This window comes from Lysinibacillus sphaericus, assembly GCF_005217585.1.
Lineage (GTDB): Bacteria > Bacillota > Bacilli > Bacillales_A > Planococcaceae > Lysinibacillus > Lysinibacillus sphaericus.
The window spans coordinates 1-115343 of record NZ_SZPT01000001.1 but is presented as its reverse complement, the minus strand read 5'-3'; the positions used below and the strand labels follow the sequence as shown (position 1 = coordinate 115343).

Here is a 115343-nt window from a genome sequence, read left to right as displayed (position 1 = left end):
ATTTAAAATAAGTAGTACTGTCATTAATAACTCCCATCCACCAACAAGCCATGAGACAGCACCACCTACTGTAGTAACTAAATATTTAGAGATTTGCTCCATTAATACACCGTCCTTTGCCCTTTTTTATAAATAAACAAGCGCTTGATTAAAGTGAAGTTAAAGACACCAAAATAAAATTTAATCCAAATGGTACTTTTACAATAAAACATAATGATAAAAAAAGAACAGCAACCCGATGGTTGCTGCCTTAATTTTTAGCGTTCTACAATAAATGCAGATGTACGGTTGACGTAAGAACTTCCCTTAAAGTAATAAACAGTACGTATTCGATATGAACCTGCTTTCCGACCTGTAAGTGACCAATTGAAGCATGAAGAATATGAAAAATATCCCGTATGATGATCAACATTTGTCCAAGATGAACCATCCCAATACTGTAAATAGGCAGTGTATTCCAGTCTTGTTCCTTGTGCCGTACCGTCTTTGTATCCGTGACAGAATTCAATATACGTTGACCAACTAACGTATTTATCTACGTCCGTAGAACCATTGATGATAGCGAGAAAGTTCTTCTCCTGTTCTACTTTGTCAAAATATGAAGCCATTCATAAAACCCCCTAGTTTTTTAATGTTAACGGCTTAGTTACCGTCATTATTACTTGTGAAAAAAAATCGCTTTATTGTGACATTGACCATAAAAAAAATAAGACACCAAAGTTGGGTAGTGAAACGTGAACAACTTAAAACATAGTGATAAAAAAGAACAGCAACCCGATGGTTGCTGCCTTAATTTTTAGCGTTCCACAATAAATGCAGATGTACGGTTGACGTAAGAACTTCCCTTAAAGTAATAAACAGTACGTATTCGATATGAACCTGCTTTTCGCCCTGTAAGTGACCAATTGAAGCATGAAGAATATGAAAAATATCCCGTATGATGATCAACATTTGTCCAAGATGAACCATCCCAATACTGTAAATAGGCAGTGTATTCCAGTCTTGTTCCTTGTGCCGTACCGTCTTTGTATCCGTGACAGAATTCAATATACGTTGACCAACTAACGTATTTATCTACGTCCGTAGAACCATTGATGATAGCGAGAAAGTTCTTCTCCTGTTCTACTTTGTCAAAATATGAAGCCATTCATAAAACCCCCTAGTTTTTTAATAATAACGGCTTAGTTACCGTCATTATTACTTGTGAAAAAAAATTGCTTTATTGTGACATTGACCATAAAAAAATAAGACACCGAAGTTGGGTAGTGAAACGTGAACAACTTAAGCAAAAGTTTAATTGATTTTAATAATATTTAGGATAAGTTTCCAACCCTGGAGCCACAAGGACTTCAGATGTTTATTGAAGCTTTTTTCCTGAGAAACGTCGAGAATCAGTAACATGTACTGTTTCCCATATTGATAGCTCTCATAGCGCATAATAAAAGCCCTCCAAAATCATCTGTGGAAGGCCTAAAAAATAACGCTAAGCATTTGCTTGCGCTTCGTTTACAACAGTGTTTTCTTGCTCATCTGCTTCAGCGTACTGATAAGCTGAACGATTGATTAAAATTTCATTGTTTATCAGAACAAAAGCCTTTTTGTTAATATCGGTCGTTAATATATCAAACATCTTATCTGTGTCACTTTCTGATGTGTAGGGTAATGTGTTTCTAACCTTTATTGTCACGTTCAGTGTTTCTGTTTTTTCTAATGCTTTAATATTAGCCACTACCATTACTAAATGTTTTGACATACTCTTCTTTCTAATTTTTGCTGCCATTTAAGTATTTGTTTAAAAATAGTAGCGACAGACTCTAAATTTACCTCTGTAGTCAATACGTTTTGACCGTCCATCGTGACAATTATATATTTCTCCAATTTTTATCCACTCCTTTTATTAAGATAAAGTAATGCCTATATCAGCTCCATACTTTTTAAATACAAAAAGCTTTAGGTTGTTGGAACTCTTTGTTATTTCTAACCCTGGTGTATTTGTAGATACAGAGTTTCCCCCTCAACCTAACCCCACAACATTTGCATTGCTAAAATCCACCGTTCCATTAAATGACGCGACCTGCTATACGATGCCATTCCAAGCGCTTAATTGAATCGTTCCGTTTGCACCACCAACAGAAGTCATATCGCTAAAGTGGAGCTTGTTGCCCATATAAATATCTCTGTTTATATTTATATCTGTAGCGCCTGATATACTACCATTACTGCATCATTAAGGTTTATTTTATGAGCATCAATAGTTACTGAGTAAGGATCTTTTCATAAATTGAATTATCAAAGTTTTTTGCGTGCATGACACCGGAATTTCATTTCTTAAAACTTAATTATTGTACTTATTATTTCTTTTTTGCTTCTATATCTTTAGTGCTTACGAACACATTACCCTTCTTCTCAAAAACAATACCATTACATTCTACTGGTCTTTGGCATCTATCAAGTATTTCATAGAACTCTTTTGAAGAACATTCATCACCGTTCACTTTAAAAGTACTACCTTCCCATACCATGAAATAGGCATCTGCCGTTTTTACAACTATGTCATCCTTTTCTTTTTCATATTGTAAATAATAAATATAATCTATTAACTCCTATTCATGTTTCAAAATTTGATATTGTCTTTCCCTAGTCATAAGCCACACCTACAGCGATTTACCACATCCATAATTTAGACGTACATTAATATCTAGCATTTGGTAGTAGCTTTTTTAATTTCATTATACTAAGGTTGGTGTTTTTCTATTTTATTATAAATAATACGGACATAACTTACTGTTCCATCCTAAATATTACATTAAATAAAAAGCACTTATTTTTCCGTACATTAAAATAACAATTATTCCCATATCAAACAACGTAAACACTATTAATATATTAACAATCAAATATCAGTTATTTACTATTCAAGCAAGGTGTAAAATAGAACAAAATACCAAAAAATATATTTTATTTTTATACGATAGCATTTCTTAAAACATATTTAAATCAACCTTCCTACTCCTTATTATCTTTTACTACCTCAATTCTAAACTTACTTTTTTGTGAAATAATAACAGTTGTAAAATTAACAATTTTAATAAAAATACGTCTTGTACTTTCAAAAAAAATAGAATAATATGGATTTCGGAAGGTGGTTCGCCATCATTCAAGCAATAACAATTATTTCAAAGGGGTTGGAAATATGTCAGACGTTCTAAAGCAATTTGTAATGCCAAAAACAAACTTATTTGGACCTGGAGCAATTCAAGAAGTTGGTAAGCGCTTAAATGATTTAGAAGTGAAGAAGACATTAATCGTAACAGATGAGGGCTTACACAAGTTAGGTCTCTCAGAACAAATTGCTAACATCATCACAGCAGCTGGAATTGATGTTGCAATTTTCCCTAAAGCAGAACCAAATCCAACAGATCAAAACATTGAAGATGGAATTGCTGTTTATCATGCCGAAAACTGTGATTCTATCGTATCGCTTGGAGGCGGTAGTGCACATGATGCAGCAAAAGGTATCGGACTTATTGCTTCGAATGGTGGACGCATTCATGATTATGAAGGCGTTGACAAATCAGAAAACCCACTGGTGCCATTAATCGCGATTAATACAACTGCTGGTACAGCAAGCGAAATGACACGTTTTACAATCATCACAGATACAGCTCGAAAAGTAAAAATGGCGATTGTTGACAAACATGTGACACCACTTGTATCGATTAATGACCCAGAGTTAATGATTGGCTTACCTCCAGCTCTAACAGCTGCAACTGGTGTAGATGCATTAACACATGCAATTGAATCGTTTGTATCGACTAATGCAACACCAATTACTGATGCATGTGCAGAAAAAGTACTTCAGCTAGTTCCTGAATTTTTACCTCGTGCCTACGCAAACGGTGCTGATTTAGAAGCACGTGAGCAAATGGTGTATGCACAATTTTTAGCGGGTATGGCATTTAATAATGCTTCACTTGGCTATGTACATGCGATTGCTCATCAATTAGGTGGCTTCTACAACTTACCACACGGTGTATGTAATGCGATTTTACTGCCACATGTGTGCCGCTTCAACTTAACAGCACGTACTGAGCGGTTCGCTCGAATCGCTGAGTTATTAGGTGAAAATGTTGAAGGGATTAGCAAACGTGATGCTGCCGAAAAAGCAATTACTGCCATTGAAAAATTATCAAAAGATTTAAATATCCCAAGTGGCTTCCGTGCGTTAGGTGCGAAGGATGAAGATATTGAAATTTTAGCTAAAAATGCAATGCTAGACGTTTGTGCAGCAACGAATCCTCGTAAAGCAACATTAGAGGACATTAAACAAATTATTACTGCTGCAATGGGACCTGTAGGAAAACCAACAGAGTCACTTGAAGCGGTTGCACTGTCTTAAAATATTAATAACAATGGCGTGTCTCCTTGAGGCATGCCTTTTTCTGTGGAACAAAAAACATTCCCCTGTTGTATGTGTGCCTAGTGACAGCTATACTTTTCTTAAAAAGATATGGGGGAAACATATGCGTTTAATTTCCATTTGTCCAAGCAACACAGAGCTTGTTGCTTACTTAGGATTGACCCATCAACTTGTAGGTGTTGATGATTTTTCAGATTGGCCTTCATCTGTGCAGGCATTACCAAAGCTTGGTCCCGATTTATCAATTGATATGGATGCATTAGAAGCATTGCAGCCCGACTTAGTACTTGCCTCATTAAGTGTACCAGGCATGGAAAAAAATATAGAGGCATTACAGGAAAGGAACATTCCCCACATTGTTTTTAATGCCAACTCGTTAAACGAAATTGCGCAAGATCTTCTAACACTAGGTGCTGCTTGTGGCGTAACGGAGCACGCCCAAAAAGTTGCAACGGAATATTTACAATTTATTGCCCAGCTTCAAGCGGTGGCACAAACGGTTTCCACTCACCCTACTTTATATTGGGAATGGTGGCCAAATCCTATTTTCACACCTGGTCAAGTTAATTGGTTAACCGAAATTAGCAAACTTGCTGGAGGACAAAATTTATTTCACGATTTCGAGTTAGCGAATGTCCAAACAGAGTGGGAAGAAATTGTTCGACGTAATCCAGATTATATACTGATGGCGTGGGTAGGTGTTGCCTATGAGCGAATTAAACCAGCTCATTTATTAAAGCGACCAGGTGCTAATGAACTACAAGCGGTTCAAATGCAACAGGTGTACGTAATGGAGGAATGGTTGTATTGCCGTCCATCCCCTCGATTAGTGGAAGGTGCACTTAAACTTGCTCAACTGCTACACCCTGAAAGCTATCAGCAAATCACTCTACCTAATTTCTTACAATGTTAAAACAAAAACCTCCCTCGAAGTGATCCATTCGAAGGGAGGTTGAATTGGTGAAAATTGTTTGAGTGCCTGACACCTAAACAAATTTGACCATATGGTATTTTTTCTTGCCGCGACGTACAATGCTAAAGGCATCTTCTAAACGGTCTTTTGCATCGACGTTGTATTCTAAATCTGTGATTTTTTCACCGTTTATGCTAATGGCACCGTTTGTCACATCTTCACGAGCTTGACGTTTTGAAGATGAAATCCCTGCTTCCACAAGTAAATCTACGATATTTTTTGCCTCTTTAGCCATTTCAATAGAAGGAACATCTTTAAATGCATCCTTCATTTCCTGTGCTGAAAGTGCTTTTAAATCGCCAGAGAATAATGCAGCCGTAATGCGAATAGCTTGGTCTAGCGCTTCCTGACCATGGATTAAGCGTGTCATTTCCTCCGCTAAAGCTTTTTGTGCCTTACGTAAATGAGGTTCCTCTTCCACAGACACAGCTAATGCTTCAATCTCTTCACGTGTTAAGAACGTAAAGATTTTTAAGTATTTAATAACATCCGCATCCGCAGCATTAATCCAGAATTGGTAGAATTCGTACGGAGATGTTTTTTTGCTATCTAACCATACAGCACCACCAGCTGTTTTACCGAATTTTGTACCATCCGCTTTTGTTACTAACGGAATTGTAATACCAAATGCTTTTGTTTCTTCTTCATGTGTTTTACGTATAACTTCTAAACCAGTTGTAATATTGCCCCACTGATCAGAGCCACCCACTTGAATGCGACAATTGTAATTGTTGTACAAGTGATTGTAATCAATACCTTGAATTAATGTATAAGCAAATTCCGTAAATGAGATACCTGTATCAAGACGTGAAGCAATTGTATCTTTTGCTAACATGTAATTAACATTGATTAATTTCCCGTAATCACGTAAAAATTCAATTGTACTAATATCCCCAATCCAATCACGGTTATTAACAAGTTGCGCGCCATTTCCATCTTGTGCAAATTCAAATATACGCTCTAATTGTCCACGAATGGCTTGCACGTTTTTGTCAATTTGCTCCACTGTTTGAAGCTGACGTTCTTCAGAGCGTCCAGAAGGGTCCCCGATCATTCCTGTTGCTCCACCAACAAGTAAAATTGGACGGTGGCCAGCTTTTTGGAAGCGACGAAGCGTTAATAAAGGGACGATGTGACCGATGTGCATTGAGTCAGCGGTTGGGTCTACCCCACAGTATAGAGAAACAGACTGTTCTGCTAGAAGTTTTGCCATACCTTCAGCATCCGTTTGTTGGTACAACAATCCACGCCATTCTAAATCTTGTAATAATTCGTTTGTCATTGTTTCTTCCTCCTAAATTATCATCTTTTAGCGTGTAGAAACAAAAAAGTCCCTACACGCAACAAATTGCATGCAGGGACGTTAATAACTAACGCGGTACCACCCAGCTTGAAGATGTCATCCATCTTCCTCTTCATTCAGCCGCCTTTATCGCAGGCGCGCACGTCTAAGCTCCAAGTACGTAATTCGTCTCTACATTATGACCAGCTTTCACCAACCGCTGGCTCTCTAAACAGGGAATATAGATACTACTGCAAACTCTTCATCACTAGAAAACTATAAGCATTATTCTATACGATTCTCTTTCAATGTCAATAACTATGTTCGAGACAATTCATTATATGCTATAATAAACAAGATTTTAGGAGGTCGATACCTTGAAGGATTGGATTGAGAAAATCAATGTAAAGATCGATGCATTTCTCGAACAAAAATGGATGAAGACATTACGTATTTCAGGCAGCGTCGTCTGGAACTTATTTTTACTATTTTTAGTCTTTGCATTGGTAGGCACTGTATTTGTTGGTTCTGTTGGCGCCGGCTATTTTGCCTCACTTGTACAAGAAGAACCTTTACGTTCGAAAGAAGAGTTACGAAACCTTATCTTCAACTATGAGGAAACAAGTGAAATTTATTTTGCCAACGATATTTATATGGGAAAATTGCGTACAGATTTAGAACGTCGTGAAACGTCTCTTAGCGCAGTAGCCCCTGACTTAATTAATGCAGTACTCGCAACGGAAGATGAATATTTCCGTGAACATAATGGAATTGTTCCAAAAGCTGTTATTCGAGGATTGCTGCAAGACGTTACAAACTCTGCCACACAGACAGGTGGCTCTACATTAACACAGCAACTTATTAAAAACCAAGTGTTAACAAATGAAGTTTCCTATGAGCGAAAAGCGAAGGAACTGCTACTTGCCATGCGCTTAGAGCACTTTATGACAAAGGAAGAAATATTAGAGGCATACTTAAATATTATTCCTTATGGTCGAAATGCAACAGGGCGTAATATCGCAGGTATTGAAACAGCAGCTGAAGGTATTTTTAATGTGAAAGCAAAGGATTTAACGCTTCCTCAAGCCGCTTACATAGCTGGTATTCCTCAGGCACCGTATACTTACACACCATTTACAAATACAGGTGTGCTAAAAAGTGAAGAAGCATTAAAATTAGGCATCGATCGTATGAAAACGGTGCTCTACCGCATGAATGAAGCTGGCTACATTAATGAAAAACAGTATGAAGATGCGCTCGCATATGACATTACAGCAGACTTCCGTACACCAGAAGCACGTCCAGAGGATCGTTATCCATGGTTAACGTTTGAGCTAGAGGAACGAGCAAAAGAAATTATTGCTGAAAAACTAGCCAATGAAGATGGTATTGATTCAGAACGTTTAAAAACGGAAGAAAAATTACAAGAAAAATATTCGATTTTGGCAGACCGAGACATTCGTTCAAAAGGTTATCGTATTTATTCCACTATCAACAAGGATATGTTTGATGCTATGCAAAAAGCAGCCGATAATTTTAAATACTACGGTCAGACATATACGGGTAAAGGCAAAGATCCTGTAACAGGTGAGGAAATCGATGTGCAAATGCCTGTTCAAGTTGGTAGTATTTTAATCGAAAATAGCACAGGTCGAATTTTAAGCTTCCTAGGTGGTCGTGATTTTAAAATAAATCAATTAAACCACGCTACTAAAGCTTACCGCTCGAACGGTTCAACTATGAAACCATTACTTGTCTATGCCCCAGCCATTGAATATGGCGTAATTGGTGCAGGAAGTCCATTAGTTGACGTCAAGTTCTCTATTGGCGATTGGAGTCCAACGAACTATTTGACGAACGATGAGCGTGGTCTTATTCCAGCACGTGAAGCGTTAGCTGACTCAACAAACATTTCAGCGCTACGCTTATACTATGATATTTTAAATAGACGTCCTGCTGAATTTTTAGCAAAAATGGACTTCTCACAATTAAAACCTGAAGACTATACAAATCCTTCAACAGGGATTGGTGCTTTACAAATAGGTACAACTGTTGAAGAAAATACAAATGCGTTTGCAACTTTTGCAAACGGCGGTCAATTTATCGATGCTTATATGATTGAAAAAATCGAAGACCAAGATGGAAATCTTATTTACCAACATAAAGTTGAACCTGTACAAGTGTTTAGCCCTGAGACTTCTTATATCGTAACGGATATGTTACGAGATGTTTTAACAAAAGGAACAGGTACAGTTGCAAAAAATACATTAAAATTCTCTTCTGATTTTGCAGCTAAAACAGGTACTTCCCAAAAATATAACGATGTCTGGTTAGTAGGCTATAATCCAAATGTTTCACTTGGTGTATGGATGGGCTACGATAAACAACGCTCACTTAATGCCTTTAATAATACGTATTTACAACCAAGTGTACGTATTAACAAGCTATGGGGTACTTTAATGAATTCCATGTATGATGTAGATCCTAAATTAATTGATGCTCCTTCAAACTTTAAGGCACCAAAAAATGTTGTGACTGCTTCATTCTGTGGTATTTCTGGTCTAGCACCTTCTGCCGCTTGTGCAAATGCAGGATTGGTACGCTCAGATTTATTTAACGCGAAAGTATTTTTACCGTCACGACCTGATGATAGCCTCGCTTCATCAAGCGTCGTAACAATTAAAGGTAAAACGTATAATGCACATCCAAACACACCAGCAGAATTTGTAAAATCTAGTGGCGCTGGTATTAACCAAGCCTTTATTAAACGGATGTTAGGTAGACTGGGTGGGAACCCTGCAAGCCTACTTCCTAAAAATTCATCACTATCAAATTCATCTGTATCAGCTGTCGACTTCCCAGCAGATGGTAGTCCGCCAGCGGCTGTAACAGCATCCATTTCAGGCAATACACTATCTTGGAGTGGCTCATCTAATGATGTGGTAGGCTATCGAATTTATAATGTAACAAATGGTGGTAACACACTAGTTACTTCGGTGCTAGAAGCAACGCAAAGTATAACCGTCGCAAGCGGACAAGCGTATGTAGTTGTAGCAGTTGATATTACTGGTTTAACTTCACCACAGTCAAATGTTGCGTCAACAGGTGGTAGTGAGACAAAACCAGAAGAAGAGGACAAAGGCGAACAACCAACGACGCCAGACGTTCCTATTCCACCAGTCAATGGGAATAACGGCAATGGTTCTGGCAATAATGGCTCTGGTGGCAATGGTTCTGGCTCTAACGGCAACGGCTCTAGTGGAAATGGCTCTGGCTCTAGCGGCAACGGCTCTAGTGGCAATGGCTCTGGCTCTAGTGGCAACGGCTCTAATGGTAACAATGGTTCCGGCTCTAGTGGCAACGGCTCTAACAATGGCTCTGGCTCTACTGGAGGAAATAACGGAGAGACGACACCACCTACAGAACCACCTACAGAATAATCATTTAGGCTTACTACATTGAAATTTCAATTGTAGTAAGCCTATTTTTTTGTCATTATTAAGAGGACTACTAAACAAAGGGGTAGATAACATGAACATTCTAGTTTTAGGGGGCACACGCTTTTTCGGTAAAAAATTGGTGGAGCTTTGCCTTGAGAATAACCATGACGTTACGATTTTAACTCGCGGTCAAAGTGGCAATCCTTTTGGAGCACAAGTTCAACAGCTTTCGGTTGATCGCAATGATGTTGAAGGATTGACAAAAGCACTCGCTACTACAACATGGGATATCGTCTACGATAATATTTGTTACTCTCCAAATGAAGCCCAGAAAATTGCGCAGATATTACAAAATAAAACTAAAAAGCTCGTCTTTACCTCAACGCTCTCGACGTATGAAGCAGATGGAAAGATGAAATCTGAAACTGATTTTAATCCGTATGACTACGAGATTCGTATGGGCGATAGAGATGATTTCACATACGGTGAAGGCAAACGGCAAGCAGAAGCTGTCCTTTTTAAAGAAGCAACATTTCCAGTTGTCGCTGTACGTTTCCCAATTGTCCTTGGTGAGCATGACTATACTCGTCGGTTACATTTCCATGTTGAGCGCATTTTAAATGGGCAACCAATATCCATGCCAAATATTGAAGCAAAAATGAGTTATATTACCGACGATGAAGCAGCAGCATTTTTATATTTTGCTGGAACTGCACCGATTGAAGGTCCGTATAACGCCACAGCAACAGGTACTATTTCCTTACAGGCATTACTTGCACTTATTGAGCAGGAAACAGGAAAACAAGCCAAAGTATCACTTATTGGCGGTGATGAAACATCACAATCACCTTATGGCATTCCAACACATTGGTATATGTCGAATGCAAAAGCAGAAGCAGCAGGCTTTAAATTCAGCCATTTAAACGATTGGCTTCCGAGTCTTGTTACGACATTAGTGAAACAACTCCAATAAAATATCGCTCCACTTGCTAGTGAATCGCTAGGAAAACTTCCAGAAAACAACCGCCATAGAACGGATAGCAAAGCAAAAAAGTGTTAGATTGATTGCAGTCAACCTAACACTTTTTTCGTTTTATCTATAGTAGTTTACAAGCCAACGATAGATTATCGTAAAATTGTTTTTAAAATTTGTACAGCTTCGTCAATCTCTGCTTTAGTCACTGTAAGCGGTGGTAAAAGTCGAATGACATTTGGGCCTGCGCCTACCAGTAGTAACCCCTTTTCCTCCGCTGCTGTAATATAAGGCGCTACTTCCGCTTCACCGCAACCGATTCCAAGTAATAATCCTTGCCCTTGTACCGTATAACTTGTTGGTAAATTGGCTTGCAATTGCTTCACAAAATATGAAGATAAGTCTTGCACATTTTCTAAAAAACTTGGCTCAAATACATAATCAAGGACCGTTTCCGCAACATGCATTGCTAATGGATTCCCACCAAATGTTGTACCATGCGTCCCAGGACCGAATGTGTCATAGAACTCTGCTGTACCTAACATTCCTCCCACTGGGAATCCTCCGCCTAAGCCTTTTGCTAATGTCACAATATTTGGTTGTAACACGGTTTGCTCATATGCATAGCGCGTCCCTGTTCTTCCAATACCAGTTTGCACCTCATCGACAATTAATAAAACACCTTTGTCTTCGCAAATTTTGGCGATAGCAGCTGCAAATTCAGGCGTTACACTATTAACACCACCCTCACCTTGAATCATCTCCAGCATAATGGCTGCAACTGAATCGTCAACGGTTGCCTCAAGTGCCGCTACATCATTGAATGGAAGTGTTGTAAATTTATCGACAAGTGGTCCAAATCCATTATGTACCTTACCTTGACCAGTTGCTGACATTGCGCCAAACGTGCGACCGTGGAATGATTTTTCAAAAGTAATGATATGATGTTTTCCAGTATGCTTACGTGCTAGTTTGATGGCCGCTTCATTAGCTTCAGCACCACTATTACAGAAAAACGCATACTTCAAATGTGTATCTGCCACTAATTTTTGGGCAACTTTTTCTTGCCCAGGTATATCAAATAAATTCGATATATGCCAAAGTTTTTCACTTTGTTCTTGAATCGCTTTGACAATAGCAGGATGTGCATGCCCAAGACTAACAACAGCAATGCCGCTTGTGAAATCTAAATACTTTTTGCCACTAGCATCTTCCACAACAGTTCCTTGCCCTTTTACGATTTGTGCACGACGTTTGCCATAGTTTCCAAATAAAGCACTCATTCTATCAGCTCCCCAAGTTATTTTTTAGGACGTCATCTCCACAACATGACGTCCATCCCTTCCCCTTACGGCAAAATCGTTGTACCTACTAATGTATCTCCAACAATCTGCACTGATGGAATTCCTGCATTTAGACAATCGAGTGCCCCTTGCACTTTTGGAATCATCCCACCATAAATTTGACCTTCCTCAATCCACTGTGTTATTAATGAAGGCGTTACTTCTGTTTGATAGTCGCCTTGAATACGAATACCGGAGACATCCGTAACAAGAAGTAAACTCTCCGCTCCCACAGCGAGAGCTACTTCACTCGCCACAGTGTCTCCGTTAATATTAAGCGCTTGACCCTCTAGATTCGCCCCAACACACGCGATGACTGGCACAATTCCAGCAGCAATTAATGCTTCTAACAGCGATGTGTTCACGGATTGTATCTCACCTACAAAGCCGTATATGTCCTTGTCTAAAAAGTCTGCTACAAGTAATTGCCCATCAAAACCATTTAAACCGACTGCCGCAATCCCCGCTGTTGTTAACTCGTGTACTAGCGCAGGATTAACATTCCCGATTAATGTAGACTGGACAACATCCATTGCTGCTTCACTCGTTACGCGAATACCATTTAATGTATGAGATTCAATATCTCGTGCAGCTAGCTCCCGATTAATAGCAGGGCCGCCGCCATGTGTAATAATAAGTTCAACGCCACTCTCTTGTAGCTTTTTAAAATTGTCAAAAAAATCGTCATTTAAGCCTTCAAGCGTACTACCACCTAGCTTAATCACCATGCGTTTACGAGCGGTATGATGCATTGATTTGAACATAGTCATACGTTAAGTCACATCCCCAAGCATGCCCTTTGCCTTCACCTATGCCAAGTGACACGTGAATTTTAACTTCATGCATTTTTAAAATTTGGATTAATTCATCTTCTGAAAAGGCAATTGGCTCTCCGTTTTCAACCATTGTTGCGCCACCAATTTGAATGGTAATTTTGTCAGGGTCAACTGTCGCGCCACTATAGCCAACCGCTGCAATAATACGTCCCCAGTTCGCATCGCAACCAAATACAGCTGTTTTGACAAGTGGCGACCCAACTACTGTTTTCGCGATTTTACGTGCCTCGTCATCTGAAATAGCACCTTCTACTTCCACCTCAATTAGTTTCGTTGCACCTTCTCCATCTTTTGCAATCATTTTGGCTAAGTCTTGTGCCACGGTTTTTAAGGTATAGTAGAAGTTATGCCAATCAGGGTGTGCTGATGTTAAAGAATTATTGCCAGCTACACCGTTTGCCATCACGACGACCGTATCATTTGTCGATGTATCGCCATCCACTGTGATGGCATTAAATGTTAGGTTCGTAATATCTGATAAAGCTGCTTGTAATACATGCGATTCAATATTCGCATCTGTTGTAATAAAACCTAGCATTGTTGCCATATTAGGTTCAATCATTCCCGAACCTTTCGCTACACCTGCAATAATAATCTCTTTGCCATCAATGATTGTGCTATAGCTTGTATTTTTCATAACAGTATCAGTTGTCATAATGGCCTGTGCAAAATCAATTGCACTCTCTAAGCAATCTTTTGGTTGTAGTTGCGATATACCGCTAGCTACTGGCTCCATATTCATAATTTCACCAATTACACCCGTTGAGCACACACCAACTAAATTTGCTGCAATCCCTAACTTTTCAGCTGTTAAAGCTTGCATTGTTTGCGCATCCTTTACACCTTGCTTACCTGTACAAGCATTCGCATTACCGGAGTTGACAATCATTGCCTGCATTTTTTTTGCTGTGTAAACAACTTCTTTCGTTACTTTTAATGGTGCTGCCTGAACCGCATTTGTAGTAAATACGCCAGCTACACTTGCTGGTACGTCACTAACTAAAATAGCTAAATCTTTTTTCTTATGCTTTAATCCACAATGTAACCCCGCTGCTTTAAACCCTTTGGGCGATACGATGTTTTTACTTGATAATTTTTTCATAACGTTTGTTGACGCTGTTAATGTCATAAACTAATTCCTCCTTAGTTTCAAGAGTGACTGGTGACTGGCACCAAAACAATTCTAAATATTCAAAATCGTTTAGGTGACTGGCACTTAAATGAACAATGGCACAACATCTAGGCCTGTTGTTTGTGGTAAATCCAATTGTACATTCATATTTTGAATCGCTTGCCCAGCAGCACCTTTAACTAAATTATCAATAACTGCAACAATGGTTGCTCGATTTGTACGGCTATCAACTTTTACGAAAATATCACAATAGTTAGAGCCCTTCACACGATTTGTAGTAAGGCTATTAATATCTGTTATCACTCGGACAAATGGATGTTTTTCATATGTTGTTTGTAGGCAAGTCACTAATTGTTCCTCAGTAATGCCAGGCATTACGGGTGCATACGCTGTCGATAAAATACCTCGTGTCATTGGAACTAAATGTGTATTAAAAGTAATGGTCGTCTCCACATTGGCAAACATTGAAATGGCTTGCTCAATTTCTGGAATATGTTGATGTGTATTTGTTTTATAAATGGAGAAGCTTTCGTTCACTTCACTAAAGTGCGTTGTTTGCGATGGTTTATTGCCAGCACCAGAAATACCACTTTTCGCATCAATAACGAGATAATTCGGGTCGATCAATTGCGCTTTTAATAAAGGTAATAACGACAGCAGAACAGCTGTTGGATAGCATCCTGGATTCGCAATAAGAGAGGCATTTTTGACATTATGCGCATTCCACTCTGTTAAGCCATAAACACTTTGCTCAATAATTTCTAGTGGTGCTGCCTTTTTCCCGTACCATTGTTCATAGCTTGCTGGATTCTTTAAACGAAAATCACCTGATAAATCAATTAACTTCGGACCTTTTCCAACTAAAGGTGGTAATAACTCATTTGTCACACCCGAAGGCGTACTTGCAAATACGACATCCAATTTCGATAATGCTTCATAATCTATTTTTTGCAATGGCGAATCTATAATTGTTACTAAATGTCCGAACTTCGAAGAAAAAACGACACCTTCTTCAGAAGATGTAAATAAATCTATCTGTTCAACCACTGGATGATTATGTAAAAAACGAATTAATTCTAACCCTCCATAACCTGTTGCACCAACAATTCCTACTTTCATTCTACTCACCTCTAAAATAAGTTAAAAATAGTATACGTCTGCATAAATATTAAGTCAACTGAATTTTTATTTAATCCTAGTATTTTCTTAATCTTCTGTTATAAATTTCAGGAATACAGATTGGCTACGATAAATTCAGAAAAAAGAAGGTAGGAACTCTTTCATAGTCGAATGAATTCCTACCCTCTATATGTTTTCTAATTGAATAAAAATAAATTGCCTATTGCCCCTTCTTAATCTTCCATCGTCGAAAGATCACCAGTTGGTAAATTTAACTCCCATGCCTTCAACACACGTCGCATAATTTTACCACTTCTTGTTTTCGGTAGCTTTTCCTTAAACTCAATTTCACGCGGGGCCGCATGAGCTGATAATCCCCTTTTGACAAACTCGCGAATATTCTCAATTAAAGCATCAGATGGTTCAACACCTTCACGCAAAGATACAAATGCCTTAATAATTTCTCCACGAACAGGGTCTGGTTTTCCAATTACACCTGCTTCAATGACATCTGGATGTTCTAGTAGCTTGCTTTCTACTTCGAATGGTCCTACACGTTCTCCAGCTGTCATAATGACATCGTCTACTCGACCTTGGAACCAAAAATACCCCTCATCATCCATATAAGCTGAATCGCCCGACACATACCATTCACCTTTTAGGAAGTATGATTCGTATCGCTCAGGATTACCCCAAATTTGACGCATCATCGCAGGCCAACCTCGACGTACCGCTAAATTCCCCATAGTAAATGGTGGTACTTCATTTCCCGCATCATCTACAATTGTCGCATAAACGCCAGGCAATGGTTTGCCCATTGAACCCGGTTTAATATCCATACTTGGATAGTTACAAATCATATGCGCGCCGGTTTCTGTCATCCACCACGTATCGTGAATACGATGCCCTAATTCGTCACATCCCCAACGTATCACTTCAGGGTTAAGGGGTTCTCCAACAGACAATACATGGCGTAATGATGATAAATCATAATTTTCTAACATTCCACTACCAGCTCCCATTAACATACGGAAAGCTGTTGGCGCACTATACCAAACTGTAACACTATAATCCTCGATTGCTTGATACCATGCTTGTGGTGAGAATCGACCACCAACAATCAGCATAGTCACCCCATTTAACCATGGACCAAAAATGCCATAAGATGTCCCCGTTACCCAACCTGGATCTGCTGTACACCAATAAATATCATTGTCGCCTAAATCTAGTACCCATTGTGTAGATTGATAGTGCTGAATCATTGCATTATGCACGTGTAACACACCTTTTGGTGCACCTGTCGAGCCAGAAGTATAATGTAAAATCATACCGTCTTCACGGTCCATCCACTCAATATCAAATGTAGCAGCGGCCTCTTTCATACGCTTATTAAAATCTAAAATTTGCGGTGTTTCTTCTATATCAGACCCTATTAAAAATACATGTTGCAAGTTAGGCAGTTTATCTAACGGTACTCGACCCAGTAACTCAGGCGTTGTAACTAACACTTTTGCATCGCTATCTGAAAGACGGTCATATACCGCTCCTTCCATGAATGCTTCGAATAGAGGCCCTACAATAACCCCCATTTTTAATGCGCCTAATAAAGAAAAATAAAGCTCTGGTGAACGCGGCATAAAAATAAATAAGCGATCGCCTTTTTTTAAGTTTGTCGCTGATTTAAAAACATTGGCAGCCTTGTTTGTCAGCCTTTTCATTTCATTAAAAGAATAGGCTTCTTTGCGTTTTCCATCCGTGTAATACAGTGCAATTTTATTTTTTCTAGCCGTTTCTGTATGGCGATCAATAGCCTCATAAGCCATGTTTACTAATCCTGTTTTATGCCAACTAAATGCCTTTTCAGTTTCTGCCCAATTATGATTCGCTGCTGCCTCCTCATAATTTGGCAAATGATAGTGCCCTGGTATTGCCTTCAATTTCTCCATTGTTTTCATCCCCATGAAATTACCCCTTCCTTTTTTGCTTTAGTCCATTCGTAAGCAAATTTCAAATCGTACTCACGATACCCCTAGCAATTAGGCCTTGACGTACGCGTAGCTGCCTGTCACATCGTTTGCATTTTGCTTGCGTGCAATATAATTTCCCTTGAAGCCTCTTATAAAGGATAAAAAGAGAACCTCCATCCCCATATGGAAAATTAAATTTAATAATGGCAATTGAAACAATTTCGCCATATAAAACAGCTACTGAATGCTATTAAAATTCGCTACTTTCTCCAAAGACAAATACGTTATGTAGCAATTGTTATAGAACAGTTTATGCGCTATAAATATGAACAATGCTTACAATACAACATTCATCTGTTAAATAACAGTTGCAATATACATCTATTTTACACGAATTTTTCAAGAATGTCTCAATATTTTTATTTTTCCGAAAATGTAGTTATATTTCGCAAATTTAAGCGTTTTTCGGCTTTAAATCAGCTATAATGGAATTATTAAACTCAGGTGGTGTAATTATGGAACATAAAAAGACTTTTTTTTCTGTTACAAAGGAGACAAAGCATGGTACTGTTTATGTGGAAGGGCCTGTTCCTCCAGAAAAATTAGCTACGTATACATTCCACGAGGGATTAGTTGCCTTTAGACCTCCTAAACAACAACAGCAAGCCATTATAGAAATCGCAGGGCTTCCTGAAGGTCGCATTATTATCATTCGAAAAGACAACATTATTGTAGGCTACGTCACCTATTTATATCCCGATCCGCTTGAACGTTGGGCAGAGGACCGCATTGATAATATGATTGAGTTAGGAGCCATTGAGGTAATTCCTGACTATCGTGGGACTGGGGCTGGTAAAGCCTTGCTTTCGGTGTCCTTTATGGGGGATGAGATGGAGGATTACCTTGTTATTACAACTGAATATTATTGGCATTGGGACTTAAAAGGGACTGGGTTAAATGTATGGGATTACCGCAAAATGATGGAACGAATGATGAGCTCGGCTGGTTTCGAATATTTTGCTACAGATGATCCTGAAATTACATCGCATCCAGCTAACTGCCTAATGGCTCGGGAAGGCAAACGAGTGCCTCCTGAAACGATGGAAAGATTCGATAGGCTCCGTTTTAGAAATCGCTTCATGTATTAAAACCAACACAAAGGGGATGAGTATATGATTGTAGAAGAAATTATGAATGATGAGCCTTATACACTGGCTCCTACAAATACTGTGTTAGAAGCGCTGAAATTGATGCGTGAGAAGAAGGTGCGTCATTTACCTGTTATAGACAATGAACACCACGTTCTCGGTGTAATTACAGAGCGAGATATTAAAGAAGCACTGCCTTCGCCATTGAAGGATGAGCCGAATTCTCCTGTCTTTAGTGCCAAGGTAGAAGATATTATGATAAAAAATCCACTTGTCGGTCATCCTCTTGATTTTGTAGAGGAAGTTGCACTCACTTTTTATGAAACGAAGATCGGTTGTTTACCAATTGTCTCTGGGGGAAAACTTGTCGGTATCGTCACTACAACCGATTTGCTCTACACATATATTGAGTTAACCGGTGCAACTGAACCCGGCTCTAAAATTGAAATACGCGTGTGTGATACACCGGGCGTGTTATTTGAAATTACAAAGATTTTTAATCTGCATCATGCAAATGTCCAAAGCGTCTTAGTATATCCTGATTCTGAAAATACACAAAATAAAATTTTAAGCGTCCGAGTAAAAACACTAAACCCACTTGCTATCATTGAGAATCTTCGCAAAGAAGGTTTCGACGTGTTATGGCCTAATCTACCAGGTGTTTCATTATAATGAAAAAGGCTGTCTTTGTTTATTCGCCAGAACAACTCGGATATAAATTTTCAGATACACATCCTTTCAATCACAAACGCTTGACGCTAACGATGGATTTACTAAAAAATATAGGGGCGCTCGATGATGTTGATATCGTTCCTGCACGAATTGCAACAGAAGAAGAACTCTTGCTCGCACATGATCCAAAATACATTGAAATTGTAAAAAATGCAGGGCATGGTAAACTCAGCGAGGCACAATGTGCAAGCTATGGTATAGGCACGGAGGATACACCTATCTTTAAAAATATGCATGAAGCAAGTGCCCAACTTGTAGGTGGCACATTAACTGCTGTCGATTATGTGATGGAAGGAAAAGCCGAACATGCGCTAAATCTGGGCGGTGGGCTACATCATGGTTTCCGTGGGCGCGCTTCAGGTTTTTGTATTTATAATGATAGTACTGTAGCTATACGTTATTTACAGGACAAATACAAAGCGCGGGTGCTATATGTTGATACGGATGCCCATCATGGTGATGGCGTACAATGGAGTTTCTATGATGACCCCGATGTTTGTACATTATCGATTCATGAAACAGGTCGCTACTTATTCCCTGGAACAGGTAATATAACTGAACGAGGCAATGGGCAAGGCTATGGAACTTCATTTAACTTTCCAATCGATGCATTTACCGAGGATGATAGTTTCTTAGACATATATGAACAGGCAATGCGCGAAGTCTTTGAATTTTTCAAACCCGATGTTGTATTAACGCAAAACGGTGCAGATGCACATTATTTTGACCCATTAACACATTTATACGGTACAATGAATATTTATAAGGAAATTCCTAAGTTAGCGCACAAGCTAGCGCACGAATATTGTGATGGCAAATGGATTGCGGTTGGTGGTGGAGGCTACGATATTTGGCGGGTTGTGCCACGCGCATGGTCGATGCTATGGTTAGAAATGACCGATCAAGAAAAACCATCAGGTCCCTTACCACAAGCATGGTTAGAGCGCTGGCAACCAGAGGCACCCGTGCCGTTTATTCCTACATGGGAGGACCCAAATCCTCTTTATGAGCCCATTCCACGAAAGGCAGAAATTGAAGAAAAAAACGCGCAAATGTTAGAAAAAGCGCTACATATTATTCGCACTGAAAAGCGCAGTTAAGCCGCGGTGCCAGTCACCCAAACAATTCTCAAACAATTCACTTCAATAAAAAAACACGCAAATCTTACTATTAGATTTACGTGTTTTTTGTTATTTGCTTTTAACAGATTGTCGCTGTTCAATGCGGTGTGGTAAAATAACCGCTTCGTCCTCAACAGGCTCTTTATTCATAAGTTTAGTCAATAAACGCATCGCAACAGCTCCGATATCATATAGCGGTAGTGCTACACTTGTAAGCTGAGGGCGCACCATACGAGCTAACTTAGAATTTTCAAAACTGATAACTTCGATATCCTCTGGCACATTTTTCCCAGCATCCTGCGCACCATGAATCAATCCGATAGCGAGTTCATCGCTTCCTGCAAAATAAGCAGTTGGAGGATTTTCTAGAGCAGATAACGTTTCCCATGCCTCTAAGCCCATATCATAGCTAGATTCCTCTGCAGCAATTAGTGATTCATCTATACTTAAGCCTGCATCTTGCAATGCTTTTTTATAAGCTTCAAGCTTGAATTTGCCATTAATTGTATAAGTAAGTGGGCCTGTTACAAAGCCAATTCGTTTATGTCCATTTTGAATCAATAACGAAATCGCTTCATACGCTGCCTGGAAATAATCAATATTCACAGTGGCAATTGTTTGTGATTCATCTACAGAACCTGCAAGAACAATCGGAACTGGCGAATGATCCATCGATTGTTGCATTTTCTCTGTTACTTCATCACTCATCATAACAATACCGTCCACCTGTTTGCCTAGCATTGTATCTAGCAGCTGTAGCTCTTTATCTTCATGTTGGTCTGAGTTGGCAAGAATAATGTTGTAGCGATACATTGTCGCAATATCCTCCACACCACGTGCCAGCTCCGCATAAACGTTATTTGCAATATCTGGGATAATCACGCCAACTGTTGTTGTTTTCTTACTCGCTAGCCCTCGCGCTACTGCGTTCGGACGATATTCTAATCGTTCAATTACTTCTAATACTTTTTTTCGTGTTGCTGGTTTTACATTTTGGTTACCATTAACTACACGAGAAACGGTTGCCATCGAAACATTTGCTTCTCGTGCAACATCATAAATTGTAACAGTCATCGTACGTGCCTCCCTTTTTCCTTTTATAGCCTTATCATACGATAATTTTCGCATCATTTTCAAGAAGAAGTACGTACATGAACAGAAATACCAAGTACAAATAGTACTGTTCTAGACATTAAATTGTCACGATATAATAAACACCGCCTGCTTAATGCGCAAGCGGTGTGAAATCATTATGCATGAATTTCATGATTCTTCATGAATTTTTGTAGCGTTTCGTAGAATGCATCGAATGTTGGAATATCCATTTGTTGTTGTGAATCAGAAAGTGCTACAGATGGATCTGGATGCACCTCTGCCATTACACCATCTGCTCCAATGGCAATTGCTGCTTTCGCACATGGTAATAATAAGTCACGTCGACCAGTTGAATGTGTTACATCGACGAATACTGGTAAATGTGTTTCTTGTTTTAAAATTGGTACTGCTGAAATATCTAATGTGTTACGTGTTGCTTTTTCGTACGTACGAATACCACGTTCACAAAGGATGATGTTCTCATTTCCTTTAGACATAATGTATTCTGCTGCATGAATGAACTCGTCAATCGTTGCTGCTAAACCACGTTTTAATAGTACTGGTTTATTTGTAGCACCCGCTGCTTTTAATAATTCGAAGTTTTGCATATTACGTGCACCAATTTGGATTACATCAATGTAATCAAGTGCTTCTTCTAAATGACCTGGTGTCACAATTTCTGTAATAACACCTAAACCATATTCTTCAGATACTCGCTTTAAAATTTTAAGCCCTTCTAATCCAAGACCTTGGAAGTCATATGGAGAAGTACGAGGTTTGTATGCTCCACCACGGATTAACTTTTCACCTTTAGCTTTAATAGATGCCGCAACGGCTGCTACTTGCTCATATGATTCAACAGCACATGGCCCAAATACAAAAGATGGTTTTCCTTGGCCGATTAGTTCACCATTAACATTAATGACAGTATCTTCTGATTTTTTCTTGCGTGATACAAGTAATTCTTTCTTTTTATCCGCTTCAAGTTGTTTTAAAGCTGTTTTAAAGATTTGTTTAAAAATATAATCTACCGTCATTTGGTTTAATGGACCGTGATTGTGCTCTTTAATAAGATCAAGCATATGTCGTTCGCGCAATGGATCATAGCGGTTAACACCTTGTTTTTCTTTAATTTTACCGATTTCATCTACTACAGCTGCACGTTCGTTAATTAGACGAAGAATTTCTAAGTTTAATCCATCAATCTGACTACGTAAGCTTTCTAAATCCTTTTGGCTCATACTTCTTGCTCCTCTCCCTATGACAGACACTTTCAGAACTCTGAAATGTATGTTACATTTTTAGATATTAGCATCATTATAATCAAAGTTGTTCAGAATGTCACGCATTTTTAATTTAGCGCTTCAACTCGCTAAATTATTTTGAGATATTTCGAGGAAGGAAGCGATTACATTGAGTTCAAAATTATTTGCGCTTGATATCGGTACACGTTCTGTTGTTGGCATTATTTTAGAAGAAGATAATGATCATTTTCATGTACAAGATATTTTAGTAAAAGAGCATAAAGAACGGGCCATGGTAGATGGTCAAATACATAATGTCATGTACGTGGCAGAGTTAATTAATGAGATAAAACAAGAGCTCGAAGAAAAGCACGGACCTTTATCAAAAGTAAGCGTTGCTGCTGCAGGTCGTTCATTAAAAACCGAGCAGGCAAGTGTGACCATTAATATTCGTAACCGTCCTATCTTTACTGAAGAAGATATTAGTCGCTTAGAATTACAGGCCGTTCAACAAGCCCAGCAACAGCTCCTACAACATAAAGAGGATACGAAAACGAGTCACTATTATTGCGTTGGTTATTCAGTCCTTTATTATCGTCTAGATGGTGAAGAAATTGGTAGCCTTCTTGATCAGCAAGGTGACGAGGCACAAATCGAAGTGATTGCCACTTTCCTTCCTCGTGTTGTAGTGGAATCACTGATTGCCGCATTAAAACGGGCAAATTTAGAGATGGATGCACTAACATTAGAGCCCATTGCTGCCATTAATGTGCTCATTCCACCTACGATGCGCCGTTTAAATGTTGCACTTGTCGATATTGGCGCCGGTACTTCAGATATCGCCATAACCGATAAAAGTACAGTTGTTGCCTATGGTATGGTGCCGACAGCAGGAGATGAAATAACCGAAGCACTTAGTGACCATTATTTGCTTGATTTTCCTGTTGCCGAGGAGGCAAAGCGCCAACTGCATTGTTCAGAGGAGATTTTAATTCAAGATATTTTAGGATTCGATCAATATTATCCTAAAGAAGAAGTGCTTTCTGCAATTGAACCAGCTGTTAAACAACTCGCCAAGGCGATTGGAGAAGAAATATTACGTCTTAATAATCGAACTGCTCCTAAAGCCGTAATGCTCGTTGGTGGAGGTAGTTTAACACCTAACCTTACAACTGAAATCGGTCTAGTACTTGATTTACCAGCAAATCGTATTGCCGTTCGCGGTGTCGATGCCATTCAAAATTTAACAAAGGAAGCGCACATTAAAGCATCCCCTGAATTAGTAACACCTATCGGCATAGCTATTGCTGCAAAGAAAATGCCGATTCAATATATGAGTTTAACGGTAAATGAACAAATTGTACGCCTGTTTGAATTAAAAGAAATGACTGTTGGCGATGCCTTTTTAGCTGCCAATATTCGTGCTAAACAATTATATGGCAAGCCAGGTCATGGTTTATCCATTAGTGTGAACGGACAAGATATTTTTATACCTGGTGGCCACGGTCAACCAGCACAAATTTTAGTGAATGGACAACAATCCTCTACAAAAACAATTATTAAAACGGGGGATGCCATTCAGCTAATAGAAGGACAAGATGGTCTTCCAGCTACTGCTACAATAAGAGATATAGTGGATCAAGCAGTCATTAAAACGATTACAATTCAAGAAACAAAATATGTCATTGAACCTAAAATTACGGTTAACGGTTCATCCGTTTCAATGGATGCTCTCGTAAACGATCGTGATATTATCGCATATGAAATAGCGGAAACAGTAGAAGACGTTTTTACATCGACGAACAATACCAATTTACTGAAACAATTTGAATCATATGTTATTTACGTCGATGGCAAGCCATTATATTTACCAGCGTTTTCTGCGAATTTACTAATTAACGGAAAACCAGGAAAGCTGTCTTATGCTGTTCAACATAACGATATTATTACTTTTTCCCAACCATCGTTACCAACTGTACAACGAATCGCTGATCATATGAATGTGTTGTTGGAGGACAAAATCATTGTCCATTTTCAACAGGAACTGTTAGAGTTGAAAAAAACGACGAATGAAGTGCTTGTTAATCAAGCTGTTGTTTCACCGCTCTCTACGGTTCCTAATGGAGCGACGGTTAGCATTCAAGAGAAAGATCGAAGTCCTTGGATTTATCAGGATGTGTTCCGTTTCTCGAATTGGCAGCTCCCTACAACATTTAAAGGCAACTTTACGATTTTACGTAACGGACAGCCCGCAACCTTTGATACAGAAATTTTCGGTGGCGATCAATTAGAAATTGTACTCGAAGAAGCACCTTTATCATTGTAAAAAAGTAGGTGCAAAAAGAAAAAGTGTTAGATTGACTGTAATCAATCTAACACTTTTGTTGTTGATGTTAGGCTACGGCGAGGGCTTCCTGCGCGGTTTGTGCCATCTTATATGCGTGCTTTACGGTACATTCCACATGCTCACAGGAGTCATCACCACCGTTTTCATCAACTAGTACTAGTGTAGTGTTCTATAGGAAATCCTAAATTCCCCTTTAGTTTACGCTCGAACCTCTTGTGCTTTCTCTTGCTTTTCAACAGTTTGTTCAGTTGCTTCTACTACGTCCTCTTGTTTTACTTCACCACCATCGATAAATTCATCAAGTGGCTCTTCCCCTTCAAAAGAAACCGTTCCATCATCAAAAACAGTTGGTGCTTTTGCAGACTTAAGCGTTTTAACTTTCTCTACCAATTGTGAAGATTGCTCTTGAATTTGTTTTGATAGTTGCACTGTTTTATCCTTCGCTGTTGACGAGAAGTCTGCACTTTTATCTTTTAAATTAACGGCTTGCACTGCCACATCACTACGTAAATCTTTCCCTGATTTTGGAGCTAATAATAACCCTGCTGCTGCCCCCACTATACCTCCAACTAAAGCGCCAATGACGAAATCTTTCATGTTTACACGCTCCTCTTCATAGATCGATTCCTGCGAATTATAAAGCTGTGGTAATGTACTTTCAAGTTGTTGTTCTTTCACTTCGTTAAAGTTTGGCTTTTGTGTAGTCATGGACAATTCCTCCCATTTTATAATCTAATGCGCCTAGACGTCTGTATTACTACTTGCGAGCAACACATGAAAATCGCCTAAGGCTTTATTTATATTCAGCAGGTGTCAATAAAGCACCTGCTCAATAATAATTATTTTTTGCGACCCCATTTTCTTTTCGGCTTGTCCGATTGAACTTGTTCAAAATTATATACGTCCTCAGGCATTATTTCTGGTGCCTGCTCAATAATTTTACGCTTCTTCCATTTATCTGCAATGCCCATTGCAACATTACTCCACTGTACAACTTGCGCAATTTTTTCTTCGTTCTGTTCAACGCTTTTAGAAATAGATGATGTAATTTGCTGTACGGATGCATTTAAACCATTTACAGACTCACCCATACCTTTCACTGCATGAACAACAGAATTTAACTGCTCCGATTTTTGTTGAATATCTTCGGCTAAGCTATTTGTTTTAATTAACAAAGAAGTCGTTTCACGTGTAATGCCTTCCATTTGTTTCTCAATGCCTGATAATGTGCCTGATAAACTGCTAAGAATGGATTTGAGCGAAAATAACGTCATACCGACGCTGACACACAAAAATAAAAAACCGATTGCTGCAATAATTGCTGCGATATACAAAATGACTTCCATAAAATAGACCTCCTGCTAGTAAGAATTCTCTCTATACTATTACTTACCTTATCTTCGACAAATAAAACTTAAATCCTTCTCAAATTTTAGAAAAACAGCTTATTCCTTACGGATTAAGCTGTTTCGTTGTTTTTTAGTACATCTTCAAAGGCATCTTGGAACTTATGAACATCGCCTGCGCCCATAAATAAAAACACTGCGCCTTTATGCTTTGTTAAAACATCAATACCTTCTGTAGTAATTACAGCACTTCCTTCAATAAGAGAGGCTAAATCTTGAATCGACAGTGCACCTTGCGTTTCCCTTGCTGAACCAAAAATATCGCAAAGGTATGCTGCATCTGCCAAACTAAGGCTATCAGCAAAGTCCTGTAAAAATGCTTGCGTACGTGTGAATGTGTGTGGCTGGAATATAGCTACCAATTCACGTTCTGGATATTTTTGTCTAGCCGATTGAATCGTTGCACGTATTTCTGTTGGGTGATGTGCGTAATCATCAATTAACACATGATCCCCGATTTTCGATTCCGTAAAACGTCTTTTTACACCTTTATATGTGTTTAAACGTTCTTGAATAATTTCTGATGAAATACCCTCGTATTGGCAAAGTGTAATAACAGCTAATGTATTCAACACTGCATGGTCGCCAAATAGTGGAATAAAGAAAGTGCTATAAAATTCATTGCGAACAAATACATCAAATGTTGTGCCTTCTGTTGTTTTTTCAACATTACGTGCTTCGAAGTCATTTTCAGCTCCGAACCCATAATAAACAACAGGCACTTTCGCTTGAATACGTTGCAAATGCTCATCATCACCACAAGCAATAATTGCTTTTTTCACTTGTAAGGCAAGTGATTGAAAGGCTGCATATACATCTTCAATGTTCGCGAAGTAATCCGGATGGTCAAAGTCAATATTCGTCATTACTGCATAATCAGGATTATAGGCTAAAAAGTGTCGACGATACTCACATGCTTCCATCACAAAGAAGTTTGCATTTTCATGTCCTGCACCAGTACCATCACCAATTAAATACGATGTTGGTTTATATCCGCCAACAACATGCGCCATTAAGCCCGTTGTAGAGGTTTTGCCATGCGCACCTGTAATGGCAATGGATGTGTAATTGCCAATATACTCACCAAGAAATTTGTGATAACGAATAATTTCCACACCGATTTCACGTGCTCGCACTAACTCAGGATGGTCATCAGGAAAAGCATTCCCTGCGATTATTGTCATACCTTCTTTAATATTATCCGCATTAAAAGTAAAAATTGGAATATTTCGTTCACGTAACGGTTGTTCCGTAAAGAAATACTTATCAATATCTGAGCCCTGTACTTGTTCACCAGCATCAAATAAGATTTGTGCAAGCGAACTCATGCCAGAACCTTTAATGCCTGTGAAATGAAAAACTGTCATTAATTAAACCCCCCGGGAAATACAATATCCCATCTATCATCTATTAGGTGTATCGTATTTTGTACTAGGTATTAATACCTTTACACGTACAGAAAAATACGTACTTTGTTAAAACATCTTGTCTATTATAGCACTATTTATGCACAAGGATAAATGTGCAACTTTTCTAAAAAAACTAATTTTGACGAAAGTCAGATAATCTTGACGAAAACACCGCAATTCTTATTCAAACATAGCAATTAAATCTTGCTCAGTAATATAACTTTCACGCGGTTTACTACCTCGTGCTTCTGACACAAAACCATGTGATTCCAGCATATCAATTAAACGTGCAGCACGATTATAACCGATATGATACTTGCGTTGAATAAGAGAAGTCGAAGCTCCACCTGCTTCATAAACAAAGCGACAAACATCCTCAAACAAATCATCTTGCTCTGCAGTAACTTCTGATTTCTTTAAAAGTTCCTCTTGATCGAATATATAATCTGGTTCACCTTGCTCACGAACATGATCGATAATCGCTTCTATTTCATCATCTGTTACAAACGTCCCTTGCAAACGTACAGGTGCCGACATGCCATTACCTAGATATAACATATCGCCTCGTCCTAGTAAGCGCTCTGCCCCTTGCCCATCTAATATTGTACGTGAATCGATTTGTGAAGATACCGCAAAGGCAATACGGGTAGGGATATTAGATTTAATTAGACCTGTAATAACATCGACAGAAGGTCTTTGCGTGGCAACAATTAAATGAATACCACAAGCACGTGCCTTCTGCGCAATCCGACAAATCGCTTCCTCAACATCTGCTGGCGACATCATCATTAAGTCTGCTAACTCATCAATGACAATTAAAATATAGGGTAATTTTAAACTATGCTCATTGTTTTTATCTGCTAAAGCGTTATAACGTGTAATATCACGCGCACCTGCATGTGCAAATAGCTGATAACGACGCTCCATCTCCTCTACAGCCCATTTTAACGCTGCTGTTGCAGCCTTTACATCCGTAATAACCGGACTGACTAAATGGGGAATATGATTGAATGGCGCAAGCTCTACCATTTTTGGGTCAATCAGCATAAGTTTTAATTCATGCGGTGCAGCTTTATATAATAAACTAACCAAAATGGAATTGATACAAACAGACTTTCCTGAACCAGTCGCCCCAGCAATTAAGCCATGTGGCATTTTTCGTAAATCAATTGTCACTGGCTTCCCTGTTAAATCGAGACCAAGTGCCGCTTCAAGTGGTGAATCAGAATCGAGGAATGACGCACTATTTGTCACTTCCGATAAACGAACAGCACGAGAGACACGGTTAGGAATTTCTATTCCGATCGAACTCTTTCCAGGAATCGGCGCCTGTATTCGAATGTCTTTTGCAGCTAAAGCCAGTTTTAAGTCATCTGCTAAATTACGAATTTTACTTACCTTTGTACCATGACTAACTGTAATTTCAAATTGAGTAACGGCAGGACCTTGCATAATCGATTCAATTTGTGCTGACACTTGGAAATAAGATAGTGCTTCAACTAGTGTATCCCCTTGTTGCTCCATCCACTCTGTATCCTGTGTTTTCTCCTCAGGTGGCTCCAAAAATTCATCCGTTGGCTTTTGGTACACATGAATAGGCTTTTGAGGTGTTATTTCTTTTTCAGGCTCTATATTTAAAATTTCCAGTGAATCATTAAGTTTCTCCTCAATGATGTTTTGATTATCATTTGATTGTGCGATAGTTTTTTCATGTAATAAATCCGTTTCGACAAAAAGCGTTGCAGAAACTTCTTCACTTGCATCCACTGTAATTGCTGGTTGTTCTGCTTGGCGTAAAGCATTTGCAACAAACGGTGGTGTATTTTCTTCAAGTGTATCCGCTTCACTTGCTAACTGTTCTGCTTGATGAATTGCATTTGGAACAATCGGTGATACTGGATTTGCTTCATGTGCATCCGCTTCACTTGCTGACTGTTCTGCTTGGCTTACTTCATTTGTGACAATCGGTGATACTGGATTTTTCTCAACAGTATCCACTTTAATCGCTAGCTGCTCTGCTTGGCGCATTTCATTTGTGATAATCGGTGATACTGGTTTTACCTCATTTGCATCCGCTTCAATTGACTGTTTTTCAGTTGGCATCCGCGTCATTGTTGCAACAGGAGACATCGTGATAACAGGATTACTATTAGATTCTGTCATTTTGGAAAAAGGTTCTTGGGATGATGTCTCTATTGAAGATGTATTTACATTTTCTAACAATGCTCCATCGTCGATTTTGTCATCATCGGAAGTAACCGCTATCTCGCTTTGTATTTTTTCTGTAGTCGCTGGCACTTTCGATTTTAATTGTTGTGAAATGCGCCATTTTTCTTTATCTGTTTTTAACATTAAGACATTAAATGGAATGCGACTCTTTTCTTGCTTTAAAGATGACTCCTCGACTACCTGCTGTTCATTTTCTTCACTCGTCGGCTGAACAACCGTCACTTCTCCAATATGGATTGTGGAATTCTCTATTTGTAATTGTTCCACAACGACTTCTTTTACATGAATTTCGGATTGATCTGCTGATAGCTGTTCAACAGCTAGTTCTTGTTGCACAGCATCTTTAATTTGAGCTTCAAAATTTACAGCAAAAGATGTTGTTTGTGGTATAGGTAGCTCTATATCTGCTTTATCTGTCAGTTCGCTCTGCTCTGGAATTTCAAGCTCTTCAAATGTAATCGGCTGCTTTGGTGTTGCTTCCGTAGATGCTTCAAAAGCTACTTTGCTTGACTCTGCCACTTCAACTTCTTCAAAAGTAATTGGTTGCTTCGAAGTAGCTTTGCTATTCGCATCAACGATTGCTTGACTTTGCTCTATCACTTCAACATCCTCAAATTCACTTGAATGCTTCGCTGGCACTTCCTTTAAGCTTGATATCTCAAGCTGTTCATGTAAATCATTTGGCGTAATGGTAGGCTCTTTTTCTTCTAGTATATTTTCAATAGGCTTATTTGTTGTCGCTTCTTTTGCAATCATAGCAATGGAGGGCTTTTCCGCTTCATGTTCCTCCTTGCGTTTATTTAATAATTGCTCGATTGGACTTGGTTTTGCAAAACCATAAACTGGCGAAGGAACATCCGTTGGTACAAAACGTTTACGATTTTGCGCCATAATTTCGGCAGTATTTTCCTGTTTCACTTGTGGTTCTTTTATAACAGGTGTTGCTTCAACTTGTGCATCACGAAAAACCATACTCGCTTTTGTCGGATATTCTTGCTTAGGTTGAACACGTGAAATTGTCGTTCGGCCAGTTCGTTTCGAACGATTTTCTAAAAGCTCACGAATTCCAGAAACTTCTATGTCATATACACGGGAATCTACAACTTGATGATTTAAATGTTTTGGTAAAGATAAATCTTCAATTTGGCCATATACATCGTCCATTTGATTAAACATTTCTTTTGGTTGTGAAGCAGGTTGCGGCAACTCTGGTTCATCGTCAATTAAAGGGAAACGAAAAGCTTTTTGTGAAGGTGCTTGCGTCTCCTTTATCGGCTGTTGCTGCTGCGGTTGCTCCTCATACTCTTCGTAATATTCTTCATATTCATAGTCATCTCTATTTAAAATTTTATCTAATTTTCTTTTAAACCAATTCACGTTGTTTCACTCATTTCTCTTACACTTCTTTTATAGCATTGTCTAAGACTATTAAAATCGGGTACTAAAACTATGTTCAATGTCCACATCAAAAAGCATACCATAAAAATGATATAGAAACTCGTATTTATAGGCTCAATCTAGACAAAAAATCGTTATACCACCAGCTATTGGTAGCATAACGATTTTTGCTTCAAACTTATTCGTTTAACGGCTTGGTGTTTCAAATGCACTACCTACTACAGCATCTTCAGGTAAAATTAAAATACCTTTTTCAGATGGTGCATTAGGAATGGCTAATTCACGCGCTGAGCATAACATACCAAAAGAGTCAACACCACGTAAATTGCCTTCTTTAATCAGCATACCTGATGGCATAACAGCTCCAATTTTAGCAACGACTACTTTTTGACCAGCATCAACGTTCGGTGCACCACATACAATTTGTAGCGTTTCTTCTCCTACATTGACAGTACAAATACTTAATTTATCAGCATTTGGATGCTTTTCTTTTGTTTCTACATAGCCCACAACAAATTTAGGTGAAAAATCTACATCCAGGCTAATTGTAGCTCCATTGTTCCTAATAGCAGCTTCAAGCTGTGCAACAAATTCTGGTGTAATCTCTACATTCCCCTGCGCCTCAACTTGCACATACTTACTTGCATTAAATAAGTTAAATGCTTTTATTTCCCCTGTTTGTGCTTCTTTTAAAATGGCAATATCACCAGCACGTTCTACCTCTGTTTTCACAATTGCCTCTGTTGCTAATTGTACTAATAGGACATCTCCCACATGTTCTTTGTTGTAAAATACATTCATTGTTTTTCTTGCTCCTTCTTTACTCTGTTTTTTGCTAGTATAAAGATTGGTTCTAGCTCTCCATCTTCATAAATAAATGATAATGACGTAATCGGTACTGTTCCTACCGTAAAGAAATGCATCGTCATCTGTGCTAATACATCATACCCTGTTTCATTGCGAATATCACCTAGTATTAATACATCTTGATGAGGTACAGATACAGTCATATCCCCTTCAATTTTTGAGCGCATATCTTTTAAAAAGCTTTCATTTAAAATACGACTGGCATCATAGCCATCATTGGCATTAATAAAATAAAAGACATTGCCAGCTACTTCGTCTTTCTTATAATTGGTTGGTAGTTGCTTAACAGAAAAACGCGCCATTTCTCGGATTTGCTCTACAGTTAATTTTAACGTTTCTAACATGGATTCATCAATAAAGCGATACGTTTTTCCTAAATCGAGTGCATAGAAAATACGTGTTTCGGCAGTATGCTCCGTTGTGATAAAAGCATGTCCTTCTTTCGAAGCTTTCGGATAAGATGTAGCACGAATAACCGGGTAGATTTGCCCAGATTGTTTAAAGCCTTGCTCCTGCTCCTGTTCCATTGCTAAAAAAGTTTGCTCAATCGTATAGACAACTTCTGCAATCGCCGCTTCTTGCTTTTCATTATATTTTGCTAAAATACCTGGTAAAGAAAGCTCCATCCCTTTGTCTAGTTTTTTATGATTTAAGCGTAATTTATCTTGCTTTTTATCAAATTGAAAATCAAACTTTTGCTCATTTAACTGTTTTTTTAATAGGGACACAAGTTGCTCTGATTTTATTTGTTTCAATTCGCTCACGTCCTTTCTTCATAATGAAGCGGCTCACATAGATTTGTGAACCGCTCTTCAAACGATGCAATTATTTAATCTTAACCGAATGAACGATTTTCGTCATCTCATGAAGATTATTTTCAATATTATTTGCTGGTGAAATAGTCGTCATTTTTACACCACCACTGCTGACAATTAACTCAAATTCATCTTTATTATCTGTTTTAGACACCGCAGAGAAGCCGAAAATACCATCCTTGTCATATGTAGTTTCATTAATGACTTTCTTTGAACGATCTTCTTTTAGCAGATTATAATAAAGCTTACTATCGTTTTGTTCACGATCATTGATAAAAAGAATATAAGAATTCGTTCCTTTTGATATTAAAATATTATAGGCATCTGAACTATCCTCAATTTTGAACTTTGACGGTAAAAAAAGTTGAATTTGATCAATTTTGTCGGTATACGCTTCTGGCTCTTCTGCAAATACCTTTTCTGTCATTTGAAGTCCACTAGCAATTTGTTCATCAACCGATTGATTACAACCCGAAAGCCCCAAAAGTAATAGCAGTAAACCTAATGCTTGAAGCCTTGCATAAGACATTTCAATCTCCCTTTCATTGCTAACTTTTTTCTATTTTAAAAAAATTCTAGATAAGTTGCAACTTCACTGCTTCGTTCTCACTAGTTCTAAGACACTATCTTTGTGCTAATGTGAACAAATATTGTCCAACAAGCAGCGCGACAATATGCTCAAACATTGTCTGTCTACTCACTATCCCTTGCGTAAAAATACCTACAGCCCCTGCGCCTTGACGAATATCTAGACGTTGCGTATATTGTTCCATTACAGGACCAAGCTCCCTGCCACCCCTTATTTCCTGGGCAATTTCTTCTGGCAAAATAATTTGTGCACCTGCTGCCGTAAACGTTGTCCCATCAGCTAATGTTAGTGCTCCCCAATTGCAGACATACATCACACCATCTATTTCAGTGACGCCACCTTCAAGTCCAAAGGATAGTGCTGCATCGGTCGCAAGGGCTGTATTTTTCGCCCGATTGATGGCCCCTAATCTTGTTTCTTCCGTAGTTAAAGGTTGCTCTGATACTTGTGAGGCGGCTTTAAAATATATAAAATTTACTTTTTCAAAATATTGATTAACAATCGCTTGCACTGCTTGGATTTTCGCTTTATTCGTTGTCCCAATCGCTATTTCCATTGATATCCCTCTTTCTTTACATAGAAAAAAGATGCCCTAAAGGCATCTTTTCTGTTACTTATACATTAGCGCGAATCGTTTCTAATGTCGAACGATCTGCTTTTTTCACTAATTCTACGATTAATGCTTTAGCTGCTGCATAGTCATCAATATGAATGATCGATGCTGACGTATGGATATAACGCGAGCACACACCAATCACAGCACTTGGTACACCGTCATTTGATGTATGTACACGACCAGCATCGGTGCCGCCTTGAGATACAAAATACTGATATGGAATATGATTAGATTCTGCCGTATCTAAAATAAACTCACGCATACCACGGTGTGTGACCATTGTACGGTCAAGTATTCGTAATAATGTCCCTTTACCAAGTTGACCAAATTGATTTTTATCTCCAGACATATCGTTCGCAGGTGATGCATCTAACGCGAAAAATAAATCAGGTTGAATCATATTTGCTGACACTTGAGCGCCACGTAACCCAACTTCTTCCATAACATTGGCACCTGAATATAAATGAGAAGCTAATTTTTCATCTTTCACTTCTTTCATTAATTCAATCGCCAGTCCACAGCCGTAGCGATTATCCCACGCTTTTGCCATTATTTTTTTCGGATTGGCCATCGGCGTGAATGAACATACTGGGATGATCGACTGTCCTGGGCGAACGCCAAGAGCAATCGCATCTTCTTTATTGTCCGCGCCGACATCAATCAGCATATTTTTGATTTCCATTGGTTTTGCACGTTCTGCATCTGTAAGTAAATGCGGTGGAATGGATGAAATTACACCTGGAATTGCACCGTTTTTAGTATATACTTCTACACGTTGTGCAAGCATCACTTGGTTCCACCAGCCTCCAAGTGTTTGAAAACGAATTAACCCATTATCAGTAATAGATGTAACCATAAATGCTACTTCGTCCATATGACCTGCTACAAGTATTTTAGGGGCATCTGCTACTTCACTATGCTTGACACCAAAAATACCACCTAAATGATCTTGGATAACCTCATCTGAGTACTTCTGTAGCTCTGAACGCATAAATGCACGTACTGCATGTTCATTGCCTGGTGCACCCGGTAATTCAGTTAAAGTTTTAAATAATTGTAATGTTTCCTCATTCATGATGACTCTCTCCCCACGAAGTAGAATTTTCTTCCTTGCTTATTGTATCATAATTATTTCAGAAGTCGAAATATTGATATATTTCATAAAAGTCCTTTGCAATGAACGTGCATTCACTCTTTGTGCTATGCTAAAATAGAGCTATAGGAAAAGGAGGAAAAAACCCATGAAATTACGTGATTTTTTAATTGGTGTTGCAACAGGCCTCGCCGCGGCAGTCATTATTAAAGAAGCCAGTGAAAAAGTTTCTCCGTATGTGCCAGCAGGACAAGTACTTGAAAACATAAAAAAGGAATTTAAAAAAGATGCGCCAATAGACGGTTCTTGGATCTTTATGAAAACAGATAATTTCACAAATGGTTTTATGACAATTCCCGTTTATCGTGGTGGGATTTCTCGCATGCACGAGGGTGAAATGCAAACATTCGAGTTCGCTGCCGACGCACGCTCTGGCGTTGTCGTAGAACTAATCGAAGTCTAAACATAATCCGTTACAATAGCATGTGGACATTGTGATACGTCCATATGCTATTTTCTTTATAACTACATATATGTAGTGAAGGATGAACGATGCTGCTCAAGTTGTTTTTCGTTGTTTCGCGGGTATTCCTCGCTTTCGCGGGTAAATCTTCTTGCTCCGCGGGTATTCCTCGCTTTCGCGGGTAAATCACCTTACTCCGCGGGTATTCCTCGCTTTCGCGGGTAAATCACCTTACTCCGCGGGTATTCTTCTCCCTTTCGCGGGTAAATCACCTTACTCCGCGGGTATTCCTCGCTTTCGCGGGTAAATCTTCTTACTCCGCGGGTATTCCTCACCCTTCCGCGGGTAAATCTTCTTACTCCGCGGGTATTCTTCTCCCTTTCGCGGGTAAATCACCTCACTCCGCGGGTATTCTTCACCTTTTCGCGGGTAAATCACCTTACTCCGAGAGAAATCAAATAAAAGGAGGTATATGTGTTATACCTCCTTTTACGTAATCTTATTCTTCTAGACCTTTATTATTAAAATACTTTTTATATTTTCGGTAATAGTTTAGATTATTTAGCGTAAGCTTTACCCATCGCTTTGGATTCATATCTTGATTGAAGTAAAGTGAATTGGTGCACTTTCCTTCACGAATCAATTTTTGCGCTTCTAGTTTAAGCTTTTCGTTTGATGCGTATTTAAATAGCACACCTTTCGGAATAATCATCCATAAATGTTTATCCTCAACATATGTTAACTGTTGCTCAATATTTAACATATGGTCATCCGCTACATATTTCATTAAGTTATGACCACTTGCGGTTACATAATAGCTTGAGCGACCGTTACGTAAATTAATTTCAAATAACTTATATTGTTTATCGCGAATATCATACTTCATATCGAAGTTAGCAAAGCCCGTATAGCCGATATCTTCTAAAAAGTGGCGCACTTGATCCATCAGCGCTTTATCATATGTCGTTACGATTGCTGCATAACTACCAATTCCTTCAGGTGAATGCTCTTCCAAAATTGGGTTACCTAGGCACATTAGCTTCACTTTCCCGTCTTTTCCTACATATGCATTTAACACGCGCATATACGAATCATCACCAGGGATGAATTCTTGAATAATCATTGTATCTTGGTAAGTAGAGCTATAAATCGCTTTTAAGATAGCCGTTTTTTCCGCTTCATCATGTGCAACGAAGACCTTTTTCTTTCCTGGGAATTTACAAGCCCAATATTCCACTGAATTGGACGCTTTTAAAATAATTGGATAGTCAAATGGTGGTGTAAAGTCTTGATAGTTTTTAGCTGTAACTGTTGTTGTACCTGGATACTTAAAGTCGTACTTCTCACACATTTTATAAAAATTTTCTTTCAATAATATTTCATCCATTAATGACTCATCAATATAAGGTACTGTAAAGTGCTCCTGTAGAGCCGGTTTGTTTTTAATAATTAGTTTTGCATAATCATCGCCACAAGCAAGTAGCAGTAATTTTTTATCGGCGTATTGTTTTGCAACTTGTGCAAGGGCTGGTGCAAATACGTCTTGTTCATTTAAACGATCGATTTCTTGGAACTCCAATATATGGCTATCCTGTGTTGCTGTTAAATGTGAACGTCCTAATACAAGTGGCTTAATGCCATATGCTTCATAAAATGCTCGGGCCATGCCGTATGCATTCATATCTGATCCTAATAATACTGGTAAAAATGGTTGCTCCGTTGCCATCGTTATTTCAACTCTCTTTTGTGTTTTAGTATAGCTTTTAGTGTATCACATTTTCCAAAATGTTCACGAAAAAAAAGCCCCCATACGGAGACTTTTCCATTATTCATAATGTACTTTGTAATCATTGGATGTAATCCATTTCAATTTCATCGAGAAGATTCGCAGTAAGATGACATTTAATATAATTGGTAAGGCGATAAATAATGTAACAGCTACAGTGATTGTATAAGGTGTCCATCCGACTAAACTTAAATATTTCAACGGTCCCACAAAACCACCTAAACCGAAACCTGCACTGTATGGGGTACCTACGATTTCAAACAGACCTGCTAATGCCCCTAATATTCCCGCAGTAATAATCATCGGAAATGCTATTTTAGGTTTCATGAAAAAATTACGCATTTGAATTTTTGCTGACGCAACATGGGCAATGGCTGTTCCAATATTATTTGCTTTATAACTAGCAATACACATTCCGACGCCAGATGCACAAACACCAAGATTTGCTGCACCTGCACCGATGCCTGATAACATAATAACTGTCGCAACACCGATTGTAGAGATTGGTGAAATGATTAAGATAGAGAAGATCATGGCAATTAGCGAGCCCATTACAACAGGTTGTAATGTCGTTAAATGCTCAATTATCAGACCAACATAGCCTGAGCCTGTACGCACATACGGTAAAATGGCATTTCCGATTAAACCAGGTACGAACATAGCAAGTGCAGGCATTAAAAGAAGTGTAAAATCTTTCAGCTTATTTCCTAAAAATTGCACAAACAGTACAGCCAAAGCTGTCGTAATCCCGATATTAATTACCACACCAATACCGGCGATGGTAATGCCTGCATCCGGATCAATTGTATAGACACCGCTACCAACAAATGCAGCTAGTCCAACGCTACATGTTTGAACAGGCGTTAATTTAAAGCAAATACCTGTCATTACACCTATTACAACTGGCAATAGACTCATAGCTAAAACCGATGTATTTAAAATAATTTCTAACTGAGGTACGTAGGGAATAATTAATTTTAATATTTCTCCAACTAATGCGTTTGGAATTAAACAAACGACAATCCCCATACTCATACCGGTTAGTACATTATTAATAAAATTTTTCATTGTAGTTCATTTCCCTTCTGACAATATAACGCTCGTTGATGTTATCTCAGTATATTAATATTAGACTAATCGGTCAATATAAAATATTCAGAATATTGTATACCAATATCGGTAAACAGCATATTCCATCCATAGTCAGAAAGTAGTCGTTTACAACTAGCTGAAAACTGCACAAAAAATATCGGTGCCAGGCACATAAACAATTACAGCAAGATAAATAAAAAAGACTACAGGCAAGCGTCAAATCTTTCGCTTGCCTATAGTCTAGTTCACATGTGTGTCCTATGATTAAAATGTTATAACCGCTTGTCTACTGCGTTCTAACTTAGCAACCATTTCCTTACCTGTTTCATTCCATTTCACCATTCGATAATACGCATCATGGTAGAAAATAAAACTGTAGCCGTTTGCTAAAGCTTCTTTCATCATTCGTTCCTTGGCAAATACACTCGTCATCGGATAATCATCATATGCTAACACCCATAAAGGATTTTGATGCGCATGCGTTGGCATAATATCGGCCATATGTATCATGACCTCACCATTTTGTGACAACTTAATGATGGCATGTCCATCACTATGACCACCTGTGTGGATCATTTCAATGCCAGGAGCTACCTCTAAAGAGCTTTCGTACGTTTCAACTAAATGCTGTACAGGCTCCCAGTTTTCTTTCCAATACGTATTTTTTGAGCGAATATTTGGCTCACGCATTTCATCCCATTCAATTTGTGTTACATAGATTTTAGCATTTGGGAATGTAGGAACTAAAACTTCACCTTCCCATTGCGTTAGACCACCCGCATGATCAAAATGTAAATGTGTCATTAAGATTGCATCGATATCAGCGGTTGTTAGACCAAGCTCTTGTAAACTATCAGCTAGCGTGGATTCCTCTGTTACGCCATAGTTTCGTAGTTGCTTTTCATTTAATTTGTTAAAACCGACACCCGTATCAATAAGGTAATTTTTTTCACCATATTGAATTAAAATAGGCTCTGTTGGTAATTCAATTTGATTGTTTTCGTTTACTGGATATTTACGTGACCAAAGTGGTTTTGGTACTACGCCAAACATTGCACCGCCATCAAGGCAAGTGACACCCCCGTTTAGCCATGATAATGTCATATTGTGAAACTTTAACTGATCCATCCTTACTCCCCCTGCTATCTATTATTTTGTAATAAATTGCGATTCTAAGCGATAAATCGGCTGACCTTTAGCAGAAAATTTCTGCTCGTATTCTGTCATAATATTATCTTCTGGCATATTTGCATGTAGGTCGAGTGATACATACTTCAGTAACATACCATATTCAGACATACTAACTAACGAATACTCGAACAGTCCACGGTTGTCCGTTTTAAAATGAACTTCCCCGTTATCCACTAGAATCGACTCATATAATTTCAAAAAACCCTCATGCGTTAAACGACGCTTTGCATGGCGTAATTTTGGCCAAGGATCTGAGAAATTCAAATACACGCGGTCTACATCATTTTTTTCAAAGAATTTATTTAAATCTGCGCCATTTACTTTTAACAAACGTAAATTCGCTGGAGATTTAGCTTCAAGAATGTTTTCTAATGCGCAAACGATGACACTATCATAAAGCTCAATACCGATATAATTAATATCTGGATTTTGCAGAGCCATTCCGGTTACAAATTGACCCTTCCCAGTACCTACTTCAATGTGTAATGGGTGATTGTTGCCAAAAACCGCTTGCCAATTTCCTTTAAAGTCTTCAGGATTTGGAATAATCACCTCTGGATGATTTGTAATCATTTCCTCTGCCCAAGGCTTATTTCGTAATCTCAATTTTCTTCCTCATTTCTTAATAGTGAAATTATTGATTTTTTATAGTATAACGTAAAAACGTCATATTCGCATGATATTATTGCGAAATGACGTTTTTTGTTTTTTCTAATTTTATACATTTCCATGCTTGCTGTTGGATTGTACAGCGCACAATTGTATCCTGTCCAATTGCACCAATGTAGTTACCATCTGTATGACAATCAACGCTCTTTGCATGTACAACAATCTCAAATTGATTGCTTTGTAAAAAAGTTATTTCTCGGAAAGTTGTATGCTTCTCAAAAAAAACAGTAGCAAAAACTAGTAGTAGCTTCCATCTTGCAATATTATGAACAATGGTTAATTCAATTTTGCCGTCCAATGCATTAGACATAGGTGAAATTTTCATTCCTCCACCAAAATACGGTTGATTGCTCGTTGCTACAAACCATACATTCTGAAATTGCTGTGTTTGATTGTTTGCATAAACCGTTACATCGAAACAGGTAAAACGAAACAGGCCCCTAACTACTGCGGCAGCATAAGATAGTTTTCCTAATCCAATTTTATTAAAATAGTATTTTAGACGCGACTTATTAATATGCTTTGTGACATAGGCATCAAAGCCAAGCCCTGCATTATTGACGAATATTTCATCGTGCATGGTTCCTAGTTGAATCTTTCCTATATCTATCGAACGCTCAAGCATTTCCGTTTTGACGTAAGCTTCAATTTGTGTTGCATTTTGAAATGTTGGAAAATAACGTGCAAAGTCGTTACCAGAGCCTGCACTAATAACACCAATCACAACAAAATCATTATGTACAATGCCACTAACTACCTCATGAACGGTGCCATCTCCACCAACAACAATAATTAACTTTTTTATTTGCCCGTTTTGTGCCCACTCGCTCGCAATTTCTTGACCATGCCCCTCATATTGTGTCAGAGCGACTTGATAATCAATCGTTAAATGTCGTTGTAGTCTATTCCAAACAATTTTCCCTTTGCCATTCCCTGCACGCTCATTGACAATAAATAATACATGCATCTGTTAGTCCTCAGCTTTTGAAGGTGTCTGTTGCCAAATATCACGATTAAATGAAGTCGTTTGGACGTTATTTAAAATTGTTTGTGCAGCGCGGATTTGCATATGCTTCATAGGAGATGATACATTTCTTAAAGCATGCAACCATTCATTATAATTACGACGATCTACTAATCGAACGTTAAAAGATGAGCCTGGATAATCGAAATAGCCATTGCGTGTTAAAATAACTTTGCGAATCGGCATGTCGACTTGATCTTGCTTAAATAATTGAGTTAACACAGATTCCATTCTACTTAAATTAATCATTGGATTCAGTACTTTCGAATCTTTTGTGCCCACTTTTTTCTCCCAAAAACGGTCACTTCCACCTACATACACTGCTTGATTCTCTGCCTCAAGTACAGTAATACAAATACATTCTGTAGGTGACATTAACACAACATCTAGCTCAATTGGTGCCTTTCTCACTTGCAAAATAGGATAGTAAAAAACTAAATAATTATCTGGTAATTTTTGTAGCAATGTTCGTAACAAAGAATCACGTAAAAATCGAGGATCAACATATGATTTTTCTCGCAAAGTGGAACTCGCCCACTTCATTTGGAAATGAAAAAACTGATCTATAAACATTCGCTTCAACTCATGAATAGACTGAGGTGCGTACACTATATTCGGTTCAAATGATAAAGTTGTTTCTTCTTCAGGGATCATATCTTCGTCATTTGTCAAATCGTTTGTAACGTCCATTTGCTCAATATCTTCTTGCACGTCTTCTTTGTGTCGCCCTGCAAAAATCTTTTTAAAGAGTGAGAAGCGCTCTTTTTCTTCCAATACATCATTGTCTTTTTCATTCGCAGTATGCTGCCACTCGGTAATATCTTCGCCCAATTCCCATTGACGTTTAATTCGATCCCATTGGCTTTTCTTTAAACGTACAAATTGAGTTGGATATCTAGCTAAATCAATTTGATAACGTGAAATATAATCTTGTATTTTCACTAATTGTGCCATGTTTAGGTCACTCCAATCTTACTGCCCCATATCAAATTCGCCTCGTTACTAGTCGGTATCACCGTGATATCGACTAAAGGCGCTATCTTTTTTATTTTACATGACGTTTCAGGAGAATACATGCATATTTTGTTCTATAAAAAAGAGCTACCCTCCTAACTTGGCGAATAACCAAGTTTTAGGTAGCTCTTTTTAATCATTTATACAGATTAGGCATTAATTGAAATTGGTAATTTTGCCTCAAATGCTTTTTGCAATTTACGAGTCCATTCACCAGGAACACCTGCACCAATTTGCTGACCATCCACATCGATAACCGGTGTCACTTCAGATGAAACAGAAGACACAATAATTTCATCCATTGCTAATAAATCGCCTTTTGTCATCGGCTCTTCAATCACTGGTAAATTTATTTCAGCGGCACATTTTAATATAACTTGGCGTGTAATACCATTTAAGATGTAGTTATTTGCTGGGTGCGTATAAAGTTTACCATCTTTAATACCATAGACATTAGCAGAAGAACATTCTGTGATAATATCTCCACGGTGTAAAATGGCTTCGTAGCAACCTTTTTCAGATGCTTCTTGTTTCGCAAGTACCGCGCCAAGTAAATTTAAAGATTTAATATCACAACGTAACCAACGAACATCTTCAACCAATGTCGCTTTTACGCCTTTTTCGAAATTTTCAATTGAACGTTCACCAGTTTTAACATTACCTGTTAGCACTGCTGGTACGCTTGCATCCGGGAAAATGTGGTTACGAGAAGTTGTTCCACGTGTAATTTGGAAGTAAACATGACCTGTATTTAAATTATTTTTTTCGATTAAATCATGCAATAATTTGTGTAATACATCTTTTGTATAAGGAATAACAAGGCGAATTTTTTCGGCACTAGCATAGAAACGATCGATGTGCTCTTGTGCTGTAAACATATGCCCGTTATATACTTTGATTACTTCGTAAATACCATCACCAAATTGATAACCACGGTCTTCTGGTGAAATTGTAATAGATCCTTCTTCAACGATTTGGTCATTCCATAATGAGTATGCCATGTTTATACATCCTTTTCATTTTTAAGTTATTTTCACATTTTTAAGTACAATGATTCCCACTACACGATCAAGTAAGACCAGATGCAGTAAATCAAAGTAGATTTTTCAGTGAAGTGCTTGGCGTGTGAAGCTTCGTGATCTCTTTGGCAAGAAAACATTACGCTCTTAATGACACTTACTTCCCAGCCAGTTCTGCAATGGCTTCTGCATAAATAGCAGCAGCTTGTACTAATTTATCAACAATTACATATTCATCCGCACGATGCATGACATCTGGATCACCAGGGAAAAGCATGCCGAATGCCACACCTTTTTTCAAGACGCGTGCATACGTTCCACCGCCTGTTGAAAGTAAAGGTGTTTCGTTATCGCCCGTTTGTCGGCGATAAACACCAGCTAACGTTTGGATTAACGGATCATCCTCACTGACATAATGAGGTTTTGAGTTTTCTTGAACATCAAGTGAAAATCCTTTGTCTGCAGCTAATCGTTGCGCTTCTGTTATTTTGTCATCAAATGGATACGTTACAGAGTAGCGGAAACTAATAACAATGTTGCCACCTTGCGTTGCATCGTACGTTACAATACCAGGATTTAATGTTGTTTGTCCGGACATGTCATCTTCATATTGTAATGCTAGTGCATGACCATAATGATCCTGATGGAATACATCAACGATAAAATCGACAAATTGCTTACTTCCTTCAGTCGTTAACTCTTGTTGTAAAAATGCTGCAAGGTAAACAGCTGCATTGACACCTTTTTCAGGTTCCATTGCATGGGCTGCTTTTCCTTTGATAGTTATTATATAGTGAGAACCCTCCATTAATAAAGAGCCTTCTAGCTGATTTTTACTTAAAAATGTTTGAAAATTCTGTTCGAACGGTGAAGATACGAATTGAACTGTCGCTTTCGCAAAATCAGGTACCATATTTGAACGCTTTCCAGCATTAAATAGTAGTAGCTGTTCTTTCGTTGCATCCCCAATCTGCTTTTGGGACAACACAAGCGCAGCAATGCCTTTTTCGGCATTAATCAGTGGGAAATCCGCATCAGGAGCGAAACCGATTGTGGGCATTTCCTCGTTTTTAAAATAGTGGTCGACACAGCGGAAGCCTGTTTCTTCATCTGTTCCGATAATCATACGCACACGTTTGTTTAATTGAATACCTGCATCTTTTACAAGTTTCATTGCCATCCATGCAGCAACTGTTGGGCCCTTATCGTCAATAGCACCGCGCGCAAATAATTTTCCATCTGCAATCGTGCCGCTAAAAGGTGGGTACGTCCAGTTTGATTCATCACCTACAGGGACAACATCTACGTGACATAAAATACCCAGTAACTCTTCACCTTGGCCCATTTCAATATGTCCAGCATAATTATCAACATTTTTTGTTTGTAACCCTTGTGCTTTCCCTTTCGCTAACAACCATTCCAATGCCTTTAACGGTCCTTCACCAAAAGGCACATCCGCAGTTATTGTTTTTTCATCCAGTACACTATTAATTTGCACAAGCTCTTGCAACTCTTGAATTAATTCATCTTGTCTTTCTTTTGCAACCTGTAACCAATCCATCCTATGTACCTCCTCCATTTTATAATAAGATTATTCTACTCTTTACTAAAAAAAATTCAATCATCTTTCTAACTATCATTTTCTTATCTTTCCTTTACACTACCACATATAGCATCTTTTTCACTAATCTCCACAAAATACAGCGCAAACTTTATGAATTAATTGTAAATTTCCACGCCATTCACTAGAAAATCACATCATTATTCTATATAATAGAGTTATCAGAATTATTTGTTCTGAACATAAAATTAGAAAAGGGGATGTCTAAGGCAGCTACTTAATAGCCTCAGTGCACTCCGCACATATTGTCGTCCGCTAGTCTTTGCCAAGTGAATTAAGATGAAGGAGTGGTTCATTTATGAAACCAACTACTGATCGAATGCTTAATCGTATTAAAGATGTGTACATGTTTATTTTAGACAAAGGAACCGTGTCTACACAGGATTTAGTCGAAGAGTTTAGCATCACTCCTCGCACCGTTCAAAGAGATTTGAACGTGTTAGCCTTTAACGATTTGGTGATGAGTCCAAGTCGAGGCAAATGGACAACGACGAGTAAAAAAGTAAAATTGACGTCTTAGTTTTTGCGCACTTTGCGTAAAGCATTTTTGTATGGAAAAAGAATGACCTTTCGTCGGGGTCATTCTTTTTTTCTATTTACAAAGCACTTTATTATCCGTTACACTCGAAACATTCTACATGTTGAGAGGAGGATAATTCTATGAAACTTCCCAAAATGTTTCATCCACTTGTTTGGATTATTTTAGGTGGAACGATTTTCACACGCGTTGCAAGCTTTATGGCAATGCCTTTTTTAGCTATCTATTTACATAACGAAATTGATGCCTCCCCTTTACAAATAGGATTAACCATTGGTATCGCGCCACTTATTTCTACAGTAGGTGGATTTTTCGGCGGTTACTTAACAGATCGCTTTGGTCGAAAAAGTATTATTTTACTTACGATCCTCGTATGGAGTATTGTGTTCTTTGGTTTTGCAACAGCGCATACAATTTGGTTTTTCGTCATTCTAAATGCGTTGAACGGGTTATGTCGCTCCTTCTTTGAACCTTCTACACAAGCTTTAATGATTGACTTTACTCCTGCTGATAAACGAAAACGATTGTTTTCATTGCGTTACACAGCCATTAATATTGCCGCAGTCATAGGACCACTTATTGGTGTATATATCGCGACATTATCTAGTCCTAGCGTACCGTTTATGTTGACAGGCGCTATGTACATTGTTTATGCCATATTTTTATTTTTCGTGTTGAATCGTTACAAAATGCAACAGCAAAAGGCGATGGTTCATACAAAAGTGCTACAAACCTTTACAATTCTTTTAACAAACCGTGTACTGCTAAGCTTTATTTTCGGCGCAATCTTAATAAATATTGGCTACTCGCAATTCGACTCAACACTTCCTCAGCTTATTGAGCTCAAAATTGAAGATGGAGCCAAGCTCTATTCGCTACTGATTTCGTTAAATGCTGCGGTTGTACTTTTACTGCAATTACCGATTAGTATTTTTTCAGAGCGCTTCACATCTACAACAATACTGCTTATCGGTATTTTATTCTTTGCTGTTGGGCTCACATTATTTGGCGTATCTACAAACTATCCGTTGTTTATTTGTGCAATGGTTCTTTTTACAATTGGTGAAATATTTACTTTCCCAACAATGAATGTCATGATTGATGAAATTGCGCCAGAGACCCAAAAAGCTACATATTTAGGTGCGGCACAATTTAAAAATTTAGGCGGTTTTATTGGTCCTATTATAGGTGGCTGGCTGTTAACACATTATATTGATACAATGTTTATCGTCATTGCTGCCCTTGTTTTATGTAGTTCCCTATTTTATCGACCCAAAACACAATAAAGAAGCACGAGACAAGTAGGCTGCCTACTGGACTCGTGCTTTTACTTATAACCGTTGTAAAACTACGTTGATTGATTGTATTTTTCTTCTGTTGAAGCTACTTCATGATAACTAGTATATTGGTCCTTACCTGCTTTTTTCGACTGATATAAAGCCTTATCTGCTCGTTCAAATAAACTTAACTCGGATTCATTTGACTTTTCACAAATTACGCCACCCATACTAACAGAAATAACCGACCATTTATGATTCTCTACATTTTTTAATCTACGGATTTTCTCCAAAATCGCACTTGCTACTTGTACCATATGTTCATTGTTCGTATCATATAGGACAATTGCAAATTCATCTCCACCAAATCTTACAACGAAACCTTCTGTTCTTACGACGTCTTTTAAAATTTTAGCTGTTTCAATAAGAATCCTATCTCCTTCAGCATGTCCAAATCGATCATTTACTTGCTTAAAGTTATCTAAATCTATTAATAATAAACCAGGCGTATTGGCTTTTCTTTTTTTCAATAATTTATCCATTTTGCTAATGTATGTAGCACGATTATATACATTTGTTAGTGGATCATAGGTTGCAAGATGTATCGTTTTAGAAAATAGCCTATTAATAACAACTAACATAATTAACGCTGTTACTAATGCAATCATTAAAACATACCAAAACTGTTTTGTGTTATTGGCAAGTGCAGTTAACTCTGTACGATTGCCATATTTAACATAGACTACCCGTTTTGTTGAGGCACCACGCACCGTCTCTGCTTCATACGGTAAAAAACGATAGGTTTCGATATAGCCATCGTCTAAAATTTGCTGATATTCAGCAGGCTTCATCGTTTGTAGTGCAGTCTTAAAATGATCCTGGAATTTTTTTGTTTGATTTTTCACAGTTACCCGAGTGGATTCGGTGTCCGAGAAAAAAACACCGTTTGCACTAATCGTTCGAACATCCAGTAAGTCATTATACTTTTCAACTAAATACGCAGCGGTTTTTCCAAAGTTAAAAGTTTGAAAGACAGGGACTTCATTTAATTCCAAACCGAGCTCTAATAAGTATTTTTTATCAGGCGTTGCTAAATAACTAAATTTACGGTACTCACCAGTAGTGGTCGAAATATCTATCCCATCTGTAAATAATTGCCCACTCTCTCTACGTTCATCCAATAATGCCGAAAAATTTTTACAGCAAAGCGAAAAATTTAGACCTAAATCTTTTGGAAATGTAGTATAAATTACCGTATTTGTTTGATCCAATATGTATATATCCATACCATGTTGACTTTTCATTTGTTGTAAGTTCCAAGTGTCTATTTTTGGATTTTGCTTATAATAAGTAGCTAATGCTCTTAACTCTTTTTCCATCTGATCCGAAATGTTTTTATCAAAATAAAAGTGCGCATTATCTACAGTTTGCATATCTGCAAGAATATGATTTTCAATTAATGTTCGATTACGAGCTTCTTGTGTTTCAATATTTGTCACAAGAATTTGTCTGTTGACATAAGAAATTACAGCAACAAGTATTAATGCAAAGGCAATTAAAGATATTAATAATTTAATCCGTAGTTTTTTCATTAACATGTCCTCTACTCATCTTCACTATCTTTTTTTGAACAAAAAATATTTCCGGTACGTCAAGCCTCTCCCACGTTATTTTATTGATATATCATATTATACAGTTAATGGGACAAACATGTATAAAAAAATCCTCGATACTAAAAGTATAGCATCGAGGATTTTCTTTACTCTCTATTTTGTAAGCCTGCTAATTCTTCTGGCGTTAACTCGCGATATTCACCTAATGCTAAGCTTTCATCAAGTTGTAAGCTCCCCATAGAAAGGCGTTTTAAGTAGATGACACGTTTACCTACTGCTTCAAACATCCGTTTTACCTGATGGAATTTACCTTCTTGAATCGTCAATTCAATTTCTGATTGCGGAGCAGATTTCAGAATAACAAGCTTGCCTGGCTTTGTTACGTAGCCATCATCTAGTTCGACACCACGCGCAAATTGTTCTCCATCATCTTGCGTAACAATCCCCTCTATTTTAGCATAGTACACCTTAGGTACATGCTTCTTTGGAGAAAGTAAGTTATGGGCCAAAACACCATCATTCGTTAATAGTAACAAGCCCTCTGTATCTTTATCTAAACGACCGACTGGGAATGGTTGAAAATGTTGATGTAGTGGGTCTAATAAGTCAATGACAGTTTCATCTCGTAAATCTTCTGTAGCAGAAATAACACCTGGTGGCTTATTCATCATGTAATACACAAACTCTGTATATACAACACGTTCACCGAATACGACAACACTTTGCTGTTCTGGATCAACATGCATTGCCGCATCTTTTACATACGTGCCATCAACAGAAACGGCCTTTTGTTTTAGGAGTTGCTTAACTTCCTTTCGTGAGCCATAGCCCATATTGGCTAATAATTTATCTAAACGCATTGTTCCTCCTATTTAAACCCTAATTTACTTGTAATTCGTGTTATGCGCTCACCAAGTAGTTTTTGTGCTAAACCTAAGCGTAACGACAAATAGCCATAAACAGCAGCACCCACTGCTGCACAAATAACAGAATAGACAAGCGCCGAGAATTTACCATCCACTGGACCCATTACAAGTTCTAATAGCTTGTGAACGATTATAACGCTGACAGCCATTGCAGCTGTTAAAAGTGAAATAAGCATAACACGACGTATAACCATTTCTGATTTATAATTAAGCGTTTTTCGAAGCACTAGCAAATTAATAATAATTGATACACTATAACCAATCGCTGTTGCTAAAATAGCTCCGTCCGCTTCTAGCCAACGAATAAACGTTATGTTAAGGGCTAGCTTTACTAAAATACCTGATAGTAGACTGAAGACAATCCACTTTTGGAAGTCAATACCTTGTAGCAGCGCGGCAGTAACTTGGAACAACGCAAATAAAATTGCCACTGGTGCATAATGAGCTAAAATCGTTGCACCCATTTCGCTTTCAGAGTAAAGCATAAAGTAAATTTCATTCGCTAATAATGAAATGCCCACAACTGCTGGTAATGTAATGAAAATTAAAATTTGATACGTTTTATCCATCGCATGACGTAACGATAAATACTCACCTTGTGTAAAATATTTTGTTATCGTTGGTACTAACGCCATTGAAAAACTTGTTGCTAACATAACTGGAATAATGACTACTTTATGTGTTGTAAAGTTAATCATCGATAAATATTCATCTGTTACTTTGGCTAAACCAATGGAACTCATAGCGCCATTAAATGTTAACATATCCACTAATTGAAATAATGGATTAGCCACCCCTACAAATACCATCGGAATGGAATACGTTATCACTTCTTTATAAATATCCGACATTGGTAGCTGGGTAGACGTAATACTTTGACTACGTAATAAATTAAATTCAGGTTGATATTTTTTCCAGTAGTAATAGAGCACCATTAAACCACCAATTGCCCCGATAAATGCTGCAAATACCGCAAAGGACACTGCTGTTTCAGGTTTACCCTTAAAAACAACAACCACTAAGAAAGAACCACCTAATAAAACAACAATTCGGACAATTTGTTCCACCAACTGCGAAACTGCTGTTGGTTCCATTTTGTCATAGCCTTGAAAAAAGCCACGCCATAAACTCATAAATGGGACAACAATAAGCGCAAAGCTTACCCAACGAATTACAGAAGCAATTTGCTCGACAGTAAATTTCTGTTCATCGCTTTTAATAACAAGTTCACCAATCGGTGTTGCCAATATAAAAAGAGCAGCAAAGGACACCATACCCGTTATCATCATAATAAGGATGCCCGACTTCATCAGCTTGCGTCCTGATTGATAGTCTCCTAATGCATTATATTTAGAAACAAATTTCGATACAGCAATCGGTGCACCTGAAATGGCTATTGCGAGCATGATTGAGTAAGGAATATATGCATATTGATACAGCGCAATATTTTCCTGCCCAACAATCGCATAAAAGGGAAAAATATAAATTAATCCAAGCACCTTAGATAAAAACATCCCTAATGTTAATATCGCAGTACCTTTCATTAAATTGGACATCGTATCCATCCATTCATTAGTAAAATCAAGCTTTTTATAAGTGATGTAATAGCATCACTTTTCAAACATTAAAACAAGTAAACCAACTGTTATCTTAACATATTTACAAGAGAACAGATGTAAAAAACACTGAAAAGTTTTTGAAATCCTCAATTCTCCGTATATTAGAACAAATTGATATTCATTGTCTAGTATATTTCCAAAAAAATAGCGGTTCAAAAAATCTACTAGATTCTTTGAACTGCTACTTCTGTGTTACATATCAACAAAGAATTGTTTATACCATACTAAGAACACATACGCTGTCCAAATATAGCGACCACGATTAGCTTTGCCTTCATAATGTTCATCTAAATAACCAACTAGTTGCTTCGTATCGAAAAATTCGTTGGCAAAGTCAGTTGTAAACATGTCCTTCACCATATTATAGTACTTTTCTTCACGCAACCAGTGGCGAATTGGCACTGGGAAGCCAAGCTTCGGACGCTTTGCCCACTCTTCTGGTAATTCCTGATGTGCCGCTTGACGAAGGACATATTTCGTATCAATATCATTGACACGATATCTTGATGGAATATTTTTAGCTAGCTCCATTACTTCTTTGTCTAAAAATGGTACACGTAATTCGATAGAGTGCGCCATACTCATTTTATCTGCCTTTAACAAAATATCTCCAGGCATCCATAAATTCAAATCTAAATACTGCATTTTCGTAACATCATCATCACCAGGTACTTCATCATAAATACGTTTCGTAATTGTTTGAACAGATGGTCCGTTTTTGTATGCTGGTTTTAAGACATTTAATGCATCATCTTCATCCCATACAACCGCTTCACCAATAAAGCGTTCCTCTACCGTTTGTCCGCCTTTTACTAAGAAATGCGTATATTGGTTTTTAGGTAATGCTTCTGCTATACCTCGTAATGCTTTACGTAGACCAAATGGTACTTTCTCGTATTTTTTCATTCGACCAGAGTTTTGGTACCACGAATAGCCTCCAAAAATCTCATCCGCACCTTCACCAGAAAGTACTACTGTTACATCCTTCGCCGCTAGCTCCGATAGGAAGTAAAGCGGTACAGAAGATGGGTTCGACTGCGGCTCATCCATATGCCATTGAATTTTCGGCAAAGCTTCAAAACACTCATCCGCTGTAATATATTTACGCTCGTTTTGAATATTTAATGTATCCGATAAATCCTTTGCTAAGTTTGTCTCATTGAACATATCTTCATAGTCAGAAAAACCAACAGAGAATGATTTATCAGGACGTAGCAATGATGTAATATAACTAGAATCAATACCGCCAGACAGGAAAGAACCAACCTTTACATCACTAATTTGGTGGGCATCTACTGACTCTTTTACTGTTGAACGAATATCTTCCACATATTTTTCAATCGGCGCTTCTTTCGCATGGAATTTTTTATCCCAATATTGGACAATTTGTTTTTGTCCATTTTTAATGACCATATAGTGCGCTGGTGGTAATTTAAATACACCTTTAAAGAATGTTTCGTCCATTGAAGAATATTGGAACGTTAAATAAGGACGTAATGCATTTTTGTTTAATTCTTTAATGAATGCTGGATGAGGCAAGAAAGATTTAATTTCTGACCCAAAAATAAATGTTCCATCCGTTGTGTTTTCAGTGTAGTACAAAGGCTTAATACCAAAGCCATCACGCGCGATAAATTGTAAATCATTCTTTTTGTCCCAAATACAGAATGCGAACATACCGCGAAGCTGTTTGACAAATTCTACACCATACTGCAGATAGCCGAAAATTAACACTTCACTATCCGATTTTGTTTTAAATGTATGACCCTTTTCTTGTAGGTCCTTACGCAACTCTTGGAAATTATATATCTCCCCATTGAAAACAAGCACAATGTTGCCATCTGGGCTATAAAGAGGTTGATTTGCCACGTCTGATAAGTCAATAATGCTTAAACGACGGAAACCTAACGTTACTTTATCGTCACTATGAATACCACCACTATCTGGCCCACGGTGAATAATTGTATTCATCATATTTTCAATTGTTTGGTGATGATCAATCACATTTGTTCCATTAATATAGCCAATAAATCCGCACATCTATTTTTCACCTCATAATTTAGTGCATAACCTCTATCATCATAGCACGAAAAGCCGTTCATTTCATGCTGTCATTATAGATAAAAAATTATAAAGCACTTTATTATAATTTTCAATGTAAACTAGCCGCCCTCTATATAGACTTCATGTATAATAGGAAAAGTTCCTAATAATGAAAAGAAAGTGAGTTCACATATATGTATGATGTAATCGTTATCGGTGGTGGCCCCTCTGGATTAATGGCCGCCATCGCAGCTGGAGAACGAAAAAAGAAAGTTTTACTTCTCGAAAAAGGGACAAAGCTTGGGAAAAAGCTTGCAATCTCTGGTGGTGGTCGATGTAACGTAACAAACAGACTACCTGTTGAAGAAATTGTTAAACATATTCCTGGCAACGGTCGTTTTTTATATAGCCCCTTTACTGTTTACAACAATGAGGATATTATTGCCTTTTTCGAAGGTCTAGGTGTTGCATTAAAAGAAGAAGACCATGGTCGTATGTTCCCTATGTCCAACCGAGCGCAAGATGTAGTCGATGCATTAATTCGTCAATTGCAACGACTACATGTTGAAGTAAGGTTAAATACACCCGTTAACAAGTTATTGATGGATGATGAAAAGATTCTTGGTGTGCGCTTAGAAGATGGAACAGAAGTACGCTGTAAGGCTGTTATTGTAGCAGTTGGAGGCAAGGCAGTGCCACAAACAGGTTCAACAGGTGATGGCTACCCTTGGGCCGAGCGTGCTGGACATAATGTGACAACACTCTTTCCAACAGAAGTGCCCGTTTTATCAAAAGAGGAGTTTATTCAAACGAGAGAGCTACAAGGACTAGCATTACGAGATGTTGCGGTATCCGTTCTCAATAAAAAAGGTAAACCACTAATAACACATCAAATGGACATGCTCTTTACGCATTTCGGATTAAGCGGCCCTGCGGTATTACGCTGTAGTCAGTTTGTCGTCAAGGAGTTAATGAAAACGGGTTATGAACCTGTCACAATGCGTATCCAAACGCTTGTAGATTTCAATGAGGAAACATGTCTGCAATATTTAAATAAGCTTATAAAAGAAGAACCGAAAAAAGCAGTGAAAAATGTTTGGAAAGGCGTCGCACCAGAACGCTGGCTGCTATTTTTATGTGACCGTGCAAATATTGATGTTCAAATGACTGGCATTGAATTATCGCAAGAAAAAATTCGCGCGCTAGCACAATTACTAGTCAATTTCACAATGACGGTTAGCGGTACGCAATCACTCGACAAAGCATTCGTTACAGGTGGAGGCGTTTCTGTGAAAGAAATCGAACCAAAAACGATGGCGTCTAAGAAAAAGGCTGGTTTGTTTTTCTGCGGAGAAATATTAGATATTCATGGTTACACAGGTGGCTATAATATTACGTCTGCACTTGTGACAGGACGAATTGCAGGAATGAACGCCGCATTCGAATGACCCGATTCACTTTGAACAACTTAGAATAGACGAGTTGATAGTAGCAATGGTAGGACTTTTGTGGGAACAGCACACAAAGTAAGCCGCGCGTTAGCGAGAGTTGCGGCTTACTGTGCTAAGCGGAAAGCACCGCCGAAGCGGACATCAACGGGGCATAACAAAAAAGTGTTAGATTGATAGCAGTCAATCTAACACTTTTGCATTTTTGTCCCTACTTTATTTTAACTTTCGTTAGACAAATAAACCTCTTCATACGGTTGGATTATGACAAACCCTTCGCCGGAGAAAGCCATTTGAATCGATTCACCGCTGCCACGTCCAATAAATGTACGGAAGCTAATGTCTGTTTTAAATTCAGGTGTTAAATTACCTGACCATGCAACTGTAGCATGAGGATCTGTATAAACCGTTTCACCAGGCTTCACCAATAACGTCAACGGCTCAAAATGTGTTGTAATAGCTACTTTACCGCTTCCTTGTAGCGTTACATTAAACAGTCCGCCAGACATAATACCAGCCATTTTACGCATTAATTGAATGTCCCAATTAATACTTGGTTCAAATGCCAGCAAGTCATTCCCGTTGACACAAATACTTTCATCCTTTAAATCAAAAATAGTCACTTTTTTCCCTTGATCAGCTAAATAGAGACGCCCTTTTCCTTTTGCTTTCATAAGTTGCGTCCCTTCGCCTGTTAATGCTTTTTTAAACATTTTGGAAAGGCCATGCTCTAAAACACGTTCCCGCTCAAACTTAATGTCGCCTATGTATGAAATCATAGCCCCCATTTTTGACCAGACTTCACCATCTAAATTAACCTCTAATACACGCTCTGTTTCTAACTCAAAATATTCGTTCTCATAATCATCTTGTTGCGTTTTCTTAATGAATTCATTTAATGAATACTTTCCCATATCGTCCGCCTCCTTTATACCCTTATATACGTTAATTGCCATGAAAAGATTCACCATTCTTTGTCACAGTCCACCACTACAGACATATAGCACTTTATATACTATTATTTTGATTATTTTTATAGTAAATTGCTGTCACTTATAAATAGAATAACGTTGCAAAATTTCTCTTTTAGTAGCAAAATCACTTTATTTACCATAATCTTATTGACATCAAACATGAGCTGTTATATGTTAGACGAAGATTAATCAAGTGTTGTATAACAATTGCTACAAATAAAAAACCGCATTAGCGTCATATGCGAAATGACACTAATACGGCTATACTTTTCAAGTGCGAATTGAAAGTAAAAATTATCGTGTAGCGGAGACGTCTCCAACCTTTTGCTCTGCTGTTTTTAACGCAGTTTGTTTACGCACATCTGCACGTAGCGTTAACGAAATAATTAAGGAAATGGCAATTAAACCTGCAAATACATAGAATACAGGAATGTAACTATCATAAGCATTTTTAATAGCGCTCACTAGAAGTGGACCAAAAACGCCACCTAAAGACCAAGTTGTTAGTAAATAACCGTGGATAACACCAAGTTGCTTCGTACCAAATAGATCACTTGCGAATGCAGGTAAGTTTGAGAAACCGCCACCATAACAACTAACTACTAAGAAAATAAGTGCTTGGAAAATAATAACGTTTGTCGTATGTGGCAATACGATAAATGTAATAAGTTGTGCTGTAAAGAATATTACAAAGACGTTTGAACGACCAATATAATCTGACACAGCAGCCCAAATTAAGCGACCACCACCATTGAATAATCCCATAACGCCTACCATTGCTGCAGCACCTGCAACTGATAAACCTACAATTTCCTGCGCCATCGGAGATGCAACAGAAATCATCATAATACCCGCAGTTACATTGACTAAATGCATGGACCATAACATCCAGAAATGCTTTGTTTTCACAGCTTCACGAGCTGACATTACTGCTAAATCTTTTTTCACTACATCCTTGCCTTTTTCTGCTGCCGCTTTCATATTCGCAGGCATAAAACCTGGTTTTGGCGGCGCTATATAAGAAGCCCCTAAAATCATTAACGTGAAGTAACTTGCCCCTAAAATAAAGTAAGTTGTAGAAATTCCGACTGCTTCCATTAAGTTTGCTGCTACCGGTGCAGTAATTAATGCTCCCGATCCAAATCCTAATACAGCCATACCTGTAGCTAAACCACGACGGTCTGGGAACCATTTTACTAATGTAGAGACAGGTGCGATATAACCAATCCCCATACCTAAACCACTAAGTAAGCCGTAAGTTAACCAGTATAAAGTGACAGAATCCATAGAGATTGCCACACCTGCACCAGCTTGTCCTGCTCCAAACAGCACTGCTGCTACCATAGCCGATTTACGCGGACCCATTTTTTCTACTAAACTACCAAATAGCGCTGCTGAAAAACCAGCAAGCCCCATCATTATTGTAAAGGCTATCGTAACCTTTGTTTCACTCCATCCCATTTCTGTGACAATCGGCAGCTTGTATACACTGTATGCATAGGCTCCACCAATGGAAAGGTGAATAGCGATTGCAGATAATGCAATTAACCATCTATTTTTATTCATAAATTCTCATTTCTCCCCTCTTTTGCTACCTGTGAAAATTCTATGAACGTCCATGTAAAACAATTTACCACTTATAATTATTCGAATGCAAGATGTTTTTCTAAAAAATATTATTTCTCCAAAAAGTTTTCGACTAGTCAATGCATATCAAAAACATCGAAATCCTTACAGTCCCTAAGAAAAAAGGCGTTTATCAAACAATTTCACCAACATATTTTAGCTATTATTATTTTTCTACCGTACTTATTTACGCTAAATAAATTATTTTAAAATAGTTAAATTTGTGCATATTTTCACATATCAAGCCATGTATTCTCCTACGCTGCCACTAGATTCAAAACCACTAGACGTAAAGGGTTAGAAAATACAAATAATTGATAGACAGAAATATTAAGAACAAAAGAGAATTTTAAAACCTTATCGAAGCAAATTTTCTTTGCGCAAAAGAAATCAAGCTATCACAACATATGTAAACTCCTCCAGTAAGCATTTAAAATGTAAATTAATTTACACAAACGACTTGTATAACGACCTTTTCAAGATAAATTACCTATTATTTTTTATTATTCAAATATAAATTTTTTGATTTACCGAAAACACGTTACAAATAATAGAACAACAAAACCTTCATAGCACTTCCCACTTTTTTCATTTTTTCTCAGAGAACGTATATGTAAATTGTTATAGTACACCATTGAAATGAATACTTTTAAGCTGAATTGTATTACAACAAGCTATTCTTTTATGTTACTTTATTATAGAATGATAGTCCTAGTTCTAGTTAGAAAAATAGGTGTGCTACTCTACATAATCACTGCGCTTACTTAGCGAAATCTTCAATAACAGAGGTGATGAAATGATAAAAGGCTGCCATTTTAGCATTCCTTTTACATACTTATGAAAAACATATCGTTGCGACTAAAAATGTTTATCTTTTCGTTCATAATTGTTATTTTTTCTATCACGACGAGTGGTGCAATTATGATTCATAATCTAGCTGGCGCTTTGGAAAAAGAATTCGGTGCCCGTGCAATAGCTATAGCACGAACGGTTTCGCAGCTGACAGACGTACAAAAAAATGTAGGCACAAAAGAGGGGTTTGAAGTTATTCAACCCATTGCGGAACGTATCCGATTAACAACGGATGTTGATTACATTGTGATCATTGATATGAAACGTATTCGATACTCCCATCCATCTGAAAGTAAGCTAGGTACCGTTTTTGAAGGTGGCGATGAAATAGAAGCTTTTTCACAGCATGAGTACATATCAAAGGCGCACGGTGTCCTTGGCTATTCCATACGAGCATTCGTACCAATAATGAATGAGGAAGGTACAAAACAAGTTGGCGTTATTACTGTTGGGCTACTGGCACCAAAATGGTACAACCTTTTAGACCAATATCAATTTGATATTTTAGTCTCTCTTTTTTGGGGGCTCGTAATTGGTTTAGGTGGGTCTGTATGGGTTGCTAACCATTTAAAACGCCAAACATTGAATTTGGAACCTTATGAAATCGCTCGGCTAGTAGAAGAACGCTCAGGCATTATTCAAGCGATGGATATTGGTATTTTGGCGACTGACGAAAGCGGGAATGTAACATTTATTAACCGATTAGCTAGGCAATATACGCATTTCTTTGGGCATAAAGTTTCCAGAAAAGCATTATTTAAAAACACTTGGCTGGCAGAGGATACTATTCAACAGCACGAAATCTATCGACCACTGTTAATGTTCGACCAAATGTATTTAGTTCGAACATTTCCAATTCGGATTATGGAGCAAAATGCCGGATATCTCATCATGTTAACCGACCGCAAAGAAGCAAATATGCTTGCCGAAGAATTAACGGGTATTAAAATGCTTGTCGATTCTTTGCGTGCACAGCAACACGAATATATGAACCGTCTCCATAGTATTGCAGGGCTTATCCAATTGGAACGAAATGATGATGCATTAAGCCTCATTATCGATGAAATTACAGATGAAGAGGAAATCATTCAAAGCTTGCATGATAAATTTCAAGACTATTCAATTCAAGGCTTATTGCTTGGCAAATACTCACGTGCTAAGGAACTAGGCGTTGAACTAACAATTGATGAAGATTCCAACCTTGTAGATTTTATGAGTGGTTTATCGTGTGGTGACATTATTACCATTATCGGCAACTTACTGGACAATGCAATGGAAGCTTGCTTCGAATGTCTACATAAAGATGTTCACTTAACGATTATTGGGGATAAGCACTTTTTAATTATAGAAGTGCAGGACAGTGGGAAAGGAATAGAAGGCATACCACAGCGTATTTTTGAATACGGATTTAGTACGAAACAAAAAGATGGACACGGTATTGGACTTGCACTTGTCAAACAAATTGTCGAATCCAATAAGGGGACGATTCAAGTAGAATCCACTGTTCATGTTGGTACAACAATTACAATTAATATAGGGGTGATGGACGAACAATGAGCAAACTCACAGTTTTTATCGTAGAAGATGATCCAATGGTGCTTGAGGTTAACAAAGGGTTTTTAAATAAAATGACTGGTTTTCAGCTTATCGGAGAGGCTGTCAACGGACGTGATGCCTACGAAAAAATCATTATTCAAAAACCTAATCTCATTTTACTTGATATGTTCTTACCAGATATGACGGGAATGGAATTGTTTTTAAAAATTCGGGCGCAGCGTATTCCATCCGATATTATTATGATTACAGCCGCTCGTGATGCACCTACTGTACAAGAATCCCTTCGACTTGGTGCAATGGATTATCTCATAAAACCATTTCGTTTTGATCGCTTCGAAAAAGCTTTACAACAATATCGAAACGCTACAAAAAGTTTACTAAGCACCGCGACAATTAACCAAGAGGATATTGATCAGTGGTTAGGCATCCAGCACGAAATGCTTGAACTGCCTAAAGGCTTGAACAACATTACAATGGAACAAATTTTAGGTTACTTAACAACACTTCAGGCACCTATTACTTCTGAACAGCTTGCGCAAAATGTTGGCATGGCGAGAGTAACTGTCCGCAAGTACCTAGACTTTTTAGCAACAAAAGGTACTGTGCAAATCGAATTAAAATACGGAGCTGTTGGACGGCCTACAAAATACTATTCCATTAAATAATGGCATCCTGCGCAATTTCTCCACGTTTGTGATTACTAATAGCAAGAAATAAGAATCTGCTCGCTTTTTGTGGGTAAGCAACAAGCATAGCAATATCCACGTTCTCTTCAGGATTTTGCTATGCTATCGTTTCCCATACAAGACGTGCAGATTCTTTTCTTTTGAGAAGTTTTTTAGCATTAAAGCATTTCAATTCACTTACTTACACATAAGAAAAAAAGCACGCAATCTGTTTTGTAACAGTTTATTAAAATAATAAATTGTTATATACCATAAATACCAAAATGTTCATTAATACCATAATATTGAGTATTTCAATAAATACAATACAATAAAAAGCGTTCACATCTTCAATAGATTAGAGGTGAATTTATATGTGGCGCAATCGTATTCTCAAACAATTTGTGAGCGTTCTCATTTTACTGACAGTGCTGTTAGTTTCCTGTCAGCAACAAGACTACCCTACAGACAATGAGCAATTAAGTCATGAAGAACAAATTGTTATTCGCTTTTCACATGTAGTTGGTGAAAACACACCAAAGGGAATGGCGGCAGTAAAGTTTGCCGAGCTCATTAAACAACGAAGTAATGGTCATGTAGAAATTCAAGTCTTTCCAAATGGTGTTCTTTATAAAGACGGTGAAGAAATGAATGCGCTTTTACGTGGCGATATTCAAATGATTGCACCAGCCATTTCAAAAATTACTACACTCGTTCCCGAATGGTCAGTGATGGACCTACCCTATGCATTTAAAAATGCTGAGGAAGTACATTCATACATTGATAGTGAAGTGGGTCAATCATTAATGAAGAAATTAAATGACCACAATCTGTTTTCAATGGGTGTTTGGGATAGTGGATTCAAACAATTGAGTAATAGTATCCGCCCTATCCAAGATGTCTCTGACTTAAAAGACTTACGCATGCGCATCATGCCAAGTGATATTTTAGCAGAACAATTTTTAAGTGTTGGTGCCTATCCAAAACGCATAGATTTCAACACGGTCTTCCATCAACTACAAAAAGGCAATGTAGATGGACAGGAAAATACTTTAACAAATATTACAAGTAAAAACCTCCATTCCTTACAAGACTACTTAACTATTAGTAATCATGGTTATTTAGGTTATTTGCTACTGATGAACAATGAGTTCTGGCAATCCTTACCGAAGGATGTTCAAACATTGCTTATTGAAACGCTTGCAGAAGTACAAGAATGGGAATGGCAACTGGCAGAAAATCTCACAGCAGAACGTTTGCAAGAAATGGAAGCTTGTAGTTGTATCAATATTCATTACTTTACAGATGAAGATGTTCAGCAATGGGAATCTGCATTTCACCCAGTGTATGAGTATTACGCAAATAACTATAGCAAGAAATATATACTGGCACTGCCAAAAAACCAATCACGTCATTAACTTGGGTTTAAAGGGGATCCTTTTAACTATAATCAAAACTTTAAGGGGGATTTGACATGAAAAAATGGCTTCTTATGTCACTGATGGCTGTGCTTGTACTAGCATTAGCCGCGTGTGGTGGCGACAAAAAAGAAACAGCCTCTGCTCCAGCAGCTGAAGGAGATGGTGGTTATACAAAAGATAAACCGCTTATTATTAAATTTTCTCACGTTACATCAATTGACAGTGTTAAAGGAAAAGCTGCCGATGCTTTTGCAAAATTAGTTGAGGAGAAAACTGACGGTAAAGTGAAAGTTGAAGTTTATCCTTCTTCTCAATTATATGGCGATAATGATGAACTGGATGCATTAGTATCTGGAAACGTACATATGATTGCTCCATCTGTTACAAAAATGGTGAAAATTGACCCTCGTTGGCAATACGTAGACATGCCTTACCTTTTTGAAAACGAAGAGCATGTTCGTAAATTCTTTGATTCTGACGTAGCAAAAACCATTCTTGAATCCGATCAATTAGCGGCAAATGATATTAAAGGTTTAGTATTCTGGGAAAACGGCTTTAAACATTTTTCAAATAACAAACACCCACTTGTAAATGTTGAAGATTTTAAAGGTTTAAAATTCCGTGCACAAGCAGGGAAAGTTCTTGAAGCACAATTTAAAGCTTTACATGCTGGCTCAGCGACGATTTCATTCGGTGAAACATACGCTGCTCTGCAACAAGGAACTGTAGATGGTCAAGAAAATACGTTCAACAACTTCGATACTCAAAAATACCAAGAAGTTCAAAAGTACTTTTCTGTATCTGAACACGGTCGTCTTGACTACGCTATCTTTGTGAACAAACCTTTCTGGGATAAAATTCCTAGCGATTTATTAAAAGCGGTTGAAGATTCTTTAAATGAGGCTACAACGTTAGCTTGGGATTTAGCTGCTGAAGAAAACGCCAAATCGTATGAAAACATTAAGAACTCTGGCATTGAAGTAGTTGAATTAACAGCTGCTCAAAAAGAGGCTATCAAAGCTGAACTTGAGCCCGTTTACGAAGAGTTTGGCAAAGCGATTACTGAAGATTTAATTAATGGTATTCGTGATTTAAAATAAGCGCTTTAAATTGAGTGTCGATGACTTATCGACACTCACTCTTTTTCTTAAAGTAAATCGCTTACAATATTTCGAAAAATTGATAGACAGAATGCATTCTCATTTTACTTTAAATCGGAAAATACAATCATCATATTTTAAGGAGGCATCCGCATGAATATTTTACATAAACTATGGGGGTATCTAGAGGAAATCCTTGCTGGATTCTTTTTCGTAGCTGGTATTGCACTGATTTTCTACGGTGTAATGATGCGTTATATTTTTAATGAACCCCAAGCTTGGGTAGAAGAATTAGCACGTTACGCCATTATTTGGGGAACATTTCTTGGCTTTGGTTTAGCACTTCGTCACAATCAGCACATCCAAGTAGATATTTTATACGATAAATTAAAACCATCCCAGAAACGAATTTTAGATTTAGTGGCAACATGCTTAAGCATCGTCTTTTGTTTCATTTATACGTACTATGGATTTATTTTAGTTGAAAACCGCTATACATCAGGTATGGTATCACTAGACATCGGCATTCCTATGTGGGTAGTCTACTTAGTACTGCCAATTTCAGGTGTGTTATTTTTACTACGATTTGTAGAAAGATTAGTCAATATTTTAAGAGGAAAGGACGAAGAATATGCTAATCCTCTTACTTAGTTTCTTTATTTTATTATTTTTACGTGTACCTGTCGCAGTCAGCTTAGCGCTTTCAACGATTTTAGTGTTCTTCCAAATTGATTTCAATATGAATATGATTCCACAGCGTATTTTCACAGCTCTCGATTCATTCCCGATGATGGCTATTCCGGGATTCGTTCTTGCAGGTGTACTTATGGCACGTGGGGGCATTTCTAAGTATTTAATAGAAGCATTACGCGCTTGGATTGGACATCTCCCTGGCGGTCTCGCAGTTGTAACCATTGTTGCCTGTGCGATATTCGCAGCCATTTCGGGTTCTTCCCCTGCTACGGCTGCTGCTATCGGTTCCATTATGATTCCTGCCATGATTTCAGCTGGCTATAAAAAGCGTTACTCTATGGGACTTGTAGCTGCTGGTGGTACACTCGGCATTTTAATTCCTCCAAGTGTTCCTTTAATCATTTATGGTATAACTTCCGAGCAATCTATCGGTGAATTATTTATGGCTGGGGTTATTCCAGGTCTTGCGTTAACTGGTATTTTAATCGTTGCTGCTATCTTCTATGCAAAACGCAATGGGTTTAATGGCGATGAGCCGGCATCTTGGGAAGTTCGCTGGCGGAAATCACTAAAGGCCATTTGGGGTGGCTTCTTACCGTTTTTAATTTTAGGAACGATCTATTCTGGCGTTGTCACACCTACTGAATCTGCTGTGATTGCAGTATTTTACGGATTAGTCGTGTCACTATTTATCTATCGTGAAATGAAGTTAAAAGACTTCCGTGAAGTATTAGTTGAGTCTATTAATATTACTGCAATGATTTTCTTAATTATCGGTGCTGCGTCTTTATTCGGTTTATATTTAACGAACGCACAAGTTCCTCAACAAGTTGGTGCTTGGATTGCGGAAAGTGACTTGAACAAATGGATTTTCATGATTATCGTCAATATTTTATTCTTTATCATGGGGATGTTCTTAGAAGCAGTATCCATTATTCTTATAACGCTACCAATCTTGTTACCAATCCTTGTTCATTTTGATATCAACCTTATTCACTTTGCGATTATTATGACAATCAATATGGAGCTTGGTATGATTACACCTCCTGTAGGTCTAAATCTCTTTGTAGTAAGTGGTATTGCGAAGGAAAAACTCGGAGAAGTAGTCAAAGGAGTTATTCCATTTATTATTTTAATGATTGTGTTCTTAGCACTCGTTATCGTACTTCCACAATTATCACTTTGGCTACCAGAACAAATGAAATAACGTGCCAGGCACCCAAACTATTCTGAATTTTCGAATTTGTTTGGGTGCCTGACACTTAAAAAGAGCTTTTATTTCTTTATAATAAATACAAAGGATAATTCCTAAAAGAATCAACAACGAACCATAAATTTGAATGCTTGTCGGAAGCTGATGTAAAACCATCGCACTTAAAATCATCGCAATAGCTGGTTCAAAATTTAATAATAGCGATGCATTTGTCGACCCTACTTCTTTCATTTTTCTATTCCACATTAAATTGCTAATTCCATGAATAATAATTGCTGAAACAATTAAAAGTAACCACATTGGAAAATCCAATTGGCTATTGTTTTGAGACAATACAGAAGTTCCAAACGGCAACAAAACAAGTAGACCAATTATATTTGTATAAAAGGTAATTACCTCAGCAGATATTCTGACACTTAGGTCATTGACTATTATGAGGAACAAGGCAAAACTTAACATTGTTATTAAGCTTAGTATTTCACCTTTACCAATCGAAATGCTTCCGTATGCTCCTTTGGTAATAATCATAGAAACCCCTATTAATGAGATAATAGCACCTACCCAAAATATGCCATTACGATATTCATTAAAGATGAGTTTATTAAGAAGTGACGTAACAATGGGTGCACAGGCTAAGATAAGCGCTGCTGTAATCGGCGTTGTATGCTGAAGGCTTGCATAAAAACTATAATGATTTATCGCAACACCTAAAATGCCAGCAGCAAATAATAATAAAATATCCTTTCGTGTAACTGATACATGTATAATGGATTGCCAACTAATACAAGTTAAAAAAAGAACTATAACTAAAAGCCTGTAAATGGCAATTGCTAGAGGGTCCCAATGATGAACGAGTATAGAGCCGATGATAAAATTACTAGCCCAAAAAAATACACAGCTAAATAAAATCATGTACGTTGTTAGTTGTTTCATTAGTTGCACCTTCTCACATAATTAAAAATGTCCGATAATAGCTTTTATAAGCATGTTCGAAAGCCCTCCTATAAAAATCCGCAGCCGCACTACAATAAAAAAACCGCTTTGCTTCCTTTTGCAAAGCATCTCTAACAAAATGCATTACGTAAGCATAGGAATGTCAGACGGATCTTTGTTTAGATAAAGGGAGATCATTTCAAGATGAGAACGGCATTAAGTATGCCGCTCCCACAAATTAACGAATAAATTTTCCTTTAGACATGACCGTCCGATCTAAAGGTCTTCTTGCAATAACTTCGGCACTTGATACCGCATCAAAAAACACAAAGCTCGCTTCATCATTGATATTTGGCCAAACCTTCTGACCATTAGTATCTAACGGAGTAATACCATTAGTAATATATTTTAATGTTTGGCGAATAGAACGTTCATCTAACTTTCTTGAAACTTCTGCAAAAGTAGTCGCTTTTTCTAGAACATCTCCAGAACCATACGGACTCCAGGAGTCATAAAATCCATCACAACCAAAATGAACATCAACCCCATGCTCTGCTAACAAATCAATTGGTGGCATCACACGATTAAGATTATAAGGCACTGTCGACATGATTTTCACTCGTTGTTCCGCTAGTCGAGTTGCTATAGCATGTTGTTCCATTACAGATACATCACCTAATGCAAATGCATGACTTATGGCTGTTCTCCCTTGATAACCGGCTTCTTCGACAATATCTAGCCATTTATCAATTGTATAGTAGCCCACATGCCCGCCATCATGTAAGTGAATATCTACATCGACATTAAACTCATTAGCAATATCCATCGTCTCATATAAAGAACGCTCTATAGTATTATCAATGCCCGCAGGATCAAGTCCCCCAATCATTGTAGCACCATGGCGTAATGCCTCACGTAGTAACTGCGGTACATGCTCTCTTAGTAAACCATGCTGTGGAAACGCAATAACCTCTGCTGTCACAATATCTTTATAATCATCTAATGCGGCTAAAACACCTTCTAAATTTTTCAACCCAATGTATGGATCAATATTGACATGTGTACGTATATGATTAGTGCCGTTACTTATAATTTTTTCAATCATAGCAACAGCTCGCTGTTTCCCTGTATTAGCTAAAATAGGTAGTTCTCTCGCTTCTTGCTCTAATCGATCTTTTAAATTTTTAGCTGGTATAACAGCCTTCCACGGTAATGATAAGTATGTTTTATCTAAATGATTATGCATTTCTTTAAATGCGGGTAAAAGGAGCTTTCCCTTCATATCTGTCATAGGTTGCGTTGCATTAATTGATTGTGTGGCTGGAATAATCTGCGAGATAACACCTTGCATAATTTCAAGATGAAAAAGCTCAACCTTTGTACCAACTGTATCATTTTCTTTTACATACTCTCCTGTTTCAAGTAGAACATTTGTCAGCCATTGCTTCATCTGAATTCTCCTTTCAACTCTCCCACATCTTGCTGGTGAATAATGTTGCCTTGTGAAATAACAGTAGAGATTGGACATCTTCTAGCTACAACATGTGCTGTACTAACGCCATCTACTAACAACATATTGGCCATATCACCAACCTTCGGCCATACACGCTCACCCTCATCATTCAATGGTGTTATGCCGCCAGATGCATATTTCCATGCACGACTTAATGAATATTCATCCATAAAACGGAATCTTTCAGCCATCACATTTAATTTTGTAATCGTATTGCCCGTTCCATATGGGGACCAATGATCCGTTAAACTATCGTGTCCCACAGAAACGTTGACCCCTTTTTCATATAAATATGGGATTGGTATCGTAGCGCGATGGATGGCAATTGGTACTGTTGTTGTCACATCCATTTGAACAGAAGCCATTGCTTGTACTAAATTTTCTAGTTGAGGCTGTGGTAAATCAGCTAGTGCCATCGCATGACTAATCGTTACTTGCCCTTCTTTTTTGGCTTGCTTTGTCAAATCAATTAACTTATAAAATTCAAATTCACCCAATGTATTGGCTGTATGAATATGAATATCGATACCAGTATGATAGTCTTGTGCTATTTGCATTGTTGTTTGGAGTGATTTATCAATATTTCGATCAACAATTGATGGATCAACACCACCCACTAACGTAGCCCCCATTGTCATTGCTTCACGCATTAACCCCTCTACATTGGAGCGAAGAAGGCCGTGCTGTGGAAAAGCAACTATATCGTAAGTAATTTGTTCCTTATATTTCTCTAATACTTGCTTTGTAATTTCTATATGTTTCGTGCCAATTTGCGGATCAACATTACAATGGGAGCGAATGTGTGTATGCCCTTGTGCGATTAGCCATTTTACCATCTCCTCAGCGCGATAAGCCGCTGTCGGCAATTGCTTCGGTAATAGAATTTGTTCTTCCTCAATGCGTGTTAGTATTCCTTTAGTAATTGGTCTTGGTGCTTGCCATTCACCACCAAAATACGTTTTATCGATATGAATATGCATTTCTCGGAAGGAAGGCACTAATAATTGATGTTGGGCATCCAGTACCTTCATATCATCAGTAACAGGTATATTTTTATCTAGTTGTTTTACATGTCCATTTTCTATTAGGACATCATAAATAGCTGTTCGAGTTGCGACAATATGCTCTTTTTCATGTTCAAAAGCTTCTTCTAATCTCACATTTTTTAGCAATAGTGTGTTCATCGTTTACTCTCCTCATTAGTATTTGGATGACTATCTTTATTGGACAATCTCTACACCACTAAGCATTGTATAATTTGATGCATCCAACCAAAAGCCCTTTACAGCATTACTATAAACCGCTAAATGCTCATAATTACGAACAGGAATATATACTGCCTCATCTAGCTCTAATTGCATCGCCTTTTTATAGATGTCATTGCGTTTAGATTGATCTGATTCAGAACGTCCTTCTTCAATTAACTGATCAATTTCAGGATTACTATAATAGAAATGATTGCCTGGTGCGCCCATGGAAGCTGTATGGAACAGATTGTATTGATTATAATCAGCGTCACCTGTTGCATTGCCCCAGCCACTAATGAACAATTGATGCTGTTCTTTTGTGATTTCTGAAATAAATGCACCGTATTCCATCACTTGAATTTCAACATCTAAGCCAATACCCTTTAATTGTGATTGCACAACTTCAGCCATATTAATGCGCTCTTTGCGATCACTTGTTAATAACTTCACTTTCGTCCCTTCTTTAATGCCAGCCTCTTTTAACAATTGTTTTGCCTTTACAACATCATAATCATAAGCCTTCGTTTCGCTTGAATAACCAATTACCTTTGGACTCATTGCTGAATTTGCAAGGGTGCCTACATTATTATAGATACCACTAATAATAGCTTCACGATCAACCGCATAGCTAATCGCTTGACGTACTTTGACATTTGATAGTAAGGAATCTTTCACATTAAAGCCAATAAACTCAACGGCAAGTCCCTCTGTTCGGAATAAATTCATTGTTGATGATTTTTCAATTCTGTCAATATCCGTCACTGGTACTTGATCGGCAATATGCGCTTCTCCGCTTTCAATCATCGCTAAACGTGTTGAATCTTCCGGTACGATTTTAAATGTCACGTTATCAATCTTTGGTACAGCACCCCAATATTCTTTATTCGTATTTAGTGTAATTGCTTGACCTGATTTCCATGATTCAAAAATAAATGGACCTGTCCCAACTGGATGTGTAGCAAGTTGATCTGCTGATTCACTTACAGCTTTCGGACTAATAATACTACTTTCTTGGCTCGCTAAAATAGATAGTAGCGGTGCATACGAATTTTTTAGTTTCAATGTCACAATATATGGATCATCCACTACGACTTCGCTAATCATAGATAACTTATCGCGTTGTGGTGAGCCCGTCGCTGGATCTAATATACGACTAAATGTCGCTTTTACAGCCTCTGCATTAAAGTCTTCACCATCGTGAAACTTGATGCCTTTATTTAATGTAAATGTCCAAGTTAGCTCGTCCTTTTGCTCCCATGATGCTGCTAGTAACGGAACAATTTTTCGATCTCTATCAAAGGCAACTAATGTTTCATAGACCTTACCATGAATAATATTTGCTGAAGGTATATCCGTTATAAAATGAGGATCAAGACTAGTAGCATCTGAAGCCCTTAACACAATAAGCTCCCCTCCTACACTTTTGGCTCCTTCCTTTGCTCCTTCCGTACTATTGTTACTTGCAGTGGAACAAGCTTGCAATAGAACGACAGTCATTAGTGCTAACAATAAAAACATTTTCATTTTCCTCATAACTACTCCTCCTCGTTTGTTCGTTACTTACAATTCGAATTATAAAGAAATAAAATTTACTTGTTTTTTAAAATCTTTACTTGTTTTTTAAATTTTCTGACTAATCTTCCTTGAAATATTTACTTTCGATGCTCTTTTCAATAAATTGATAACACATCTATATAAAAAAGGAGTAATCATTATGGAGAAAGTAACGACTACAGTGAATCATGCAATCTTATTGGATGCCCGCAAAGCCTCTCGGAAAAAGAGTAGAATTAATTTTCTTAACAAAATGGCAAATAATAAAGCGGCAGTTGTAGGGGGCATCATTATTCTACTCTATTTCATTATGTTTCTTATTGGGCCAATTATTGCACCATATGATCCATTCGATGTGCAATTGGAACAAAAATTACAGGAACCAAGTTTAGCCCATTTAATGGGGACTGATGATAAAGGACGTGATATTTTTAGTCGAATTTTATATGGTGCACGCCTTTCAATTGGTGTTGGTTTTTCAGCCGTACTTTTTGGTGGAACGATTGGCACATTGTTAGGGCTTATTGCAGGCTATTACGGCAAATGGATTGACTCCATTATTAGCCGAATATTGGACATCATGTTAGCCTTCCCTGGTATATTACTAGCTTTGGCCATTGTCAGTGCATTAGGACCAAGTCTTATCAATGTCACAATTGCTGTTGGCTTTTTCTCAATCCCGATGTTCGCTCGTATTGTGCGCGGTTCCACAATGGAAGTAAAAAAATTGGAATACATTGATGCTGTCAGAACGCTTGGAGCAAGTGATGTCACAATTTTAGCAAAGCATGTTTTCCCTAATATTTTATCACCAATTATTGTACAAGCATCTATGCGTTTAGCTACAGCTATATTATCTGCTGCAGGTTTATCTTTTTTAGGTTTAGGTGCGCAGCCTCCATCTCCTGAATGGGGAGCCATGTTATCGAATGGTAGGGACTTTATTTTTACTGCTCCATATATGGCAATGTTTCCTGGCCTCATGATATCCATGCTTGTTCTGGGCTTTAACTTATTTGGTGATGGGTTACGCGATGCACTAGATCCAAGGATGAAAAATTAAAGGAGTGTGAACGAAATGACACTATTTATTTTAAAACGAATTGCACAAATTATTCCCGTTACATTAGGTGTCACCCTTGTTGTATTTTTAATTATGCAGATGATTCCTGGTGACCCTGCATTGATTTTAGCTGGTGAAGGTGCTTCCAATGAAACAGTTGAAGAGTTACGCGAAAATCTAGGTTTAAACAAACCTCTTTACGTTCAATACGGTGAATATATTAGCAATCTTTTACATGGAGATATGGGGCATTCTTTAAAAAATAAACAGCCGGTACTTGAGGAAATTACGACACGTTTACCGATTACAATCGAGCTTGCGTTATACAGTATTTTCATCACCATTGTGCTAGGCCTTATTGCCGGGATTATTTCAGCAATACGACCATACTCGATTTTAGATGCAGGCTTAATGGTTGTTGCGCTCTTAGGTATTTCACTACCTAGTTTTTGGCTTGGTATTTTATTAATGTATGTTTTTTCCGTTCAGCTACAATGGCTACCTGTAGCAGGATGGGAAAGCGCACAACACATTATTTTACCTGCAATAACGCTTGGGGCTGGTGGGGCTGCTATTGTTGCTCGTATGACACGCTCCAGTATGCTTGAGGTTGTTAATCAAGATTACATTCGCACAGCAAAAGCAAAGGGCCTAAAAGGTTACGTGATTATTTTAAAACATGCATTACGCAATGCTTTAATCCCTGTTATTACTGTAGTAGGTTTACAGTTTGGTACTTTACTTGGTGGTACAGTATTAGTAGAATCCGTTTTTGCTGTCAACGGACTTGGGCGTATGATTGTTGATGCGATTCGTACACGGGATATACCCGTTGTACAAGGAGGTGTACTAGTAGCTTCTTTAATCTTCGTTATCATCAATCTTTTTGTGGATATTTTATATCGAATATTTAATAAACGCATTGATTTAAACTAGGGGGGAATTAAACATGAAAGGACATACAGTGTTAGAAGTAAAAAATTTACAAACATATTTTTATTCCAGTGAAGGAGTCGCGAAGGCAGTAGATGGTGTGTCATTTATACTTCATAAAGGAGAAACGTTGGGAATTGTTGGTGAATCAGGCTGTGGAAAATCTATGACTTCTCTCTCCCTTTTGAAATTAGTGCCTACTCCACCAGGTAAAATTATTAATGGTGAAATACTGCTAAACAATACAGATTTACTAAAACTATCGGATGAAGAACTACGGAAAATAAGAGGCAATAAAATATCCATGATATTTCAAGAACCGATGACTAGTTTAAATCCCGTCTTAACCGTTGGAGAACAAATCGCCGAAACTATCCGCTTACATCAAGGCTTATCTCGCAAGGAAGCTTGGCAACAGGCAGTTGAAATGATTCGCCTCGTCGGCATACCCGCGCCAGAAAAAAGAGCAAAACAGGAGCCCTATCAATTAAGTGGTGGAATGCGGCAACGTATTATGATTGCCATGGCTTTAGCTTGTAAACCAGATGTATTAATTGCTGATGAACCCACAACAGCCCTAGACGTGACGATACAAGCACAGATTATCGATATCATTAGAAACTTACAACAACAATTAGGAATGAGCATTATTTTTATTACGCATGACCTTGGCGTGGTAGCTGAGATTTGCGATAAAATTGCGGTGATGTACGCTGGACAAGTAGTAGAAGAAGGTTCTACAGATAGTCTTTTTGAAAAGCCGCTCCATCCTTATACAAATGGCTTAATTCAATCATTACCAAAGCTCTACGAAGATCAAGAAGAACTATCGACAATCCATGGTACAGTACCGAGTCCCTATCATTATCCAATTGGCTGTCGTTATGCTGAACGATGTCCATTTGCAACCGAGCTCTGTCGCGAGCAACAACCAGAACTTATTATGGTCGAACAAGATAAGAAAGTAAGATGTTGGATGTATAGTGACGAGTGGCAAGGACAATCAGCGAAGGAGGAGATGATGGTATGACAATCAAAGACAACAGGCAGCCATTATTACAAGTAAGCGATTTAAAACAACATTTTTTCTTAAAAAAAGAAAAGCTCTTTGGTGCGCAGCAAGTTGTAAAAGCTGTAGATGGTGTTTCTTTTGAAATTATGCCAGGAGAAACGCTAAGCATCGTCGGTGAATCAGGCTGTGGGAAATCGACAACAGGTCGTGCTATTTTAAGGTTGGATGAACCGACATCTGGAGAGGTATTGTTGTTCGGAAAAAATTTAGTTGAAATGAATAAAAAAGAGCTTCGGGTGGCTAGAAAGGATATTCAAATTATTTTTCAGGACCCTTACGCTTCACTTAATCCGCGTAGAACGATTCGCAAAATGCTTTCTGAAGCTATGTCTATTCAAAAAATTGTACCACCTGCGCAACAGGAATCACGCATGCTAGAATTAATGGCACTTGTCGGATTACGTCCTGAATATCTCGAGCGCTATCCACACGAGTTTTCTGGTGGACAGCGACAGCGAATAGGTATAGCAAGAGCACTCGCCGTTAATCCAAAAATTATTATTTGCGATGAATCGGTTTCTGCATTAGACGTTTCCATTCAAGCTCAAATATTAAACTTATTAAAAAAGCTGCAACGCGAGTTGGATTTAACATTTTTATTTATCTCTCACGATTTAAGTGTTGTTCGACACATCTCTGATCGTGTCATGGTGATGTATCTTGGAAAAGTAGTCGAAATCGCGGACAAGAAGTCCCTATTCTCTCAACCGCTCCATCCCTATACAAAAGCATTATTGTCATCTATACCAATTATCGATAAGCAACACCGTAAGGAACGTATTATTTTAAAAGGTGATATTCCATCACCGCTAAATCCACCTACTGGCTGTAGTTTTCACACGCGCTGTCCGTTTGCAACTGATAAGTGTAGAGTTGAAGTACCAGCATTACGGAAAATAAAAACAACTCAAAAGGTAGCTTGCCATTTTGCAGAAAATTTAGTTTAATGTAACTTAAACAAAACAGGAGAGATTATTTTCAATATGTTACAACTAGAAACTTTCAATATCTATATTCTCCTATGTGTAATTGCTCCAATTATTGGAGCTTTTCTGCTTACATTCATATTTATTTTTGAAAAGCAGATTGATAGCCTTGAAGAAGAAAAAAGACATTTGGAGTTAGAACAAGATTTACAGCGGGCAAATATACTCCAACTCAATCAACAAATACAGCCGCATTTCTTTTTTAATGCTTTAAATTCTTTGCTAAGTCTAGCCCGTATTAATCGTAAGGAAGATTTAGTTGCGGGCATTGAGGCATTAGCAACATTTTTTAAATTTAAATACAATAATCACGAGGTTTTAATTGCCTTAAAGAACGAGATGCAATTTGTTGAGAGTTATTTAAATATTCAGCAACTACGTTTCGGACATCGTTTAACGATACACAAATATATAGACCAAGAAGCTCTTTCTGTAAAAATTCCTCCGTTTATTTTTCAAACGATTATTGAAAATGCCTTTAAACATGGATTTGAGAAGCATGCAGGACCTGCGGAGCTGTCCATTTATATAAAAAAATTAGATAGCGTTTTACAGATTGAAATTAAAAATACACAATCCAGCGATACAGCACGCAAACAAATAGAAGATGAATTGCAGCAAGGTTATGGCCTTGAAAATGTACAAAAACGTCTTGAACTGATTTATGGGCTTGAAAATATTATATTTTCAACTATTAGTGAGGATCAGCTTTATACCGTTACTATTCATGTTCCTGCGTATGCTTTAGATGTAAATCCAAGCTAAAAGAAAGGATGAAGCAACATGAATATATTAATCACCGATGACGAGCCTTTAGAGCTTGAACAAATGATTTATTTATTAAAGCCCCATTTTCCAAATTGGAAATTTCACACTGCTCTCGATGCTTCTCAAGCATTACAATTAGCCAAAAAGCATCGCATAACAATCGCCTTTTTAGACATTCAAATGCCTGGAAAAGATGGCATTACGTTAAGCAAGGAATTAAAAGAACTTTATGAATTAGATATTATTATGGTGACTGCATTTCAAACCTTTGAATATGCACAAAAAGCTTTGCGCATCGGGGTGACAGATTATTTAACGAAGCCTGTTATTGCTAGTGAATTAAACGATATCGTTGAAAAATATAAAGCATGGAGTTCCAACCATGATGCGATACAAAGTGCACTTTCATTTATTCATGAAAATTATCATGAAAAACTTACGCTCAATATCATTGCTGAAAAAATACATTTAAATCCAAGTTATTTAAGCCGTAAATTTTTAGAAGAACAATCGATTGGCATTAACGAGTATATTAATAATTATCGCTTAGAGATGGCGATTAAAAAGATGAATGAAAACATGGAGGCAAGTATGTCCACAATTGCAGAAAGCTGTGGTTTTAATAGCCAGCATTATTTTAGTGTCGCTTTTAAGAAAAAATATAATCAGTCGCCACGTCAATATAAAGTATCACAAATGTATAAAGGATCGTAAAACCTATGTATTTTAACAAACGTTCACTTCTTGTACCGCTTGCCAGTTTAAGTACAACAGCCGGCGTCATTATACTACTAGCAAGATGGATTAGTGGCAATTTTTTATTATCTTCTCCATCAGCACTTATTTCTTATGGTTTTATGGCTGGTATTTGTTATACAGTAGCAATAGCCCTATCGTTTATCATTATTGGATTCTTTTTAAATAGAAATGGCTATTCACAAAGCCAACACAAACAAAGCTTTTTAATAATGAAAATGCAAGAAAAATTAAATGGCATGAATTTAAAAGTAGTACAGTTATTTTACTTATTAACTGGTATTGAAATTTGGTTAATTCAATTAATAAGTATTAATGTATTATCCACTATTATGTTAAATATACCAGTCCCCATTACAATAGCTATATTTCTAATCGGTATGTTAGTATTGGATAGATTCATATCTTTAAAAGGGATATTATGGTTAGATGCACTATTTATCATGATGCTATTTTCTCTACTCATTTTTATTCCTATTTTTTATTTTGTGCAAAATGGCGCTAGCACTGTTTATGAAGGAATTCGTTTATACCATCCTTATTTATTTTATTTTAAAAACAGCGAAATTCTATTGTTCTATATTGTGATTCAATTAGCTATTTTAGGGCAAGTGTTGGTGGATAAATCTACATGGTATTTGATTGCCTTTGTAAAACCGAAAAAAGTACGCCGTAGCTTATTTTCATCAGGTGTGATTTTAGCCTTATTAACGTTATCGTTTACAGCCATTCTAATGATTGCGCTATATAGTGGTTCTTACGGGGAATTCCAAATTTTATTACTTACTTTTTTGTATGAAGTACAGCCAGGTTTTCTTACATTCGCTTTTCTTATGATTACACTTTTTGCAATTATAACTACATTGCTAGTAGAGATGCGCGCAACAAAACGCTTTTTTTCTACAAGAAAACCTTATTATTACTATTTAATCGGCTTAATGGTGCTTTTATTCAGTCTATTTGTATCAATCAACATAACAATTTTAGGTGTGATTTATACTTTCGCCTTTATCCATATTACAATGTTACCTTTTATGATCATTCTTTTATTTGTAAACCGAACTATTCATAAGCTTAGTTGGTTAGCAATATTGCTCTCTATTGCGATTGGTATTGGTGTTGGCGTACAGTTTAATCTTTTAAATGGTTTAGCCGTTAGCTTTACAGTATCATGCATCTTTCAATTATCGCTTCAGCAGGCAAATCGTATACCCATAGTAGACGATTAGCACCAACACTTTTCTATCAAACTTTACATTTACAAAAAAGATGTTTCGCAAGTTAGGCGAAACATCTTTTTACTTATTGAATCCAAATAAGGAAAGCGATAAATATAATAGATGTGTAAGCTGTAGTTGTTAATGCTACGTAATGTCTTTTTTCATGTCTGCCAAAATAATATTCGATTGCTAAATTAGGTAACAATATAACTAAAATGAGCACAAAGTCAGCAGCAATAAATATAATCCATGATTTTAAGTTAAATATACATAGCACAATCACATTGATAAACTTATTAAGATATACGACTTTCTTATGATTGTCACTTACATACTTCGGCTCTTTTGGAATATGGAATTTCCAGCGAACGGCTCTCTCCGCTACCCAAGCCCCTAGCCAAATGAAACCAATCCATACGAGAAAGACCAAAAAGTTAAAGTCCAATTTCTTAAAATTAAAGTCTGTAAATGCGGATATAGCCTCCCCATCATTGACCTCATAAAATTTATTGGTTTTTAGATCGAGAAAGGCAAATTTGTCATCACTTTTAAACATCTGGAGCTTTACCACTTGCCCATTACTAAATTCTATCCATAAATTATTAATTAAGTAATACTCCTCTGATTTTTGTCTTACCACTGCCTTTTGAAGCATGTTCTCAAACAGCTTTGTCTCAGTCCCTTTTGCGTACTCTTGTTGCCCTATTACCCAACCTGTTCTCCCCGCTTTAAATGAATCTTCATACCAATTTTGTGTAATTGACAACTGCTGTATTTCTTCATTTTGCGCTAGTTCAACAATTGAGGCATGCTGTACATATTCCATTTGCTGCCATGGCCCACTCGCAATCAAAAAAAGTAGTGTCACCATTATCCCTACAATTATTGCAGGATATTGCCATTTGCTAATTTGTTTGTACTGTTGTTGTGCGGCTTGGTGCACAATGCGCTCCTTTAATCCTTTTGTAAAACGTGGTGTTTCGCCTATTTCCTCATTCAGCTTCTTTTTAAAAGATGTCATCGCCTAGCACCTCCCAATCGCTTCGTTCGAGTTTGTTTTGTAACAGTTGTCTCGCTCTACGCAACCTCGTTTTCACTGTATTTTCTGTACTACCTAGTACATCTGCAATTTCACGTACTTTTAATTCCTGATAATAATAAAGAATCAATACTTCCCGATAAGTAATAGGTAACTCAAATAATGCCGCTTGCAATGTAACTCGTTCCGCCGCTTTAATGACATCGCTTTCTGGCGTTCTTTTACTAATACCAAAATGAAATTTGCTAAGTAATTGATGACGTTTATTTTTCCAGCTTCTTAAATAATCATGACTTTTATGTACTGTAATTTTTACTAAATAAGTTTTAAGCGAAGCTCTTTGTTCAAAGCGATGCTGTTGCAAATAGTAGGCGAGAAATACATCTTGTACGATTTCTTCTGCAATCGACCAATCTCGTACATATAAATAGGCCACACGAAGGCAATACTCGCCGTGCTCTTCCATAATGGCTGTTAAATGCTCACTCACTTGAGCCCCTCCTTTATCCATTCATCCTATAGTCGTAAAATTTTTAAAGTTGGTTTCACTTTAACAAAAAAAGTGCCCCCGCTTCGGACACTTTTTTTCGTAGCATCGTTTTAAAACTTTAGAATCGTCCCTATTTCTTACATTCTAATTTGCTTAGAGCTGTTTTCTATTTCGTCCATAACTGACGTTAACTCCTAAACATTTGCCTTTTAGGTTACATGCTTGTGCCATATTTTCCGCTCGATATGATTTATCTGTTGGCGTTGATGCTTGTACTTTATAATTGTGCTACTTTCGATGTAGCATCTACCATACGTTTGAATTCCTGCCACTATGTCTTCCATTACATGTCGACCTCTTCATTGTTAGCAAGATACTGTTTGCTTCCTTTCCGCTCAATCCTTGTATACGTGGCTCGTTTATCGCAATGCATGTAATGTTCATATTCCCAACGACATTTATAAAAAAAAGCCGTGAAGTACGCTTCTTACAACGTATTTCACGGCTTCTTGTTTAATTATTTAACAACAATATTAACAAGCTTTCCTGGGATAACAATAATTTTTACCAAGTCTTTGCCCGCCATATATTCTTGTACTTTTTCATCGGCTAATGCTACTTTTTCAATTTCTTCTTTTGAAGCATCTTTTGCTACGATAATTTTCGCACGTACTTTACCTGCCACTTGAACAGCAACTTCCACTTCATCGTCCACAAGCTTAGACTCATCATACGCTGGCCATTCTTCATAAGATAATGTATTTTCATGACCTAATAGTTGCCATAGCTCTTCAGCAATATGCGGAGCGATTGGTGCTAGTATTTTCACAAATCCTTCAGCATAGGCTGTTGGAAGTACTTCTGCTTTGTAGCAGTCATTAATAAAGACCATCATTTGTGAAATAGCAGTATTGAAGCGAATCCCTTCGTAGTCTTCTGTCACTTTTTTCACTGTTTGGTGATATGACTTTTCTAAAAACTTATCGTCTGAAGTTTGCACTTTCGCTGATAGCGTACCTTCTTCGTTGACAAACAAACGCCAGATGCGGTCTAAGAAACGACGAGCACCGTCTAAACCATTAGTAGACCATGCAACTGAAGCCTCTAATGGACCCATGAACATTTCATAAAGTCGTAGTGTATCTGCACCGTGTGACTCTATGATTTCATCAGGGTTCACGACATTGCCTTTTGATTTAGACATTTTTTCATTACCTTCACCAAGAATCATACCTTGGTTAAATAATTTTTGGAATGGCTCTTTCGTGTGCACTACCCCTAAATCGTATAGTACTTTATGCCAGAAGCGCACGTATAGTAAATGCAATACTGCATGCTCTGCTCCACCAATATAAATATCAACTGGTAACCAACGTTTTAGTAACTCTGGATCAGCAATCGCTTCTTTGTTGTTAGGGTCAATATATCGTAGGAAGTACCAGCTAGAACCTGCCCATTGTGGCATTGTATTGGTTTCACGACGACCTTTTTTGCCTGTTTCAGGATCTACAACATTTACCCAATCCGTAATATTCGCTAATGGTGATTCCCCTGTTCCAGATGGATGAATATTATCTGTTTTTGGAAGCATTAATGGTAACTCTGCTTCTGGAACTGGCGTTGTTGTACCATCTTCCCAATGGATCATTGGGATTGGCTCACCCCAATAACGTTGACGAGAGAATAGCCAGTCACGAAGACGATAAGATACCTTTTTCTCCCCTACACCTTTTTCCTCTAACCATTCAATCGCCTTTGCAATACCATCTGCTTTATTTAAACCATCAAGGAAATCAGAGTTAATGTGCTGACCGTCACCTGTAAATGCTTCTTTGTCGATATCTCCACCTTCAAGTACAGCAACGATGTCTAAACCAAACTCTTTAGCAAATTCATAATCACGTTCGTCATGTGCAGGAACAGCCATAATCGCACCAGTTCCGTACGTCGCTAACACATAATCAGCAATCCAAATTGGTACTTTTTTGCCGTTAATCGGATTTACTGCATAAGCGCCTGTAAATACACCTGTTTTTTCTTTGGCTAAATCTGTACGCTCTAAGTCTGATTTCATTTTTACTTTTTCAAGATATGCATTGACAGCAGCTTGTTGTTCAGCTGTTGTAATTTCAGCCACTAGTTTATGCTCTGGTGCAAGCACTGTATATGTTGCACCGAATAGCGTATCAGGGCGTGTTGTAAATACCGTAAAGTTTTTGTCCGACCCTTCGATGCTAAATGTTACTTCTGCACCTTCTGAACGACCAATCCAGTTACGTTGCATGTCTTTAATGGATTCTGGCCAATCTACTTCTTCTAAATCGTCGATTAAACGATCCGCATAAGCTGTAATTTTAAGTATCCATTGTTTCATTGGACGACGTTCTACTGGATGTCCGCCACGTTCAGACTTCCCATCGATAACTTCTTCATTCGCAAGCACTGTACCTAGAGCTGGGCACCAGTTTACCGCCACTTCATCTACATAAGCTAAGCCCTTTTTATATAATTGAATGAAAATCCATTGTGTCCATTTGTAGTATTCTGGATCTGTAGTGTTAATTTCACGATCCCAGTCATAACTAAAGCCTAACTCTTGAATTTGACGTTTAAATGTCGCAATATTTTTTGCTGTAAATTCTGCTGGGTCATTCCCAGTATCAAGTGCATATTGCTCGGCAGGTAATCCAAATGCATCCCATCCCATCGGATGTAGAACATTAAAGCCTTGCATACGTTTGAAACGTGAAAGGATATCTGTCGCTGTATAACCTTCTGGATGTCCTACGTGAAGTCCCGAACCTGATGGGTAAGGGAACATATCAAGCGCATAAAATTTCGGTTTATCCATTTCATTTTCTGTTTTGAATGTTTTGTTGACATCCCAATACTTTTGCCACTTTTTTTCAATTTGTTGATGATTAAAGCTCATTATTTTTCCTCCTTATAGTATGTGCAGTACCACTTATCGTAAGAATTGACAAAATATTTAAAAAATAAAAAAACTCGCCCCTTTCTTTGTTAGAAAGGGACGAGAGTATTCTTAACTCCCGCGGTACCACCCAAATTAGTGATTACACTCGGCTCAAGCTTCCTTAACGCGGAAATAACGGCAAACGTAAAATTTCATATTACGTATGCAGACTCAGCAGGCGAGTTCAATTTGCATCCTTACTAGCTTCCACCAACCGCTAGCTCTCTAAAAAGAACCACAAATTTACTATTCCTCATCAATGTCTTTACATGTATTGCATTTATTCTAATGGAAAGTCCTGAAAAGCACAAGCATCTTTTTATGGTGCCTGGCACGCACACAATTTCCACACAATTATCAAAAAAATTTTTTTCTATGATTATTTTCACCAACAATTTTTCATTTCAACCTTCTATGCACATGAAAAATAAAAATAGTCATTACTTTCGTAACTCCCGTCTAATTGACGTTCTTTACATGCTTTTTTATGCTAAAGAAAAAAGTAAAGGAGGCAATAGCGTGTGCCAAGAAAAAAACGGCTTTGGTCCCCAGATCATTATCATCATGTAGTAGTACGCGGTAACAATCGTCAAACTATTTTTCACAATGTAGCAGATTATGAAGCTTTCTTTCGTGTATTACAATATGCTTATCACAAATATTCGTTTACGATTGTTGCCTATTGCGTTATGACTAACCACTATCACCTGCTGATTCGTTCACCCAAAGTGCCACTAGGCAAAGTGATGGCCAATGTTAATTGGCGTTACAGCAATTACTTTAAAAAGAAGTACAACTATTGCGGTCATCTATATGAAAGTCGATATTTTGCAGACCTTGTTCCCTCACAACTCGACATGCTTAGTGTTAGTCGCTATATTCACCGCAATCCTATCTCAACGTCTCCCCCTATGGTTGACAAAATGGAGGACTATCCTTATAGCTCGTATTATCTCTACAAGCATCCTATATCTTCAAACTTCCCCTTCTTTGATACAAGTATTGTCAATAGCTATTTTCTTCAAACATCACAACGCCACTCACTATCTTACTGCCAATATTGCGAGCAACATGAAAGCAAATCGTGTAATGTAGCACCCCAATAGGAAAGCTCCACACGACAATCCATCGTGTGGAGCTTTTCTGTTCAATCGTCATCAATTGTCAGAATCTTTTCCGTGCCTGTCACTCGAAAAGTCAACGCATTCATGGAAAGCGAAATGTTTACAACCAAGGCATTTATTCATATCTAAATGTGTCAATGCTCTATTTATAGCTTCTCCTGTATGTTCAAAAAAATGATCTTGTCCAATTTGAGCATATAATCCATTACGCATAAGCGCTAGTTTTAAGTCCTCTTGTATGCCCGTGACGAAGACCTTGCCACCACGCTTTGTAAAGTTCTCCACGATATTGCTAAAATAAGACTCACCTGTGGAGTCCATAAATGGCACTTTTCCCATACGTAAAATCAGGACGCTTGGTTGTTCTTGCATAGAATGCAGTAATGTCTCTTCAAACGTTTGCGCTGCACCAAAAAACAGTGGACCCTCAATCGTATAAATACTAATTTGTGGACAATCATGCTTTTGATTGACAACATAAGGTTGTACCTTTCCATTCTTTTTTGTATGGTCAGGTAATACTTTATCTATAACCAACTTCTCACTCATTCGTTTAGCAAACAACACAACGGCTAAGCCAAGACCTACTTCAACAGCAATCGTTAGGCTAGCGAAAACGGTAAGCAAAAAAGTAATAATTAATACAAGTGAATCTCCAGATTTCGCTTTTACAATATGAGCAAAATGTTTTTGTTCACTCATATTCCACGCAACGACCATTAGTACTGGTGCCATACTTGCTAACGGAATATGCGAAGCAAAGGGCGCTAATAACAATAATGTGACTAATACAAACACACCGTGAATAATACCTGACATTGGTGATGCAGCACCCGTTTTAATATTGGTTGCCGTACGTGCAATCGCCCCTGTAGCAGGAATCCCGCCAAATAATGGTGTAATAATATTCGCTATGCCCTGTCCTACAAGCTCACGATTACTATTATGTTTCGTATTGGTCATACCGTCAGCAACAACTGCTGATAAGAGCGACTCAATCCCGCCCAAAATGGCAATCACAAAGGCAGGTCCAATCAATAATTGTAATCGTTCCAAGGTGATTTCTGGTATTGAAAACTTCGGTAACGTATTAGGAATTTGACCGTAAGCCGTAGCAATTGTTGCAACCTGTCCTGAAAAAAAGAAGGTAGCAACAAGTGTAGAAACAACAATGCCTACTAATGCGCCAGGTACTTTTGGAAAAAATTTAGGTGTTAAAAGGATAATTACAAGACAAATAACCGCTATGAAAATACTATAATAATTAATTGTTCCTATATGCACGAACAACTCTTTCATATTTGCGATAAAATATTCATGACGTGTAATATTTGTTAAACCTAAAAAATTAGCTATTTGCCCAGTAAAAATGATAACCGCAATACCCGCAGTAAAGCCTATCGTTACAGGACGTGGTATAAATTTTATAAGAGTACCTAGCTTGAAAAGGCCCATTAAACATAGCAGCACTCCCGCCATTAACCCCGCAATTAATAAATTTTCATAGCCATATGATAAGACAATGCCTAAAAGAATTGGCACAAAAGCACCTGTTGGTCCACCGATTTGGAATTTTGAACCTCCAAATAGTGAAATAAGTATGCCCGCAATACACGCTGTATAGATCCCATATTCTGGTTTTACACCGGAAGCAATGGCAAAAGACATCGCTAGTGGAATTGCAACAATCCCAACAATTATGCCAGATAATAAGTCCTTTTTAAAATGATCAACTGAATACCCTTCATACCGACCTGTAAACAGTGATTTCATACAATAATCTTCCCTTCGAAATAATTAAGTTTTTCGAATCCAGTTCAGTAAGGGGTGGTAAATGTATTACATCCCCTACATGCACTCTTCGTCATTTTCACTGACGGTCATTTCTTCTAATCTTGAAATTGTATGAATTAAATGGTTGTCAAAGATATCTTTTGCAACACGCAACAATTCAACAATCATTGGATCACTTAAAGAATAGTAAACTTTTTTACCTTCTTTTGTACCATAAACAATATTTTTTGCCCGTAAAACACTTAACTGCTGGGAAACTGCCGAGCCTTCTTTTTCTAGGCAACTTTGAATCTCATTCACACTTTTCTTGCCATCGACTAATAACTCAAGAATTCTTATCCGTAACGGGTGTGCTAAGGCTTTAAAAAAATCGGCTTTAAACTGTTGTAAGCCTTCTTCCACGTTAATCCCCCCATATCATTCATTTTCACATATTCAAATATTTGAATATGTATGATTGTATCCTTTTGCGTCAACTATTTCAATCCAAAAAAATAAAAAAGCGAATGCTATAGCATTCGCTTATAAGTAAATCGCCTTTAATTTTCAGAATTGTTTGCGTGCCTGCCACCCAATAATGGGCGGTCATAGATCAGACATGGGAAAATGCCTATTAATACAATAACTACTAAAATTGAAACAAGGGCAATCATACCAAATTGATCCACCATAATGCCACCGAACAATGGACCGATCATCCGACCTGCTGTAGCCGCACTATTAATAATACCTTGGTAAAAACCTTCGCGTCCCTTTGGTGCAAGCTGATTTGCAATGGTCGGTAAAGCTGGTGTATAAAACATTTCGCCAAAAGTTAATACAACCATTGCAGCAGCAAACATTTTAAAATCTCCAGCAAATGCTACAATGCCAAACGACGCTGCAATAAGCGTAATGCCAAATACTAGTTGACGTTTTAGTTGATGTTCCCAACGGCGCACAAGCGGTGCGATTAATGGTTGCCCAACAACAATAAGAAGCCCATTAATCGTCCAAAGTAAACTATATTGTTTTAACCCTAATCCCAAATCTTGCGTATAGGATGAAATGGTTGCACTCCATTGCGAATAGGCAAGCCAGCATAACACGGAGGATGAACTTAAAATTAACAAGGCATAAAATGGTGCCTTATTTGTAATACGTTTACTTTCACTTACTACATTTTTCAATGCTATACTTTCCGCATCTATTCCTCTAAATGTAATCAATGCGATAAAGAAAAATAAAATATACATCGCTAAATTAACAACAAACACATAATCAAATTGATAATCCGCCACAATCCCAGCTAATGCCGGCCCTACGGCAACACCTAAATTTTGCGCTAAATAAATCGCATTAAATGCCTTACGACCACCTTCAGGCCAAGCCGCTCCTGCTAAGGCAAACATCCCTGGAAATACAATTCCTCCACTAAATCCAAGTATGGTTAAAAACCAAACATAATGTGGCCAGCCATGCCAGATTGTTAATCCTATTAACGAAGCAACGGTCAATAAAATGCCCAGCATAATAGATTTATAGCCGCCAATTCTATCAAATAAAAAACCACCTAATAGATTGCCTAATACACCCGCAGCCGAATTCAACATTAAAACAAAGCCAGCCATTGCAAGTGATTTCCCTAAATAATCGTGCATATAAATGGCATTTAAAGGCCATAAAAAAGAGTTGCCCGTCGTGTTCACAAGCATACCGATAATTAAAAACCAAACACTTTTTGGCATATCCTTGACCCCCATTATTTCGTTTCTCTAAATAGCTAGTTTATGATGAAAAATAAAAAAGTACAAGGAAAATAAATTTACCCTTTCTTCATAAAAAACTTCTTAAATAAGCCGTTTTTTTGTGCTTTATGCATGCGTTATAGTAGCCAACAGTTCTGTTCCTTTACCACAAAAATAAATTATTTATTTAAGTAAACAAAGCCGCCTAATATTTGTCTCTGTCTATTTATATTCTTACTCCATGACGGAACCTTACGCACATGATAAAATACAATGTTAGAGGAGTGAAATACATGACAGAAACAAACTTTCCTTTTCCCACAGAGGGGAAAAGATACTATACATGGAATCGCTATTTACGTGATCACTTCGGTCATAAAGTATTTAAAGTAGCGCTCGATGCAGGTTTTGATTGCCCGAACCGAGATGGTACAGTCGCATTCGGAGGTTGTACATTTTGTAGTGCTGCAGGGTCAGGTGACTTTGCCGGAAATAAAGTCGATCCTATTGATGTGCAATTTGCGGAAATTCGAGACAAAATGCATCAAAAATGGAAAGATGGCAAGTATATGGCTTACTTCCAAGCATATACAAATACCCATGCGCCACTGCCAGTTTTAAAGGAAAAATTTGAGGCTGCGTTAGCACAAGAAGGTGTAGTCGGACTGTCCATTGCAACACGCCCAGATTGCTTACCAGATGATGTTGTAGAATATTTAGCAGAACTAAATAAACGCACCTATTTATGGATTGAACTGGGACTACAAACCGTCCATGAAAAAACGGCAAACCTGATTAATCGCGCACATGATTATGCAACCTATGTAGAAGGTGTTGAAAAGCTGCGTAAGCATGGGATTCGTGTGTGCTCACATATTATCAACGGCCTTCCACTTGAAGATTATGACATGATGATGGAAACGGCACGTGCAGTAGCTAAACTGGATGTCCAAGGCATTAAAATCCATTTACTGCATTTATTAAAAGGGACGCCTATGGTTAAGCAATATGAAAAAGGCATGCTAGAATTTTTAGATCAAGACGTTTATACAAAACTAGTTGCAGATCAGTTAGAAATTTTACCACCGCAAATGGTTATCCATCGTATAACAGGTGATGGACCAATTGATTTAATGATTGGACCAATGTGGAGTGTTAATAAGTGGGAAGTATTGAACGGTATTGATGCAGAGTTAGAACGTCGGGGCAGTTGGCAAGGTAAATTTTATAATGCCGAGGTCACAAAATGAAGCTTCAACGCGTCTTACAATATGCACAGCAATTATTAATAGACTCGATACAAGAAGGCGATACTGTTGTCGATGCTACGGCTGGAAACGGCCATGATACATTATTTTTAGCTCAACTTGTTGGTGATAACGGACAAGTTTATGCCTTTGACGTGCAAAAAAATGCAGTCGATGCTACTTTGCACCGTCTGCTAGATAATGCATTAGAACACCGTGCCCTTGTGTTACATACGGGGCACGAAAATATAGCCAAGCATGTTCAAAAACCAGTTGCGGCTGCTATATTCAATCTTGGCTATTTGCCTGGCAGTGACCATGATATCGTAACAAAACCAAATACAACGATTCTTGCAATTCAAGATTTATTGCAACTGCTAAAAATCGGCGGATTAATTGTCCTTGTTATTTACCATGGCCATCCAGGCGGTAAAGAAGAACGTGACGCAGTCATCAACTATGTTAGTCAGTTACCACAAAAATATATCCATGTGTTAAAATACGAATTTCTAAACCAACAAAACGACCCACCATTTGTTATTGCATTAGAAAAAATGAAAGACTTCCCGGTGCCAGTCGCTCAAACAATTCTGAACGCACAAGCAGCCGCTTGCGACGGCCATTAAAATAAAAAAGTCCTCTCAATATTGAGAGGACTTTTTTATACATTATTTATTTTTGCGTTTATCATTGTAATCAACCCAGAAATCCGCACCTTTAATTCCTAGTTTACGAGGATCAAACACAGGGTCTTTGCCTTCTTTTTTCTGTTTCTCGTAATCTTTTAATGCGAGAATCGCAGGCTTCATAATAATTAAAATGGCAATAACGTTAATCCATACCATTAATCCTAAGCCAACGTCACCCATTGCCCATGCAAGGTCAGATGTACGAATCGTTCCAAAAAATGTTGCAATTAAAAAGGCGATTTTAGCTATCCAAATGAAAATCTTTTCGGTTTTCCCTGAGAATAAATAGGCCACATTCGTCTCTGCTATATAGTAGTACGCCATAATTGTCGTAAATGCGAAGAAGAATAAAGCGATTGCTACGAAGCTTGAACCTATACCTGGCAATGAAGATTCCACTGCCCATTGTGTATATGCAGCACCTTCTTTAATACTTTTCGCAAAGGTAATTTGCTCCTCACCAGTAAGGCCATTTTCATTGAATTCACCAACGTAAATAAACGGATCTGTACCTTCCGCAGCTTTCTCATTCTGAACATTATACATACCTGTAAATAAGATCATAAATGCTGTAGCCGAACAAACTAATAATGTATCAATGTACACAGATGCCGCTTGCACAATACCTTGTTTAGCAGGATGTGAAACTTCAGCTGCCGCCGCTGGATGCGCACCAGTTCCTTGACCCGCTTCGTTAGAATAAATACCACGCTTAACCCCCCAAGCGATTGCTGAACCAATAATTCCCCCAAATACTTCTTGTGCACCAAAAGCACTAGAGAAAATTAGCGAAAATACAGCAGGTACTTCTGAAATATTCATAAAAATAATGACGATTGCCATTAGAATATAAGCTAAAGCCATGAATGGGACAACTACTTGTGCAACATTTGCAATGGATTTAACCCCACCGATAATAATAGCACCTAATAATACAACAATAATAATTCCTGTAATCCAAGATTCCATTCCAAAAGCGTTTTCAACGGCACCTGCTATTGCATTTGATTGAACACCAGGCATTAGTATTAACATGGCTATTAACGCTGCAATTGCAAAAATGATTGCAAACCACTTCTGCCCCATCCCTTTTTCAATATAAAAGGCTGGACCACCACGATATTCTGTTTCTTTCTCTTCTTTATATATTTGCGCTAATGTTGACTCCACATAAGCTGTCGCTGCACCGATGAAGGCAATTGCCCACATCCAAAAAATCGCACCAGGTCCCCCCATTGCAATGGCAGTTGCTGTACCAGCAATGTTCCCTGTACCAACGCGCCCAGATAATGCAATCGACATTGCTTGGAAAGAAGAAATTCCTTTTTCTGATTTTTCCCCTTTAAACATTAAGACAAACATGTCCTTAATATGTCTTATTTGTAGGAACCTTGTAATAATTGAAAAGAATAAACCGATCAATAAAATACCATAAATAAACCACGGTCCCCATAAAATACTGTTCATAAAACTAACAATACTTTCCATCTTACCCCTCCCAAAATATGAATATTCGTTCTTTAAGACATTATAGTATTACATTTTTCTGAAAATTACAACATTATTTTTAAGTTACTATACATCTTATTCAACAATATTTTTCGGAGGGGAAACATTCTATCGAATTATATAGCCAATTCTACGCAAAGCATTATTAATAAAATCACGGATATAGAAAAAAATCTCATCTCTCTCTATTTCATGGTACAGATTATGGTAGCATTTTGCCCATTCTTTAAATTGGAATTCAGCAAACTCCTGCTGATGCAACCAATTACGTGTTTGTCTAGTTTCTGTAATGCTATCTCTTTCTCCAGTCATAATAAGCATAGGGGTATTTGGAAACTCTGCTTTCGGCATAATCACTAAATTGCGCATCATCTGTTGTAACTCACGATACCATTTTACTGAGATGACAGACATAAAAGGAAACTCGTCTTTCATTTCATCGCGACCTTCGACACTACGTGATAACTTGTCGAAAGTAATATCATGTGTCATCTTCACACTTGCCGTCAAAGCACTTAAGCTCGTTAATGCATTCGATAATTTCCCAGGCTGTAAGTTCAATTGCAACCAAGGTGAGGTCAAGACAATTCCTGCACATTCATATTTTCTCTTATGCATGGTATGCAGTATTAACGTTGCTCCTAGTCCATGCCCTATTAAAAATACTGGCAAATTATATGAAAAGGCATTTTCAATTAAATGCCTAGTATACTTGTTGTATTCTTTAAAGTCCTCATCATGGACACGTGATAGTTTCGCATTTGCCCCATGATTCGGTAAATCGCCCATGACTACGTGGAAGCCTTCCATTCTAAGTTTTTCAATCAGCCATGCGTACCAACGGTGGTTTTCATATGCACCGTGAACAATAGCAATCACAGCCTTCGCTTGTCCATCAGCTTCCCATTTCCACATTCACATAGTCCTCCTAAATAATTAGTTACACAATAATTATAACGAAATATTCGTACCATTATAAAATTATATTTGCATAAAATTGCGTATTTGATACGATAATACTACATCAAAGAAAGAAAAGAGGCGATTAGCATGATTTATCCTTTTAAAGACAAAACACCTACAATCGATCCATCGGTTTTTATTGCTGACTATGCAACCGTTACGGGAGACGTAACGATTGGAGCAGAGACAACAATATGGTTTAATACAGTGATTCGAGGCGATGTATCTCCTACAATTATTGGTAAACGAGTAAGCATCCAAGATCTTTGTTGTCTACATCAAAGTCCAAAATATCCATTAATAATCGAAGATGAAGTAACAGTTGGACACCAAGTAACCTTACATAGCTGTACAATTCGAAAAAATGCCTTAATTGGTATGGGATCAATTGTGTTAGATGGGGCAGAGATAGGAGAAGGTGCATTTATCGGTGCGGGTAGTCTTGTCCCTCCAGGTAAAGTCATACCTCCCAATTGTTTAGCATTAGGACGTCCAGCGAAAGTTGTACGGGAATTAAATGCTGAAGACAAGGAAGATATGGAACGTATCGTTAGAGAATACGCGGAAAAAGGACAATATTACAAATCTCTTCAAAAATAATGGATGCTTACAAAACGGGCGAATTGCCCCTATAGTTGTAGATGTTTGCATACGTAACAACTCTTTATAAAAAAAATTCGCAATTTCCTTCCACTAACCGCCTACAGTACATCTTGTATGTAGACGTACGGGAAGAAAGCGAATTTTTTCAATCACTTACGTAAAGTCCGCTTAAATCTTTCACTCGATTAAAGAGCACTAGTTGCCTTCACGATTTAAATAGAAGGTGCATTACTCCCCGACTTAGCAGCAAGTAAGAAGAAATGCGAAAGGCAAGATAAAAAGGGGCCACTAGCTAGCCCCTTTCAAAAAAACATTTACGTTTGTTCATTACCAAATCGAATGTTCTTGACAAAACAGATTATAAACTAGCTTTTTCTCTTAGTGCATCTGCCTTGTCCGTATTTTCCCAAGGTACATTTAAATCTGTACGGCCAAAGTGACCGTATGCAGCCGTTTGTTTATAGATTGGACGACGTAAATCAAGCATTTTAATGATGCCTGCTGGACGTAGATCGAAAAGTTCGCGAACCCATTTTACAATTTCACTTTCACTTACTCGTCCTGTACCAAACGTATCAACGGCAATCGATACTGGCTGTGCTACACCGATAGCATAAGCAAGCTGTACTTCTGCACGTTCTGCTAAACCAGCTGCAACAATATTTTTCGCTACATAACGTGCTGCATAGGCTGCTGAACGGTCCACTTTCGTAGCATCCTTACCAGAGAATGCACCACCACCATGACGTGCATAACCACCGTATGTATCAACGATGATTTTACGACCAGTAAGTCCAGCATCTCCTTTTGGACCACCGATAACAAAACGACCAGTTGGGTTGATGAAGTATTTCGTCTGTGCATCTAATAACTCACTAGGAACTACTGGAGCAATTACTAATGCTTTTAAATCTGCTTGAATTTGTTCAAGTGTTGCTTCTTCATCATGCTGAGTTGAAATAACAATCGTATCAACACGAACAGGGACATTGTTTTCATCATACTCAATTGTTACTTGCGTTTTACCATCTGGACGTAAATATGCTAATTCACCTGATTTACGTACTTCTGTTAAACGACGAGCCAATTTATGCGCTAAACTAATTGGTAGAGGCATCAATTCAGGTGTTTCATTACATGCATAACCGAACATTAATCCTTGGTCACCTGCACCAATTGCTTCAATATCCGCATCTGTCATTGAACCTTCACGCGCTTCTAATGCTTGGTCTACACCTTGGGCAATATCAGGTGATTGCTCTCCGATTGCGACTAGTACAGCTAAGTTTTCAGCATCAAAGCCATACTTGCCTCGTGTATAGCCGATTTCTGCTACTGTATCACGCACAATGCCTTTAATATCTACATAAGTAGAAGTAGTAATTTCTCCTGCTACTAATACTAAGCCTGTTGTGACCGTTGTTTCACACGCTACACGGGCATTAGGATCTTCTGTTAAAATAGCATCTAAAATAGCATCCGAGATTTGATCACAAATTTTATCGGGATGTCCTTCTGTTACACTCTCTGATGTAAACAATCGACGGTTTGTCATTTGGTTTTCCTCCTATTACTCTTACAAATAGTATTTGCGAAATTAATACGGTACTCATTACCCATGTCAAGTCCGCTCCTAAAGGATTGAACTCTCAAGCCGTTGTTGCTTTTAACATGAGGATTTCGAAAGATCCGTCATTATAATAAGGAAAGAATTGCACATACTTACCTTTACATTCATTTTAAAAATAAAAAAAATCCTTTTCTCACGTGTACTTAACATGAGGAAAGGAATAATGACTTCGTAACCTTTCACTCTTATCGTTCAAGGGGTATCCCCTTGCATCAGGTTGGCACCAACGCATGTCGTGAAATAGTTCATGCAGGTTGCCGGGTTTCACAGGGCCTGACCCTCCACCAGCTCGGGATAAGAGTATCCGTTCAATTCCTCATCTTACGTAAAAGGTAGAACAATGTCAATTATTTTATGTCGTTTTGTTGAAAAGTATTTAAAACTCGAAAATAATTTTTGAATTAGTATAGATTATTAAAGCAATTGTGTTATACTATTTTTGAAATTAAGAAAAACTCCCTCAAACTCAAGGGAATACTATAAAAAAGGATGGTATTTAATCGATGAATTCAGTAGAAATTGCAAACGAACTGAAGGAATTATTAAACGGCGGGAACATTAACGTTCAACTTTCAGTACCACAATTAGCTGAAAAAGCTACATCTCGTGGTGAGGCAATGTTAACAGTAGATGGCGCAGTTCGTGCAGAAACTGGCAAATACACTGGTCGTTCACCTAAAGATAAATATACGGTAGAAGAAGAAAGCACAAAAGATAAAATTGACTGGGGTAAAGTAAACCAACCAATTTCTTCTGAAGTGTTCGATAACTTATATGTAAAAGTAGTTAAATACTTAAAAGAACGTGACGAATTATTTGTATTTAAAGGTTTTGCTGGTGCTGACAAAGATTCACAATTAAGTATTCAAGTAATCAATGAATATGCTTGGCACAATCTTTTCGCCCATCAATTATTTATCCGTCCAACTGAAGAAGAATTAGCTTCTCACGTTGCTGATTTCACAATTATTTCAGCTCCTAACTTTAAAGCAGATCCAGCTGTTGATGGTACAGCTTCTGAAACATTCATCATTGTATCACTTGAAAAGAAAATCATCCTAATCGGTGGTACTGAATATGCTGGTGAAATTAAAAAATCGATTTTCGGTATTATGAACTACCTATTACCACAACAAGGCATCTTATCAATGCACTGTTCAGCAAACGTTGGGGAAGCTGGTGACGTAGCATTATTCTTCGGTTTATCTGGTACTGGTAAAACGACTTTATCTGCTGATCCTGACCGCAAATTAATCGGTGACGATGAGCATGGTTGGTCTGACAACGGCGTATTTAACATTGAAGGTGGTTGCTACGCAAAAACAATTAACCTTTCTGCTGAAAAAGAACCTGAAATCTACAACGCAATCCGCTTCGGTTCTGTACTAGAGAACGTAGCTGTAGACCCTGAAACTCGTGTTTGCGACTACGATGATGGTTCATTAACAGAAAATACACGTGTTGCTTATCCAATCCAATATATCGAAAATATCGTTGATCCGTCTGTTGCAGGTCACCCAAAAACAATCATCTTCTTAACTGCTGATGCATTTGGTGTTTTACCTCCAATCAGTAAATTAACAAAAGAGCAAGCAATGTATCACTTCCTAAGTGGTTTCACATCTAAACTTGCAGGTACTGAACGTGGTGTAACAGAGCCAGAACCAGTATTCTCTACATGTTTCGGTTCTCCATTCCTTCCACTTCCAGCAACTGTTTATGCAGAAATGTTAGGTCAAAAAATCGATGAGCATGGCGCACAAGTATTCCTTGTAAACACTGGTTGGACTGGTGGCGAATACGGTACAGGTAGCCGTATGAAGCTTTCTTATACTCGTTCAATGGTACGCGCAGCAATCGACGGAAAACTAAACAATGTTGAAACAATTCAAGATGCTGTATTCGGTTTACACATCCCTACAGCAGTTGAAGGTGTACCAACAGAAGTGCTAAACCCACGTGATGCTTGGTCAGACAAAGCTGCTTACGATGTGAAAGCTGCTGAACTTGCTGGTCTATTCAACGACAACTTCAAGAAATTCTCAAATGTTTCTGAAGCAATCACTAATCTTGGTGGGCCATTAAAATAATGCATACAAAAAGGGAACGATGTATTCGTTCCCTTTTTTTTAGTGTCTTTTTTTAGTGTCAGGCACTCAAACAATTTTCACTGCTTCTTCATCCATTCGCATAATGCACGAACCGTTTCACGATTTTGGGCAGGTGGATATTGGTGGGCAAAACGTTGATCATACCAAGTTTCATACACTTTATTGGCATCTTCTAAGTAAAATGCTAACTGCCTTGCATGCTCAATATCTACATTTTCATCCCGATAGCCGTGGATAATTAGCACTGGGGCTGTAATCTGATCGACTTGAAATAAAGGTGTGCGTGCATCATAGGCTTCTGGAACACGATTAGGTGTCCCGCCAATAACCCGTTTCATCATTCGACGCATATCGGTTCGCTCCCAGTATGTAGCTGTGGCATCCGAAACGCCTGCCCACGTCACAACGGATGTAATATCCTTCCGTAAAATGGCTGTCCAGAGCGCCATAATACCTCCACGTGAAAAACCAAACACATGGATATGATCGTTGCAAAATTGTTTTAGCACATCTACTCCATGCACTGCATCAAAACGATCTTGACCTGCAAACTCATCACGGCCTTCTCCACCTCTATTCCCCCGATAATAAGGGGCAAACACGATAAAACCTTGGGCTGCAAATTGTGCAACACGTGCTGGTCTTACCATGCCGATACTTTGCATACCCCCACGCAAATATAAAAAACCGTCATATGTACCTTCTGCTTTAGGCTCTGCTAGTAAGCCTTTGACACGTAATCCAAGGGATAGATACGTAATTTCTGATAATCGAATAGCTGGATTTGGTGAAGGATATGGACGTTTTTCAACTATTTCTCCATTGATTGTCAAAGCGCTTCAGCTCCTCTAGCATTTTTTGCATGCCTTCATCTTTCATATGGAAGCTTAAATTTGGATGGCTTGCAAACTCTTCATCGGTTAACCAGACCATACCCGAAGTTTCCAAATCAAAATCTATCTTCTCCTGACTGACAAATTCCGCAGTGAAGACTGTTTTACAAAACAATAGTTCACCGTGGACAGCATATTCTGCAAACCATTGAAGATTTTTCACATGCACACCCGTCTCTTCAAATACTTCCCGAACAGCAGCTTGCTCTAATGTTTCGCCTGATTCTACCTTCCCTCCTGGCACTTCCACGCCACGACGCTTATGAATCGTACATAGCCATTTCTGTTCATGTTTTAAAAAGACAAGGACATGCTTTGGTTCAACTTGAAACTCCCCTCTTGTAAAGCTTAAATCCACTTGAAATCCATTCAAATCTTGAAATGAAAACATTCCATTCAACTCCTCGTATTATATTGTCACGAATGTATTCATTATGTTATTCGTCTTATTATTTCATGTACTGTGAGGAATCAATCACAAGAAAATAGTGGCATTCGTCATTCGTCATATTGATAAATCTATGCGCTGTATCTGCTTCAAAAAAAAGAGAATCGCCTGCTTCTAATTCTTCAGAAAAAGCACCATGCCCCAATTCAACTCGTAACTTTCCGCTTTTAACAAAAATATACTCTTTTACACCTGCTTTATGCGCGGGAAATATGCCTGATTCTTTGTTTGGTGGAATAATATTTAACACAAACTCAATACCTCGTGATGGAACGGAAGGTGATAATAAATGTCGTTGAAAACCCGATTTTTCATCAACATAAATGGGTCGTTCATCTTTTCTTATGACGACAACCTCCCTTTTTTCCTGCTGATCTAATAAAGCTGAAAGTGTTGTATTTAAAGCTTCTGCAATTTGACAAGCTACTTGTATCGTTGGATTTTTTTCCTCTCTTTCAATTTGAGATAGCATCGAGGCACTCACATTACTTGCGGCTGAAAGCTCCTGTAATGTCATTTTGTTTTTCTTCCTCATTACATTTACTTGCTTTCCAAATCCCATGAATAAAGCTCCTTTCACTACTTTGTTCGCCTACTATTATTTTTACTATAGTGAAATGTAATTAAAAACTTATCTTCGTTAGCCCTTCTACTATGATATTGTACATTATCAATCACAATCAACCTAGAAGATGTTTGAATCATTTCATGCAAGATAAGATATTTACACTTTAGCGAAAATAAAATATACTATAGTGAATAATCAAGTATAGGAGTGTTGTTTTATGTTAAAAGTCGTATTAGCGCTATTCCCTCTTGTTAGTATTTTATTTATGATTTTTATTTTAAAGAAATCTTCTATTTTCACTGGCATTTTTACTTGCCTACTTACAACAGTGATTGCTACTTCTCCTGTTTTTCACCTAAACTTCGCATTACTGCCTAAACCTTTTATTAACAGTTTTCTTATAACATTGCCAGTTACCTATGTTTTATTTTTTGGAATATTATTATATCATCTAATGGAAAAATCAGGGTCCATCCAAAAAATAGCTTCTTCTATTGCTACCTCTACTGATAATCGGATTGACCAAGTATTATTATTGGCCTTGGGGCTCTCTCCTTTAATTGAATCCGTTAGCGGCTTTGGTCTAGCGGTCATTGTTATTGCACCTATTTTAATGGCTCTAGGTTTCAATTCCTTACAATCTTCCTTCATTGCATTAATTAGTTTATGTATCATACCTTGGGGCACGTTAGCAATGGGGACAATTATTGGTGCATCATTAGGAAACATTCCTTTAGAGGATTTAGGTATTGGAAGCGCTCTGATGTGCATTCCTATTTATATCTACTTTGCCTTCTTAGTTACATACATAGGCGTCGGAAAAGAAGCAATGCAAAAGAAAAAATGGCGGATACTATCGATGGGATTAGTTTTAGGTTTAAGCGTGTGGGTTTGTAATCGTTTCATCAGTGTAGAACTTGCCGGAGTAGTGGGCTCTTTAACGGTGATGGCGGCTATTTTTATTATGATTTCTTTGCAAAATAGAAACAAACAATATTATTCTAATATCTTTTTAAAAAATATTTCTCCTTATTTGTTGTTAATCGCTCTACTAATCGCATCAAGAACTATTAATCCGATTAAAGATTTTTTAACGAGCCTGTTTACCGTAACGATTGCGTCTTATCAATTCCAATTATCGTTTCTTTATTCGCCTGGATTTTTTCTCTTTATTGTTTGTCTCTTTACTTGTACGCTCTTCCGTTTAAATAAGGCATCCATTTTCGATAGTATCAAATTAACAATCAATAAATGTTATCCTGTATTGCTAACGACTTTTTTATATATTGTGGTTTCCGAAATGATGGCAGAGGCCGAGATGATTCAGCTACTATCCGTAACTGCTGCCAACACATTTGGTTCATACTTTGTATTCATAACACCTTTAATTGGCGCAACAGGTGGTTTTTTAACTGGCAGTAATACTGCGTCCAATACTATGTTTATTCGACTACAAACAGAAACTGCTACGCACATAGGTCTGTCACCTACTATACTTGCTTGCATTCAAAATGTTAGTTCTTCGTTCATGACAATGGTCAACCCATCTAGAGTGGCATTAAGTTGTTCAGTATGTAAAATACATTCATTTGAAAATATTATTCAAAGAAAAATGGCGCTAGTTGGACTTAGTACACTTGCTATTATTTTTCTAGAAATTATTTTTCTATCACGCTTCCACTAGCATAATGTTATACAGGTTATGCAAATATAAAAAATGTCTAGCCAATAGCTAGACACGTTTATTGAAATAGGGAAGTTGTTCTACAAATTGCTTTGTATCATCATCCCCATACTCATGTATAAGTGCATAAATTTTCTTCAAACGTAAATCTAACTCGTCATTTTCTCGATCCAAATGATATTGCAAATAAGGCAATTGTGCGCGCCAACCGTTCGCAATTTCTAATAGTTGCATTTGCTGAAATATTTTTTCAAAAACATCTAATGCTTGCCGGTCTACATTAAGTTCGAAATTCCATTGCCCTTCGTAAGGATTTGTATAATACGTTTTATGGGCAAGTGAAAAATAAACACGTTGACGATCCATAGATAACACTCCTTTTTCCATAGTATGGTGGTTAAGTGGTTATTTTATTCGCTGGAATGTCAAACTTCCTTCACAACTAAGTTAGAGCTTCTAATTTATAATAGATATAACGAACAAGAACGGAGTGAATACAATGAGTTTAACCTCGCTAATCACGGTTGCAATCATTATCGTGATATTAGTAACAGTCGCAACCATTCTAAGTGTAAATCGCGCCTATGCTTTTAAACATACGGTCGATGAAAAACCGAAGCAAAATTTTCAGCAGCATGACGAGTAGTTCAAATTTAACCCTTTTATAGCAATATCACTTATAATAACAATATCAAATAGAATTTGGAGTGAAAACAATGGGTGTTCCATTACCAATCATCATTATGATTGCAATGATGATGCTAATGTTTGGTGTTTCCGTAATCGTTATTCTCAAGAAAAAAGGCGATTTTTTTACACAAACAATCGATGCAAAACCAAAACAAAATAATTCACATCACAAGGATGGACAAGCATGAAATATCCCTTTATATGGCTCATTCAGTTATACAGAAAATTTATCTCACCAATGACGCCACCATCGTGTCGCTTCTATCCAACATGCTCTTCTTACGGTCTAGAAGCTTTTCAAAAGCATGGCGCTATTAAAGGTCTAATTTTGACCGTCACACGTATTTTAAAATGCCAACCACTTCATCCTGGTGGCTTTGATCCAGTGCCTGAAAAATGGCCTTCGAAAAAGAAATAATTTTCGAAGGTCATTTTTTCTTGTACTTTTATTCGATGTGCGTTATTATAGATACTGTTAAAAAACAAATCGTAATCATTACTATTTGAAAGAGGTATCCATTATATGAAAAAAATATTTCTATTTTTCTTAGTTGCTGTACTAGCCGTATTTACAGCTGCCTGTGGTGATCAATCATCATCGTCGAAACAGACGGAGAAAACAGATAAATTAACTGTGTACACAACCGTCTATCCTTTAAGCTACTTTACGGAGCGGATTGGTGGCGATTATGTAGAAGTATCTTCTATATATCCTCCTGGTGCTAACGAGCATACCTTTGAGCCAACGCAAAAGGATATGATGAAATTAGCTGACGCGCATCTATTTTTCTATATTGGCTTAGGACTTGAAGGTTTTGTAGAAAATACGAAAAAGACATTAGCCAACGAAGATGTCACTATGGTTGCTATGGCATCTCAAATACCTGATGAAAAATTAGCCGTTAGTACTGGTCATTCGCATGACGAAGAAGATGAAGCTGATCATGCGCATGAAGCTGCCGCTTCAGAAGATGACCACGCACATGACGAGCACGAAGATGCGACTACGGAAGATAATCACGCGCATGACGAGGAGGCTGATCATGGAGATCATGCTCACGGTAGTGTCGATCCCCATGTATGGCTGTCGCCTGTTATTAGTCAAGATTTAGCATTATCCATTAAAAATGCATTAGTTGAAAAAATGCCAGCTCAAGAAGCGACATTTACAGCAAATTATGAAGGGCTCATAAAAGAGCTACAAGATTTAGACACTGCATATAAAGCGATGGCTGACACAACGCAAAACAAAACATTCTTTGTATCGCATGCTGCATTTGGCTACATCGCGGGTCAATATGGCTTAACACAAGTTCCAATTGCAGGGTTAAACTCGCAAAATGAACCGTCTCAAAAGGAATTAACAGCGATTGTAGATAAAGCAAAAGACTTAAATATTCATTATATTTTATTCGAGCAAAATGTTTCATCTAAATTAGCCGAAGTCATTCAAAAAGAAGTTGGCGCTCAATCACTTGTCCTACATAATTTAAGCGTGTTAACAAGTGATGATGTGAAAAATAATGAAACGTATTTTACTCTCATGAAAAAAAATATGCAAACTTTAGAAACAGCTCTAAATGAACACAAGTAAAACAACGATACGAATTACCTGTTTAAGATGAAGAAGGAGGTGCCCCGTAATGCATAAGGGACACCTCCTTTATTATGACGTACTTTTCTTGCGGCATACGCTTTTCATTTTTGTCAAAGTGAAGAAGCCTCTTTATCCTGGCATCCCCGTTTATCTTTGTCTTGACAATAACCAGACGAACTGTAAGAGCGCTCTGTAGGACAACTTTATCCTGTTGTTCATATAAAACGATTTGATTAAGTTTGTCGCTAAGTTGAAAGTCATTTGGTAATTGTGCAGAGTGTTCTATTAATTGTTTCATTTGCAGCGCATTATTTTCTATAATCGCTAGCCCACTATTAGGGGTAAAAAGATTAGCTAATGGTTTCGTAAGAACTTCAATCCTACTTTTCCCTTGCCAATCTGCGTATTTTTCACTTGTTGCTGAAGGAAAACTTGCAAAATCCCATGTATGATCCTGCGCTAATTGCTTATCGGATACGAGAAAATAGTTATAACGTACCTCGCCCTTCCGATCTGGCAATGGGTCATCCCATGTCACATCAATATGGTACCATTCATTATCTAACTTCACTAACACCCATGCATGCAATTGTTCGCCTACTTTCCCTGGCACATATTGCACCTCAAAACCTAGCATATCTAACATTCGATAAAGCACTAAAGCATAGGCCTGACAGACACCTTTGCCTTCGCTAAGCAATGTGTATGGCGAATATTGGCTTCCTACACTATCTTTTGAATACTCTGTTGTTAAGACGATATAATCATGTGCAGCCTGTATTTTTTCTAATTCGCTTAATCCATGCATAGACGCAACAATAGTTGTCAATGTTTGCTCTGTAAATGCCTCCTCTTCCTGTGAAATATGATAAGTAAATTGAAATTGGATGACAATATTATTGGCATAGCCATCATACTTCCATTGAAAGCTGGAAATATTGGCGAAAATATATGGATCTAATATGGCATGTTTGATAAGCTCTGTTAGTTCGTTTTGTAATTCAGAAGTTTTACCAGTGTAACGAATTTCAAATTCAGTAGACAATTGCATCACTTCTTTCTGAATTTGCTGTTGTAATGTTTCGATTGAATTAGCTTTTGCTATATTCTGTGATTCGTAATTTGCGAATACTTGCACATGACTCATTTGTAAAACAAATAATATAATGACAACATTATATATAGTTTTTCTCATATGAGTCATTCTCCTTTACTAAATAGTTTATGCCCCCCATTATTTATTATGTTAAAGAATAATTAATTTAATCAAAAAAATATAATTTCAATAACAGAAGCCTAAAAATTGTTTGAGTGACTGGCACATATACTTTATACAATTGTTTGAGAATTGTTTGAGTGACTGGCACGTGAAGTCAAAAAAATAGCATGCTAGAAGTGACTTCTAGCATGCTATTTTTAAAGGCTAAATCCATTAAAGTTATTCACTGGCAAGTAAAGCTGCTAATTTTCTTCTTAGTAGCTTATTTGCTCCATTACGTGGCAGTGTATCGATTATCTTAATTTGTTTGGGAACTTTATATTTAGCCAGTTTCTTTTCACAGTATTGCTTTAAGTTTTCCATCGTGACCGCTTCCTTTAAAACAACAAATGCTATAGGAACTTGTCCCCATGTTTCATCTTCAATGCCACATACACCCGCTTCCTGAATAGCTGGATGTGCCAATAGCACATTTTCAATCTCTGCTGGATAAATATTTTCACCACCAGAAATAATTAAATCTGCCCGACGATCCACTACAAACAAGTAACCCTCCTCATCCATATAGCCAATGTCTCCCGTGTGAAGCCAGCCCTCCTCAGTTGCGCTTTTCTCGGCAAAACGACCTATGTAACCAGGCGTTACGTGGGGACCTCGAATACATATTTCCCCTTCACCTTGTGCATTGGGTGCTGAAATTTTTATTTGGTTAAAAAACAATGGCTTACCTGCTGAGCCAATCTTTGTCATGGCATCTTCACTTGCCAATGTAGCCGTTTGTGACGAGGTTTCTGTCATACCATATGTTTGAGCTACTGCTAAATGCAATGCACTTGCTCGCTCTAGATAATCCACTGGTACAGGACCACCACCGGCTAGCATCAATTTAAAACGCGGTGACGCCTGCGCCTTATTTAACTCAAGGGTATTTAAAATGCGTTCTAATGTTACAGCGACCACTGACATATGGGTGACATCACCATCCATAATATTTTGCGTGATCGCCTCTACGTTAAAATGCTCATATAGTTGTACTTTATTGCCGTATAACAATGAACGAACTAAAATGGAAAAACCACTTATATGGAATAATGGCACTGCACACAACCAAACATCATCGGCTTGTAAACCTATGTTTAGAACAGAGGCTGTAGCACTTGCCTGATGATTGCCAACTGTTTGACGAACCCCCTTTGGGAAGCCTGTCGTACCAGACGTATACATAATGGATGTTGTTTGATTGAGTGACCATTCTTTTGCAATATCAACATATTGCTCTTTACCATTTTCTATTGTCGTAAATTCATGATAGTGTACGGATGACGGTAATTTTTCTACATCCTCATCTGCAACTAGCACAATCGTTGCTTGTGAATCTTCTAATTGATATGCGATTTCTGCTTGAGACAGCCTGCGATTAAGCATCACCATTTCACATTGCAAATGCATACAAGCATACATCATAACGACCAGTGCAGGCGTACTCGGACCCATAATAGCGATACGATGCCCTTGCTGCACCCCAAGTGCTGTTAATTGTCGAGCTCGTTTTAAGGATAGCTCATTTACTTGTTGAAAGGTCCAAGTTTGTCCTTCATATGTGAGAGCGCTACGTAATGGTGTGATAGACGCACGCTGTAAAATCCAGTTTGGATACATTGTTTGCTTCCTCCAATCATTACACTGATATGGTACTGCTTCAGCCTGATATAGACAGAAAAAGAGGCTGTTACATAACTAAAAAATTTAAGGAACAGAGGAAAGGTGTTCATCAATTTTTGCTATATGGCGAACTTCGCTATGGCTCCTGCTCAGAACGTACACCGTAAGACGCGGGCATTCTGCGTGGTAGCGAAGGTTGGGCTTACGGTGCTAAGCGGAAAGCACCGCTGAAGCGGACAACAACGGCGCAGTAAAAAAGTGTTAGATTGACTACCATCAATCTAACACTTTTTCTCTTTTATCCCAGCTTTTTCTAATATTCCGAATCAAGGGAATCTTGGGAATTGACCAAAGTCTGGTTGACGTTTTTCTTTAAATGCGTCACGACCTTCTTTTGCTTCATCAGTAGTGTAGTAAAGAAGTGTAGCATCGCCTGCCATTTGTTGAAGACCAGCTAAGCCGTCTGTATCAGCATTCATAGCTGCTTTTAAGAAGCGTAGAGCTGTTGGAGACATTTGTAGCATTTCTTCACACCATTGCACTGTTTCGTCTTCTAATTGTTCATAAGGAACAACTGTATTGACTAAGCCCATATCAAGCGCTTGCTGAGCATCGTATTGACGGCAAAGGTACCAAATTTCACGCGCCTTTTTATGACCGATAATACGTGCAAGATAGCCTGAACCATAACCAGCATCAAATGAACCAACTTTAGGACCAGTTTGTCCGAAACGAGCATTGTCTGCTGCAATTGTAAGGTCACATACAACATGTAATACGTGTCCTCCACCGATAGCATAACCAGCAACCATCGCTACAACTGGTTTTGGAATAACACGGATTAAACGTTGTAAATCAAGAACGTTTAAACGTGGGATTTCATCTTCCCCTACATAGCCACCATGGCCGCGTACCTTTTGGTCTCCACCTGAGCAAAAGGCTTTTTCGCCTTCACCTGTTAAAATAATAACACCGACATTTTTGTCATCGCGGGCACGAGAAAATGCATCAATCATTTCCATAACTGTTTTTGGTCGAAATGCATTGCGCACTTCTGGACGGTTAATCGTCACTTTAGCGATACCGTTATAAAACTCATACTTAATATCTTCGTAAGTATGTAATGTAGTCCATTGACGTGACATTGAAATACCTCCTAATTATAAAATTCGCCTCATTACTACTAAGAGGCGCTAACGTAAAAAACATTACGTTAAATACTCCTTTACTATTGTAGCAAATTCAGCTGGATTTTCCACATGAATTGCATGTCCAGCGTCATTTACTGACATATGCTTTCCATTTTTTAATAACGCTTTCATTTCCAATGCGATATTACAAAATTTAACATCTAATGAACCCGTTATTAATAGTACAGGCAATTCTAATTTAGTTAAATTATCCCAGTTTGATGGTTGCATGCCTGTTCCAATTCCTCGTAAACTGCCTGCCAAGCCCTTTTCACTTTGGGCTAATCGTTCTGCTCGAACTGCTTGTTTTACATTTTTAGCTAAACGCTTCTGCGATTCAAATAGCGCAATATTTTCCCACGAATTAACAAAGGACTGTAAACCATTCGTTGTTATTTTCTCCGCTAACGCATTATCACGCTCGCATCGCTCCATACGCTCTTTTGCAGTTCGCAAACCAGGAGAAGAACTTTCTAACAGCAACTTGCTGACACGTTGAGGGTAAGCAATCGTATAAGATAGTGCAATACGTCCACCCATTGAATAACCGAGCAATGCAAAAGTTTCTAATTGTAACTGACAAAATATTTCCTCTAAATCACGCAATTGTTCAGCCATCGTGAAGCGACTTACTTGCTCCGGTACGGCTGTTTGACCATGACCAATTAAATCAATCGCCACAACTCGCACATGTGGAAGATTCTTTGCTAAATTTCGCCATGTAGCAGTACTACCTGTAAAGCCATGCAGGGCAACTAGTGTTTGCCCCGCTTCTTCATTCCATATATCCACATGTGTCTCAAGCCCTCGAATCATTAGCTTTGCCATGCTTTTAACCCCGCATTAATACGGTTCCAAAGCGCGCGGTGTGCATAGACATTTTCTTCACGGTTTGTAAAAATCTCAATTAATCGTAACGGATTTTTTCTCAACGTGTTAAATTTCGGCACTAACTGTGCAATATCCTCAACACAAATGTAGTCCATATTGTACATATGAGCAATGTCTTGGAATTCAAGTGCAGTTGGTGTACCAAATAAATCTTCATAATGAGCCTCTACCGTAGATTGCGGTAAATATGAGAAAATACCACCACCATCGTTATTCATGACAATAATGGTCATATTACATGCTTGATAGCGTGACGCAATTAGGCCATTGACATCATGTAAAAAAGCTAGGTCTCCGATAAGCAAATAGGTTTCACGGTTATTTCCTTGGCTTAAGCCCATTGCCGTTGATACGACCCCATCAATGCCATTAGCGCCACGATTCGCAAAAATTCGAATATCTTTTGATGTTGCCATTAAAAACGTATCGATATCACGAATGGGCATGCTACTGCTAACAAAAATATCACTGCCATTTGGAATGATTTCAAGTAAACGACTTACCATAGCACCTTCGTCAATTGCGCCTTCTGTATAATGCTCAATATACTCAAGTGCAATATCATTCGCATCTTGCCATTCCGCTAAATATGCCGCCTCTAGCGCAGTTTCAGCAAGGTCTAATTGTACGAGCCATTCGCCAATGCTTGCATGCAGAAAATGAGTGGACACCCCTGTTGAATCACGGAACATCGGATCTTCATCGACAACAATATAAGCTTGGGGCTGCGACTTTGTAATAAATTGCATCATAAATTTCGATACAGGCTGTGCTCCTAAGCGCAGAACTGTTTCAGGTTCTACTAGCGCTTTGAAATCATCGTTTTTCATAATGGCATCATAGGTTGTCATAACATATGGCAAACAATCATTTGGCACGGAAGTTCGCATATTCGATAGACTCTCCACAATGATTGGCCATTTTAATTGGCGCACAAACTCCCACATAATGGTTAAATCTGTCCCGAGCGGAAGCTCCCCAACAACAACAAATCCTTTTTTAGTGTCTCGTAAAATAGAAGCTAGTTCTACTTGTGCAGCTTTCGGTGGCGTTAACTGTCCAATATGGCTTTGCTTAAACGTAACAGTTGGAAGCTCCTCTCGAAAATCAATGAGCAACGGTTCACGGAACGGTACGTTAAGATGTACTGGTCCAAATGGTGCACTTGTTGCAATAGCTACTGCACGTGCAATATGACGTTCAATAAATGGCAATGTCGGTGCAGCACCATCCGCTAGCGGAAAATCTACACTCCACTTTACATGTGCTCCGTATAAATTCGTCTGATTAATTGCTTGTGGTGCACCTACTTCACGTAATTCATGTGGACGATCGGCTGTTATAACAATTAGTGGTACTCTTGCATAACTTGCCTCCACAATCGCAGGATAATAGTTTGCCGCGGCAGTACCAGATGTACATAACAAAACGACAGGCTTAGTAGTCGCCTTAGCAATGCCTAACGCAAAAAATGCAGCAGCTCGCTCATCTACTTGACGGTACATCGTCAATTGCTTTGTTGAGGCAAAAGCATAAGCTAGTGGCGTCGACCGTGACCCTGGGCTTACAACAACATGTTGGACACCTGCTTGTACTAATGATGCAACCATTTTATAAACATAATCAGTCAATATTTTCCGTTCACTCATGTACTTGTCCTCCTAACGCTCGAAGCATTGGACGGAATTTCACTAATGTTTCCTCATATTCAGATTGTGGCTCTGAATCAGCTACAATACCGCCACCTGCATATAAATAAGCTTTATCTTTTAGTAGAGCTGCTGAACGAATCGCAACTGCGAATTCTCCGTTACCCTCCGCATCTAACCAGCCAATAGGTGCAGCATAAAGACCACGGTTCATTGGCTCGTATTTACGTATAGCAATCATTGCCTCTTTTCTTGGCACACCGCCCAAAGCGGGTGTTGGATGCAAATGCTTCGTCAATTGCAAAATGGTTGCTTCGTTATTTAGCTGACCTTCAACAGGTGTAAATAAATGTTGGATGTCTCTAATTTTTAGTAAGCGTGGTCCATCAGGTATTTTCATTTCAACACAATTTTTTCGGAACGTTTCCGCAATCATATCGACTACATATTGATGTTCACCACCATTTTTCGGATCATTTAATAAGCTTTGTCCATAAGCTTCATCTTCCTCCGCCGTTTTACCTCGTTGAATAGATCCTGCAACACATGATGAGTAGGCACGACCATTTTCAACCTTTACAAGACGCTCAGGAGACGCGCCGAAAAATAATAAATCTTGCCACTCCAACCCAAACAAATAACTTTCAGGCTGTTCGTGAATAATTTGAGCTAATACTTGAGGTGAAGTTACTTGCTCCTTAAATTGCAGCGCAAGGGAACGTGCAATGACAACCTTATCCGCTTTTTTTGCTTTAATTAATGCTGTGACCTGATCAATTGATGCTAAATAAGGATCCTTATAAGGCTCGAAATAATTTGTGATTTCAGGCTTCGCATACATTTTCACTTCTTTTACTTGAGCAGCATGGATTAAATGATTTCGCTCTTTACGCAACGCCTCTAATTGTCCATCTGCCTCAGTAGCACTTGCGATAAGGTGAATGCTTACATAGGCTTTATCATCACGTAAAACAAACTGATACGTTGCTAAGGCAAAATAAGCCTCTGGAAAGTCAGTCCACTCCCCATCTACATTATTTTGCGGATCGAATGTAAAACCACCAAACAAAATTGGTTGTAGTTCAGCCTGACCTTTTACGCAATTTTTCGTTAAGCGCTTCCACTCTGCTTCTACAGCATCAAAGCGGTTATTTTTTTCGTTATTTTGAATTGTGTGAGCGTGTCCTAGCCCAACCAATGTCATTGTTTTTTCTCTATTTTGCCAATAAAATCGTTCACCTTTATAACGCTCCTCGCCCGCTGCAAAAAATGCAAGAGCCGATAAGCGACTTACTTCGATTGTTTCCATATAAAAATGAAGGTTTTGGCCCAAAGAGTCCACTTCTAGTTCTGTGGCTTGGTACCACTTCTGTTGCATGAAAATTACCTCCGTTATTGCAATGTACATATCAATGATGTTTTCGCGTTATGGTACGTGTTGCGTTGTCCTGCACATACATAACTTCCTACGTCTGTCGCTTTGATGTCACACACAAATCCCTCTGTGACATCCGTCTTTAGCATTACTTGTTCCGCTAAAATAGCCGTCCTATACGTTTGACGGCTCTGTTCTTTCTACTGCTTAATTTATATTCCCATCTCTCAAATGCATGTACTATTGTATCATTTTTTTAAACATAACAGTATGTAATAAGCTGTGAACCTATCCAATTTCTCTTTCTTCGTATAAAATAAGAAGAGTCTACAATAGTTGAAGGAGAGAAAGACCTTATGACCAAAGTCATTGAAGCTGATAGGGGTTTTAAAGTTTGGTGGCATTTAACACGTCCACATACTTTAACCGCTTCATTTGTTCCAGTATTTTTAGGAACAGCGATTGCGCTAGCAATTGAAAAAGAAACCATTCATTTTGGACTGTTTTTTGCAATGTTAATTGCAAGTATGCTGATTCAAGCAGCAACAAATATGTTCAACGAATATTATGATTACAAGTTAGGATTAGATAATGAACATTCTGTCGGCATTGGTGGCACGATTGTGCGCCACGGTGTTCAACCGAAAACGATTATGCTGATTGCCCTAAGCTTTTATGCACTAGCCATGCTACTTGGCATTTATATTTGTGCCTCCACTTCTTGGTGGCTTGCTGTAGTTGGACTAGTATGTATGCTTATAGGTTTTCTATATACAGGAGGGCCGTACCCTATCGCATATTCACCTTTTGGAGAGCTTGTTTCAGGCGCAGTCATGGGGATGGGTATTGTCTTAATTGCCTTTTACATTCAAACACTTACAGTTACATTAGATGCGGTATTACTTTCTGTTCCGAGTATGATTTTAGTTGGCGCCATTATGCTTTCTAATAATATTCGTGACATCGTTGGCGATACAGAAGGTGGACGTAAAACACTGGCCATTTTAGTGGGACGCGACCGTGCTATTTCTGTACTATCTGGCTTTTTCATCGTTTCGTACCTTTGGGTTATCGCATTAGTAGCCATTGATGGGATTACTTTTTGGGCGCTTATCATTTTCCTAAGTGTACCGAAGCCACTCCGAGCAATCCAAATTTTCCGCGATAAAAAAGAAGCCAAAGAAGTAATGCCCGCGATGAAATTTACAGCGCAAACAAATACATTCTTCGGTTTCCTATTAGCAATTGGTTTATTAGTAAATCATTTCTTTTATTAATAGGGTTAGTTAATTGCAACGAAGGCAGCGACTTCAACGAGAACAACATAAAACGTTAAACGTGGCGCCTCACATGCAAGTAGAAAATTGCAACCAACGGTGTGCGTTTGCCAATAGCAGAAATAACTTCGTAGCGATTTTTACTCTGTTGACACGCTAAAGCAGCAACTTATTTAGTTGCTGCTTTTTTTAAATATTGTTTGAAATTATTATGCGCAATTCCACGAACTTCTTCATCTGAAAAATGCTCACGTAACATCTCTAATAAATTTTGCGCCTCACCTGCATGTGCAAGACCTTTGATTGTCATATCTATTCCGTCAAAATCAGAACCTACCCCAAGATGCTCCATGCCAACGACACTTGCCAGATGCTTTATATGCTCAATTAAATCATCCATTGTTGCATTGTCGCCAATAAAATGCGGGTAGTAAACTAGATGAATATGCCCCCCATGCTCAACAAGCGCCTTAGCCTGTTGATCTGTTAAATTACGCGGGTGGTCACAAATTGCACGTGCATTGCTATGGCTAGCAATAATATGCTTTGCTAGCGGCAGTACATCCCAAAATCCTTGCTCATTTAAATGGGCAACATCAATGATAATATCCCGCTCATTTAGCATATTAACAACTTCCTTACCAAATGGCTTTAAACCGAGGCTAGCATCTTGCTCAGCACCATAGGCTACAGCATTCTCTTCATTCCATGTAAGACCTACTAACATAACACCTGCATCCAAAATTGCGGAAAGCTTTGTCAAATCCTCGCCAATTGCACTACAGCCTTCTAAACTTAAAATAGCACCAATTTCATGAGGTGCTAAAGTATCGAGTTGTGACCATTCCGTAATATGCACCATGCCCTCTGTTTGTAATACTTGTGTATGAAAGGCTTCAATTTGGCGCATAACCTCTAAAAATTGCATACTTTGAGGTATTTCAGGGTCAATAAAAATGGCAAATACTTGTGCTTTGACTTGCCCTAATTGCAGTCTTTCTTTATTAGCATGTAATCGGCTATCATTACTAAATTTTGGTTCTTCCAATGTCGTTAACTTTAATAAAACATCACAATGTAAATCAATTATTTCCATGTCAATCACCTCATACAGTTATTATACTGTTTAAGGGAAGAAATGCTCTTATTTTTTACATTTTATCTGATGGTGTATCAGACGAACCAAATTCCTCAAGCTCTTCGAAATCATCAGATTTTGGTAAAGAGGATAACACATCTTCTTCTACTGGTCGCAGTAAATCGTCTCTTTGTTCAGCATGCTCTACACATGTCAATGCATGTGGCATAGCCTCTAAACGGCCTAACGGAATTTCTTCGCCACATATAGCGCACTTACCATATGTTCCATCTTCTATTGCTTGCAGCGCATGCTCGATTTCTTCAGCATGGTCACTGCGATGTTCATCAATGGCCATCTCTGTAAGTTGGTCTGTTAAATCACTCGCATTATCGGCTGGATGGTTATCATAATTTGAGAGCTCTGTTGCCTGCGGTCGCTCTGATTCTTCTAGCTGCTTCTCTAGTTCTTGTAATTCCTGCTGTAATTGGTTTTTAAACTTTTCGATCATTTGTTGTTTCAAAAAAATCTCCTCCTCATACTTTCATTTTTTCCTAAATATCTATTTCTAAAACATCTGTATGAGAAGGATTCCATTAGTTTTGTGTGTATTCTCTAATTACATCATGGAGAAATTGAGTAGCACCTTCTGACACATGTTGATCGTAATAAGCCGTAAAACGTTCATCTGCTATATACATTTGTGCTAAACCAGCATGTGCTTCCTTTGTATATTGTGGCCACGAAAAGCTCAGCCAACGCTTATGCAGTTCTGCCACTTCCATGGCGACATCATGTTTCACGTCGCCTATAGCCATTGCCTCTTTTAATCGTTCAAATAGTTGCTGTTCGAGTTGCTGCATTGCCTTATATTGTTCCTCTGATAAATTCTTAAACTTCGCATTCGATGCATCGACCTTTTCATGGCCGTAGTTTGCACGAATTTCTTTACCGTATTGTTTTTCATTTTCTTCAATCAGCATTTCTTTAAAGCCTTCAAATTTCTCTTCGTTTGTCATTGGTTGTTCCTCCTCAATCGAATGAATGGTTTGTTCCACTGTTTTTAATAATTGATCTAGCTGTTTTTTTCGTTGTAATAAAGCATCACGATGTGTTTTTAATGCCGCTTTATGTTGAAAATCAGGTGCATGAATAATGTTGTGAATGGTTTCAAGCTTCATATCTAACGCTTTATAAAACAAAATTTGCTGAAGAATATCGACTTCTTGTTGCCCATAAAAGCGATACCCTGCTTCATTTGTTCTTGCCGGCTTTAGTAAATCAATTTCATCATAATACCGCAACGTTCTCGTACTTACTCCTGACAATTTAGCAAGCTGTAAAATGGTATACTCCATTGCTTTCACCTCCATATTTATACTGTAAACCTTTCCGCAGCGTTAAGGTCAAGGGGATATTTATATAAGTCTGCCGTAAGGGAAAAATAAAAAGATCTGTGTCCACTTCACCCAGGAACAGATCTTAGAAGTTGCTTATAATATTTGGCTAACTTTTTAGAGTAGCTCAGTACAGTTAGGTTAATCCCCCGCACTTAGATAATATTGATACTTATTCGTATCTATTTTATGTCTTAATTTTTTTTGAAAAAATTGTTGGTTACTCGCTGTAATTGGAAATAACCCGATAACCGGATGAATATTTGAAAGATGCAATATTTCTCTATATTCCTCTATTGAAAAGTCAGTTAGTATTTCCTCACCTACTACGGTATCTTCATTAATTGGCGTCCACATTATCATTCTTTCGATGTTCTCTTCATTGATATAAAATGGAGAAACCATTTCTTCTACAAATAAATTGTTTTCCCGAGCAAATTGTAATGGTTCCTCTTGATAATTATTTGTTCCAATAAACATATAATAGTCATCTCCAAAATGCACAAAAAAATCTAAAGTTATGAAATGACAATATATGAAACCTCTTAATACCATTTTAGAAATAAGAGGGATTTGATCAATCGATACTTCTTGATCATCTTTTAATTGAAAATTGTCTAATTTTTCATCATACAATTGATTATACAGAGCACAATTACTATCTACATCAATATAAGTCATGTTAATCATTGTTAATGATTTTATATGATTGACCTCTAAAAACTTCATGATTGTATTAATATAGGCTGTTTCGACCTTTAAATATTTTTCTAATGTAAAAGTTTCACCATTAATTGTCTTCCCAATGTGAGCTGGGCTTGTCCATTCCAATTTCTTCGTGTAATGCCCTTCATTATTTCTGAAGTCAGGATTATATTTCGTTATCCTCCATTGATATTTTATGTGATTATTCACTTTTATCACCTCTTCCTTTATCATAAACTGTACAAATACCCCAGTTTTGTTCACATTCTTTAGAAGAAAATGCTATAGAATCTAAGCTAGCTTCTTTAGAACTGCACCCTATGAGAAATATTGATAATAACAAGAAGATCGGATAAAAGTATCTAATTTCTATTAAATCTCCTAACTAATTAAATGTATGAAAATTCCGTTAATTCAAAAGTTAAGTCTACATCTTGTAAACACATATATTTTAATTCCTACTAAAAGCTAAATATTGAGATATTCCGTATATAAGTAAAAATATTTTATAAAATGGATAAATAATTTGCAAGAATTAATATAAAAAAGCATCTCAGTATCCAAGACGCTCACCTTTCCTATTTAGCATACTTCCCATGCCACACTATATTTCTGTAGTTTTCTACGTCTGTGTCTCCCTCCGTACTAACAAACAATATCTTTGACTTTGGATTGAGCTGTAAAGCGACCTTTAAATCATAGTAATCCTCATTTGTCATTAATTCATAAAAACATCCAAATGGCGCTGCTCCTGATTCTCCTGCAACAATACGATTATCCGCTCCAAGTGGATTTCCCAAGACGCGCATACCCGTTGCAGCTACTCTCTCACTACAACTAATACTTACCTTTGTATATGTTTTTAAAATATCCCAAGCGATAGGATTAGGCTCCCCACATGCTAAGCCAGCCATAATGGTTTGCATTTCTCCACCGACAGTAACAAACTGTCCAATACCTCGGTTAAAACTCTCATAGAAGCAATTAGCTGCATCAGGTTCGATTAAAACAAATGTTAGTTGTTGTCCATAATATTGTTGTAAAAAAGCGACTATAGCTCCTGCAAATGAACCTACACCTGCCTGTAAAAATACATGGGTCGGTGCTTCTTGCAGATGGTCAACAATCTCTTTTGCCAATGTTGTATAGCCTTGCATAATCCATAATGGAATCTCTTCGTACCCTTCCCACATTGTATCCTGTATCACTATCCAGCCATTATCCTCTGCAAGCTGTGAGGTATACCTTACCGTTTCATCATAATTCATTGAAGTGATTTCTGCATATGCGCCCTCATTTTTAATATTTTGCAAGCGCTCTTCCGCACTACCAGCAGGCATATAAATTCGCGCCTTACAGCCAAGTTCCCTTGCTGCCCAAGCAACCCCGCGCCCATGATTGCCATCTGTCGTTGAAATAAAGGTACAGTTGCCTAATTTTTCTTTCACTTCAGGTAGTTTTAATTGTTCAAAAGACAATTCATCAATATTTTGATCTAGCAATTTCGCAACATATTTGCCAATCGCATAAATACCACCTAACACCTTAAACGCATTTAAACCAAAGCGATAGGATTCATCTTTAACAAAAATCTTACTGACCCCGAGATGCATTGCTAAAGCATCTAAATCATGTATAGGTGTTTTTTCAAAATTTTCATATGTATGATGGAATCTTTCCACACAATTAACCTGTTCTACTGTAAAATTTTGCAGTAAATCTTTACATTGTTGTAAGTTCTCTTGCAAAAGATATTGCCGATTATACACCCATCTTAAATTTTCGCTCATTCGTATGATCCCCCTTTATAATTACTTATACCTATATTACCTAATATTGCTATTAAAGAGAATCATCATTGTATTCATAAATAGACAATGGGAAACGATGCACTCTCAATTTTTCAATCTAGCAAAAAAAACGCAGTAAATGTGTAATCACATTTACTGCGTTTTAGTATGACCCCTACGGGATTCGAACCCGTGTTACCGCCGTGAAAGGGCGGTGTCTTAACCACTTGACCAAGGGGCCAATGGC

100 protein-coding genes, 1 tRNA gene, 1 riboswitch and 2 other annotated features (1 of these 104 running past the window's edge) are annotated in these 115343 nt (G+C 37.8%); of the genes, 36 read left to right on the top strand and 65 right to left on the bottom strand.

The window, feature by feature from the left end; translation table 11 throughout:
- The 4 genes from FC748_RS00500 to FC748_RS00485 all read right to left on the bottom strand — a co-directional run.
- Window positions 1-102 carry the start of a phage holin family protein gene (locus FC748_RS00500; protein ID WP_108029965.1) on the bottom strand. The gene continues 306 nt to the left of window position 1, outside the view, so 102 of the gene's 408 nt are visible here — the first part of the coding sequence; its start codon is at window positions 100-102; the stop codon falls past the left edge of the window.
- Between the two features lie 155 nt (window positions 103-257).
- Window positions 258-608 carry a hypothetical protein gene (locus FC748_RS00495; RefSeq protein WP_108029966.1) on the bottom strand — a complete coding sequence of 117 codons (351 nt, stop codon included), beginning with the start codon at window positions 606-608 and terminating at the stop codon, window positions 258-260.
- Between the two features lie 188 nt (window positions 609-796).
- Window positions 797-1147 carry a hypothetical protein gene (locus FC748_RS00490; protein ID WP_108029966.1) on the bottom strand — a complete coding sequence of 117 codons (351 nt, stop codon included), beginning with the start codon at window positions 1145-1147 and terminating at the stop codon, window positions 797-799.
- A 336-nt stretch (window positions 1148-1483) separates the two neighbouring features.
- Window positions 1484-1753: a hypothetical protein gene (locus FC748_RS00485; protein WP_108029967.1), complete on the bottom strand. Its 270-nt coding sequence runs from the start codon at window positions 1751-1753 to the stop codon at window positions 1484-1486.
- A gap of 1440 nt (window positions 1754-3193) precedes the next feature.
- On the opposite strand from FC748_RS00485, the gene FC748_RS00480 reads away from it, so the two are divergent.
- Window positions 3194-4399: an iron-containing alcohol dehydrogenase gene (locus FC748_RS00480; protein WP_024363773.1), complete on the top strand. Its 1206-nt coding sequence runs from the start codon at window positions 3194-3196 to the stop codon at window positions 4397-4399.
- 124 nt (window positions 4400-4523) lie between these two features.
- Entirely contained in the window at window positions 4524-5333 is an 810-nt protein-coding gene (locus FC748_RS00475) for a cobalamin-binding protein (protein ID WP_108029968.1), read from the top strand.
- Between the two features lie 73 nt (window positions 5334-5406).
- On the opposite strand, the gene tyrS is transcribed toward FC748_RS00475, so the two are convergent.
- Window positions 5407-6675, bottom strand: a complete 1269-nt coding sequence (tyrS, locus tag FC748_RS00470; RefSeq protein ID WP_025220319.1) for a tyrosine--tRNA ligase — start codon at window positions 6673-6675, stop codon at window positions 5407-5409.
- A gap of 71 nt (window positions 6676-6746) precedes the next feature.
- Window positions 6747-6950, bottom strand: a binding site (T-box leader).
- 102 nt (window positions 6951-7052) lie between these two features.
- Here tyrS and FC748_RS00465 point away from each other — a divergent pair.
- Window positions 7053-10115 carry a transglycosylase domain-containing protein gene (locus FC748_RS00465; protein WP_108029969.1) on the top strand — a complete coding sequence of 1021 codons (3063 nt, stop codon included), beginning with the start codon at window positions 7053-7055 and terminating at the stop codon, window positions 10113-10115.
- 91 nt (window positions 10116-10206) lie between these two features.
- Window positions 10207-11088 (top strand): NAD-dependent epimerase/dehydratase family protein, encoded by an 882-nt coding sequence (locus tag FC748_RS00460; RefSeq protein WP_108029970.1) that lies wholly within the window; start codon window positions 10207-10209, stop codon window positions 11086-11088.
- A 152-nt stretch (window positions 11089-11240) separates the two neighbouring features.
- On the opposite strand, the gene FC748_RS00455 is transcribed toward FC748_RS00460, so the two are convergent.
- The 5 genes from FC748_RS00455 to acsA all read right to left on the bottom strand — a co-directional run bounded on the left by FC748_RS00455 (window position 11241) and on the right by acsA (window position 17473).
- Window positions 11241-12371 carry an acetylornithine transaminase gene (locus FC748_RS00455; protein ID WP_024363768.1) on the bottom strand — a complete coding sequence of 377 codons (1131 nt, stop codon included), beginning with the start codon at window positions 12369-12371 and terminating at the stop codon, window positions 11241-11243.
- 65 nt (window positions 12372-12436) lie between these two features.
- Window positions 12437-13201, bottom strand: coding sequence for an acetylglutamate kinase (gene argB / locus FC748_RS00450; protein WP_108029971.1), 765 nt, complete (start codon window positions 13199-13201; stop codon window positions 12437-12439).
- A complete protein-coding gene (gene argJ, locus FC748_RS00445; protein WP_108029972.1) occupies window positions 13164-14396 on the bottom strand; it encodes a bifunctional glutamate N-acetyltransferase/amino-acid acetyltransferase ArgJ in 1233 nt (410 codons plus the stop codon). Before argJ ends, argB begins: the two co-directional genes overlap by 38 nt.
- A gap of 87 nt (window positions 14397-14483) precedes the next feature.
- Window positions 14484-15518, bottom strand: coding sequence for an N-acetyl-gamma-glutamyl-phosphate reductase (argC, locus tag FC748_RS00440; RefSeq protein ID WP_167492612.1), 1035 nt, complete (start codon window positions 15516-15518; stop codon window positions 14484-14486).
- 233 nt (window positions 15519-15751) lie between these two features.
- On the bottom strand, window positions 15752-17473 hold the full coding sequence (gene acsA / locus FC748_RS00435; RefSeq protein ID WP_108030029.1) for an acetate--CoA ligase: 1722 nt from the start codon (window positions 17471-17473) through the stop codon (window positions 15752-15754).
- A 527-nt stretch (window positions 17474-18000) separates the two neighbouring features.
- Between acsA and FC748_RS00430 the strand changes: the two genes are divergently transcribed.
- Genes FC748_RS00430 through FC748_RS00420 form a run of 3 tightly spaced genes read left to right on the top strand, consistent with a single transcriptional unit; the run spans window position 18001 to window position 20465 of the window.
- Window positions 18001-18633 carry a GNAT family N-acetyltransferase gene (locus tag FC748_RS00430; RefSeq protein WP_025220327.1) on the top strand — a complete coding sequence of 211 codons (633 nt, stop codon included), beginning with the start codon at window positions 18001-18003 and terminating at the stop codon, window positions 18631-18633.
- A gap of 24 nt (window positions 18634-18657) precedes the next feature.
- Window positions 18658-19305, top strand: a complete 648-nt coding sequence (locus tag FC748_RS00425; protein WP_024363762.1) for an acetoin utilization AcuB family protein — start codon at window positions 18658-18660, stop codon at window positions 19303-19305.
- Window positions 19305-20465: an acetoin utilization protein AcuC gene (locus FC748_RS00420; protein ID WP_024363761.1), complete on the top strand. Its 1161-nt coding sequence runs from the start codon at window positions 19305-19307 to the stop codon at window positions 20463-20465. Before FC748_RS00425 ends, FC748_RS00420 begins: the two co-directional genes overlap by 1 nt.
- A gap of 90 nt (window positions 20466-20555) precedes the next feature.
- Here FC748_RS00420 and ccpA read toward each other — a convergent pair whose 3' ends face one another.
- Together ccpA and FC748_RS00410 are read right to left on the bottom strand one after the other, a co-directional pair.
- Entirely contained in the window at window positions 20556-21560 is a 1005-nt protein-coding gene (gene ccpA / locus FC748_RS00415; protein ID WP_024363760.1) for a catabolite control protein A, read from the bottom strand.
- A 176-nt stretch (window positions 21561-21736) separates the two neighbouring features.
- Window positions 21737-22822, bottom strand: coding sequence for a bifunctional 3-deoxy-7-phosphoheptulonate synthase/chorismate mutase (locus FC748_RS00410; protein WP_024363759.1), 1086 nt, complete (start codon window positions 22820-22822; stop codon window positions 21737-21739).
- 172 nt (window positions 22823-22994) lie between these two features.
- Here FC748_RS00410 and FC748_RS00405 point away from each other — a divergent pair, with 172 nt between their 5' ends.
- Window positions 22995-25151 (top strand): cell division FtsA domain-containing protein, encoded by a 2157-nt coding sequence (locus FC748_RS00405; RefSeq protein WP_108029974.1) that lies wholly within the window; start codon window positions 22995-22997, stop codon window positions 25149-25151.
- 219 nt (window positions 25152-25370) lie between these two features.
- Here FC748_RS00405 and FC748_RS00400 read toward each other — a convergent pair whose 3' ends face one another.
- From FC748_RS00400 to FC748_RS00360, 9 genes are all read right to left on the bottom strand, one after another.
- Window positions 25371-25880 carry a YtxH domain-containing protein gene (locus tag FC748_RS00400; protein WP_024363757.1) on the bottom strand — a complete coding sequence of 170 codons (510 nt, stop codon included), beginning with the start codon at window positions 25878-25880 and terminating at the stop codon, window positions 25371-25373.
- 131 nt (window positions 25881-26011) lie between these two features.
- A complete protein-coding gene (locus FC748_RS00395; protein WP_025220330.1) occupies window positions 26012-26518 on the bottom strand; it encodes a DUF948 domain-containing protein in 507 nt (168 codons plus the stop codon).
- Window positions 26519-26631: 113 nt separating this feature from the next.
- A complete protein-coding gene (gene murC, locus FC748_RS00390) occupies window positions 26632-27945 on the bottom strand; it encodes a UDP-N-acetylmuramate--L-alanine ligase (RefSeq protein WP_024363755.1) in 1314 nt (437 codons plus the stop codon).
- A gap of 222 nt (window positions 27946-28167) precedes the next feature.
- Window positions 28168-31593, bottom strand: a complete 3426-nt coding sequence (locus FC748_RS00385; protein WP_108029975.1) for a DNA translocase FtsK — start codon at window positions 31591-31593, stop codon at window positions 28168-28170.
- Window positions 31594-31800: 207 nt separating this feature from the next.
- Complete coding sequence (gene ytpR, locus FC748_RS00380; RefSeq protein WP_108029976.1) at window positions 31801-32415, bottom strand: YtpR family tRNA-binding protein; 615 nt, start codon at window positions 32413-32415, stop codon at window positions 31801-31803.
- Complete coding sequence (locus FC748_RS00375) at window positions 32412-33236, bottom strand: DUF1444 domain-containing protein (protein ID WP_081769926.1); 825 nt, start codon at window positions 33234-33236, stop codon at window positions 32412-32414. The genes ytpR and FC748_RS00375 overlap by 4 nt, the downstream gene beginning before the upstream one ends.
- A 70-nt stretch (window positions 33237-33306) precedes the next feature.
- A complete protein-coding gene (locus tag FC748_RS00370; RefSeq protein ID WP_108029977.1) occupies window positions 33307-33825 on the bottom strand; it encodes a hypothetical protein in 519 nt (172 codons plus the stop codon).
- Window positions 33826-33919: 94 nt separating this feature from the next.
- Complete coding sequence (locus FC748_RS00365; protein ID WP_108029978.1) at window positions 33920-34441, bottom strand: DUF84 family protein; 522 nt, start codon at window positions 34439-34441, stop codon at window positions 33920-33922.
- A 58-nt stretch (window positions 34442-34499) separates the two neighbouring features.
- Window positions 34500-35576 carry a M42 family metallopeptidase gene (locus tag FC748_RS00360; protein WP_025220335.1) on the bottom strand — a complete coding sequence of 359 codons (1077 nt, stop codon included), beginning with the start codon at window positions 35574-35576 and terminating at the stop codon, window positions 34500-34502.
- A 166-nt stretch (window positions 35577-35742) separates the two neighbouring features.
- Here FC748_RS00360 and FC748_RS00355 point away from each other — a divergent pair, with 166 nt between their 5' ends.
- Complete coding sequence (locus FC748_RS00355) at window positions 35743-36057, top strand: peptidase M4 (RefSeq protein ID WP_024363748.1); 315 nt, start codon at window positions 35743-35745, stop codon at window positions 36055-36057.
- A gap of 499 nt (window positions 36058-36556) precedes the next feature.
- Here the strand turns inward: FC748_RS00355 and FC748_RS00350 are convergent, their stop codons facing one another.
- From FC748_RS00350 to pepV, 8 genes are all read right to left on the bottom strand, one after another.
- Window positions 36557-37783: a carboxylate--amine ligase gene (locus FC748_RS00350; protein WP_108029979.1), complete on the bottom strand. Its 1227-nt coding sequence runs from the start codon at window positions 37781-37783 to the stop codon at window positions 36557-36559.
- 99 nt (window positions 37784-37882) lie between these two features.
- Complete coding sequence (locus tag FC748_RS00345) at window positions 37883-38911, bottom strand: PTS sugar transporter subunit IIC (protein WP_024363746.1); 1029 nt, start codon at window positions 38909-38911, stop codon at window positions 37883-37885.
- A gap of 288 nt (window positions 38912-39199) precedes the next feature.
- Window positions 39200-40063 carry a YtnP family quorum-quenching lactonase gene (locus FC748_RS00340; RefSeq protein WP_025220337.1) on the bottom strand — a complete coding sequence of 288 codons (864 nt, stop codon included), beginning with the start codon at window positions 40061-40063 and terminating at the stop codon, window positions 39200-39202.
- Between the two features lie 21 nt (window positions 40064-40084).
- Window positions 40085-40732 (bottom strand): tRNA (guanosine(46)-N7)-methyltransferase TrmB, encoded by a 648-nt coding sequence (trmB, locus tag FC748_RS00335; protein ID WP_024363744.1) that lies wholly within the window; start codon window positions 40730-40732, stop codon window positions 40085-40087.
- Between the two features lie 76 nt (window positions 40733-40808).
- Window positions 40809-41762 (bottom strand): diacylglycerol/lipid kinase family protein, encoded by a 954-nt coding sequence (locus FC748_RS00330; protein WP_108029980.1) that lies wholly within the window; start codon window positions 41760-41762, stop codon window positions 40809-40811.
- Between the two features lie 3 nt (window positions 41763-41765).
- Window positions 41766-42773: a nuclease-related domain-containing protein gene (locus FC748_RS00325; RefSeq protein ID WP_108029981.1), complete on the bottom strand. Its 1008-nt coding sequence runs from the start codon at window positions 42771-42773 to the stop codon at window positions 41766-41768.
- Between the two features lie 209 nt (window positions 42774-42982).
- Window positions 42983-43834, bottom strand: a complete 852-nt coding sequence (gene dat / locus FC748_RS00320; protein ID WP_108029982.1) for a D-amino-acid transaminase — start codon at window positions 43832-43834, stop codon at window positions 42983-42985.
- 175 nt (window positions 43835-44009) lie between these two features.
- A complete protein-coding gene (pepV, locus tag FC748_RS00315) occupies window positions 44010-45413 on the bottom strand; it encodes a dipeptidase PepV (protein WP_025220341.1) in 1404 nt (467 codons plus the stop codon).
- Between the two features lie 358 nt (window positions 45414-45771).
- On the opposite strand from pepV, the gene FC748_RS00310 reads away from it, so the two are divergent.
- Together FC748_RS00310 and FC748_RS00305 are read left to right on the top strand one after the other, a co-directional pair.
- On the top strand, window positions 45772-45993 hold the full coding sequence (locus FC748_RS00310) for a DeoR family transcriptional regulator (RefSeq protein ID WP_025220342.1): 222 nt from the start codon (window positions 45772-45774) through the stop codon (window positions 45991-45993).
- A gap of 140 nt (window positions 45994-46133) precedes the next feature.
- The gene (locus tag FC748_RS00305) at window positions 46134-47297 is read left to right on the top strand and encodes an MDR family MFS transporter (protein WP_029747347.1); all 1164 of its coding nucleotides are present in this window, start codon (window positions 46134-46136) and stop codon (window positions 47295-47297) included.
- Window positions 47298-47359: 62 nt separating this feature from the next.
- On the opposite strand, the gene FC748_RS00300 is transcribed toward FC748_RS00305, so the two are convergent.
- From FC748_RS00300 to asnB, 4 genes are all read right to left on the bottom strand, one after another.
- Window positions 47360-48880, bottom strand: a complete 1521-nt coding sequence (locus FC748_RS00300; RefSeq protein ID WP_025220343.1) for a GGDEF domain-containing protein — start codon at window positions 48878-48880, stop codon at window positions 47360-47362.
- A 167-nt stretch (window positions 48881-49047) separates the two neighbouring features.
- Window positions 49048-49761, bottom strand: a complete 714-nt coding sequence (locus tag FC748_RS00295; protein ID WP_024363737.1) for a pseudouridine synthase — start codon at window positions 49759-49761, stop codon at window positions 49048-49050.
- Between the two features lie 8 nt (window positions 49762-49769).
- On the bottom strand, window positions 49770-51383 hold the full coding sequence (locus FC748_RS00290) for a putative polysaccharide biosynthesis protein (protein ID WP_025220344.1): 1614 nt from the start codon (window positions 51381-51383) through the stop codon (window positions 49770-49772).
- Between the two features lie 255 nt (window positions 51384-51638).
- Window positions 51639-53486, bottom strand: a complete 1848-nt coding sequence (gene asnB / locus FC748_RS00285; protein ID WP_024363735.1) for an asparagine synthase (glutamine-hydrolyzing) — start codon at window positions 53484-53486, stop codon at window positions 51639-51641.
- Window positions 53487-53683: 197 nt separating this feature from the next.
- Between asnB and FC748_RS00280 the strand changes: the two genes are divergently transcribed.
- Entirely contained in the window at window positions 53684-54937 is a 1254-nt protein-coding gene (locus tag FC748_RS00280) for a BaiN/RdsA family NAD(P)/FAD-dependent oxidoreductase (protein ID WP_024363734.1), read from the top strand.
- 221 nt (window positions 54938-55158) lie between these two features.
- On the opposite strand, the gene FC748_RS00275 is transcribed toward FC748_RS00280, so the two are convergent.
- Both FC748_RS00275 and FC748_RS00270 read right to left on the bottom strand, forming a co-directional pair.
- A complete protein-coding gene (locus tag FC748_RS00275) occupies window positions 55159-55851 on the bottom strand; it encodes an AIM24 family protein (RefSeq protein ID WP_024363733.1) in 693 nt (230 codons plus the stop codon).
- A 354-nt stretch (window positions 55852-56205) separates the two neighbouring features.
- Window positions 56206-57477, bottom strand: a complete 1272-nt coding sequence (locus FC748_RS00270) for an L-lactate MFS transporter (RefSeq protein WP_024363732.1) — start codon at window positions 57475-57477, stop codon at window positions 56206-56208.
- Between the two features lie 981 nt (window positions 57478-58458).
- On the opposite strand from FC748_RS00270, the gene FC748_RS00265 reads away from it, so the two are divergent.
- The 6 genes from FC748_RS00265 (at window position 58459) to FC748_RS00240 (ending at window position 65032) form a co-directional block, all read left to right on the top strand.
- Window positions 58459-59946 carry an ATP-binding protein gene (locus tag FC748_RS00265; RefSeq protein ID WP_080653365.1) on the top strand — a complete coding sequence of 496 codons (1488 nt, stop codon included), beginning with the start codon at window positions 58459-58461 and terminating at the stop codon, window positions 59944-59946.
- Window positions 59943-60611: a response regulator gene (locus FC748_RS00260; protein WP_024363730.1), complete on the top strand. Its 669-nt coding sequence runs from the start codon at window positions 59943-59945 to the stop codon at window positions 60609-60611. Before FC748_RS00265 ends, FC748_RS00260 begins: the two co-directional genes overlap by 4 nt.
- Window positions 60612-60985: 374 nt before the next feature.
- Window positions 60986-62029 (top strand): DctP family TRAP transporter solute-binding subunit, encoded by a 1044-nt coding sequence (locus tag FC748_RS00255; RefSeq protein ID WP_108029983.1) that lies wholly within the window; start codon window positions 60986-60988, stop codon window positions 62027-62029.
- A gap of 56 nt (window positions 62030-62085) precedes the next feature.
- Window positions 62086-63132: a DctP family TRAP transporter solute-binding subunit gene (locus FC748_RS00250; protein ID WP_108029984.1), complete on the top strand. Its 1047-nt coding sequence runs from the start codon at window positions 62086-62088 to the stop codon at window positions 63130-63132.
- Between the two features lie 153 nt (window positions 63133-63285).
- Window positions 63286-63783, top strand: a complete 498-nt coding sequence (locus FC748_RS00245; protein ID WP_024363727.1) for a TRAP transporter small permease — start codon at window positions 63286-63288, stop codon at window positions 63781-63783.
- Window positions 63764-65032 carry a TRAP transporter large permease gene (locus FC748_RS00240; protein WP_024363726.1) on the top strand — a complete coding sequence of 423 codons (1269 nt, stop codon included), beginning with the start codon at window positions 63764-63766 and terminating at the stop codon, window positions 65030-65032. The genes FC748_RS00245 and FC748_RS00240 overlap by 20 nt, the downstream gene beginning before the upstream one ends.
- Here the strand turns inward: FC748_RS00240 and FC748_RS00235 are convergent.
- From FC748_RS00235 to FC748_RS00220, 4 genes are all read right to left on the bottom strand, one after another.
- Complete coding sequence (locus tag FC748_RS00235; protein ID WP_108029985.1) at window positions 65012-65971, bottom strand: DMT family transporter; 960 nt, start codon at window positions 65969-65971, stop codon at window positions 65012-65014. The two genes, FC748_RS00240 and FC748_RS00235, sit on opposite strands and share 21 nt — an antisense overlap.
- Window positions 65972-66209: 238 nt before the next feature.
- Window positions 66210-67421 (bottom strand): amidohydrolase, encoded by a 1212-nt coding sequence (locus FC748_RS00230; protein ID WP_108029986.1) that lies wholly within the window; start codon window positions 67419-67421, stop codon window positions 66210-66212.
- On the bottom strand, window positions 67418-68668 hold the full coding sequence (locus FC748_RS00225; RefSeq protein ID WP_024363723.1) for an amidohydrolase family protein: 1251 nt from the start codon (window positions 68666-68668) through the stop codon (window positions 67418-67420). The genes FC748_RS00230 and FC748_RS00225 overlap by 4 nt, the downstream gene beginning before the upstream one ends.
- Before the next feature lie 36 nt (window positions 68669-68704).
- Entirely contained in the window at window positions 68705-70264 is a 1560-nt protein-coding gene (locus FC748_RS00220; protein WP_029747345.1) for a glutathione ABC transporter substrate-binding protein, read from the bottom strand.
- A gap of 181 nt (window positions 70265-70445) precedes the next feature.
- Here FC748_RS00220 and nikC point away from each other — a divergent pair, with 181 nt between their 5' ends.
- From nikC to FC748_RS00185, 7 genes are read left to right on the top strand one after another with little or no spacing between them, the layout of a single operon-like run.
- A complete protein-coding gene (gene nikC / locus FC748_RS00215) occupies window positions 70446-71348 on the top strand; it encodes a nickel transporter permease (protein ID WP_108029987.1) in 903 nt (300 codons plus the stop codon).
- 15 nt (window positions 71349-71363) lie between these two features.
- Window positions 71364-72284 carry a nickel ABC transporter permease gene (gene nikB, locus FC748_RS00210; RefSeq protein WP_108029988.1) on the top strand — a complete coding sequence of 307 codons (921 nt, stop codon included), beginning with the start codon at window positions 71364-71366 and terminating at the stop codon, window positions 72282-72284.
- A gap of 13 nt (window positions 72285-72297) precedes the next feature.
- Window positions 72298-73311 carry an ABC transporter ATP-binding protein gene (locus FC748_RS00205; protein ID WP_024363719.1) on the top strand — a complete coding sequence of 338 codons (1014 nt, stop codon included), beginning with the start codon at window positions 72298-72300 and terminating at the stop codon, window positions 73309-73311.
- Window positions 73308-74300: an ABC transporter ATP-binding protein gene (locus FC748_RS00200; RefSeq protein WP_108029989.1), complete on the top strand. Its 993-nt coding sequence runs from the start codon at window positions 73308-73310 to the stop codon at window positions 74298-74300. Before FC748_RS00205 ends, FC748_RS00200 begins: the two co-directional genes overlap by 4 nt.
- Window positions 74301-74336: 36 nt before the next feature.
- Window positions 74337-75104: a sensor histidine kinase gene (locus FC748_RS00195; RefSeq protein WP_108029990.1), complete on the top strand. Its 768-nt coding sequence runs from the start codon at window positions 74337-74339 to the stop codon at window positions 75102-75104.
- 18 nt (window positions 75105-75122) lie between these two features.
- Entirely contained in the window at window positions 75123-75821 is a 699-nt protein-coding gene (locus tag FC748_RS00190; RefSeq protein ID WP_024363716.1) for a response regulator transcription factor, read from the top strand.
- A gap of 5 nt (window positions 75822-75826) precedes the next feature.
- A complete protein-coding gene (locus FC748_RS00185) occupies window positions 75827-77092 on the top strand; it encodes a permease (RefSeq protein ID WP_108029991.1) in 1266 nt (421 codons plus the stop codon).
- Window positions 77093-77165: 73 nt separating this feature from the next.
- Here the strand turns inward: FC748_RS00185 and FC748_RS00180 are convergent, their stop codons facing one another.
- The 3 genes from FC748_RS00180 to leuS all read right to left on the bottom strand — a co-directional run bounded on the left by FC748_RS00180 (window position 77166) and on the right by leuS (window position 81544).
- On the bottom strand, window positions 77166-78104 hold the full coding sequence (locus tag FC748_RS00180) for a hypothetical protein (RefSeq protein ID WP_108029992.1): 939 nt from the start codon (window positions 78102-78104) through the stop codon (window positions 77166-77168).
- A complete protein-coding gene (locus FC748_RS00175) occupies window positions 78091-78612 on the bottom strand; it encodes a sigma-70 family RNA polymerase sigma factor (RefSeq protein WP_024363713.1) in 522 nt (173 codons plus the stop codon). The genes FC748_RS00180 and FC748_RS00175 overlap by 14 nt, the downstream gene beginning before the upstream one ends.
- A gap of 517 nt (window positions 78613-79129) precedes the next feature.
- Window positions 79130-81544, bottom strand: a complete 2415-nt coding sequence (leuS, locus tag FC748_RS00170; protein WP_108029993.1) for a leucine--tRNA ligase — start codon at window positions 81542-81544, stop codon at window positions 79130-79132.
- Window positions 81545-81636: 92 nt separating this feature from the next.
- Window positions 81637-81855: a binding site (T-box leader), on the bottom strand.
- 252 nt (window positions 81856-82107) lie between these two features.
- On the opposite strand from leuS, the gene FC748_RS00165 reads away from it, so the two are divergent.
- Complete coding sequence (locus FC748_RS00165; RefSeq protein ID WP_238600148.1) at window positions 82108-82692, top strand: transposase; 585 nt, start codon at window positions 82108-82110, stop codon at window positions 82690-82692.
- A gap of 51 nt (window positions 82693-82743) precedes the next feature.
- Here FC748_RS00165 and FC748_RS00160 read toward each other — a convergent pair whose 3' ends face one another.
- The 3 genes from FC748_RS00160 to FC748_RS00150 form a co-directional block, all read right to left on the bottom strand.
- On the bottom strand, window positions 82744-84483 hold the full coding sequence (locus tag FC748_RS00160) for a SulP family inorganic anion transporter (RefSeq protein ID WP_108029994.1): 1740 nt from the start codon (window positions 84481-84483) through the stop codon (window positions 82744-82746).
- Between the two features lie 75 nt (window positions 84484-84558).
- Window positions 84559-84906 carry an ArsR/SmtB family transcription factor gene (locus FC748_RS00155; RefSeq protein WP_024363710.1) on the bottom strand — a complete coding sequence of 116 codons (348 nt, stop codon included), beginning with the start codon at window positions 84904-84906 and terminating at the stop codon, window positions 84559-84561.
- Between the two features lie 137 nt (window positions 84907-85043).
- Window positions 85044-86231, bottom strand: coding sequence for an MDR family MFS transporter (locus FC748_RS00150; protein ID WP_024363709.1), 1188 nt, complete (start codon window positions 86229-86231; stop codon window positions 85044-85046).
- 293 nt (window positions 86232-86524) lie between these two features.
- On the opposite strand from FC748_RS00150, the gene mnmL reads away from it, so the two are divergent.
- Window positions 86525-87481 (top strand): tRNA modification radical SAM protein MnmL/YtqA, encoded by a 957-nt coding sequence (gene mnmL / locus FC748_RS00145; RefSeq protein ID WP_024363708.1) that lies wholly within the window; start codon window positions 86525-86527, stop codon window positions 87479-87481.
- Window positions 87478-88104, top strand: a complete 627-nt coding sequence (gene mnmM, locus FC748_RS00140) for a tRNA 5-(aminomethyl)-2-thiouridylate-methyltransferase MnmM (RefSeq protein ID WP_108029995.1) — start codon at window positions 87478-87480, stop codon at window positions 88102-88104. The genes mnmL and mnmM overlap by 4 nt, the downstream gene beginning before the upstream one ends.
- A gap of 42 nt (window positions 88105-88146) precedes the next feature.
- Here the strand turns inward: mnmM and FC748_RS00135 are convergent, their stop codons facing one another.
- Both FC748_RS00135 and FC748_RS00130 read right to left on the bottom strand, forming a co-directional pair.
- Window positions 88147-89655, bottom strand: a complete 1509-nt coding sequence (locus tag FC748_RS00135; RefSeq protein WP_024363706.1) for an alanine/glycine:cation symporter family protein — start codon at window positions 89653-89655, stop codon at window positions 88147-88149.
- Between the two features lie 129 nt (window positions 89656-89784).
- Window positions 89785-90591, bottom strand: a complete 807-nt coding sequence (locus tag FC748_RS00130; protein ID WP_024363705.1) for an alpha/beta hydrolase — start codon at window positions 90589-90591, stop codon at window positions 89785-89787.
- A gap of 135 nt (window positions 90592-90726) precedes the next feature.
- Between FC748_RS00130 and FC748_RS00125 the strand changes: the two genes are divergently transcribed.
- Window positions 90727-91239, top strand: coding sequence for a gamma carbonic anhydrase (locus tag FC748_RS00125; RefSeq protein ID WP_024363704.1), 513 nt, complete (start codon window positions 90727-90729; stop codon window positions 91237-91239).
- Between the two features lie 361 nt (window positions 91240-91600).
- Here FC748_RS00125 and metK read toward each other — a convergent pair whose 3' ends face one another.
- Window positions 91601-92797, bottom strand: coding sequence for a methionine adenosyltransferase (gene metK / locus FC748_RS00120; RefSeq protein WP_025220354.1), 1197 nt, complete (start codon window positions 92795-92797; stop codon window positions 91601-91603).
- Window positions 92798-93054: 257 nt separating this feature from the next.
- Window positions 93055-93173: riboswitch (SAM riboswitch) on the bottom strand.
- A 202-nt stretch (window positions 93174-93375) separates the two neighbouring features.
- On the opposite strand from metK, the gene pckA reads away from it, so the two are divergent.
- A complete protein-coding gene (pckA, locus tag FC748_RS00115; protein ID WP_024363702.1) occupies window positions 93376-94962 on the top strand; it encodes a phosphoenolpyruvate carboxykinase (ATP) in 1587 nt (528 codons plus the stop codon).
- Between the two features lie 77 nt (window positions 94963-95039).
- On the opposite strand, the gene FC748_RS00110 is transcribed toward pckA, so the two are convergent.
- Genes FC748_RS00110 through FC748_RS00100 form a run of 3 tightly spaced genes read right to left on the bottom strand, consistent with a single transcriptional unit; the run spans window position 95040 to window position 96886 of the window.
- Window positions 95040-95816, bottom strand: coding sequence for an alpha/beta hydrolase family protein (locus FC748_RS00110; RefSeq protein ID WP_024363701.1), 777 nt, complete (start codon window positions 95814-95816; stop codon window positions 95040-95042).
- Window positions 95791-96267 (bottom strand): NUDIX domain-containing protein, encoded by a 477-nt coding sequence (locus FC748_RS00105; RefSeq protein WP_108029996.1) that lies wholly within the window; start codon window positions 96265-96267, stop codon window positions 95791-95793. Before FC748_RS00105 ends, FC748_RS00110 begins: the two co-directional genes overlap by 26 nt.
- Before the next feature lie 58 nt (window positions 96268-96325).
- The gene (locus tag FC748_RS00100; RefSeq protein ID WP_024363699.1) at window positions 96326-96886 is read right to left on the bottom strand and encodes a helix-turn-helix domain-containing protein; all 561 of its coding nucleotides are present in this window, start codon (window positions 96884-96886) and stop codon (window positions 96326-96328) included.
- Window positions 96887-97109: 223 nt separating this feature from the next.
- On the opposite strand from FC748_RS00100, the gene FC748_RS00095 reads away from it, so the two are divergent.
- Window positions 97110-98576 carry an L-lactate permease gene (locus FC748_RS00095; protein WP_108029997.1) on the top strand — a complete coding sequence of 489 codons (1467 nt, stop codon included), beginning with the start codon at window positions 97110-97112 and terminating at the stop codon, window positions 98574-98576.
- 48 nt (window positions 98577-98624) lie between these two features.
- Here the strand turns inward: FC748_RS00095 and FC748_RS00090 are convergent, their stop codons facing one another.
- Entirely contained in the window at window positions 98625-98942 is a 318-nt protein-coding gene (locus FC748_RS00090) for a hypothetical protein (RefSeq protein WP_024363697.1), read from the bottom strand.
- A 133-nt stretch (window positions 98943-99075) separates the two neighbouring features.
- On the opposite strand from FC748_RS00090, the gene ytzI reads away from it, so the two are divergent.
- The 4 genes from ytzI (at window position 99076) to FC748_RS00075 (ending at window position 100860) form a co-directional block, all read left to right on the top strand.
- Window positions 99076-99222 (top strand): YtzI protein, encoded by a 147-nt coding sequence (gene ytzI / locus FC748_RS00085; RefSeq protein WP_103976058.1) that lies wholly within the window; start codon window positions 99076-99078, stop codon window positions 99220-99222.
- Between the two features lie 70 nt (window positions 99223-99292).
- Window positions 99293-99454 (top strand): hypothetical protein, encoded by a 162-nt coding sequence (locus tag FC748_RS21910; RefSeq protein ID WP_162832724.1) that lies wholly within the window; start codon window positions 99293-99295, stop codon window positions 99452-99454.
- Window positions 99451-99684: a membrane protein insertion efficiency factor YidD gene (gene yidD, locus FC748_RS00080; protein ID WP_024363696.1), complete on the top strand. Its 234-nt coding sequence runs from the start codon at window positions 99451-99453 to the stop codon at window positions 99682-99684. Before FC748_RS21910 ends, yidD begins: the two co-directional genes overlap by 4 nt.
- A gap of 105 nt (window positions 99685-99789) precedes the next feature.
- A complete protein-coding gene (locus tag FC748_RS00075; protein ID WP_108029998.1) occupies window positions 99790-100860 on the top strand; it encodes a metal ABC transporter solute-binding protein, Zn/Mn family in 1071 nt (356 codons plus the stop codon).
- 22 nt (window positions 100861-100882) lie between these two features.
- Here FC748_RS00075 and FC748_RS00070 read toward each other — a convergent pair whose 3' ends face one another.
- The 7 genes from FC748_RS00070 to FC748_RS00040 form a co-directional block, all read right to left on the bottom strand.
- Window positions 100883-102058, bottom strand: a complete 1176-nt coding sequence (locus FC748_RS00070; RefSeq protein WP_108029999.1) for a transglutaminase domain-containing protein — start codon at window positions 102056-102058, stop codon at window positions 100883-100885.
- A gap of 67 nt (window positions 102059-102125) precedes the next feature.
- Window positions 102126-102230 (bottom strand): hypothetical protein, encoded by a 105-nt coding sequence (locus FC748_RS22520; protein WP_108030000.1) that lies wholly within the window; start codon window positions 102228-102230, stop codon window positions 102126-102128.
- Window positions 102231-102301: 71 nt separating this feature from the next.
- Window positions 102302-103741, bottom strand: coding sequence for an o-succinylbenzoate--CoA ligase (locus tag FC748_RS00060; protein ID WP_024363693.1), 1440 nt, complete (start codon window positions 103739-103741; stop codon window positions 102302-102304).
- Between the two features lie 329 nt (window positions 103742-104070).
- Window positions 104071-104889: a 1,4-dihydroxy-2-naphthoyl-CoA synthase gene (menB, locus tag FC748_RS00055; RefSeq protein ID WP_024363692.1), complete on the bottom strand. Its 819-nt coding sequence runs from the start codon at window positions 104887-104889 to the stop codon at window positions 104071-104073.
- A 63-nt stretch (window positions 104890-104952) separates the two neighbouring features.
- On the bottom strand, window positions 104953-105762 hold the full coding sequence (gene menH / locus FC748_RS00050) for a 2-succinyl-6-hydroxy-2,4-cyclohexadiene-1-carboxylate synthase (RefSeq protein WP_108030001.1): 810 nt from the start codon (window positions 105760-105762) through the stop codon (window positions 104953-104955).
- Window positions 105750-107474 (bottom strand): 2-succinyl-5-enolpyruvyl-6-hydroxy-3-cyclohexene-1-carboxylic-acid synthase, encoded by a 1725-nt coding sequence (gene menD / locus FC748_RS00045; protein ID WP_108030002.1) that lies wholly within the window; start codon window positions 107472-107474, stop codon window positions 105750-105752. The genes menH and menD overlap by 13 nt, the downstream gene beginning before the upstream one ends.
- The gene (locus tag FC748_RS00040) at window positions 107467-108852 is read right to left on the bottom strand and encodes an isochorismate synthase (protein ID WP_108030003.1); all 1386 of its coding nucleotides are present in this window, start codon (window positions 108850-108852) and stop codon (window positions 107467-107469) included. The genes menD and FC748_RS00040 overlap by 8 nt, the downstream gene beginning before the upstream one ends.
- A gap of 353 nt (window positions 108853-109205) precedes the next feature.
- On the opposite strand from FC748_RS00040, the gene FC748_RS00035 reads away from it, so the two are divergent.
- The gene (locus tag FC748_RS00035) at window positions 109206-110126 is read left to right on the top strand and encodes a 1,4-dihydroxy-2-naphthoate polyprenyltransferase (RefSeq protein WP_025220364.1); all 921 of its coding nucleotides are present in this window, start codon (window positions 109206-109208) and stop codon (window positions 110124-110126) included.
- Window positions 110127-110295: 169 nt separating this feature from the next.
- Here FC748_RS00035 and FC748_RS00030 read toward each other — a convergent pair whose 3' ends face one another.
- From FC748_RS00030 to FC748_RS00005, 6 genes are all read right to left on the bottom strand, one after another.
- Window positions 110296-111222, bottom strand: a complete 927-nt coding sequence (locus FC748_RS00030) for a dipeptidase (RefSeq protein WP_108030004.1) — start codon at window positions 111220-111222, stop codon at window positions 110296-110298.
- Between the two features lie 55 nt (window positions 111223-111277).
- The gene (locus FC748_RS00025) at window positions 111278-111715 is read right to left on the bottom strand and encodes a TraR/DksA C4-type zinc finger protein (RefSeq protein ID WP_036205401.1); all 438 of its coding nucleotides are present in this window, start codon (window positions 111713-111715) and stop codon (window positions 111278-111280) included.
- An 85-nt stretch (window positions 111716-111800) separates the two neighbouring features.
- Window positions 111801-112562, bottom strand: a complete 762-nt coding sequence (locus FC748_RS00020; RefSeq protein WP_108030005.1) for a MerR family transcriptional regulator — start codon at window positions 112560-112562, stop codon at window positions 111801-111803.
- Between the two features lie 180 nt (window positions 112563-112742).
- Window positions 112743-113516 carry a DUF7683 domain-containing protein gene (locus tag FC748_RS00015; RefSeq protein ID WP_108030006.1) on the bottom strand — a complete coding sequence of 258 codons (774 nt, stop codon included), beginning with the start codon at window positions 113514-113516 and terminating at the stop codon, window positions 112743-112745.
- Window positions 113517-113884: 368 nt separating this feature from the next.
- Entirely contained in the window at window positions 113885-115096 is a 1212-nt protein-coding gene (gene dpaL, locus FC748_RS00010; RefSeq protein ID WP_108030007.1) for a diaminopropionate ammonia-lyase, read from the bottom strand.
- A gap of 169 nt (window positions 115097-115265) precedes the next feature.
- Window positions 115266-115337, bottom strand: a tRNA-Glu gene (locus FC748_RS00005).
- Window positions 115338-115343 lie beyond the last annotated feature (6 nt).

Bases quoted from the DNA above. Each gene is read 5' to 3' on its own strand.
- FC748_RS00410 (WP_024363759.1), bottom strand. From the start codon at position 22,822: ATGAGCCAAAAGGATTTAGAAAGCTTACGTAGTCAGATTGATGGATTA.
- FC748_RS00130 (WP_024363705.1), bottom strand. From the start codon at position 90,591: ATGTGGAAATGGGAAGCTGATGGACAAGCGAAGGCTGTGATTGCTATT.
- FC748_RS00030 (WP_108030004.1), bottom strand. From the start codon at position 111,222: ATGGAAATAATTGATTTACATTGTGATGTTTTATTAAAGTTAACGACA.
- FC748_RS00125 (WP_024363704.1), top strand. From the start codon at position 90,727: ATGATTTATCCTTTTAAAGACAAAACACCTACAATCGATCCATCGGTT.
- FC748_RS00020 (WP_108030005.1), bottom strand. From the start codon at position 112,562: ATGGAGTATACCATTTTACAGCTTGCTAAATTGTCAGGAGTAAGTACG.
- argJ (WP_108029972.1), bottom strand. From the start codon at position 14,396: ATGACATTAACAGCGTCAACAAACGTTATGAAAAAATTATCAAGTAAA.
- menH (WP_108030001.1), bottom strand. From the start codon at position 105,762: ATGGCAAAGCTAATGATTCGAGGGCTTGAGACACATGTGGATATATGG.
- FC748_RS00295 (WP_024363737.1), bottom strand. From the start codon at position 49,761: ATGCGTTTAGATAAATTATTAGCCAATATGGGCTATGGCTCACGAAAG.
- acsA (WP_108030029.1), bottom strand. From the start codon at position 17,473: ATGAAAACAATGGAGAAATTGAAGGCAATACCAGGGCACTATCATTTG.
- FC748_RS00340 (WP_025220337.1), bottom strand. From the start codon at position 40,063: ATGGATCAGTTAAAGTTTCACAATATGACATTATCATGGCTAAACGGG.
- dpaL (WP_108030007.1), bottom strand. From the start codon at position 115,096: ATGAGCGAAAATTTAAGATGGGTGTATAATCGGCAATATCTTTTGCAA.
- mnmM (WP_108029995.1), top strand. From the start codon at position 87,478: ATGAAGCTTCAACGCGTCTTACAATATGCACAGCAATTATTAATAGAC.
- FC748_RS00100 (WP_024363699.1), bottom strand. From the start codon at position 96,886: ATGGGATTTGGAAAGCAAGTAAATGTAATGAGGAAGAAAAACAAAATG.
- FC748_RS00250 (WP_108029984.1), top strand. From the start codon at position 62,086: ATGAAAAAATGGCTTCTTATGTCACTGATGGCTGTGCTTGTACTAGCA.
- FC748_RS00355 (WP_024363748.1), top strand. From the start codon at position 35,743: ATGAAATTACGTGATTTTTTAATTGGTGTTGCAACAGGCCTCGCCGCG.
- metK (WP_025220354.1), bottom strand. From the start codon at position 92,797: ATGACAAACCGTCGATTGTTTACATCAGAGAGTGTAACAGAAGGACAT.
- FC748_RS00160 (WP_108029994.1), bottom strand. From the start codon at position 84,483: ATGAAATCACTGTTTACAGGTCGGTATGAAGGGTATTCAGTTGATCAT.
- FC748_RS00135 (WP_024363706.1), bottom strand. From the start codon at position 89,655: ATGGAAAGTATTGTTAGTTTTATGAACAGTATTTTATGGGGACCGTGG.
- FC748_RS00400 (WP_024363757.1), bottom strand. From the start codon at position 25,880: ATGACTACACAAAAGCCAAACTTTAACGAAGTGAAAGAACAACAACTT.
- tyrS (WP_025220319.1), bottom strand. From the start codon at position 6,675: ATGACAAACGAATTATTACAAGATTTAGAATGGCGTGGATTGTTGTAC.
- FC748_RS00430 (WP_025220327.1), top strand. From the start codon at position 18,001: ATGGAACATAAAAAGACTTTTTTTTCTGTTACAAAGGAGACAAAGCAT.
- nikB (WP_108029988.1), top strand. From the start codon at position 71,364: ATGACACTATTTATTTTAAAACGAATTGCACAAATTATTCCCGTTACA.
- FC748_RS00485 (WP_108029967.1), bottom strand. From the start codon at position 1,753: ATGTCAAAACATTTAGTAATGGTAGTGGCTAATATTAAAGCATTAGAA.
- mnmL (WP_024363708.1), top strand. From the start codon at position 86,525: ATGACAGAAACAAACTTTCCTTTTCCCACAGAGGGGAAAAGATACTAT.
- FC748_RS00235 (WP_108029985.1), bottom strand. From the start codon at position 65,971: ATGAAACAACTAACAACGTACATGATTTTATTTAGCTGTGTATTTTTT.
- murC (WP_024363755.1), bottom strand. From the start codon at position 27,945: ATGACAGTTTTTCATTTCACAGGCATTAAAGGTTCTGGCATGAGTTCG.
- FC748_RS00280 (WP_024363734.1), top strand. From the start codon at position 53,684: ATGTATGATGTAATCGTTATCGGTGGTGGCCCCTCTGGATTAATGGCC.
- FC748_RS00070 (WP_108029999.1), bottom strand. From the start codon at position 102,058: ATGAGAAAAACTATATATAATGTTGTCATTATATTATTTGTTTTACAA.
- FC748_RS00040 (WP_108030003.1), bottom strand. From the start codon at position 108,852: ATGCAACAGAAGTGGTACCAAGCCACAGAACTAGAAGTGGACTCTTTG.
- FC748_RS00305 (WP_029747347.1), top strand. From the start codon at position 46,134: ATGAAACTTCCCAAAATGTTTCATCCACTTGTTTGGATTATTTTAGGT.
- FC748_RS00025 (WP_036205401.1), bottom strand. From the start codon at position 111,715: ATGATCGAAAAGTTTAAAAACCAATTACAGCAGGAATTACAAGAACTA.
- FC748_RS00290 (WP_025220344.1), bottom strand. From the start codon at position 51,383: ATGTCCAATTTAATGAAAGGTACTGCGATATTAACATTAGGGATGTTT.
- FC748_RS00475 (WP_108029968.1), top strand. From the start codon at position 4,524: ATGCGTTTAATTTCCATTTGTCCAAGCAACACAGAGCTTGTTGCTTAC.
- FC748_RS00180 (WP_108029992.1), bottom strand. From the start codon at position 78,104: ATGACATCTTTTAAAAAGAAGCTGAATGAGGAAATAGGCGAAACACCA.
- ytzI (WP_103976058.1), top strand. From the start codon at position 99,076: ATGAGTTTAACCTCGCTAATCACGGTTGCAATCATTATCGTGATATTA.
- FC748_RS00220 (WP_029747345.1), bottom strand. From the start codon at position 70,264: ATGAGGAAAATGAAAATGTTTTTATTGTTAGCACTAATGACTGTCGTT.
- menB (WP_024363692.1), bottom strand. From the start codon at position 104,889: ATGTCACGTCAATGGACTACATTACATACTTACGAAGATATTAAGTAT.
- ccpA (WP_024363760.1), bottom strand. From the start codon at position 21,560: ATGACTGTTACAATTTATGATGTTGCACGAGAAGCAAATGTTTCGATG.
- FC748_RS00240 (WP_024363726.1), top strand. From the start codon at position 63,764: ATGCTAATCCTCTTACTTAGTTTCTTTATTTTATTATTTTTACGTGTA.
- FC748_RS00490 (WP_108029966.1), bottom strand. From the start codon at position 1,147: ATGGCTTCATATTTTGACAAAGTAGAACAGGAGAAGAACTTTCTCGCT.
- pckA (WP_024363702.1), top strand. From the start codon at position 93,376: ATGAATTCAGTAGAAATTGCAAACGAACTGAAGGAATTATTAAACGGC.
- pepV (WP_025220341.1), bottom strand. From the start codon at position 45,413: ATGGATTGGTTACAGGTTGCAAAAGAAAGACAAGATGAATTAATTCAA.
- FC748_RS00395 (WP_025220330.1), bottom strand. From the start codon at position 26,518: ATGGAAGTCATTTTGTATATCGCAGCAATTATTGCAGCAATCGGTTTT.
- FC748_RS00200 (WP_108029989.1), top strand. From the start codon at position 73,308: ATGACAATCAAAGACAACAGGCAGCCATTATTACAAGTAAGCGATTTA.
- FC748_RS00265 (WP_080653365.1), top strand. From the start codon at position 58,459: ATGATTCATAATCTAGCTGGCGCTTTGGAAAAAGAATTCGGTGCCCGT.
- argB (WP_108029971.1), bottom strand. From the start codon at position 13,201: ATGACTATGTTCAAATCAATGCATCATACCGCTCGTAAACGCATGGTG.
- dat (WP_108029982.1), bottom strand. From the start codon at position 43,834: ATGGCATACTCATTATGGAATGACCAAATCGTTGAAGAAGGATCTATT.
- FC748_RS00255 (WP_108029983.1), top strand. From the start codon at position 60,986: ATGTGGCGCAATCGTATTCTCAAACAATTTGTGAGCGTTCTCATTTTA.
- FC748_RS00300 (WP_025220343.1), bottom strand. From the start codon at position 48,880: ATGAAAAAACTACGGATTAAATTATTAATATCTTTAATTGCCTTTGCA.
- FC748_RS00260 (WP_024363730.1), top strand. From the start codon at position 59,943: ATGAGCAAACTCACAGTTTTTATCGTAGAAGATGATCCAATGGTGCTT.
- leuS (WP_108029993.1), bottom strand. From the start codon at position 81,544: ATGAGCTTTAATCATCAACAAATTGAAAAAAAGTGGCAAAAGTATTGG.
- FC748_RS00245 (WP_024363727.1), top strand. From the start codon at position 63,286: ATGAATATTTTACATAAACTATGGGGGTATCTAGAGGAAATCCTTGCT.
- FC748_RS00095 (WP_108029997.1), top strand. From the start codon at position 97,110: ATGTTAAAAGTCGTATTAGCGCTATTCCCTCTTGTTAGTATTTTATTT.
- FC748_RS00425 (WP_024363762.1), top strand. From the start codon at position 18,658: ATGATTGTAGAAGAAATTATGAATGATGAGCCTTATACACTGGCTCCT.
- FC748_RS00270 (WP_024363732.1), bottom strand. From the start codon at position 57,477: ATGAATAAAAATAGATGGTTAATTGCATTATCTGCAATCGCTATTCAC.
- ytpR (WP_108029976.1), bottom strand. From the start codon at position 32,415: ATGAATGTATTTTACAACAAAGAACATGTGGGAGATGTCCTATTAGTA.
- FC748_RS00225 (WP_024363723.1), bottom strand. From the start codon at position 68,668: ATGAACACACTATTGCTAAAAAATGTGAGATTAGAAGAAGCTTTTGAA.
- FC748_RS00360 (WP_025220335.1), bottom strand. From the start codon at position 35,576: ATGAATGAGGAAACATTACAATTATTTAAAACTTTAACTGAATTACCG.
- FC748_RS00075 (WP_108029998.1), top strand. From the start codon at position 99,790: ATGAAAAAAATATTTCTATTTTTCTTAGTTGCTGTACTAGCCGTATTT.
- FC748_RS21910 (WP_162832724.1), top strand. From the start codon at position 99,293: ATGGGTGTTCCATTACCAATCATCATTATGATTGCAATGATGATGCTA.
- FC748_RS00310 (WP_025220342.1), top strand. From the start codon at position 45,772: ATGAAACCAACTACTGATCGAATGCTTAATCGTATTAAAGATGTGTAC.
- FC748_RS00035 (WP_025220364.1), top strand. From the start codon at position 109,206: ATGACCAAAGTCATTGAAGCTGATAGGGGTTTTAAAGTTTGGTGGCAT.
- FC748_RS00455 (WP_024363768.1), bottom strand. From the start codon at position 12,371: ATGAGTGCTTTATTTGGAAACTATGGCAAACGTCGTGCACAAATCGTA.
- FC748_RS00370 (WP_108029977.1), bottom strand. From the start codon at position 33,825: ATGTCTTATGCAAGGCTTCAAGCATTAGGTTTACTGCTATTACTTTTG.
- FC748_RS00230 (WP_108029986.1), bottom strand. From the start codon at position 67,421: ATGAAGCAATGGCTGACAAATGTTCTACTTGAAACAGGAGAGTATGTA.
- nikC (WP_108029987.1), top strand. From the start codon at position 70,446: ATGGAGAAAGTAACGACTACAGTGAATCATGCAATCTTATTGGATGCC.
- FC748_RS00330 (WP_108029980.1), bottom strand. From the start codon at position 41,762: ATGCATGTATTATTTATTGTCAATGAGCGTGCAGGGAATGGCAAAGGG.
- FC748_RS00060 (WP_024363693.1), bottom strand. From the start codon at position 103,741: ATGTATCCAAACTGGATTTTACAGCGTGCGTCTATCACACCATTACGT.
- FC748_RS00365 (WP_108029978.1), bottom strand. From the start codon at position 34,441: ATGGAAATAGCGATTGGGACAACGAATAAAGCGAAAATCCAAGCAGTG.
- FC748_RS00150 (WP_024363709.1), bottom strand. From the start codon at position 86,231: ATGCCAAAAAGTGTTTGGTTTTTAATTATCGGTATGCTTGTGAACACG.
- FC748_RS00420 (WP_024363761.1), top strand. From the start codon at position 19,305: ATGAAAAAGGCTGTCTTTGTTTATTCGCCAGAACAACTCGGATATAAA.
- FC748_RS00275 (WP_024363733.1), bottom strand. From the start codon at position 55,851: ATGGGAAAGTATTCATTAAATGAATTCATTAAGAAAACGCAACAAGAT.
- FC748_RS00350 (WP_108029979.1), bottom strand. From the start codon at position 37,783: ATGGCAACGGAGCAACCATTTTTACCAGTATTATTAGGATCAGATATG.
- FC748_RS00460 (WP_108029970.1), top strand. From the start codon at position 10,207: ATGAACATTCTAGTTTTAGGGGGCACACGCTTTTTCGGTAAAAAATTG.
- yidD (WP_024363696.1), top strand. From the start codon at position 99,451: ATGAAATATCCCTTTATATGGCTCATTCAGTTATACAGAAAATTTATC.
- argC (WP_167492612.1), bottom strand. From the start codon at position 15,518: ATGAAAGTAGGAATTGTTGGTGCAACAGGTTATGGAGGGTTAGAATTA.
- FC748_RS00495 (WP_108029966.1), bottom strand. From the start codon at position 608: ATGGCTTCATATTTTGACAAAGTAGAACAGGAGAAGAACTTTCTCGCT.
- FC748_RS00195 (WP_108029990.1), top strand. From the start codon at position 74,337: ATGTTACAACTAGAAACTTTCAATATCTATATTCTCCTATGTGTAATT.
- menD (WP_108030002.1), bottom strand. From the start codon at position 107,474: ATGAGTGAACGGAAAATATTGACTGATTATGTTTATAAAATGGTTGCA.
- FC748_RS00090 (WP_024363697.1), bottom strand. From the start codon at position 98,942: ATGGATCGTCAACGTGTTTATTTTTCACTTGCCCATAAAACGTATTAT.
- FC748_RS00105 (WP_108029996.1), bottom strand. From the start codon at position 96,267: ATGTTTTCATTTCAAGATTTGAATGGATTTCAAGTGGATTTAAGCTTT.
- FC748_RS00345 (WP_024363746.1), bottom strand. From the start codon at position 38,911: ATGAAAAATTTTATTAATAATGTACTAACCGGTATGAGTATGGGGATT.
- FC748_RS00190 (WP_024363716.1), top strand. From the start codon at position 75,123: ATGAATATATTAATCACCGATGACGAGCCTTTAGAGCTTGAACAAATG.
- FC748_RS00325 (WP_108029981.1), bottom strand. From the start codon at position 42,773: ATGGCACAATTAGTGAAAATACAAGATTATATTTCACGTTATCAAATT.
- FC748_RS00185 (WP_108029991.1), top strand. From the start codon at position 75,827: ATGTATTTTAACAAACGTTCACTTCTTGTACCGCTTGCCAGTTTAAGT.
- FC748_RS00480 (WP_024363773.1), top strand. From the start codon at position 3,194: ATGTCAGACGTTCTAAAGCAATTTGTAATGCCAAAAACAAACTTATTT.
- FC748_RS00205 (WP_024363719.1), top strand. From the start codon at position 72,298: ATGAAAGGACATACAGTGTTAGAAGTAAAAAATTTACAAACATATTTT.
- asnB (WP_024363735.1), bottom strand. From the start codon at position 53,486: ATGTGCGGATTTATTGGCTATATTAATGGAACAAATGTGATTGATCAT.